The sequence below is a fragment of the Pseudomonas sp. CROZ-RG-20F-R04-15 genome (assembly GCF_022662375.1).
Classification (GTDB): Bacteria; Pseudomonadota; Gammaproteobacteria; order Pseudomonadales; family Pseudomonadaceae; genus Aquipseudomonas.
The window spans coordinates 1-115343 of sequence record NZ_JAKNQL010000008.1 but is presented as its reverse complement, the minus strand read 5'-3'; the positions used below and the strand labels follow the sequence as shown (position 1 = coordinate 115343).

Sequence of the window (115343 nt, the reverse complement as noted above, 5' to 3'; positions counted from 1 at the left end):
TGGTTTGCTGCTTTTTATTCTTGTTATGCCATAGAGATAGCAGAAGCCGTGCCAACTTTTAAAATCCTTTATAAATCAATAGCTTGAAAATTATGGCGTTTTTTCATTCCGGCGAAACCAGACAATTTGTTTCCGTGTTACTCGCTTAAGCCCACATTCCGGACACAGCGGTAACACCTTGTCCCCTCACTGTGCGCTACGAGCCTTGGCCACGCGCGAACCGGTTGCGCGACCGAGCACTGCACTGATCTGCTGACCCGCAGCAATCAAGGCGTCCAGGTCGATTCCGCTTTCGATACCCAGCCCGTTGAGCAGGTACACCACATCTTCGGTAGCAACGTTACCGCTCGCGCCTTTGGCGTACGGACAGCCGCCGAGGCCCGCGATAGAGCTGTCGAACACCGAAATGCCTTCGAGCAGGCTGGCATAAATGTTGGCCATGGCCTGGCCGTAGGTGTCGTGGAAGTGCCCGGCGAGTTTGTCCCGTGGCACTTGCGCCGATACCACCTCAAACAAACGGCGAGTCGCGCCAGCGGTGCCGGTGCCAATGGTGTCGCCCAGCGAAACCTCGTAGCAGCCCATCGCGTACAACTCGCGCGCGACCATCGCTACTTGTTCCGGCGCGACCGTGCCTTCATAAGGGCAACCGAGCACGCAGGACACGTAACCGCGCACGGTAACGCCGTGCTGTTGCGCCGCTTCCATGATCGGCGCAAAGCGCGCCAGACTTTCGCTGATCGAACAGTTGATGTTGCGCTGCGAGAACGCCTCAGACGCGGCCGCGAACACGGCGACTTCCTTGACCCCGGCAGCAATCGCATCTTCAAAGCCGCGCAGGTTCGGCGCCAGAGCGCCGTAGGTCACGCCGGGTTTGCGCTGGATCTGCGCGAACACTTCAGCGGAACCGGCCATTTGCGGCACCCATTTCGGCGAAACGAAACTGCCGACTTCTATATAGCCGAGGCCGGCGGCGCTGAGAGCGTCGACCAGTCGCACCTTGTCGGTGACGCTGATCGGCTGGGCTTCGTTCTGCAGGCCATCGCGCGGGCCGACTTCGATCAGGCGTACTTGGGAGGGGAGGGACATGGCGGTTGACCTGCTCTTTTGAATTCGTCGAGAACCCTGTGGGAGCGAGCTTGCTCGCGAAAGCGGCGCATCAGTCGACAAACATTTGAATGTCAGACCGTATTCGCGAGCAAGCTCGCTCCCACAGGGAATAGTGTTTGATCCGTTAGATCGCCTGCTGGCTCTTGAGGGTTTGCTCCAGCGCCTGCACGCAGCGCTCCTCAGCGGTATCGAGTTCCAGCTTCATCTGTTCGATATCCAGCAACTGTTGCTCCAACTGCTCACGGCGTTCGCTGATTTTCGCCAGCATGCTGTTGAGCTGTTTGGTGTTACCGCTGGACGGGTCATAAAGCTCGATCAGTTCGCGGCATTCGGCCAGCGAGAAGCCGATGCGCTTGCCGCGCAGGATCAGCTTCAGGCTGACCTTGTCGCGGGGCGAATAGATGCGTTCCTGGCCACGGCGCTCAGGGCTGAGCAGGCCTTGCTCTTCATAAAAGCGGATCGCTCGGGTGGTGATGTCCAGCTCGCGGGCGAGGTCGGAGATGCTGTAAGTCTGGCTGCTCATGGAAGCGCTCGGAAAAAGGTCTTGGCGCTAAGCTAATGGCAGGTTGACGTTTACGTCAAGCGGGATGATTTGTGTTGTATTTGATGGCCTCTTCGCGAGCAGGCTCGCTCCCACAGTGGATCTGTGTTGAATACGGATTTGTGTTCGACCGAGAACCTGTGGGAGCGAGCCTGTCTCCGGGCGGCGTTCCGACGAAGAACGATGACGCGGTAAAAAGCCCTACACCTTATCGAGCTTCTTCTCCTGCGCCGTCACCTGCTGGCACAACTCGATCATCTGCTCGCGCATCCAGCGATTCGCCGGGTCCTGATCGGTGCTTTCGTGCCAGTACAGATGCGTCTCCACCGGCGGCACATCATTCACCGGCAAATTAAACGCCTGCAGCTCATGCCGACGGGCAAAGCGCTCCGGCACAGTCATGACCATGTCGGTCTGCTGCATCACTTGCGACGCCATCAAGTAATGCTGCGAACGCAGGGCAATCTTGCGCTGAATACCCATTTTGCCCAGCGCCAGATCGACATAACCCAGACCACTGCGGCGGCTGGAAATGTGGATATGCGTCAGCGACAAATAATCATCCAGCGAGAGTTTTTCCTTCCCCGCCATTGGGTGGCCCTTGCGCATCGCACACACGTAGCGGTCTTCCATCAGCTTGACGTGGCGCACCTGCGGGTCGGTGTTAAGTGGCGCATCCACAGCAAAATCCAGTCGCCCGGCGGCCAGTTCCTTGGTGGTCTCCCGACGTTTCGACAGAAAACTTTCGATGATCACGGTCGGCGCCAAGCGGCGCAGGCGCTGAAACAGCGGCGGCAGAATCACTGCCTCGGTGAGGTCGGTCATGCTGATGCGGTAGGTCTTTACCGCTTGCGCCGGGTTGAAAATGCGACTTTCCTGAACCGACACGCGCAGCAGCGACAGGGCGTTGCGCACCGGGCCAATGATGTTCTGCGCCATTGGCGTCGGCACCATGCCCTGCGCAGTGCGCACGAACAGCGGGTCGTTGAAGGTCTCGCGCAACCGCGCCAAGGCGTTGGACACCGCCGGCTGAGTAATGCCGACAATCTGCCCGGCGCGGGTCAGATTGGCTTCGGTGTAGATCGCGTCGAAGACGATGAAAAGGTTGAGGTCGACCTTACTCAGATTCATTACGCGGCTTCTCTTGTTATTTAGGGCGGTGTTTGGGGGCTGGCAATCAGCCGATCATATATCGGTGATGAATGTTTATACACGCCGAGAATAGGCTAGGTAAATTATCAACGCTGTTCTAGCATCGATTGCATGACTTGAACAACCTCTGCCAAAGAACTGCCTTAACCATCGGGAGCTGCTCATGGATTTCGCTTATTCGCCCAAGGTGCAAGAACTGCGTGAGCGCGTGACCGCGTTCATGGACACTTACGTTTACCCGGCCGAAGCCGTGTTCGAGCGCCAGGTTGCCGAAGGCGATCGCTGGCAGCCAACGGCGATCATGGAAGAGCTCAAAGCCAAGGCCAAAGCCGAAGGCCTGTGGAATCTGTTCTTGCCTGAATCGGAACTCGGCGCCGGCCTGAGCAACCTCGAATACGCGCCACTGGCTGAAATCATGGGTCGCTCTCTGCTCGGTCCCGAGCCGTTCAACTGCTCGGCGCCGGACACCGGCAACATGGAAGTGCTGGTGCGCTACGCCAACGAAGAACAAAAACAACGCTGGCTCGAACCGCTGCTGCGCGGCGAAATCCGCTCGGCATTCGCCATGACCGAACCCGACGTAGCCTCGTCCGATGCCACCAACATGGCTGCCCGCGCCGAGCGCAATGGTGACGAGTGGGTGATCAACGGCAAAAAATGGTGGACCTCCGGCGCCTGCGATCCGCGCTGCAAGATCCTCATCTTCATGGGCCTGAGCAATCCCGATGCGCCGCGCCACGCCCAGCACTCGATGATCCTCGTGCCGGTCGACACCCCCGGCGTGAAGATTGTCCGTCCGTTGCCGGTATTCGGTTACGACGACGCGCCGCACGGCCACGCCGAAGTGCTGTTCGACAACGTGCGAGTGCCGTACGAAAACGTCCTGTTGGGTGAAGGACGCGGCTTTGAAATTGCCCAGGGTCGTCTTGGCCCAGGCCGGATTCACCACTGCATGCGTTCGATCGGCATGGCCGAACGTGCATTGGAATTGATGTGCAAACGTTCGGTGAGCCGCACTGCCTTCGGCAAACCGCTGGCGCGTCTGGGCGGTAACGTCGACAAGATTGCCGACTCACGGATGGAGATCGACATGGCGCGCCTGCTGACGTTGAAAGCGGCGTACATGATGGACACCGTCGGCAACAAAGTGGCGAAGAGCGAGATTGCGCAAATCAAGGTTGTTGCGCCGAACGTGGCACTGCGAGTGATCGACCGGGCCATCCAGATGCATGGCGGGGCAGGGGTGTCGAACGATTTCCCGTTGGCCTACATGTACGCCATGCAACGCACCCTGCGCCTGGCCGACGGCCCGGACGAGGTGCACCGCGCAGCGATCGGCAAGTTCGAGATCGGCAAGTATGTGCCGAAGGAAATGTTGCGTAGCGAGCGCTGATCCACCTGATCGTTCCCACGCTCTGCGTGGGAATGCATCCAGTGACGCTCTGCGTCACAGTGGACGCGGAGCGTCCATGGCGGCGTTACCACGCGGAGCGTGGGAACGATCTGGCGGATATCAATACACCCAAACCTCAACCCGCCGATTCTTGATCCGTCCCTCATCCACATTGTTCGCCGCCACCGGCATCAACGCACCAAAGCCGCGAACTTCACGCAACACCACGCCGTTCTTCACCAACTCACGCCGCACCGCCATCGCCCGCAGTTTCGACAGCAGGTCCGCGCGTGCCGGGTCATCCTTGGCATCACCAAAGCCGACCAAGGTCACCGCGCGTTCGGTTTTGTCGCGCCGCTTTATATAGTCGATCACCCGTGCCAGATCCTGCCGCGCCTTGTTATCCAGACTCGCGCTGCCTTCTTCAAAACGGAAGTTCACTGTCAGACGCTGGGCGTGACGGCTGAGGGATTGATAACCCTCGGGCATCAGCGCGTTCGGCGCGACGCTCATGGCGTGCACGGTCTGGCTGATAAAACCGTTGGCGGCGACAATCGCCTGACCCTGACGACTTTGCGCAAACGTCACCAAGGCCTGCGCCCATGGATTGTTGCTGGCGGGTGGCAGATAGAAGAACAAGCGCCGCGACAGTGGATAGTCTTCTGTGGCGATCAGGCTGTTCAGCGGCAACATCGATTGCGACGCGCCATCGGCGATGGCCACGGCTTTGGCCTGACGCACGTAAGGCAAACCGATGAAGCCGATGCCCTGCGGATCCGCGCTGACGGCGTCGGACAATTGCTCGCTGGACTCAAACCTTTTCGCGTTGCTGCTCAGACTTTTCCCACGACGGCTGAGGACCAGTTCCTTAAACGTGTCGTAGGTGCCGGATTGATCATCGCGCGCATATAAATGAATCGCACCGCCACGCCCGCCGAGGTCTTCCCAGCTTTTCACTTCGCCGGCAAAGATCCGCGCCAGTTGCTCGGTGTCCAGTTGTTGGAGGGGATTATCGGGATGAAGGATGATCGCCAGGCCATCGATGGCGATGACCTGTTCGGCGGCAGGGCTTTTCAGATCGCCCAACGCTTGCAAGCTCAGTAGCTCGCTGTCCTTGATCTCGCGGGAAGAGGCGGCGAGATCGGCGCTGGCAGTTTTCAACGCGGTGAAACCGGTGCTGGAACCGTGGGCGGCGACTTCAACGACCACGCGTTTACCTTCGTGGGTTTGGCCGACGACGCGCAATTCGTTGGCCGTGTCCGGGGTTTCGCGGTGGATTTTCAGCAGACCCTGTTCTTGCAACAGGCCTTCGACCAATGCCGGGCCGAGGTCGGCGCCGATGGTGTTGGAACCTTGAATACGCAGCGCCGGGCCGTTTTCAGGAAGGGGCAGGGCAGCGGCAGAAACCGTCAGCCACGCACTCAAGAGAAATACGCACAGAACACGCAGGGTCATGCCGGCACCGAATCAAGCCAAGGGGATTGCCGGGGAGATTAAGTCAGAAAAGTTACTTGAAGATGACAACGATCTAAATGTGGGAGCGAGCCTGCTCGCGAAAGCGGTGTGTCAGTTACAAAAACGTTTCTGATACACCGCTTTCGCGAGCAGGCTCGCTCCCACAGGGGGATTTCAGGCGATTCGAAGATCAGGCCAATTCAAGCCAGATCGGTGCGTGATCGGACGGCTTCTCCATCCCGCGCAATTCATAATCCACACCGGCAGCCTTCACCCGTGGCAACAAACCATGCGAGGCCAGAATCACATCGATGCGCAGGCCACGTTTCGGCTCATCTTCAAAGCCACGGCTACGATAGTCGAACCAACTGAACATGTCGGTAACGTCCGGATTCAGGTGACGATAGCTGTCGGTCAAACCCCAGTTCTTCAGGCGTGCCATCCACTCGCGCTCTTCCGGCAGGAAGCTACATTTACCGGTTTTCAGCCAGCGCTTCATGTTGTCCGGGCCGATGCCGATGTCGCAGTCTTCCGGGGAAATGTTCACATCGCCCATCACCACCACGGGCTGTTCGTTGTGGAACTGGCTTTCCAGCAGCGCTTGCAGATCGCTGTAGAAACGCTGCTTGGCGGGGAATTTGGTCGGGTGGTCGCGGCTTTCGCCCTGTGGGAAATAGCCGTTCATGATCGTCACCGGCACGCCATTGGCGTCGGCGAACGTGCCCCAGATAAAGCGGCGCTGGGCGTCTTCTTCGTCAGTGGCGAAACCTTTGTGAATGGCGATCGGTTCCTGACGCGACAGCATCGCTACGCCGTAATGACCTTTTTGGCCGTGGAAGTACACGTGGTAGCCGAGGGCGCGGACTTCTTCCAGCGGGAACTGGTCGTCGTGGACCTTGGTTTCCTGCAGGCCGATGACGTCCGGCTGGTGTTTTTCGATCAGCGCTGCCAGCTGATGCGGACGGGCGCGCAGTCCGTTGATGTTGAAGGAAACGATCTTCATGGTCGGCAGTCCTGGCAAAAGGGCGATGCTAGCTGACATGTGGGATGGGGGCCAGTGTGGGAGAAATCATTTTGGCCTGTGGGATTTGTGTTGCCTGTAAGTGCCTCTTCGCGAGCAGGCTCGCTCCCACATTTTGATCGCGTTCCCCTGTGGGAGCGAGCCTGCTCGCGAAGGGGTCGGCAAAATCGCTGAAGATCCAAGGTTGGGCTATACCTGTGGGGAACCACGCCACCCGTAAAAGGTTCGTACCAACAAGAGCGCCGCCATCTGAACGCGCCCCGGGGAGAATCACCGTCATGCCTGAAACCCAGACCGCCATCGCCGACATTCATATGCTCGACCGCGGTTATTCCCGCGAAGCCCGATCGCTGCTCTATCAGGCCTATCGCCACGAGCCGACCTTCGGCTATCTGTTTGAAGCCGAGCGCCCCGGCTACGAACAGCGCGTGCGGGCGACGGTGCGCGAGCTGGTCAAACAACACTTTCTGCAGGATCTGCCAGCCATCGGCCTGCTGGTCAACGATCGTCTGATCGGCATCGCCCTGATCGCGCCGCCGCAACGCCGTCTGGGCATCACCGAAAGCTGGGCGTGGCGCCTGCGCATGGTGCTCAGCACCGGTTTCCGCTGCACCCGCCGCTATCTGGAGTACCACGATGCTGTTGCTGCCTGCGTACCCAGCGATTCGGTGCATATGCTGCCGCTGCTGGGCATTCACCCACAATTTCAGGGCAAGCACTTTGGCGAGCAACTGCTGACCGCCGTACACAACTGGTGCGCGGTGGACGAAACTTCGCAAGGCGTAGTGCTCGACACCGGCAATCCGCGCTATCTGGAATTCTATAAAAGGCAGGGTTACGAGGAGATCGGCGAGGTTGCCGTCGGGCCGGTGCGCGAACACGTGTTTTTCCACGCCAATCCGCAGGTGTTACAAACTGCAACAGCATGACAATCGAACTTCTTGGGAAATTTCCTGTTCTATCACGCTCCCAAGCCCGTGATAGCATCCGCGCCTATGAAGTTTCCAGGAAGATTTACCAGTGGCGTGCTCGTGCTGTTAACCAGCTGCGCGGCGCTGGCGCAAAGTGAATTGGATGTGCGGATCAAACCGTCCAACGATGAACTCAAGGCCAATATAGAAGGCTATATCGGCAGCCTCGGCGATCGCGACGAAGAAGCCCTGCAGCGCTTCAGTCGCGGTGCCGAAGAGCAGGCGCGCAAAGCGGCCCAGGCGTTGGGCTACTACCAGCCGCAGATTGAAAGTGACGTAAAGGGCGGCGAAAAACCGCGCCTGGTACTGAACATCGATCCCGGCGAACCGATTCGCCTGCGCAACGTCACCATCCGTGTCGACGGCCCGGCTGCCTCCCTCAAATCCTTTCGTGTGCCGAAAAGCGACGTGCTCAAGTCCGGCGCGGTGCTCAACCATGGGCGTTACGAAGACGCCAAAAGACTTATTCAGAATCAGGCTTCACGCTTCGGCTTTTTCAGTGGCCACTTTACTAGCCAAAAACTCATGGTCGACCCGCGCGCCGGGGTGGCCGACGTCGAATTGATCTACGAAAGCGGCCCGCGTTATGCGCTGGGCAAAGTCAAATTCGAAGGCGACACACCGTTCGACGAAGATTTGCTGCAACGCATGGTGCCGTTCAAGGAAGGCGAGCCGTACGACTCCGAGCTGATCGCCGAACTCAACCGCGATCTGCAATCGAGCGGCTATTTCGAAGGCATACGCGTCGATGCGGCACCGACCGCCGCGAAAAACGACGTGATCCCGGTGGACGTCAAACTCGACACGCGCAAGCCACGGACCATGGGCCTGGGCCTCGGTTACTCGACCGACGTCGGCCCGCGCATCAAAGCCAACTGGACGCGCCATTGGGTCAACCCGCAGGGCGACAGCTATGGCTGGGAAGCCGAACTCTCGGCGCCGCGGCAAAACGTCGGGCTGTTCTACGACATTCCGCTCGACCCGCCACTGACCGACAAACTGCGTTGGGCCGGCGGTTATCAATTCGAAGACATCGACGGCTCCGACACCTTGAGCAAACTGCTGACCTTCGGCCCGGAATGGCACAGCAAGTTGCCGAGTGGCTGGCAGCGGGTGATTTCGCTGAAATGGCAGCGCGAAGAATATGAACTCGGCGACGATTCCGGCCTGAGTACCTTGCTGATGCCCGGCATCAGTTACTCGTACCTGAAAAGCGACAACCGCATCGACCCACACAACGGCTATCGCCTGAGCTTCGAAAGCAAGGTAGCGAAGGAAGGCCTTGGTTCCGACAACAACCTTTTATATGGCACCGCGCTGGTCAAAGGCCTGACCACCGTATTCGACAAACACCGCTTCCTTGGGCGCGTGCAGGTCGGCGGCAGCGCCACCAACGGCTACAACTCGGTGCCGCCGTCGCTGCGCTTCTTTGCCGGTGGCGATCAAAGTGTGCGCGGTTATGACTACCAGAGCCTGTCCCCGGAAAACTCCAAAGGCGATCGCATCGGTGGCCGCTACATGGTCGCCGGCAGCGTCGAATACCAATACTCCGTCGCCGAGAAATGGCGCGTCGCGACCTTCGTCGATCAGGGCAACTCTTTCAACAAACTCGAACTGCCGAACCTCAAGACCGGGGTCGGTATTGGTGTGCGCTGGGTCTCGCCGGTCGGGCCGATCCGCCTCGACCTGGCCCACGCACTCGACGACGATGGCGGCATCCGGCTGCACTTTTCCATGGGGCCTGAGCTGTGAAGCGTGGTTTGAAAATTACGGCGCTGGCGTTGTTGGCGCTGGTGTTGTTGATTGTATTGAGTGTCACTGCTGTACTCGGCACGGGGGCCGGCAGCCGCTGGGTGTTGGGCCTCGTGCCGGGGCTGACGGTGGAAAATTTCCAGGGTCGCCTCGGCGGGCAGTGGAGTGCCGATCATCTGGTGTGGCAGCAGGACAGCAGTCGCGTCGAGCTGAACAAGGCAATCTTCGCCTGGTCACCGCTGTGCCTGACGCGCATGACTTTGTGCATCGAACAGCTCAAGGCCGATCAGGTCATTTTGCAATTCCCGCCGAGCGAAGAGACCACCGAGAGCGGCCCGATCAAACTGCCGGACCTGCAATTGCCGGTGGCCATCGAGCTGGGCGATGTGCAGGTCGGCAGCCTGTTGTTCAACGGCAGCGAACAGCTCAAGGGCCTGCAACTGGCGGCGCACTGGACCGCCCAAGGCATGCAGATCGACAGCGTGAAATTGCAGCGCGACGAGCTCAGCCTGAACCTGTCCGGCACGCTCGCGCCAACCGGCAACTGGCCGCTGAACATGGCCGGTAATCTGACGTTGCCATCGCCAGGCACTGAACCGTGGACGCTGGCGTTGAAAGTCGACGGCGACCTGTTGAAAACCCTCAACCTGCACGCCGACAGCCGTGGATACCTCGACGGTCAGTTGATCGGCGAGCTGCAACCGCTGGCGGAAAACCTGCCGACCAAGGTGCGCATCACCAGCGAGGCGTTCAAACCGAGCGCTGATTTACCGGACACCCTGCAACTCAATCAATTGCTGTTGACCGGCGAAGGCGACCTGAAAAACGGTTACCAGCTCAACGGCAACGCCACGCTGCCCGCCGATAAAGGTCCGGTAGCGCTGTTGCTCAAAGGCAAAGTCGACGCCAGTGGCGCGCAGATCGCCGGCCTCGACCTGACGGCCAACGATAAACAAAGCCTGAAACTCACCGGCAGCGTTGACTGGAGCAAAGGCCTCAGTGCCCAAGCCAATATCAACTGGCAGGACTTTCCGTGGCATCGGCTCTATAGCGAAATCGATGAGCCACAAGTCGCCTTGCGTACGTTTACTGGCGAAGTCTCCTACACCGACGGTCAATACCTCGGCAATTTCGACGCCGCTCTGGATGGTCCGGCCGGCGCGTTTACCCTGAGCAGTCCGTTCAGCGGCAGTCTTAAACAGATCGCTTTACCGCAACTGAAAATGCAAGCCGGGCAGGGCAAGGCTGAAGGTCACGTCAATGTGCAGTTCGCCGACGGCATCGCCTGGGACACGGCACTGGAGTTGTCGGCGCTCAATCCGGCGTACTGGGTCGCCGAGCTGCCGGGCACTTTGGCCGGACCGCTGAAAAGCCAGGGCGAAATGAAAAACGAACGCCTGAGCCTGACCGCCGACCTCGACTTGAAAGGCAAACTGCGCGGGCAACCGGCGATCCTCCAGGCCAAGGCGGACGGCGCGGGCGAGCAGTGGAATCTGAATGCCCTGCAAGTCCGCCTCGGCGACAACAGCATCAACGGCAAAGGCAGCCTGCAACAGAAACTCACCGGGCAGATCGACATCAAGCTGTCGCGTCTGGCCCAGCTCTGGCCGCAGCTGCGCGGGCAGGTCAACGGTCAGGTCAATGTGGCCGGCACGCTGCAAGCGCCGCAGGGCAAACTCAATCTGCAAGGTTCGCAACTGGCGTTCCAGGACAATCGCCTGCAAAGCCTCAACCTCGATGCGACTCTCGACAGCGCACAGCGGGCGAAAATCGATCTGAAAGGTGCGGGCATTCAGGCCGGCGACACCGCGTTGGGCACGCTGACCGCCAGCGCCCAAGGTGATATCAAAAAGCAGAAACTCGACCTCGACCTGATCGGGCCGAAGCTGAAACTGGCCCTCGGTGTGGATGGCAATCTGGACAAGGGCAACTGGCGCGGGCGCTTGGCCAGCGGCGACATTCAGGCCGGCGGCCAGGACTGGAAACTGCAAAGCCCGGCCAAACTGGAACGTCTGGCTGACGGCAAAATCAACTTTGGCGCGCATTGCTGGATGTCCGGCGACGCCAGCCTGTGCGGTGAAGATCAACGGCTGATGCCGGAGCCGAAGCTGCGCTACCACCTCAAGCAGTTCCCGATCGAAAGCCTCGCGCAATGGTTGCCGAAAGATTTTGCCTGGAAGGGTAAGCTCAACGCCGATCTGCAACTGGATCTGCCGGCCAGCGGCCCGAATGGCGTGGTCAGCGTGGACGCCAGCGGCGGCACCTTGCGCATGAAGGAAAAGGATCAGTGGCTGGATTTCCCGTACCAGACCCTCAAGCTCACCAGCAAGCTCACGCCCAAGCGCGTCGACACCGAACTGAATTTCGTCGGCGGCAAACTCGGCGAATTGATGGTGCAGGCGCAGCTCAACCCGTTGCCGAAAAACAAACCGTTGAGCGGCTCGTTCCGCCTCAGCGGACTGGATCTGTCGGTGGCGCGGCCGTTTGTGCCGATGGTCGAGAAACTCACCGGGCGTCTCAACGGCAGCGGCACGATTTCCGGCGGATTGCTCGCGCCGCTGGTCAACGGCACCGTGCAACTCAGCGACGGCGAAGTGTCCGGCGCCGAGTTGCCGATGGAGCTGCAGAACCTGCAACTCACCGCCGTGATTGCCGGCGAATCGGTACGCCTCGACGGCGGCTGGAAAAGCGGCAAAAGCGGGCAGGGCAGCCTCAACGGTAACGTCGCCTGGGGGCAGGCGCTGGTGGTCGATCTGGCGCTCAAGGGCACGCAATTGCCGGTCACCGTCGAGCCGTACGCCAAGCTCGAAGTCGCGCCGGATCTGAAGATTTCCATGGCCGGCGATGAGTTGGCGATTGCCGGTAAAGTGCTGGTGCCGCGAGGTGAAATCACCGTGCGTGAATTGCCGCCATCAACAGTGAAAGTCTCTGACGACACGATCATCGTCGGTGCGCAGACCGAAGAGGGCAAACCACCGATGGCCATGAAGATGGACATCGACGTGGTGGTCGGCGAAGACAAACTGGCCTTCGCCGGTTTTGGTCTGACTGCCAATGTGCAAGGTCATGTGCACATCGGCGACAACATGGACACCCGTGGCGAGCTGTGGCTCAACGACGGCCGCTACAGTGCCTACGGCCAGCGCCTGAATGTGCGGCGTGCGCGTCTGTTGTTCGCCGGCCCCATCGATCAGCCGTATCTGGATATCGAAGCGATCCGCCAGACCGACGACGTTATTGCCGGTATTCGCCTGAGCGGCAGCGCCGAGCAACCGACCACGCAGATATTCTCCGAGCCGGCGATGAGTCAGGAGCAGGCGCTGTCGTATCTGGTCCTCGGGCGTCCGCTGAGCACCAACGGCGAAGACAACAACATGCTCGCGCAAGCGGCGTTGGGTCTGGGCTTGATGGGCAGCTCCGGGGTCACCAGCAGTCTGGCCAAGGATCTGGGGATTCAGGACTTCCAGCTCGATACGGCGGGCAGCGGCGATGCCACCAGTGTGGTGGCCAGCGGCAATATTACCGAGAAGCTCAGTTTGCGTTATGGCGTTGGCGTGTTTGAACCCGCCAGCACCATTGCGCTGCGCTACAAGCTGAGCAAGAAGGTCTATGTCGAGGCTGCGAGTGGCGTGGCGAGTTCGCTGGATATTTTCTACAAACGGGATTTCTGATCGCACCAGTTTGTTTGAACCGAGGCGCGGCCTTCGCGAGCAGGCTCGCTCCCACATTCGATCTGTGCCAGGCACGGATTTGTGTTAGCTCGAAATCCCCCTGTGGGAGCGAGCCTGCTCGCGAAGGCGTCTTCTCATTCATCGATGATGCTGAGGTTGCCGACCTCTTCGCGAGCAGGCTCGCGGCTGATTTGATCTTTGGAATTACTGGGACGGGCGGCACACCAGGGAGGCCCGCTCGTAGTTCAACGCCTTGTCACGTTCTGGCAACGCATAAGGCGCTTCACAGCGCTGGCCTTGCCAGACGATGACGAGGCTGTCGGCGTCGTTTTCCACCAGCGCCAGTGCCTTGCCGCTTGGGTCGGAGATTGCCAGTTGCTTGCCGGCGCCATCTTCCAGCGACGCACCAAACGGAATCGGCTGGTGCTGCGCATCGAACAAAGCGAATTGCACACGGCGACCGGTCTTGCTCGCATAGCGCGCCAGCACCACTGCACCACGGCGCGGCACCACTTGGCGGGTGGCGTTATCAATCTCGATGTCGGTGCCCAGATCGCGGGTGTCGAGGTTGATCCAGTTGACCCGATAGGGCTGCGCATTGGGCACTACGGCATAGCCGTTACTTCCGGTTTTGGCCCCGGAGAAACTGCCGATTTTCACCCCGGAAACGCCTTCGACCTGCGCCAGTGCAAATGTCTCACCGACGGTTTGCCCGAGGTTGATCCCGCCGCTGTGGCCGACGATCGAGCCGGCGAGATTGAGATTCTGCGAGTTGTAGCCGCGACCCTGGCTGTAACCGGCGCTGATGTCCATCATCGAGGTGCGGGTGCTGAGGTTGGCCGAACCGCTGCTGCCGCCGGTGCTGCTGTTGCCGCCCTGTACCGAGTAATAAGTGTCGCTGTCTTCGGTCAGGTAGCCGTTGATCCCGACCTGTGTGCTGTCGGTGGCTTTCTGGGTACTGGCGGAAACAAACGCTCGCGGCGCACGTGGTTTCGAACCCAGCGGGAACGACAGCGACAGGTTGACCAAAGTGTCATTGTTCGCCGGCCCATAGTTGCCGACGTCCTTGGTGTAGGTCGCGCCGAGGTTGTAGCTGACATCACCCCAATAGTTGCTGTAACCCGCCGACAGACTTTGCGAGCCACCGCGCCCCCAGTAGCGCTGGTCGCTGGCATTGAGATAGACGCTGCCAAATTGCTGGTTACGCCCCAGGCTCTGGTTGACGGTCAGGTCGGTGCGGGTTTTCGAGTTGCCGGTCCGTGTCTGCCCCTCGTTGCTCAGTTCCTCGACGTGCTCGGTGAGGGTGCGGTAACCCTCGGTCGAATAGCGGTAAGCGGCGAGGGTGAAACTGGTGTCGGTGCCGGTGAAAGTCTTTGCGTACAGCGCGCGCAAACTGTTGCCCTTGACCGCCTGGCCAAAGGTGCGGCTGGCGGAATGGGTGACGTCGAGCGATACGGCACCGATCGGCGTATTACGTCCCGCGCCCACGGACACCGCCTGGAAATCCTCGCTCGCCTGCACGCCGACGATGCCGGACAAGTTGCTGCTGATGCCATAGGCCAGCGTGCTGCTGACGAACTGCGGCGATTGTTGATCATCGCTGTTGCTGTTGTAGCGGCCGGCCGAGACGCTGTACTTCAACTGCCCCTGGCGCACCATGATCGGCAGGCTGGAAAACGCCTGCACCGTCACCCGGCGCTGACCGTCGGCCTCGATAATCGTCACTTCCAGATCACCGTTGGAGCCACTGGGATAGATATCGCTGATCTCGAACGGACCTGGCGGCACGTTGGCGCTGTAGAGGATGTAGTTGTTCTGGCGAATCTCCACGGTGGCACTGGACTGCGCAATGCCGCGAATGACCGGCGCATAACCCCGCTCGCTGTCGGCGCGCATGCCGTCATCGGAGGCCAGTTTCAGGCCGCGATAGCGCACGCTGTCAAACAGGTCGGCGTCGGAGAAAATATCCCCGGCACTGAACTGGCCTTTCAATGCGGTCAGGTCATGTTGCAGATAGCTGCGGTTGCTTTTGAAGGTGCTCGGCTGACCGGTGCTGCTGTTGAAGTTCGACTCGTTGCGCAAGCGCCAGCCGCCCAGGTTGATACCGTTGCGCAAGCCGACGTTATTGGAAAGCGTGTTGGCAGACTGGGTGCTGTTGCGATTGCTGCTGACCTGATAGTTGATGAACGCGGCCGGCACGCCTTCGTCCCACAGGGCGGGGTCGACGTAACCGCGCCGACCACGCTCCATGGCGCTTTGCGGCACGCTGACCAACAGGCGCAGGCGCGGTACGTCGTAACGCACGGAGGCATGATCGATCAATACGGGCAGGTCGAGGCAGGCGTCGGGATCGTTGGCGTCGAGCTTGCTGCTCGCTTGCAGTTTGGCGATATCGACGCCCAATTGCTGGACCATCTCCAGGGTCAGGCAGGCCTGGATCTTGCCGCTGCCGGGGTGGCGTCGGAAGTCGATGTCGCGACGACCGACCAGCGTGTCGTTGCTGTAGAGGTCAACCCGGTAGTTGCCGGGGAGAACGCTGTTGCTGGCGAGCAGCGATTGCACATCAACGGTCGACGCGGCGCCTTGCAGAAACGACGTGTTGAACTGTTCATCGCCGTCAGCCTGGCACGCCGTACTGATGGCCGAGGCAATCAACAACGACGCCAGACCTTCGCGTTTAAGTAAAAACATGGAGGAACCCTATATCACCTCCGATACGAACTAACGGAGCGAAGAGAAATACAGTGAAAGTGTGCGATCAGAGCGAGTCGCGAGTTATGGCGTTTCTTTCTTTGGACTGGCGCGGGTGTCGGCGCTGTTGGAAAGTTGCGCGGTAAAACGATCTTGTGCGCCATAGTCGTTAATGCTGCTGAACAACAAACTTGCCGCATTGGTCGAGTGAAGTTGTTTAAGCGCGAACTCTTTACGTTCGCCGGGCGCGATCATCATCGAATCAAACGGGTGCTCACTGAGCGCGCCGGATTGCAGGGTGATATCGGCAATCGACACGTGATACAGGCCAGGGTTATTCACCACCAGCACGCTGTTGCCGGCGCGCTCGGCCAGTCGCCAGGTCAAGTCACCCGGTGCCATATAAGCGTTGTTTTTCAGGCCAGCGGGGCGGAAGAACACCTTGATGCGCTGGCGCACGGCGAGCTGCAAGGTGTTCTCGGTCTTCGCGGTCTGGGGGATTTCCTGCACGTTGAGCCAGACCACCGATTCGCGGTCGGTCGGCATGCCGGTACCTTCGTAGATGACGCGTAGTATTTGCTGTTCTTCGCCGCTGACGCGCACCAACGGCGGCGTGACCGCAAACGGCACGGAGGTGGTTTCGCTGGCATCGGTGTCGATCCACGACTGGACCAGCACATCATTGCCGCTGTTGCGCACAGTGATGCCGGCTTCTTTGTGCTTGCCGTCGAAAATCAGACGTGTGCTGCTCAAGGAAATGCCGGCCAAGGCCTGATTGACGGCGAGCAGGCCCAGCAGGCCCACACAGAAGGACAGTGAATGACGAAAAAACATGAGGGTTACCGCGCTGTTTAATGAAAGTGCAGGGCCGCCGGCCCCGCACTGCGCCGGATGTACGCGCGGGTTATTCGTATTGCAGGGTGAACGGCAGGGTGGCGTCACCGCGACCGGCAACGACCGATGCCAGGTCAGCGGTGGTGACGTAGGCCGCCGAGAATTTCAGCGTGGTGTTGCTGTCCTGCAGGGTGTTTTCGATTTTCGCCGTGGCTGGCGAGCTGAGGTCGATCAACGCACCGTTGGCATCGAGGAGGGCGATACCAATGTTCTTCGCGGCGCCGAGGCCGTCGATCAGTTTCAATACTTTGGTGCCGGCAACGATGCCTGAACCAGCGCCTTTGGTCGGTTCGAAGAGCATCGCAACCTTGGTGCCGGCGTTGCAGTTGATCTTCATGTCGAAGTTCTCGACGCTCAACGTGCCGTTGCCTTTAGGCGCGGTGGCGGTGCCCATGTCCTTGATCGACACTTCACCCATGGCGACCGAAATGGTCTTGTCCTTGCCAGCGCTTTCAACCGAACAGGCGTCGTTGTTGATGGTGCCTGTGAAGTTGATGGTGCCGCTGCCGGCCTTGGTCGGGGTCACTGGCGGGTCGGCTGCCAGGGCATTGCCGACTGCAGCGAACATCGAAAGGGCGAGAAGCGTTCTGGACAACTTTTTCATGTTGCTTTTCCATTGGTTGGGAAGAAGACAACACGATAAAACGCGCATTACCGTTGGAACATCAGACGATCCTTAGAAGTTCGGAAGACTCCGGAAAGTGTCTTTTAGTTAATTGAACAAGTTGCGTTCGATGCAGTAAGTCATCAAATCCTGATCACTGCTGACTTCCAGTTTGCGCATTGCCGAGACTTTCTGCGTACTGATGGTCTTGGCGCTTCTGTTCAAGTGGCGGGCAATGTCGTTGACGCCCTGGCCCTGAACGAACAAACGCAGGATTTCGTGTTCCTTGGGCGACAGCCTGGAAAAACGTTCATCCAGATCGGCGCCGTCGTTCACGACGGATGTCGGCGCGGATGCCTGCCAGCGAACCGGGCTGCCCTTGGCAATCGCTTTGAGGGCGGACTCGATTTCGTCGTGCAACTGGTTTTTCTGAATGACTGCCAACACACCCAGTTCCTGCAGACGCGTCAGGATCAAGGGGTTGGAAATCATGGTCAGCACCAATACCCGGAGCTTGGGAAAATGCCGTGTCAGGTATTCCACCAGTTTCAGGCCGTCCCCGTAAGGCGAGTCGGCGGGCATGTTGAAGTCGGTGATCAACAAGTCCACGGGCCGGGTTTCCAGCAGGTTGATCAGTTCATCGGAGCCAACGGCTTCGCCAACCACGGTGAAGCGTTGGTCACGCTCAACCAGTTCCCGCACCCCCAGCAGCACGATGGGATGATCATCGGCAATGACAACGTTGAAGGTTTCCATGAGTGATTTATCCAGAGTGAAGTTATTCGAGGGAGTCGAGCAGATCTTGCAGCCGCGTCAGATGTTGTCGCACCGCCACGGCCAGAGCGGGCGTCACGGCCATGCCGTTCAAGCGACATTCCAGTTCGACAAACGCGCTGGCCAATGCGTTGAGTTGCACCGCTCCCAGCGCCCCCGCCATGCTGTGCAGTTGTTGCGCCACGCTGTTGGCGTCGGCCGTCTCCAGCGCCGTCAGGGTTGTCTGAATGTCCTGGCGCAGGGTCGCGACAAACAGCTCGCGCATTTTTGCCGATAGCGGCGGCGGGGCGTCGATAACCGGCGTCAGGGCGATTTTGCAATGCTGCTCCAGTTGCGCGCGCAACGTCGCGAGGTTCAGCGGCTTGACCATCCACGCGCTCATGCCGACGGCGGCACAGCGTTCGCCTTCTTCGCGCAGGGCGTTGGCGGTGACGCCGATTATGGGCAACATCGCGTCCTGTTGGCGTACCGCCTCGGCGAGTCGGTAACCGTTCATGACCGGCATGTTGACGTCGGTCAGCAGCAGATCGAAACGGCCGGGTGCCCATTGTGCCAAGGCCTGTTCGCCGTTCGCGGCGACGACCACCGCGCAGCCCAGTGCTTCCAGTTGTTCCTTGATGATCGCCGCGTTGATCACGTTGTCTTCGGCCACCAGCACTTGCAGATTCAACGGTCGGGTCTTTGCCTGCAACGCGGCCGGGCGCTGCGCACTGGCGCCGTGTTGTGCCAGATCAATCGCCCAGGCAATCGCGCGGACATCGTCGGCGTCTACCGCCCAGTCTGCACCGCTTGGTTGCGCCGGATTGGGGCCACCCGCAACGGCGACGATCCGAGGCCCGCTCCAGTGCGGGGCGTTGTCGAGAGGGGCGAGGTCCACCAGCAGCGCCGAGGATGGCGGCATCTCTGTTGTCACCAAGCGGCAATCCAGACCAAAACGCTTGAGCCAGGCCATCAGGTGCAGCGCCAGTTCGCTGACCGGCGCACGTACATAAACAGTGGGACTGCCGGCGGCGAAGGCAGGGCAGTCAGCCAATGCCCCCGGGACGTTCTCCAGCGCGAGTTGCAGGGTAAAACTGCTGCCCAGTCCCGGTTCGCTGATCACGTTCAACTGGCCGTGCATCAACTCGCACAGCCATTTGCAAATGGCCAGCCCCAGACCCGCACCGGCTTGACTGTCGGCATCGTTGACCTGATAGAACGGGTCGAACAACTGCTGTTGCTGCGCCGGGGCAATCCCCACGCCCGAATCGCTGACCTGCCACTGCACTTGGGCGTTGCCAGCGGCGTTTTGCAACACCCGCACGCGCAATACCACGCGACCGTTGTCGGTGAACTTGATCGCGTTGCTCAGCAGGTTGTTGAGGATCTGGCGGATGCGCAACGGGTCACCGCGCAATCGATCCGGCAAGGTCGAATCGATGCAGGCATAAAGTTGCAGGCCTTTGGCGCGGGCAAACGCGCTGTAAGTACGCACGACATCTTCAGTCAGCTCCAGCGGGCAGAAGTCCTGAAGCTCAAGGGTCATTTGCCCGGCCTCGATCTTCGACACATCGAGCACATCGCTGATCAGCTTGAACAGGCTGGCGGAGGAGCGCTGGATGGTGTCCAGATAATCCTGCTGGCGCGGGGCGAGTGGCGTTAGTCCGAGCAATTCGAGGGTGCCCAGTACGCCGTAGAGTGGCGTGCGAATTTCATGGCTCATGGTGGCGAGGAAGCGGCTCTTGGCCTGATTGGCCGAGTCGGCGGCCAGACGGGCTTCTTCCAGAGCGGCCGCGTCTTCGATATGCCGGGTCACGTCATGCAATGCACACAGCCAGGCATCCTGGCCATGGTAACGCGTCGACACGAAATCGACATGCACGTGGCGGCCGTCAATCTCCAGCTCCACGTGACCAGGCCCGTTCGACTGCTGCAGCAGACTCATCAGTTCACCAGTGTCCTGCCATTGCTGTGCGCGCTGGTTTTGTACCAGAACATGGTGATCGCTGCGGCGGATCACGCACAGGCCGGTGGGAGCCGTGTCGATGATCGCGCGGCCGAACGCCTCGCTTTCGGCGATGCTGGAGTGAGCGCTCTGCGCTGGCAGGATGACCCGGTTTGTGTACCAGCGATTGAACGCGCGGCCGCAGCCGAGCATGGTCACGACCAGAGCGAGCAAGCCCAGCAGTGGCCACAGCGCGTAATCAAGAAAACTCTGCACACTGATGACATAGATCGCCGTCCAGTGCCGATCACCGGCACTGCTCAGTTTGAACACCAGACCGTCGCGGTTGAAGTTCACGCCCTCATTCAGCGTCCGAGTGGACCGCTGTGCGCCGGTCAATACCACGCCGGCCGGAGTGATCAGCGTGAAGTCATCGTAAATCGACCACTCCATCAAGCGCTCGATGTTGTTGACCTGCGACAGCTTCAGCAGCGTGCCGAGCACTACCCAGGAGTCAGCGCCCTCGATGGCCAACGTTGGCAGTTGCAGATTGATCCTGACGTAGGCCAGCAGCGTCGGTGTTGCCTCGTTGTCCTGAGTGGGCGGGTAGGGTGCCCAATGCACTTGATGATCGGCCGCTGAGGAAGACTGTTCGCGTGTGTGCTGGTTCACCTGGCTCATGATTTGCGCAAACGCGCCGATCTGCATCGGGCCGGCACCGCGCAAGCGCCCGGCGGAGGGCACGGCCACGTCGAAGTTGTCGGGGCCATTGAGCAGGATCACCTGAGGCGACTGATAATGCGAGGCTGCCCAGAACGCGCTGTAGTAGGCAGCCAGATAACTGCCCAGCGCGAAAACCTTGGGGTATTGGTCGGCGGCGATTCTCTGCGGATCGATCTTTACGCTGAACGGCAGTGAGAACGGCAAGCCACGGCCCTCATAAACATTCGGGCCTTCTTCGGGCAGCAGCTTTTGCGAATAGGTGGGCAACACCACCAAAGGGAAATACTGGCCCTTGGCACTGGCCTGGGAGATATCGCGCAGGAACACTTCCTGCTCATGGATATTTTCCATCAACCGGGCGAAGTGAAACTGCAGGGTGTCGCGCTGCTCTTCGAGCATGCGCTGCACCCCCAGATAGCTGATGCCCAACAGCAGCAACACCAGTGCGCCGAGTAGCAGCAGACTTTTGTTCAACCGCAGCGAACTGCTGGCCAGTTTGTCCAGAAATGCATTGGTGTGCGGCATTACAGCGCCTGACCAGCGGTGATGGGGCAGCCTTGGGACACAGTGACCTCGGTAACGAGCGACGTTCAACAACAGCCACGTGCCGCTCAATAGGCAGTCGCCGGCCCGTCTTGGGTCAGCAAGTGCTGGAACTGATCGGCTGAAACGGCGTGGGAGATCAGGAAACCCTGAACCTGAGTGCAGTCGATTTTACGCAGCAGAGCAAGTTCTTGTGCGGTTTCTACGCCTTCGGCCACCACCGTCAAGCCCAATTGGCGACCGAGGCTGACAATGCTGGTCAGGGCTTGCGCCAGTTCGGCGTTGGCGTTGCAGCCTTGCACCAGCGCGCGGTCGATTTTCAGTTCGGTGAACGGTGCCGACACCAGGTTCATGTACGAGCTGTAGCCCTTGCCGAAATCGTCCTGCGACAGACCGAAACCTTTGATCCGCAAGCGGCACGCGCCGGCGTAGAAATTGCTGATGTCATCGGGCACCGAGCACTCCATCAACTCGAAACAGATTCGCGCGGGCAGGCCTTGATGGGCCAGCACAAAAGCGAGGATGCGATCAGGCAGGTCGTGGCTGTTGAGCAAGTGCGTGGGCAGATTGATCGAGACCGGAATGTCGTAGCCCTGTTTGCGCCAAGTGGCCTGGGCGGCGATCGCTTGTTTGAGTACGCACCAAAGCAGCGGCTCCTCGAGATCGAAAGCAATCAACGCCGGCAAGAACACCCCGGGCAGCAGCAGGTCATGCTCGGGATGATTCCAGCGTACCAATGCTTCGGCGGCAACGATCCGCCCATTGTTCAAGGCTTTTTTGGGTTGAAACCAGGCTTGCAGTTCACCGTTGTCGAGGGCATTCAGAATGCTCTGGCGATCGATGCCGGGGTGGGCCGCCGCCGGGACGCTCTGGCGCAGCGCCTGCAATTGATCGATCAGGCAACGCAGGGCGGCAGCGTTCACCGGTTTGGAAATCAGGCCGATGACTTTTACCTGCAGGTTGCTCGCCACCAGGCTCGCGCCCATCAACATGCGCCGGGAGGCAGCGCTCATGATCGCCAGTGCCGGGCGTGAGCGTTGGGCGGCGAGGCCCTGAATGAATTGCACACCGTCCATGCCCGGCATCAGCAGGTCGGTGAGCACCAGATCGAAGTCGCGTTGCTTCAGGCAGTCCAGTGCTTCTTCGCCGTCCCTGGCGCACGCCAGATCGAAGTCGCCCAACTCGCTGAACAGGTTCTGCAAGTACAGGTGCTGGAAGGGGTGATCTTCGACAATCAGAATGCTACAGGGCTTCATGGGCGACTCGTTTGTAAGGAGCCAGGACAGCGAACAAGGCTCGTAGCGTAAAAGGTTTGACCAGACAGTGATTCATGCCGGCAGCCAGGCACAGCGCATCTTCACCGCGCAGGGCATTGGCGGTGGCGCCGATGATCGGAGTGCTGCACCCGAGGCGCCGCAGGGCTTTGGCCAGTTCGTAGCCATTGAGGCGAGGCATGTTGACGTCGGTCAGGACGATGTCGAACGCAGCATCGCGCCAGTGTGACAAGGCCTCTTCGCCATCGCTGGCCAGCGCCACGGTGCAGCCTAGTTCTTCGAGCTGGTCGCGCAGGATCAGTTGATTGATGACGTTGTCTTCAGCCACCAGAATGTGCAGATGCAACGGGCGCAGCGCGTAGGGTTCACTGGCTTGCGGATGGTGGGCGATCTGGCCGCTCTGGGCCTGGCGAACGGCCCGTTGAATCGCCAGCAGGTCATTCAGATGGACCTGCCAGCCGTCGCCGCTGAAGTGCGGCTCGTGGGCGCCGTCACCGCTGGCCAGTACACGCGGCCCACGCCAGGGCAGGCTCGGGCGCTGTCCGATGGCTGCGGGATAAAGTTCCAGCAGCACAGCCGTCGCATCGGGCTCCCTGCCGTCAGGTGCGCCGATATGCGGGCGGGCGCCCCAACGCCGCAGCCAGCCGCTGATGCTGTCGGCCAGTTCGCGGATCGGTGAGACCACATAAACGATATCCGCTGCCAATGGTGGCGAAGCGGCGGCTGGTGCCTCGCAGGAACGTTGCTCCAGCGGCACGCTCAGGGAAAAACTGCTGCCCAGGCCCGGCTCGCTGACCATGCGCAGAGTGCCGTTCATCAAATGCGTCAGACGTTGGCAAATGGGCAGACCGAGGCCCGTGCCAGCGACCACATTGGTGTTGCCGGCGGTCTGGTAGAACGGTTCGAAAATGAACGCCTGATCGTCGTGGGCGATGCCTTTGCCGGTGTCCGAAACCTGCCATTGCAGGCACACGCGTTCGCCTTCGCGAGCGATCAGTCTGACCCGCAACACCACGCGCCCGGAATCGGTGAATTTGACCGCGTTGCTGAGCAGATTGTTGAGGATCTGTCGCACCCGGCTGACATCGCCGATCAAGCATTCAGGCAGTTGCGGGTCCAGACAGGCATAGAGTTGCAAACCTTTGCTTTGCGCGGCAGCGGCGTAACCCTGCACCACTTCGTGTACCAGATTCACAACGGAAAACTCGCTCAGTTCCAGTGCAAGTTGCCCGGCCTCGATCTTCGACACATCGAGCACGTCGCAAATCAACTGCAGCAACGTAGCCGATGATCCCTCGATTGCCCGCAGGTAACTTTTCTGCTGAGTGTCCAACTGCGTGCGCGCGAGCAATTCCAGGGTGCCCAGTACACCGTAGAGCGGGGTGCGGATTTCGTGGCTCATGGTCGCCAGAAACAAGGTCTTGGCTTCGTTGGCCGCATCGGCCGATTGGCGTGCCTGTTCCAGCGCTGCTTCGATCTGCCGTCGTGCGCTGATGTCACTGAATGCACAAAGCAACACGTCTTCGCCCTTGTAACGGGTGGGTGCGCAGCTCAGGTACAGGTGACGACCATCAGCGGTCTCGAAGTAGTCAGTCAGGCATGGCGTGTTGTCGTCAAACGCATCGCGGATCCAGTCAGCCCCCAGTTGCTCGCTGCACTGGCCCAGCCATTGCCGCGCGAGGGTGTTATCCAGCACCACTTGACCGTCACTGCGGCGCAACACACATAGCGCCACGGGCGCAGTCTGAATCACGTCGCGGCTGAACAGCTCGCTTTCCACCAGCGCCTGAATGCGCTGGATTGCCGGGGTGATGAAACGATGCTCCAGACGGCGGACCAACAGGCACACCAGGCTGATACTCAACACACAGAACAGCAGCGCGCCGAGCATTTGTGGCCACAGGGCGCGCAGTACCGCCAGCAAGTCGATGGAGTAAGTCAGCTGCCAGTCCGAGGATTTCAGTTGCTTGCGCAACACCAATTGCTCGGGCAGCCAGCCATTGCCGACGAAGCCGAAGAAATCCTGTTGTCGCAGCAATGGCAGGTTCTGTTCGGGCGGTGGTTTGTGGCTGTTGCTGAACAGCGGTTTGCCTTGTGAGTTGAACATGGTGAACTCGCCGGCGCTGTGGTCGTTCAAGGCGCTGGAGACTTCACGGTCGTCCATTTCCAGGCCGAGCCAGCCGGAGTGGACGTCGCGTTCATCCAGGCGAATGAAGATGTACAGCTGCGAGTGGCCGTCTGCGGCATGGGTCAGCCACAGTTCCGACAAGGTCGCTGTGAGCTTGAGCGCTTCCAACTGATCCAGCGTCGCCTGTGGCAAACCGGCGACCAGCGGTGTCGCGTTGTATAGCCGCAATACATGACCGCCGTTGCTGACATACAGCAGATTGAGCTGCTTGGCTGTCAGGTAATCGCGCATGCGCTGAGTCAGCCAGATGCTCCATTGCTTGCCCGGCGTTTGCCCCAGCAGCAGACGGATTTCCTCTTCGGACACCGGCTCGTTGATTTCGGCCTTGCGCGTGGCCGACAGGCTCAGGCTTTCCAGTAGCGCCTCACGGGTGGTGAAAAACGTATGCGCCTCGGCGATGGCGCTGCTCATGTAGCTGCGCCGCTGGGAAATCTCATTGTTGAAGGTAAACAGCAGGAAACTGTAGACGCCGCCGAGAATGCCCACCAGCAGCACCAGGGCAAAAATGCGCAGCAGGCGCCGCGCCGCATCGGGCGAGGACAGGAGCGGGCTGATCTGATGGAGGTAGTTCTTCAATCTCATCCCGGCACAGTAGGGGCGAGCGGGCGCCGGGAGAATCAGACGATCCTTAATAGCGTCACAGGTAATTGACGATGAAGGTCACTTCGGTATTGGCACTGCCGGCCTCGATACTCTCAGTGCCCAGACGGTAATACGCGGCCGAAAAGGGGATTTTGAAATTGAGCCCTGTGGTGGTGAAGCCGTTGAACGGGTAGGTGGTGTCGAAAGCGATGGGCTGGCCGAGTTCATTCATCACTTGCAAGCCGATGCCTTTGGCGGTGGAACTGGAATTGAGTGCAACGACACCTTTGGTTGCATCAAGGACCGGGGTGTTGGCCTTGAGTGAATAAGTGACTTTCTTGATCCCGGTCTGACATTGGTTCAATGCAATGTCGAATCGCACTTTGCGTGGCGTGGCGCCGGCTTCGCGGAATTCGTGTAGTTGATAATCGTCGCCCATCGCCACCGGCACCGAGGGGGTCTGGCAGGAGGCAGCGTTCAGCACGATAGGGTTCATCAGGTTAAGTTTCTTCAGGATCAGATCATCGTCCTGCAGGCTGCCCAGATACCCCGCGTCGATGTTGACTTTTGACGTCAGCTCGCCGGTCTTGATGATTTCCAGACGCACGAAGTTCGCGCCGAAGCCATAGGCGGAGCTGGCGGAGTTCGCGGCGATGGCTTGCAAAGCTGTTTCGTAACGGCTCAGGGCTTCGAGCCAGACGCGGTAGGACAGTCCGCTGTTGCCCAACGGAAAAATACTGTCCGTACCGGTGGCGGTGCCCAGTTTCGGATTCATCTGAATGCCATACATGGAAATCTTCGAGCAGCTCCAGCTATGGCCGGTTGACTGCACGGTGTCCTGATAGACAACGGTGCCATTGGGTGTGTCGGCAGCAATGGTCAGAGTCGAACTGGCGAGACTGGCGCCAAAGTTGAGGGTTTCAGTCTTTGAATTGCCTGCAACGCAGCTGCCGGCCATCACGTTCGAGGCGCAGGCAAACAAGGTGGCTGCGATACAGAACAGGAGCGGGCGCTGGACTTTGAAACGCTTCATGAAGAGGGTTTACGTAATTGGCCAAAGAGCGGCATACGTTAAACGCGGTGTATACCGATGGACATCAGGCGATTCTTAGAACACCCTCGCGCGAATCCGCAAACGCAACGATGTATTAGACTCACCTGAGCCTGAAAACCGTGCAGTTTGTGCGGCCCCCGGTTTACCAGAGAGGTCATATGGTCCGCTTGAGTATGGTCTTGCTCGGTCACGAGTTTGTGCGCAAGCGTTGGTCCGCGCTGGCGCTGACGGGCATCGCCTGGGGCGCGGCCGGTGTGGGCATCTTCATTGATGCGCTGGATGGCGTTTTGTATTTTCCGCTGCATCTCTTCGGCTATCTGTTGTTGCTCGAAGCGCTGATCCTGCTGCTGGTGCCGGCACCGCAAGCCGGGACCGCTGCGGCCCTGCGCAAAGCGCGCGGTCTGGCGTTTCTCTTGCTGGGGCTGCTGATCGTCGACCGGCAACACGCCGCCGGGCTGATTCTGGCGGTGCTGTTTGGCGGGGCTTTCATCATTGATGGGGTCTTCAGGCTGGCGGCGGCGGTGGTGGTGCGCTTTGTCGGCTGGCAAGTGTCGCTGCTGGCGGGGTTGTTCGAAATCGGCTTTGGCGTTTTTATCCTTGAGCCGTATCCGACACTGTACAAGGGCACGGTGCCGTTCTGCATCGGTATGAGCCTGTTTCTCTCGGGCTGCGCTTTGTTGCGGCAAGCGGTGCGCTTCAAGCACCAGCCGCCGCTGACAAGCCCTTTGTCGGTCAGTGCGCCGGCCAGCAGCGACGCGTTGGTCATTCATGTCTGGACCCCCAGCGGCACCGTCGATGACACCTTGGTGCGCAATCGCCTGCTCAATCGCTACATCGCGGCGGTCGACATCAACGGCGTGATCTCCGCCGGCCATGCGGCACTGGAATGTGGCCCGGACATTTACATCAGCCATTACCCGTTGGATGACATCGATCGTTCGGCAGGGGATTTCGTGCGCTTGCTGCGGGCGACGCCGAACAACGATGTCGCCGGCCGGTTTCTGCCCGACTATGCCGGTGAGGTGGCGGACTGGTGCCCGTCTTCGGTGCAGGTCAGTTTTGCCCACTACGACGCCCGGCGACTGCATGCGTTCTGGACGGAGTATCGGCAGAACAGCACGTACAACCTCACCAGCCGCAACTGCTCCAGTGCCGTCGCCCATAGCCTTGAAGCGGCCCTTGAAGGGGCGATGAACCGGGGGCATTCGAGCATGCTGGATTTTGCCCGGATCATCTTCAGCCCCGAGTTCTGGGTTGCCGCGCAAGTGCGCAAACGCGCCGAGGCGATGGCCTGGACGCCCGGTTTGGTGCTCGACTATGCGCGAGCGTTGCACGCTGCCATCGAACCGGCACCGCCGGGCTGGCACAGCATTTATGCGGTGAGCAAGCGTGCGTTTGGGTATGTGGCGACTGCCTTGCGCGGGCGTGAGGTGCATCCGGTGCAGCCGCCATCTGTTCATCCTTCCGACGAATCCTGATCAATCCTGTACCGAGTCGCGGCCTTCGCGAGCAGGCTCGCTCCCACAGGTTTTGTGTCGTTGCCAATATTGTTTGGCTGGGGCATGACCCTGTGGGAGCGAGCTTGCTCGCGAAAGCGTCCGCGTGGGCGCCGCAAAAACCAACTCCATTGGTCAACTAATTACCAAGCCTGCTAACTATTTCGTTGACATTCGCTGCCTAGGCAGTAACATCTCGACATACATTCACTGCCTAGGCAGTTATTAGGTGAGCAAATGAAGCATTTCACCCCGGACGAATTCAAACACTGCCATCTCGGCCTGTTGCTTGGCCGTGCTGCGCTGCTCAAGGACCGGATCATCGACACCCACATGGAACCCCACGGCATCACCGCCGCGCAGTTCAAGGTGTTGATCATCATGGCCCAGTACGGCGTCGATACCCCGGCCGAACTGTGCCGGCACCTGTCGCTGGACAGCGGTTCGATGACGCGCATGCTCGATCGTCTGGAGCAGAAAGGCTTTCTGGCTCGCCAGCGCAGCGAAGGCGATCGTCGTCAGGTGCAACTCAAGCTGACCGAGCAAGGCCAGCAACTGGCTGATCGCCTGCCGCACATCGGCGCCGATGCGATGAATGAACTGGCCGGCGCCGTCACTCCGGACGAGTTGAAGACCCTGGAATACATCCTCAAGAAAATCCTGCTGGCAGCCGGTGACCCGATCACCCTCCAGCGCTTAGGTGAACACAATGAGCGGTAAAACCTTGCGCAGCAGCCTGACCCTGGTGCTGTCGGCGATGATCCTCGCCGGTTGCGCCAACTACACCGGGCTCGACACGTCGGGCGCGAGCCTCGATGCGAAAAGCCTGAAAGTCGGTCAATCCCTCAATGGCGTGACCCTGTCGCCGGCCGCGTGGCCGAAAAGCGACTGGTGGACCAGCCTCGGCGATCCGCAACTCGACGGCTTGATCCGCGAAGCCCTGCACGACAGCCCGGACATGCAGATCGCCGAAGCCCGCGCCCATCAGGCCAGCGCCGCCGCGTATGCCGCCGATGCCGCGCGCTATCCGACCCTCGACGCCAGCGCCGGCATCAGCCGTTCGCGTCTGGCCAAGGATCAGGATCCGCGAGGGCAGGGCGATGCCTACGCCACCGTGCGGAACGTCAGCGCCGGCTTCAATTACAACTTCGACCTCTGGGGCGGTCAGCGTGATGCCTGGGAAGCCGCACTCGGTCAGGCCCGCGCCGCTGAAGTCGATCGTCAGGCTGCACAATTGACGCTTGCTGCCGATGTCGCTCGTGCCTACAGCGATCTCGGTCAGGCACACATCGTTTATGACCTGGCCAACGACGATCTCAAGCGCACCAAGCAGATGCTCGACCTGAGCCAGCGTCGCCTGAGCTCCGGGATCGACAGTCAGTACCAGTTCCAGCAAACGCAAAGTCTGGAAGCCAGTTCCGAAGCCAGCCTGATCGACGCAGAAAAGCGCCTGAACAGCGCCAAAATCGCCTTGGCCGTGCTGCTCGGCAAAGGCCCGGATCGCGGCAGCGAAATCGCCCGACCGAAAGTCCTGCAAGCCAGCGCTGTCGCGGTGCCGTCGGTGTTGCCTGCGGAACTGCTCGGTCGGCGCCCGGATCTGGTCGCCGCGCGCTGGCGTGTCGAAGCCGCGAGCAAGGATATCGACTCGGCGAAAACCCAGTTCTATCCCAACTTGAACCTCACGGCCTCGGCCGGTGCCGAATCTTTGTTGGGTGACGCGATGTTCGGTTCGGCCAGTCGCTTCTTCAACATTGCCCCGACCATTTCCGTGCCGATTTTCGACGGCGGACGCCTGCGCGCCAACCTCGATGCGCGCGACGCCGACTACGACCTGGCGGTGGCGCAGTACAACAAAAGTCTGGTGAAAGCACTGGGCGATGTCAGCGACACGATCAACCAGTTGCGAGACATCGGTCGGCAGATCGGTGCGCAGCAACACGCCACCGACATTGCTCAGGATTCTTACAACACCGTCGTCCAGCGTTACGGTTCCGGCATCGGCAACTACCTGGACGTGCTCAGCATCGAGCAGCAATTGCTGCAGGCCCAGCGTCAGTTGGCCAACCTCAATGCCGAGCAGATCGACCTGTCGATTCAACTGATGCAAGCGCTGGGCGGCGGCTTCCAGGGAGACACCCTGACCGCAGCCAACGCCGTCCCAGCCACGCCGCACAACTAATTCAAGGTAATTGTCATGGCCACTGCCGAAAACACCCAAGCTCAAGGCAACACCCCGGACACCGGCAACCCGCGCAAACGCAAAGTCATGCTGCTGGTGCTGGCCGTTGTCGTCCTGCTCGCCGGCGCCGGCGTCTGGGCGTATCACGAGTTTATCGGGCGCTTTAACGAAAGCACCGACGACGCCTACGTCAACGGCAACGTCGTTGAAATCACCCCGCTGGTGACCGGCACTGTGGTCAGCATTGGCGCTGACGATGGTGATCTGGTTCACGAAGGTCAGGTGCTGATCAACTTCGACCCGAACGACGCTGAAGTCGGTCTGCAAAGTGCCCAAGCGAAACTGGCGCGCACCGTGCGTCAGGTGCGCGGTTTGTATAGCAATGTTGATGGCATGAAAGCCCAGGTCAACGCGCAACAGGCCGAAGTGCAGAAAGCCCAGGACAACTACAACCGCCGGAAAAACCTAGCGCAGGGCGGGGCGATTTCCCAGGAAGAACTGTCCCACGCTCGCGACGACCTGACCTCGGCGCAAAACGCCTTGGCCAACGCCAAACAGCAACTGAAAACCACTAGCGCGCTGGTTGACGACACTGTGGTGTCGTCGCACCCGGACGTGATGTCCGCCGCTGCCGATCTGCGTCAGGCCTACCTGACCAACGCCCGCAGCACGTTGATCGCGCCGGTCACCGGTTACGTGGCCAAACGCACCGTTCAACTCGGTCAGCGTGTGCAGCCGGGTACCGCGTTGATGGCGGTGATTCCGTTGGATCAGTTGTGGATCGACGCCAACTTCAAGGAAACCCAGCTGCGTGACATGCGCATCGGTCAGCCGGTCGATATCGAATCCGACATCTACGGCAGCGACGTGAAATACAGCGGCACCGTCGACAGCCTCGGCGCCGGCACCGGCAGCGCGTTTGCTCTGCTACCGGCGCAGAACGCCACCGGTAACTGGATCAAGATCGTTCAGCGTGTGCCGGTGCGCATTCACATCAACGCCGAAGAACTGGCCAAGCACCCGCTGCGCGTTGGTCTGTCGACCAATGTTGAAGTGAACCTGCACGACCAGAGCGGCCCTGTGCTGGCGCAGCAACCACCGCAAAATGCCTCGTTCAGCACCAACGTCTACGACCGCCAACTGGCCGAAGCCGACGCGATGATTGCGCAACTGATCCACGACAACAGCGCCGCGGTCAGCAAAACCGCGCAACGCTGATCCCTCACCCTGTGGGAGCGAGCCTGCTCGCGAAAGCGGTGTGTCAGACAACTTCCATGTTGAATGTCAGTCAGCATTCGCGAGCAGGCTCGCTCCCACAAAGGGCCCGGCGCTAATCAGGTTTCATAGGATTCACAATGAGCAATAACGCCTCTTTCACGCCGCCCAGCCTGTTGCTCAGCACCATTGGCCTGTCGCTGGCGACGTTCATGCAAGTGCTCGACACCACCATCGCCAACGTGGCGCTGCCGACCATTTCCGGCAACCTCGGGGTGAGTTCGGAGCAGGGCACTTGGGTGATCACTTCGTTCGCCGTGAGCAACGCGATTGCGCTGCCGCTGACCGGTTGGCTCAGCCGCCGTTTCGGCGAGGTGAAGCTGTTTTTGTGGGCCACCATTCTGTTCGTGTTGGCCTCGTTTCTGTGCGGTATCTCGACGTCGATGCCGGAACTGATCGGCTTCCGCGTGCTGCAAGGTCTGGTCGCCGGGCCGCTGTATCCGATGACGCAAACCCTGTTGATCGCGGTCTATCCGCCGGCGAGGCGCGGCATGGCCCTGGCGTTACTGGCGATGGTCACGGTGGTCGCGCCGATTGCCGGGCCGATTCTCGGGGGCTGGATTACTGACAGTTACAGCTGGCCGTGGATTTTCTTCATCAACGTGCCGATCGGGATTTTTGCGGTGATGGTGGTGCGTTCGCAACTGGCCAAACGCCCGGTGGAAACCAGCCGTCAGCCGATGGATTACGTCGGGCTGATCACCCTGATCATCGGCGTCGGCGCGTTGCAGGTGATCCTCGACAAAGGCAATGACCTGGACTGGTTCGAGTCGAACTTCATCATCATCGGCGCGGCGATTTCGGTGATCGCGCTGGCGGTGTTCGTTATCTGGGAAATGACCGACCAGCATCCGGTGGTGAATCTGCGGCTGTTCGCCTACCGCAACTTCCGCATCGGCACGTTGGTGTTGGTACTGGGTTACGCCGGGTTCTTCGGTATCAACCTTATCCTGCCGCAGTGGTTGCAAACGCAGATGGGCTACACCGCGACCTGGGCCGGTCTGGCGGTGGCGCCGATCGGCATTCTGCCGGTGCTGCTGTCGCCGTTTGTCGGCAAGTACGCGAACAAGTTCGACCTGCGGTTACTGGCCGGGCTGGCGTTTCTGGCGATTGGTTTGAGCTGCTTTATGCGGGCCGGATTCACCAACGAGGTGGACTTCCAGCACATCGCGCTGGTGCAGTTGTTCATGGGTATTGGGGTGGCGCTGTTCTTTATGCCGACCTTGAGCATTCTGATGTCGGATCTGCCGCCGAGCCAGATTGCCGATGGTGCCGGTCTTGCGACTTTCCTGCGGACGTTGGGCGGTAGCTTTGCGGCTTCGTTGACTACGTGGATCTGGATTCGCCGGGCGGATCAGCATCATGCGTATATGAGTGAAAGTATCAGCACCTTTGAGCCGGCGACGCGCGAGACCTTGAATCATTTGGGCGGGGCGAGCCGGTCGGCTTATGCGCAGATGGATCAGATCCTCACCAGTCAGGCGTACATGCTCTCCACCGTGGATTACTTCACGTTGCTGGGGTGGGGGTTTATGGGGTTGATTCTGATTGTGTGGCTGGCGAAGCCGCCGTTTGCTGCGAAAGCAGGCCCAGCGGCTTCCGGGCACTGAGGTCAAAAGCCCCTCACCCTAACCCTCTCCCAGAGGGAGAGGGGACTGACCGTGGTGGATGTTCGAGGTACGCCGACCTGAGCCACCGAGTTGAACTCGGGTTAAGGGAAAGCATGATTTGAGATTGTGAGTCGAACTCAGGTTTTGAAAAGCACAGAAATCGGCTCCCTTTCCCCCTCGCCCCCCTGGGGGAGAGGGCTGGGGTGAGGGGGTAAAGCTTTTAGCCGTGCGGCAAAGCCAGCGGCGGGGCGAAGTCGAACGGCGCCAGCGCGTACCCGCTCTCATCCACCTGCAACGCCCAACCCTGACGATCCCAATCCCCCAGCACAATCCGCTTCGCCGCCTGCTCACCGAGCTGCAACTTGTGGATCGCCGGGCGATGAGTGTGTCCGTGAATCAACGTCTTCACGCCATATTCCTGCATGATCCGCGGAATCTCTTCCGGCGTGACATCGACAATGTCATTGGCCTTCATCCGCGTCTGCGCCTTGCTCTCGCTGCGCAGTTTGCGCGCCAGTTTGTGGCGGCTGCTCAACGGCAGATTACGCAGGATAAACAGCGTGATCGGGTTACGCAGATAACGCCGCAGCTTCATGTAGCCGACATCGCGGGTGCACAGGCTGTCGCCGTGCATCAACAGCACCGGCTCGCCATAGAATTGCACGACACTCGGGTCCTTCAACAACGTACAGCCGGCCTGCTTGCAGAAGGCCTTGCCGAGCATGAAGTCGCGATTGCCGTGCATCAGAAAAATCGCCGTGCCGCTGTCGCTCAATTCGCGCAGGGCCTGGCAGATGGAACGCTGGAAGGGCGTCATGGCGTCGTCGCCAATCCACGCTTCGAAGAAGTCGCCGAGAATGTACAACGCACTCGCCGAGCGGGCGCGTCCGGCGAGCAAATCCAGAAACGCCCGGGTAATGTCCGGGCGCTCCTCTTCCAGATGCAAGTCTGAAATCAGCAATATCACGCTTCGATGATCTCGGCTTTCTCGATGATCACGTCGTCTGCTGGTACGTCCTGGTGGCCGGACTTGGAAGTGGTCGAAACACCTTTGATCTTGTCGACAACGTCGGTGCCGGCGGTCACTTTACCGAATACCGCGTAGCCCCAACCCTGCACGTTCTTGCCACTGTGGTTGAGGAAGGTGTTGTCGGCAACGTTGATGAAGAACTGCGCGGACGCCGAATGCGGCTCCATGGTGCGGGCCATGGCAACGGTGTATTTCTCGTTGGAAAGACCGTTGTCAGCTTCGTTCTGGATGCTTGGGCGCTTGTCTTTCTTTTCTTTCATGCCTGGCTCGAAACCACCGCCCTGGATCATGAAGTTGCCGATGACACGGTGGAAAACGGTGTTTTCGTAGTGACCGGCTTTGACGTACTCGATGAAGTTGGCGACGGTGATCGGCGCCTTTTCAGCGTTCAGTTCGATGACGATGTCGCCATGATTGGTGGTCAATTTAACTTGAGTCATGATCGCTACTCTTTAGAGGAATTCGTGGTTTTGGGACATCGAGCCCCAAAACCGGTTCAGCCAGCGTGGGCCAAGGTGCGCAGTTTAGCGTGACAGGCGCGAATTTCGAGGCTGTTTTTCAATTCCCGGCGATTAAATGCACTCCTTTATAGGCCGTGCTCTGTCAGCCCCTTGACAGCATCGGCTATGATAGCGGCTTTGTTTTGTCTGGCCCCCTCTGCGGCCGCGCACATGTAAGTCAAGGATCCTATGAGCAAGCCCACTGTCGACCCTACCTCGAATGCCAAGTCCGGCCCTGCCGTGCCGGTCAATTTCCTGCGGCCGATCATCCAGGCAGACCTGGACTCGGGCAAGCACACGCAGATCGTCACCCGTTTCCCGCCTGAGCCCAACGGCTACCTGCACATCGGCCACGCCAAGTCGATCTGCGTGAACTTCGGCCTGGCCCAGGAGTTCGGCGGCGTCACGCACCTGCGTTTCGACGACACCAACCCGGCCAAGGAAGACCAGGAATACATCGACGCGATCGAGAGCGACGTCAAATGGCTGGGCTTCGAATGGTCCGGCGAAGTGCGCTACGCCTCGCAGTATTTCGACCAGTTGCACGATTGGGCCGTTGAGCTGATCAAGGCCGGCAAAGCCTACGTTGACGACCTGACCCCGGAGCAAGCCAAGGAGTACCGTGGCAGCCTGACCGAGCCGGGCAAGAACAGCCCGTTCCGCGACCGTTCGGTTGAAGAGAACCTCGACTGGTTTGCCCGCATGCGCGCCGGTGAATTCCCGGACGGCGCCCGCGTGCTGCGTGCGAAGATCGACATGGCTTCGCCGAACATGAACCTGCGCGACCCGATCATGTATCGCATCCGCCACGCGCATCACCACCAGACCGGTGACAAGTGGTGCATCTACCCGAACTACGACTTCACCCACGGTCAGTCGGACGCCATCGAAGGCATCACCCACTCGATCTGCACCCTCGAGTTCGAAAGCCATCGTCCGCTGTACGAGTGGTTCCTCGACGCTCTGCCAGTGCCGGCGCACCCGCGTCAGTACGAGTTCAGCCGTCTGAACCTCAACTACACCATCACCAGCAAGCGCAAGCTCAAGCAACTGGTCGATGAAAAGCACGTCAATGGCTGGGACGATCCGCGCATGTCCACGCTGTCGGGCTTCCGCCGCCGTGGCTACACGCCAAAATCGATCCGTAACTTCTGCGAGATGATCGGCACCAACCGTTCCGACGGCGTGGTCGACTTCGGCATGCTCGAATTCAGCATCCGTGACGACCTCGATCACACCGCGCCACGCGCCATGTGCGTACTGCGTCCGCTGAAAGTCGTCATCACCAACTACCCGGAAGGCCAGGTCGAGAACCTCGAACTGCCGCGCCACCCGAAAGAAGACATGGGCGTGCGCGCGCTGCCGTTCGCTCGGGAAATCTACATCGACCGTGACGACTTCATGGAAGAACCGCCAAAAGGCTACAAGCGCCTGGAACCGGCCGGTGAAGTGCGTCTGCGCGGCAGCTACGTGATCCGTGCCGACGAAGCGATCAAGGACGCCGACGGCAACATCGTCGAGTTGCGTTGCTCGTACGACCCGGAAACCCTGGGCAAGAACCCTGAAGGCCGCAAGGTAAAAGGCGTGATCCACTGGGTACCGGCTGCGGCCAGCGTCGAGTGCGAAGTGCGTCTGTACGATCGCCTGTTCCGTTCGGCCAACCCTGAGAAGGCTGAAGACAGCGCGAGTTTCCTCGACAACATCAACCCTGATTCGCTGCAAGTACTGACCGGTTGTCGTGCTGAGCCATCGCTTGGCAATGCACAGCCGGAAGACCGTTTCCAGTTCGAGCGCGAAGGCTACTTCGTCGCCGATTTGAAGGACTCGAAACCAGGTCAGCCGGTATTCAACCGTACCGTGACCCTGCGTGATTCGTGGGGCCAGTGATTCAGCGTCAAGGGAAATAACGTGCTAACGATCTACAACACGCTCACCAAGAGCAAAGAAGTCTTCAAGCCGCTCGATGGCAACAAGGTGCGCATGTACGTCTGCGGGATGACCGTGTACGACTACTGCCACCTTGGCCACGGCCGCAGCATGGTCGCGTTCGACCTGGTGACCCGCTGGTTGCGGTTCAGCGGTTACGACCTGACCTACGTGCGCAACATCACTGACATCGACGACAAGATCATCAACCGCGCCAACGAGAACGGTGAATCGTTCGAAGCGTTGACCGAGCGCATGATCGCCGCGATGCACGAAGACGAAGCGCGCCTGAACATCAAGAAGCCGGACATGGAGCCGCGCGCCACGGATCACATTCCGGGCATGCACGCGATGATCCAGACCTTGATCGACAAGGGTTACGCCTACGCCCCGGGCAATGGCGACGTGTACTACCGCGTCGCCAAATTCATGGGCTACGGCAAACTGTCGCGCAAGAAGATCGAAGACCTGCGCATCGGCGCGCGCATCGAAGTCGACGAGTCGAAACAGGACCCGCTCGACTTCGTGCTGTGGAAAGCCGCCAAGCCGGGCGAACCGAGCTGGGAATCGCCATGGGGCGCCGGGCGTCCGGGCTGGCACATCGAGTGCTCGGTGATGTCCACCTGCTGCCTCGGCGAGACCTTCGACATTCATGGCGGCGGCAGCGACCTTGAGTTCCCGCACCACGAAAACGAAATCGCCCAGAGCGAAGCGGCCACCGGCAAGACCTACGCCAACGCGTGGATGCATTGCGGCATGATTCGCATCAATGGCGAGAAGATGTCCAAGTCCTTGAACAACTTCTTCACCATTCGCGACGTGCTGGAAAAGTATCACCCGGAAGTCGTGCGTTACCTGCTGGTGTCGAGTCACTACCGCAGCGCGATCAACTACTCGGAAGACAACCTCAAGGACGCCAAGGGCGCACTCGAGCGTTTCTACCACGCGTTGAAAGGCCTGCCGACTGTGGCGCCGGCTGGCGGCGAAGCGTTTGTCGAGCGTTTCACCACGGTGATGAACGACGACTTCGGTACGCCGGAAGCCTGCGCTGTGTTGTTTGAGATGGTGCGTGAGATCAACCGTCTGCGTGAGAGCGATCTTGATGCGGCGGCAGGTCTGGCGGCACGTCTGAAAGAGCTGGCGAGCGTGTTGGGTGTGTTGCAGTTGGAGGCGGATGACTTCCTGCAGGCAGGCGCTGAAGGGCGTGTTGATGCGGCTGAGGTTGATGCACTGATTGCGGCGCGTCTGGCAGCACGGGCCGGGAAGGATTGGGCTGAGTCGGATCGGATTCGTGATCAGCTGACGGCGATGGGTGTTGTGCTGGAAGACGGCAAGGGTGGGACTACCTGGCGTCTGGCTGACTGATTGCTGTGTTTGGCTTCAAAACAAAACCCGCCTGGTGCGGGTTTTTGTTTGGCCGCGAGAAAAGCCCCTCCCCCTAACCCTCTCCCAGAGGGAGAGGGGACCGATTGGGGGATGCTCAAGAAATACGCCGACCTGAGCGATTTTTGCCGAATCCATAATCAACTCGTTTTTTCAGGTCGCTGCATTACGTCAGACACCTCGGTCTGATCCCTCTCCCCCCGGGAGAGGGCTGGGGTGAGGGTTGCTTTTGACGTTCGCGTAGGTCTTGATGTCGGCAACGCGTTCAGCCGGATGCTGAGCGGTGACGATCATGTAAGGGAAACACCATGGCCAATCACTACCGCGAACTGCTGACGACCCCCGGTGCCACCGGGCTAGTGCTCGCGAGTTCCATCGCACGCTTGCCGCAGGCAATGATCGGCATCGGCATCATCACCATGCTGGTTGAGCAAACCGGAGTTTACTGGCTGGCCGGCGCCGTCGCCGGGACGTTCACCCTGACCAATGCACTGCTCGGCCCGCACATCTCGCGACTGGTCGATCAACATGGCCAGAGTCGCGTACTGCCCGTCGTCACCGCGTTCAGCATTGCCATGCTGCTGGCGCTGATCACCGCCGTCTACTTGCGCGCACCTGTAACACTGCTGTTTGTTCTGGCGGCATTGGCGGGGACGATGCCGAGCATGCCGTCGATGATCCGCGCGCGATGGACGCAGTTGTTCCGGGGCAAACCGCAGTTACACACGGCGTTCTCGCTGGACACGGTCCTCACCGAAATGGCCTACATCGTCGGCCCGCCATTGGCGATCGGTTTGAGCGTGAGTTTTTTTGCCGAGGCCGGGCCGCTTGTTGCGGTCGGGCTGCTGGCGGTCGGGGTCACGGCGTTTCTGCTACAACGCCAGACTGAGCCGAAGGTTGTCGTCGGCCACGCCAGCCATGGCGGCTCAACCCTGCTGATTCCCGGTGTACGCACCATTGTTCTGGCGCTGTTGGCGATGGGAGTCATTGGCGGAGCCATCGATGTCGCCGTCGTGGCGTTCGCCAATGCGCAGGGTTGGCCAGCATCCGCAACCTTCATCCTCGCCGCCTATGCGTTCGGTTCACTGGTGGCGGGCCTGACCTTCGGTGCAATGAGGGTTTCCCTGGCGATTGAAAAACAATTCCTGATCGGGATATTGGTCACGGCGTTCACCGGCGTGTTGCCGATTTTTGCCGCGGACGTTTATGTCCTGTCAGCGACGCTGTTTATCGCCGGGATTTCGTTTGCGCCGACGATGGTCGTGGTGATGAAGCTGGGGACGATCATCATCCCGCCGTCGAGGATTACTGAAGGGCTGACGTGGATGACCACCGGTATCAGCATTGGCGTTGCGCTGGGCGGCATGCTGGCGGGGCTGGTCATTGATGCTTGGGGTGCACGGGCCGGGTTCGGTGTGGCCATTGGTGCGGGGATCATGATGGTGGTTGTTGTGCTGGTGGGGTTGCGCACATTGGCGGCGGCTTCGGTTGCGCATGTTGAGCCGGAATTTTCGCCCTCACCCTAGCCCTCTCCCCCAGGAGAGGGGACTGAATGGGGGATGCTCAATAGATACGCCGACCTGAACGTGCTGCTTTGAATCCATAATCGACTGGTTTTTTCAGGTCAATGTACAACGTCAGACACCTCGGTCGGCTCCCTCTCCCTTCGGGAGAGGGGCTGATTGGGGGATGTTCACGAGATACGCCGACCTGAACGTGCTGCTTTGAATCCATAATCGACTGGTTTTTTCAGGTCGATGTCCAGCGCCAGACACCGCGGTCGGCTCCCTCTCCTGGGGGAGAGGGCTGGGGTGAGGGGAAGGGCGGTTCACTCAACCCTCAATCTGCCGCAACCGCTTGTAAAGCGTATTCCGACTCACCCCCAACCGCCGAGCCAAATGCGAAATATTCCCCCCGGAAGCCTTCAACTCTCGGTTCAACGCCTCAACATCATTCAAATCAACCCCCAACGGCACCGCGCTCTCCACCGGCTCCATCTCCAGATCAACAAAAAAATCATCCGGCAAGTGCTCCAGCCGCACCGGCTGCTCCTCAGCCATCGCCAGCGCCACCTGCATCACACTGCTGACTTGCCGTAAATTCCCCGGCCACGGATGACGGCTGAACAGTTCCAGCACCTCCGGGCTCAACCCCGCCCACTGCGTCGGCTCACGATGCTGTTCCCACAACCGTTTAAACAACGCCTCCTTATCACTGCGCTCCCGCAGCGGCGGCAGCTCCAGCGTCAGTCCACCAATGCGGTAATACAAATCCTCACGAAACCGCCCCAATTGCACTTGTTCGCGTAAAGATCGGTTAGTCGCCGAGATAATCCGCAAATCCACCGGGAACAACTCGCTGCTGCCCACCGGCTGCACGCAGCGCTCCTGCAACACCCGCAACAACCGCGCCTGCGTCGGCAACGGCATATCGCCAATCTCATCAAGGAACAACGTGCCTTTGTCCGCCTTGCGAATCAGGCCGATGCTGCCTTTCTGGTTGGCGCCGGTGAACGCGCCTTTCTCGTAACCGAATAACTCGGACTCGACCAGTTCGGCGGGGATCGCCGCGCAGTTGACGGCGATAAACGCCTGTTTGCTGCGAGAGCTGGCCTGATGCAGAGCTTTGACGAAGACCTCTTTGCCGACGCCGGTTTCGCCATGGATCAGCAGCGGAATGTCTTTCTCCAGCAAACGCTCAGCCTGTCGCACGGCTTTTTCCACGCGGCTGTCGCCGAAGTGCAGGGTGTTGAGGCTGATGGCGGTGGGCGTGGCGGTTTTCGGTTCAGCGGCAAACACGCGCGGCTGAATCGACGCCTGCTTCGGCCGCTTCAACAAACACTGAAAACGGTTACGCCCGGAGGTTTGCAAGGCAAACGGCAAGCCATCCGGCTGATTGATCAATTCCAGCAACGACACGTTGAACAGGCTCTCGACACTGACCCGTGACAAGCGCACACCCAGCAGATTGTCGGCGCGACGATTGGCCGACAGCACTTGACCGCTCTCATCGAAGATCAACAACCCGGCCCACTGACTGTCGAGGTTGTTCAACCCGGTGTTGAAGGTCAGTTGAAAATGCTGACCATGGAACAGGTTGAGGATCAGCCGGTTCTCCACGGTCTGGCTCATCATCTTGACCATGCCCAGGGTGTGCGAGGGCGGCAGATAGCTGTCGCTGGACACATCGAGCACGGCGATGACCTTGCGCTCGGCATCGAAAATCGGCGCGGCGGAACCAGTCATGAAGCGGTTGGCCTTGAGAAAGTGTTCATCGTGTTCGATGTGCACCGCTTGTTCACACGCCAGCGCCGTGCCGATCGCATTGGTGCCGCTGGTGCGCTCGACCCAGCTCGCCCCGGCCTGAAAACCCCGCGCCAGATTCGGCTCGATAAAGCGTTGCGTGCCCCACGAGGTCAGCACCTGGCCCTGATTGTCGGCGAGCATGATCAGGCAGTTGGAATTGCTGAGGATGTTTTCGTAATAGGGCAGGACTTCCTGGTGCGTGGTCTGCACCAGTGAGTGATGGCTGTCGAGCAGGTGGGCGATGCCGGCGGCAGGCAATTGATCGAAGGCCGGCGTGCTTTGGTGGTCGAGACCGAACGCGCGGCAACGTTGCCAGGAAGTCTGGACGATCGCGTCGTGGGACAGCGGCGGGGCAGGTGCGGCCATGGCAGTGGGCCTCTGATGCAGCGATTTTTATTATTGTTATGAACCCGAATCCTGAGCACCACACAGATCAACTGTGGGAGCGAGCTTGCTCGCGAAAGCGGTCTATCAGACACAATTGCATCGACTGACACACCGCTTTCGCGAGCAGGCTCGCTCCCACAGGGGATCTCTATCGCATGCAAGATCGGGGAAAAAGCGCTTATAGAGTGTTGTTCACTATTGTTCATTGTCAATCGCCCACTTGTTCAAATGTGTTCAGCAATGAACGCTCATTCCCCGCGCTTTCAGCGATTTTCACGACAAATCAACCACTTGCCATTTCTGGCACGAAACTCGCTCCCGTGCACAGGTCGCTTGACTCCAATAATAAAAAGGCCGAGCCATGTCACTCACCCTGGAGCACGTCAGCCGTACCGTCGAGGGCCAGACCTGGATCGACGATGCGTGCCTGAAATTCGAACCCGGTTCGTTCAACGTTTTGCTCGGCCGCACCCTGTCCGGCAAAACCAGCCTCATGCGCTTAATGGCCGGGCTCGATAGGCCTGACAGCGGCCGCATCCTGATGAACGGCGTCGACGTCACCCAACGCCCGGTGCGTCTGCGCAACGTGTCGATGGTTTATCAGCAGTTCATCAATTACCCGACCATGACCGTGTTCGAGAACATTGCCTCGCCACTGCGTCAGGCTGGGATCTCGAAAGAAATCATTCAGAGCAAGGTGCAAGAAACCGCGAAGATGCTGCGCATCGAGAAGTTTCTGCAGCGCTATCCGCTGGAACTGTCCGGCGGTCAACAGCAGCGCACTGCCATGGCCCGCGCATTGGTCAAAGACGCCGAGCTGATCCTGTTCGATGAACCGCTGGTCAACCTCGACTACAAACTGCGCGAAGAGCTGCGCCAGGAAATGCGCGAGCTGTTCAAGGCGCGCCACACCATTGCCATTTACGCCACCACCGAACCCAACGAAGCGCTGGCACTCGGCGGCACCACGACCATTCTTCACGAGGGCCGGGTGATTCAGAGCGGCCCGTCGACCTCGGTGTATCACCAGCCACAAACCGTGCTCGCTGCCGAATTGTTCTCCGAACCACCGATCAACCTGATGCCCGGGCGTATTGCCGGTAACGAAGTCAGTTTCGCCAATTTTGTGCACTTCCCGTTAAACGTCGATCTGCGCCCGGTGGGCGAGGGCGAGTTCCGCTTCGGCGTGCGCCCCAGCCACATCTCGCTGGTGCCGAGTAACGATGACGATCTCGAACTGGCAGTCACCGTCGAAGTCGCCGAGATCAGCGGTTCGGAAACCTTCCTGCACGTGCGCAACGAGCATTTCCTGCTGGTGCTGCACCTGCCCGGCGTTCACGAATACGACGTCGATGCGCCGATCCGCATTTACATCCCGACCCACAAACTGTTTGTTTTCGATGCGCAGGGCCGTCTGGTGCAAGCACCGGGCCGGCGTGTCGCGAGGGTTGCCTGATGGCCGAAATCCGTTTGCAGCACCTCGCCCACAGCTACAGCAAAACCCCAAGCGGCGCGGAGGATTACGCGATCCGCGAGATGGATCACGTCTGGGAGCAGGGCGGCGCCTATGCCTTGCTCGGGCCGTCCGGTTGCGGCAAGTCAACGTTGCTCAACATCATTTCCGGCCTGCTCAGCCCCTCGCAGGGGCACGTTTTGTTCGACGGCAAAGCGGTCAACGTCCTGACGCCGGAGAAGCGCAACATCGCTCAGGTTTTCCAGTTTCCGGTGGTCTACGACACCATGACCGTGTTCGATAACCTGGCTTTCCCCCTGAGAAACCAGGGCATGGCCGAGGCGAAAGTGCACAGCAAGGTGCAGGAGATTGCCGAAGTCCTCGACCTGCAAAACCTCCTGAGCAAAAAGGCGCGCAACCTCACCGCCGACGAAAAACAGAAAGTCTCCATGGGCCGTGGACTGGTGCGTGACGACGTCTCGGCGATCCTCTTCGATGAACCGCTGACGGTGATCGACCCGCACCTGAAGTGGAAACTGCGGCGCAAGCTCAAGCAGATCCACGAGCAGTTCAACATCACCATGGTCTACGTCACCCACGATCAACTGGAAGCCTCGACTTTCGCCGACAAGATTGCGGTGATGTACGGCGGCCAGATCGTCCAGTTCGGCACGCCACGGGAATTGTTCGAGCGGCCGAGCCACACCTTTGTCGGCTATTTCATCGGCAGCCCCGGGATGAACCTGATCGACGTGCAGCCGCAGCCCGGTGGCGTCGGTTTCGCCTCGACGCACCTGCCGTTGTCCGACGCCATGCAGCGCCATATCGAGCACGGTCAGTGGAAAAATCTGAAGGTCGGCATCCGCCCCGAATTTATTCATGTGTGGGACGAGCCGTTTGATGACGCCATGCAGGCCAGGGTCGTACACGTCGAAGACCTCGGCACCTACAAGATCATGACCCTCGACCTCGACGGCGCACCGCTGAAAGTGCGTCTGGCTGAAGACAAACCGGTACCACAGGGCACGGCGTACATCAGTTTTCCGGCGCAGTGGCTGATGGTCTATGCCGATGAGTTTCTGCTCGAAGCCGACGATGAGGTGCAGCCATGAACAAGGTGCAGAACAACAAGGCCTGGTGGCTGGTGTTGCCGGTGTTTCTGCTGGTGGCATTTAGCGCGGTGATCCCGATGATGACCGTGGTCAACTATTCGGTGCAGGACATCTTCGACCAGTCCAGCCGCTACTTCGTCGGTGCTGACTGGTACAAGCAGGTTTTGCTTGATCCGCGTTTGCATGACTCCTTGCTGCGCCAGTTCATCTACTCGGCCTGCGTGTTGTTGATTGAAATCCCGCTGGGTATTGCCGTTGCGCTGACCATGCCGACCAAGGGTCGCTGGTCGTCGGTGGTGCTGATCATTCTGGCGATTCCGCTGCTGATTCCGTGGAACGTGGTTGGCACGATCTGGCAGATTTTCGGCCGTGCCGACATCGGTCTGCTCGGTTCCAGCCTCAACGCGATGGGCATCAGCTACAACTACGCGGCCAACACCATGGACGCCTGGGTGACGGTGTTGGTGATGGACGTCTGGCACTGGACTTCACTGGTGGCGCTGCTGTGTTTTTCCGGTTTGCGCGCGATTCCCGACGTGTATTACCAGGCTGCGCGGATTGACCGCGCCTCGGCCTGGGCAGTGTTCCGGCACATCCAATTGCCCAAGCTGAAGAGCGTGCTGCTGATCGCGGTGATGCTGCGCTTCATGGACAGTTTCATGATCTACACCGAGCCGTTTGTGCTCACCGGCGGCGGGCCGGGTAATGCCACGACCTTCCTGAGTCAGACGCTGACCCAGATGGCCGTAGGGCAATTCGACCTCGGTCCGGCAGCGGCGTTTTCGCTGGTGTACTTCCTGATCATTCTGTTGGTGTCCTGGCTGTTCTACACCGCCATGACGCACTCCGACGCCAACCGCTGAGGCCCGGCCATGAGCAAAAGAAAGCTTATTCCGTTGCTGGTATACATCCTGTTCCTGCTGGTGCCGATCTACTGGCTGCTGAACATGTCGTTCAAGAGCAACACCGAAATCCTCGGCGGGCTGACGTTGTTTCCGCAGGATTTCACCTGGCACAACTACAAAGTGATCTTCACCGATCCGAGCTGGTACACCGGTTATCTCAACTCGCTGTATTACGTGAGCCTGAACACGGTGATCTCGCTGAGCGTGGCATTGCCAGCGGCCTATGCGTTTTCGCGTTATCGCTTCCTTGGTGACAAGCATTTGTTCTTCTGGCTGCTGACCAACCGCATGGCGCCGCCGGCGGTGTTTTTGCTGCCGTTCTTTCAGTTGTATTCGTCGATCGGTCTGTTCGATACGCACATCGCCGTGGCTTTGGCGCACTGCCTGTTCAACGTGCCATTGGCGGTGTGGATTCTTGAGGGCTTCATGTCCGGCGTGCCCAAGGAAATCGACGAAACCGCCTACATCGACGGCTACAGTTTTCCCAAGTTCTTCGTGAAGATTTTCATCCCGCTGATTGGCTCCGGCATCGGCGTCACGGCGTTTTTCTGCTTCATGTTTTCTTGGGTCGAACTGCTGCTCGCGCGTACGTTGACCTCGGTCAATGCCAAACCGATTGCGGCGGTGATGACACGCACGGTTTCCGCTTCGGGCATCGACTGGGGCGTGCTGGCAGCGGCGGGGGTGTTGACCATTCTGCCGGGCATGCTGGTGATCTGGTTTGTTCGCAACCACGTGGCCAAGGGCTTTGCCCTCGGTCGGGTCTGAGGAGCTGATGATGGAATGGATGAGCTGGACCACCCCGACCGCGGGGTTCTTCATCGCCATTGGTCTGCTGCTGGTGGGCATGACCACTTGGGAATTGCGCTCGCCGAGCATCCTGCGGCGAGGTTTTCTGCCGATTGCCACCACCCGTGGCGATCGTTTGTTTATCGGTCTTCTCGGCAGCGCCTACCTGCATTTGCTGGTCATCGGCGCCACCGACTGGAGCATCTGGGTGGCGTCCGCGTTGTCCCTGGTGTGGCTGTTGGCTGTGATGCGTTGGGGCTAGTCGAGTCGTTCGGCAACGCGGCTCCACAACTTAAACAGGAGGTCTCTATGTTCGACAAAAACAATAAGCTGCGACATAGCATTTCATTGGCAGCCATGCTGGCACTCAGCGGTTTGAGCGCATCCGCCTGGGCCGATGCTTACGAGGACGCGGCGAAAAAATGGATCGGCAGTGAATTCAAACCGTCGACCCTGACGGCTGAACAGCAGCTCGAAGAACTGAAGTGGTTCATCAAGGCTGCCGAGCCGTTTCGCGGCATGGACATCAAGGTCGTTTCCGAGACTCTGACCACCCACGAATACGAGTCGAAAGTGCTCGCCAAGGCCTTCACCGAAATCACCGGGATCAAGCTCACCCACGACCTGCTGCAAGAAGGCGACGTGGTCGAGAAAATGCAGACGGTGATGCAGTCCGACAAGAACATCTATGACGGCTGGGTCAACGACTCGGACCTGATCGGTACGCACTTTCGCTACGGCAAGACCGAATCGATCACTGACCTGATGGCCAACGAAGGCAAGAACTTCACCTCGCCGACCCTCGATATCAAGGACTTCATCGGCATCTCGTTCACCACCGCGCCGGACGGCAAGATCTATCAACTGCCCGACCAGCAATTCGCCAACCTCTACTGGTTCCGCGCCGACTGGTTCGAGCGTGCCGATCTGAAAGCCAAGTTCAAGGAAAAGTACGGCTACGAATTGGGCGTGCCGGTGAACTGGTCAGCCTATGAAGACATCGCCAAATTCTTCAGCGAAGACGTCAAGGAAATCGACGGCAAACGCGTCTACGGGCACATGGATTACGGCAAGAAAGACCCGTCGCTGGGCTGGCGCTTCACCGATGCCTGGTTCTCCATGGCCGGTGGCGGCGACAAGGGCCTGCCCAACGGTTTGCCGGTGGACGAGTGGGGGATTCGTGTCGAGGACTGCCACCCGGTGGGTTCCAGCGTGACTCGCGGCGGCGACACCAACGGCCCGGCGGCGGTGTTCGCCACGCAGAAATACGTCGACTGGCTCAAGGCTTATGCACCACCGGAAGCGGCGGGCATGACCTTCTCCGAGTCCGGGCCGGTGCCGTCGCAGGGCAACATCGCGCAGCAGATCTTCTGGTACACCGCGTTCACCGCCGACATGACCAAACCGGGCCTGCCGGTGGTCAACGCCGACGGCACGCCGAAATGGCGCATGGCGCCGTCGCCGCGTGGGCCGTATTGGGAGGAGGGCATGAAGCTCGGTTATCAGGACGTGGGATCGTGGACGTTCATGAAATCCACGCCTGAGAAACAGAAACTGGCGGCGTGGCTGTATGCGCAGTTTGTGACCTCGAAAACCGTGTCGCTGAAGAAAACCATCGTCGGCCTGACGCCGATTCGCGAGTCGGACATCAACTCGCAGGCGATGACTGATCTGGCGCCGAAACTCGGTGGTCTGGTCGAGTTCTACCGCAGCCCGGCCCGCGTGCAATGGACCCCGACCGGGACCAACGTGCCGGATTATCCGCGTCTGGCGCAACTGTGGTGGAGCCACATCGCCGAAGCGGCCAGCGGCGAGAAAACCCCGCAACAGGCGCTCGATGGTTTGGCCAAGGATCAGGACGCGATCATGACGCGTCTGGAGCGCTCCAAGGCCCAAGCGGTGTGCGCACCGAAAATGAACCCGGAGCGCGACGCGCAATACTGGTTTGATCAGCCGGGCGCACCGAAACCGAAACTGGCCAACGAGAAGCCGAAAGGCGAGACCGTGAGCTACAACGAACTGCTGAAATCGTGGGCGGATGCACGTAAGTGATAGGGGAAGTGTGAAAGGCGAACGGCACCGGAAGGTGCCGTTTTTTTTGCTGCCCGATCTACCGCTTTCGCTTGCAGGCAAGCTCCCACAGAGGTTTGCGGCGTACACCGCATCTGTGAACGACACAAAAACCTGTAGGTCTTCGCCTGCTCGCGATAGCGGTGTGTCAGACGAAAAAGATATCGACTGACCCGCCGCCAGCATTGATGTGTGCCGGTACTGGATGTGTCTTGATCAGACCAGAACAGCCAGATCGGTGTAACGAGCAACCAAAGCATCAGCCGTGAGCAACTTCATCGGTTCGGTCATTGCTGTGGCCACGATAATGCGGTCAAACGGATCGCGATGATGGTGCTCAAGATCCTTCACGGCGATGGCGTGCTCTGCAGTCACTGGCAGTTCGATAAAGCCACTGTCGAGACAATATTGGCGGATTTCTTCCAGATCAACATTCAGCTTGCCGAGCCCGACCTTGATCGCCATTTCCCAGAAGGTGGCGGCACTGATGTAGATTTCGGCGGCGTTCTCAATCAGTTTTCTGGCTTTGCCGGACAGTCTGGCGTCATCACTGAGCGTCCAGAGCAAAATGTGCGTGTCGAGCAGAAGCCTCATGCTTGAGTGCCCTCAAATGCATCAAGCATTTCATCGGGCAATGGTGAATCGAAATCATCGGGCAACACCAGTTTGCCTTTCATTGCGCCAATACGCTGAGCGCTGGGTTTTCCTACGGGAACGAGACGCGCCATCGCCCGGCCATGCTTGGCAATCGTGATGACTTGGCCAGCAGCGGCATCATCGACGAGTTTGGATAAATTGTTTTTGGCTTCAGCCAGCGGAACGATGATCATCAGCTCACCCCTGTATTCTGGACAAATATAGCCAGAATATTTCAACGCTGCCAAACCATAGACTTCTTCAGCCCATTCGCAAACGATATCCCTGTTCATTTTTAGCCTCTCGTCGGTTTTCCTTCTGCCATGCCTCCACCATAGAGCTATGTACTCAAACTGGCTGTAGGACAAAACGGAGGTTGCGGCGAGAGCTTTCGGCGTTTGTGTGGGGATGGAGCAAATCGGTAAAAAATCGTACAAAAGTGTCGACTGACCCACCGCCATCGCGAGCAGGCGAAGGCCTACAGGTTTCAGTGGTGCCCACAAAACCTGAGTCCCCCGCAAATCACTGTGGGAGCTTGCCTGCAAGCGAAGGGGCCATTGGCGTCACCGCAGGAAACCCAAGCCGAAACACGGTCATCGCCCCCGGCAAACTCTTCACCTCCGCCACACCCTGATGCAGGCTCATGATCGAGCGCACGATTGCCAGACCCAATCCGGTGCTGCCCTGCGAGCGCGAGCGGCTGCTGTCGACGCGGTAGAAGCGGTCGAACAGATGCGGCAGGTGTGGCGCTTCAATCCCGGCGCCGGGGTTGCTGACCAGCAGGGAGGCCTGCGTCGCACTCTGTTCAATCAGCAGCGTCACGGTTTTCCCGTTCGGGCAGTGGCGCAGCGCATTCGACAACAGATTGGAAATCGCCCGCTGAATCATCAGCCGATCGCCCATCACCTGTGCGCTGCCAATGACATTCAAATGAATATCCTTGTCCTGCGCCGACAGCGAAAACATCTCAGCGACCTTCGCCGCCTCAACCTGCAGCGCCACCGCTTCAAACGGTGCCAGTGCCGACGGATGACTGACCTGCGCGAGAAAAAGCATGTCCGAGACAATCCGCGCCACACGCTCCAGTTCCTCGGTGCACGACACCAGCACGTCCTTGTATTCCTCGGTCGTGCGCTCGCGAGACAAGGTCACCTGCGCTTTGCCCATCAGGTTATTGATCGGCGTGCGCAACTCATGCGCCAGATCATCGGAGAATTGCGACAACTGCTGCACCCCGGCATCCAGCCGATGCAGCATGAAATTGATGCCTTGCGCCAATTCGCTCAGCTCCTGCGGCATGTTCACCACCGATAGCCGATGTTCCAGATCCTGGGTCGAGACCATCGCTGCCACTTTGCGAAACTCGCGCAACGGCGCCAAGCCACGCTGCACCGCGCCCCAAGCGGTCAGACCGATAAACACCAGCAACAACGGCAAGGCAATCAGCGTCGAGCGCAGATAGGCGCTGAGCAACGCCTCATCGTGGGCGTTATCCACTGACAGCAGCACCGGTACGCTGCTGCTGTCCTTGAGGCGAATCAGTTTCGAAGCGGTGAGGAATTTCTTGCCTTCTGCGTCGGTGCTGTCGCTGTAGGTCAGTTGATCGGTGGTGGCGCGCACCGCTTTCAATTCGACGCGCGGATCGCTCAATCCCGAGCCGGATTTGAGCAGCGGCGAGCGCTGATTGAGGCGGTCATAAATGGTCAGTGTCAGGTTGTCATGCCCCATCACCTGATCCAGAAGAATATGTGGTTTTCCGGTGATTTCATTGGCATCGACGTACAACGACAAGCTGTGTTCGACCTGCGCCATCTTCTTTTCCAGGCTGTCTCTGGCAAGCGAATTCAGCTCATGGGTCAGGGCGAAATAGGCAAGGATCGCCAGAAACACCACCAGCAGCGCACCGAGAATACTCACCGTCAAACCGAGGCGCATCGACAGGCTGGAGGGCTTCATTCCCGTGCCTCCAGTACATAGCCGACACCGCGCAGGGTGTGGATCAGTTTGCTGTCGAACGGGTCGTCGATCTTCGCCCGCAAACGGCGGATCGACACTTCGACCACGTTGGTGTCGCAGTCAAAATTCATGTCCCACACCAACGAGATGATTTGTGTGCGCGTCAGCACTTCGCCGGACTGGCGCATCAGCAGATGCAGCAGGGCGAATTCCTTGGTGGTCAGGTCGATCCGCTGTTGCCCGCGAAACGCGCGATGGCGGCCCGGATCGAGCTCCAGATCAGCGACTTTCAGCACCTGCGGCACCGGGATGTTTTCGCTGCGACGCATCAAGGTGCGCACCCGCGCCAGCAATTCGGGGAACTCGAACGGCTTGACCAGATAATCGTCGGCGCCCAGATCGAGGCCGCGAATCTTGTCGGCCAGACGCCCGCGCGCGGTGAGCATCATCACCCGCGTCGAATGGGTGCGACGCAGTTGTTCCAGCACGCCCCAGCCGTCGAGTTCCGGCAGGTTTACGTCGAGAATAATCAGGTCGTAGGCCTGTTGTTGCGCCAGATGCAGGCCATCGGCACCGGTGGCGGCGTGGTCAACGACATAACCACTTTCGGTCAAGCCCTGATGCAAGTATTCGGCAGCTTTAAGCTCGTCCTCGACGACAAGGATTCGCATGATCTTTCACCACTTTTATTTAATGGGTATTTAATTTAAAAGGCCCTCTCCCATAGGAGAGGGGACTGAATGCGGGATATTTCAGAACTACGCCGACGTGAACAAAATTTACTCAATCCATAATCGACTTGATGTAACAGGTCGATAAATAACGCCAGACACTTCGGTCGGCTCCCTCTCCCCCGGGAGAGGGCTGGGGTGAGGGGAAGTGCGGACAATAAAGGTTGTAGTGGCTACAGGGTCAACCGCCAAGTGCTTTAAAACGGTGCTCTGCGACAGCCTGTCGCAGCACAAACCACAAAATCCCGATCACTTTGATTCCGGCAAGTGCTGTTCAGCAGATAACTAGTGCGCATTTGTTTCCATGTATTGCGGCAACGCTATTTGCACTTCGCATCCTAGAACAAAACAACTTCGGCAAACCGTGGATAACGGATTTGTAATGTTCCAGTCACCTTGTCGATAAGTTCAAAACCCTACCGTGGCGGCATCCGAGATTCTTGAATAAAGGAAGTCTTCCATTGCCCGGTTTAATACAACTGACGGCGCAATCACGCCTGAAAAAAACCGCCAGCGTCATCGTGTTGCTGGCCTGTACCAGCCTTGCAAACGCCGCGACCCTGACGCTTGATCAAGCCCTGCAAAGCGCCTTCGCCAGCAACCCGGATTTAGCCGCCGCGCAATGGGAAATCGGCATTGCCGAAGGTGACCGCCAACAGGCCGGGCTGATCCCCAACCCCGAAGTGTCGTGGGAGGCCGAAGACACCCGCCGCGATTCGCGCACGACCACGGTGATGCTCAGCCAGCCGATCGAACTGGGCGGCAAGCGCGGCGCGCGCATCGACGTCGCCAGCCGTGCACAGGACGCTGCCGGTATCGAACTGGAGCGCAAGCGCAATGCCTTGCGTGCCGATGTGATTCAGGCGTTCAACAGCGCGCAAACCGCGCAGCAACGTTTGCAGCTGTCGCGCCAGTCGCTGCAACTGGCCGAGCACGGTTTGCGCGTGGCGCAGGGGCGCATCGAGGCGGGTAAATCGTCGCCGGTCGAAGGCACGCGCGCGCAAGTGCAGCTCTCGGAAGTGCGCCTGGAGCTGAGCCGCGCTGAGCGCGATCAGACCAATGCATATCAGCAGTTGGCGCAAGTCATGGGCGCGCCGTTGCCGACGTCGACCAAGGTGCAGGCACCCACGCAAAGCATGCCGGCCGTTCCACCACCGACAAGATTGCTCGAGCGTCTGAACGAGACCGCTGACCTGCGTCTGGCCAAATTGCAGATCGATCAGCGCGAAGCGTCATTGGGCCTGGAAAAGTCCCAGCGCATCCCCGATCTCACCGTGAGCATCGGCAGCCAATACAGCGAAACCGAGCGCGAGCGGGTCAACGTGGTCGGCCTGTCGATGCCGATTCCGCTGTTCAACCGCAATCAGGGCAACGTACTCGCGGCAGCGCGTCGAACCGATCAGGCGCGGGATCTGCGCAACGCCACCGAGCTGCGATTGCGCACGGAAATCCAGACCAGCCTCGAGCAATGGCAGACCGCCAACGGCGAAGTCAACGCGTTCAACCAGACCATCCTGCCCGCCGCGCAAAGTGCGGTCGACAGCGCCACCCGCGGTTTCGAAATGGGCAAGTTCGGCTTCCTCGATGTGCTCGATGCGCAACGCACCTTGATCGCTGCGCGAAGCCAATACATCCAGGCCGTCAGCGAATCCACCGACGCCCGCGTACGCATCGAACGGATCTTCGGCGACCTCAGCGTCCGCCCTTGAATTTCACTTTTCAGACAACTGCGCGCAGGCACGGCACAGAGGAGTTTCCATGGATAAAAAATTGATGATTGTCGCGGTGGCGACATTGGCGCTGGGCATTGGTATCGGCTCGATGTGGCCGGGCACTGCAAGCATCGATGCCCACGCCGACGAGGCTGCCGAACACGCCGATCACGCTGAAGAAGGCGCAGCCGCGGATGGCGAACATGGCGAAGAGGGGCACATCGAGTTAAGCGTTGAGCAGATCACCGCTGCCGGCATTCAACTCGCCGAAGCGAAGGCGCAGAACATCAGCCTCGGCCTGCCGTTCCCCGGCGAAGTGCGCTTCGACGAAGACCGCACCGCTCACGTGGTGCCGCGCGTCCCGGGCGTGGTTGAGTCGGTGGCAGTCAACCTCGGGCAGACAGTGAAGAAGGGCCAGTTGCTGGCGGTGATCGCCAGTCAGCAAATCTCCGATCAGCGCAGCGAGCAAGCCGCCGCGCAGCGTCGCCTGGCCCTGGCGCGCACCACCTATGAGCGGGAGAAAAAACTCTGGCAGGACAAGATATCCGCCGAGCAGGATTTCCTTCAGGCGCGCCAGGCGTTGCAAGAGGCGGAAATTGCCGTGAGCAATGCCCGGCAAAAGATCAGCGTGCTCAGCGGTAGCGTGGTCGCCACTGGCGGCAATCGCTACGAATTGCGCGCACCGTTCGACGGCGTGGTAGTGGAAAAACACCTGACGCCGGGCGAGGTGGTCGATGAAAGTACAGCGGCGTTCACCCTCTCGGATCTGTCGCGAGTGTGGGTAACGTTCGGCGTTTCACCGAAGGATCTGGACAAGGTGCAAGTGGGCAAAGCGGTCACCGTCAGCGCCCCGGAACTCAACGCGGAAGTGGTCGGCAGCGTGGCTTACGTCGGTAGTCTACTCGGCGAGCAAACCCGCACCGCAACCGTTCGCGTCACCTTGGAAAACCCGCAAGGCTCATGGCGCCCCGGTCTGTTCGTCACCGCGCTGGTCGCCACCGACAGCCGCGAAGCGAAAGTCGCCGTACCGGAAACCGCGATCCAGACCGTCGAGGACAAACCCACGGTGTTCGTGCGTACCGACGACGGTTTCGAAGCCCGCGCGGTAGAGCTGGGCAGCCGCGCCGCCGGTCATGTGGAAATCACTCAAGGCCTGGAACCGGGCGTGCAAGTCGCCAGCGCCGGCAGCTTCGTCCTCAAATCGGAACTGGGCAAAGCCTCAGCCGAGCACAGCCACTGATCCGGAAGACTCCCATGTTCGAACGCCTGATCCAGTTTGCCATCGAGCAGCGCATCATCGTCCTGCTCGCCGTTCTGCTCATGGCCGGCCTCGGCATCGCCAGTTATCAGAAACTGCCGATCGACGCCGTGCCCGACATCACCAACGTCCAGGTGCAGATCAACACCGGCGCCGCCGGGTTCTCGCCGCTGGAGACCGAGCAGCGCATCACCTTCCCGATTGAAACCGCGATGGCCGGTCTGCCGGCACTGGAGCAGACCCGCTCGCTGTCGCGTTCCGGCCTGTCGCAAGTGACGGTGATCTTCAAGGACGGCACTGACCTGTTCTTCGCCCGTCAATTGGTCAACGAGCGTTTGCAGATCGCCAAGGAGCAATTGCCTGAAGGCGCAGAGGCGGTCATGGGGCCGATCTCTACCGGGCTCGGCGAGATTTTTCTGTGGACGGTTGAGGCGAAGGAGGGCGCGCTCAAGGACGACGGCACAAGCTACACGCCGACCGATCTGCGGGTGATTCAGGACTGGATCATCAAGCCGCAATTGCGCAACGTGCCCGGTGTCGCCGAGATCAACACCATCGGCGGTTTTGCCAAGGAATATCAGATCGCGCCGGACCCGAAACGCCTGGCCGCGTACAAGCTGACCCTCACCGATCTGGTCACGGCGCTTGAGCGTAACAACGCCAACGTCGGCGCCGGTTACATCGAGCGCAGCGGCGAGCAGTTGCTGATCCGCGCGCCAGGGCAAGTGGCGAGCACCGAGGACATCGCCAACATTGTCATGGCCAATGTCGACGGCACGCCGATCCGGGTGAAGAACGTCGCGACAGTGGAAATCGGCCGTGAATTGCGCAGCGGCGCGGCCACGGAAAACGGTCGCGAAGTGGTGCTCGGCACCGTGTTCATGCTGATCGGCGAGAACAGCCGCACGGTCTCGCAAGCGGTCGCCAGCAAACTCGAACAGATCAATAAATCCCTGCCCAGCGGCGTGATCGCCGTGCCGGTGTACGACCGCACGCACCTGGTCGACAAAGCCATCGCCACGGTGAAAAAGAACCTCATCGAAGGCGCGATTCTGGTGATCGCGATTCTGTTTCTGTTCCTCGGCAATATCCGCGCGGCACTGATTACCGCGATGGTGATTCCGCTGTCGATGCTGTTCACTTTCACCGGGATGTTCAGCAACAAGGTCAGCGCCAACCTGATGAGCCTCGGCGCGCTGGACTTCGGCATCATCGTTGACGGCGCGGTGGTCATCGTTGAAAACACCCTGCGTCGACTGGCTCACGCGCAGCAGCATCACGGGCGCCTGTTGACCCGCTCCGAGCGTTTCAAGGAAGTGTTCGCGGCAGCGAAAGAGGCGCGGCGACCGCTGATTTTCGGACAGTTGATTATCATGGTCGTCTACCTGCCGATCTTCGCGCTCAGCGGCGTCGAAGGAAAAATGTTCCATCCGATGGCATTCACCGTGGTCATCGCTTTGCTTGGCGCGATGCTGCTTTCCGTCACGTTTGTGCCAGCGGCGATTGCGTTGTTCGTGACCGGTAAGGTCAAGGAAGAAGAGGGCGCGGTGATGCGCGGCGCGCGTCATTTGTATGCGCCAGCGCTGGCGTGGGTGATGTCGCATCGCGCCGTTGCTGTTGGTGCGGCGCTGGGCGTGATCGTGCTCAGCGGCGTGCTCACCAGTCGCATGGGCAGCGAGTTTGTGCCAAGCCTCAGCGAAGGTGATTTTGCCTTGCAAGCGCTGCGCGTGCCGGGTACCAGCCTGACGCAATCGGTGGACATGCAGCAGCGACTCGAGACGTTGATTCTGGCGAAAGTGCCGGAAGTCGAGCGCGTGTTTGCCCGCACCGGTACCGCCGAAATCGCTTCCGATCCGATGCCGCCGAATATCTCCGACAGCTACGTGATGCTCAAGCCGAAAGAGCAGTGGCTGGATCCGGGCAAGTCCCGCGAAACCCTGATGGCCGAACTGCAAGCCGCCGCCGCGACGTTGCCGGGCAGCAACTATGAACTGTCGCAGCCGATTCAACTGCGCTTCAACGAACTGATCTCCGGGGTGCGCAGCGATGTCGCGGTGAAGGTGTTCGGTGATGACATGGACGTGCTCAACGCCACCGCTGCGAAAATCGCGGCAGCGATGCAGAAGGTCAACGGTGCCTCTGAGGTGAAGGTCGAGCAAACCACCGGGTTGCCGGTGCTGACCATCAACATTGATCGCGACAAGGCTGCGCGTTATGGGCTGAACGTCGGTGATGTGCAGGACACCATTGCCGTTGCAGTCGGCGGCCGTAAGGCCGGGACGTTGTATGAGGGGGATCGGCGTTTCGACATGGTTGTGCGTTTGTCCGATGCCATGCGCAAGGACATCGACGGACTGTCGGCGTTGCTGATTCCGGTGCCGGCGCCTTTGAATGGAGCGGCAAATCAAATCGGTTTTATCGCACTGAAGGAAGTCGCCAGCCTCGACCTGGTGCTCGGGCCGAATCAGGTCAGCCGCGAGAACGGCAAGCGCCTGGTGATCGTCAGCGCCAACGTGCGCGGGCGTGATATCGGCTCGTTCGTCAGCGAGGCCGGCGAAGTGATCGAACGTGACGTGCAAGTGCCGGCCGGTTACTGGACCAGTTGGGGCGGCCAGTTCGAGCAACTGCAATCGGCGGCCAAGCGCTTGCAGATTGTGGTGCCGGTGGCGTTGCTGCTGGTGTTCGGCTTGTTGTTCATGATGTTCAACAATCTGAAGGACGGTTTGCTGGTGTTTACCGGAATTCCGTTTGCCTTGACCGGTGGGGTCATGGCGCTGTGGCTGCGCGATATTCCGCTGTCGATTTCGGCGGGTGTCGGGTTTATCGCGTTGTCCGGGGTGGCGGTGTTGAACGGGTTGGTGATGATTGCGTTTATTCGTAATTTGCGTGAGGAGGGGCGATCGCTTTCGGACGCGATCCATGAGGGTGCGTTGACGCGTTTGCGGCCGGTGCTGATGACAGCGCTGGTGGCGTCGCTGGGGTTTATTCCGATGGCGCTGGCGACCGGCACAGGTGCGGAGGTGCAGCGGCCACTGGCGACCGTAGTGATCGGCGGAATCCTGTCTTCCACGATCCTCACGCTTCTGATCTTGCCGGCGCTGTACCAACTCGCCCATCGCCGGGATGAGGACGCTGTTCCAACTAAATAGGTAATCCCCTTGTGGGAGCGAGCTTGCTCGCGAAGGCGGTGTGTCATTCAACAAATCAGTCGACTGATCCGGCCTCTTCGCGAGCAAGTTCGCTCCCACAGGGTTTCCGTGCCCTGATCCGGGAGATAACGGATATGTAATTTCCCCGCCACCGTCACGAAAGGTGCGCCTTGTTACCTTGATCCCGTCAGTTACTTAAACGAGGAATCAAAGATGAAAATCGTACAGATGGGTGCTCTTGTTGTGGCGTTGGCGATCTCTTCCATAGCCCTGGCCGAAGGCGGGGGTGACCGCACATTCGAGCGGATGATGACCAGCAACGACCGCTCCATGGAGCTGTTCGTCGCCAAGGAAAAAGCCGCCGGCAACCCGGTTGTCGTCACTGACAAGAAAGACGACAAGACCCGCGATCTGTAAGCCTGCCGCACTTGAACAAGCCCGATATCGCGCATCGATGCCGGGCTTTTTTTTAGCCTGGATGGGAAGGAAATGGATATGAACATGCTCAAGTGGATAGCGTTCGCCGGCGTCATGGCGATGTCGGTGAATGTGCTGGCTGAAGGCGGTGGTGACCGCACTTTCGAACGCGCGCTCAGCGCCAACAGCAAAGCCATGGAACAGTACGCCGCCAACCAGGGCAAAGCGCCGCCGGTGGTGAAGGATTACGAATACGGAATGAAGCTGGACGTGGTCAAGGTGGTGAGCGTGGTGAAGCCGCAGGCTGCGTGCAATGTGGTGCCGACCGCGATGACCTACGAGGATTCCAAAGGCCGGCTCAACACCATCAAGTACAGCGTGATTGGCGTGTGTCGGAACGGCGGGAGCTGAATCTACGGGGGCCGATGTTCAGTATCACGCTGCGTATTTCAATTCGTGATGTTTAAAGGTTGTGTGGGAATTGCGGAACCTTCCCACAATGTTTTCAGGTTGTCCGTCGGACGTCCGCTCTCTAGCCTGTGTGGGTCGCTGCCAATTCAGCGATCGGGATTGGAACCCCGCGGCTCAACTGAAGCAAAACGCACTGTTCATGACGTATGCTTGCGCACTTTCATGTGTGCACTCCGTTATGGCGGCTGTGCGCGGGAGACTTCGAGTCTGTCGGGTTTGCTCAGTTGCCCGGGTTCCAACCTGCGTACAGCTGCCACCCTTTCGCGTGGAACCGAAAGGGCCAGCTCCACCTTCAAGCTGAGTAAAACATTATGAAAAAGCCAACCCCAAATCCCCCCGAAACAGACGCAATCCCTGACGCCAACTCAACATCCCCCTACGTCTCCATTGAGACTAGAAAACTCCACGAAGCCGCCGACCGCGCCCTCGATTTCTACCTCAAACCCTCAGCCGCCATCATGTCCGCACCGTACATCCCCAACCAGATGTTCCTGGTCAATCCCAAAGCCGACACCGAATCATTACTGGCCAACGCCAGCGAATCCCTGGCCTCGGCCACGGTGATGCTCGGTGACTTCGCTGCGCTATTAGGCGGCACCCATCGCAAGACCCTGCTCGGTATCGCGCAGGTCGTCATGCTTGGTGAACTGGCGGTGAACAAGGCGCTGGATAACGTAGATCCTGCTCAATAGGTCACTGACAAAGTGGCGGGAGTTGTATTTCTCGCCACGCCGTGGCTAACGCAGACCAATGCCCGAACACAACGGAGACAGGTCAATGCCCAGTCCAATTGAGCGCGATGTGATTACCGATCTCTTTTCAAGCTGTCGAAGAACAGATCGAAAGAAACAGCACGTGAATGATCTTGCACCCGTCATGTGCCAGCAGACGATTCTGGAGGCGCAACCGTATCTTCTCGATGACGTCGCATTCAACGCATTCGAGCAGACTATCGAAGCTAACCCCGCCCGAAGCAATATTCGCTTACACCAATTGAAAGCTCGCCCAAAACGTTGGAGCTGACATTAACCGTCGCTGGGTGTGCTGCCGAAATCAGATGACGTTTTTCGAGGCGTGCAAGTCGTGATGATTGGCGAACTGACGGTGAGCAGTGCGCTCGATGATGTCGAGCCTGTGGCTTATTTACCGAGGACCGATTTTATTTGCGTTGCGTGAGGCTCTCACAATCCCTCATCTGCCCTTTTCGAAGCGGTGGACAACCCCAAAGGAGAAAGGGAACAGATCTTCAAGCCATTCAAAACCAGAGTACGCCTCGGTTTTTCAGGTCGATGTATCTTCAACAGCCAACTCGGTCAGTCCCCTCTACCTCTGGGAGAGGGCTAGGGTGAGGGCCGGGCCTAAACCTGGAATACATAACCACGGCAAAACGCAGCGCAAAAAAAGGCGCCCCGAAGGACGCCAAAAGATTCACCTCTTACCAAAGGAGCAAGGAGCTTCTAAAGGTGAATTTGCATCAACTGCGCAATCAAAGAATCGCCAGCGGATACTCGACAATCACCCGCACTTCTTCCAGATCCGACTCAAACGCCGTGGCGCGGGTTGTGGCTTGGCGCAAGCGCAGTGACAGGTCTTTCATCGAGCCGCTCTGCACTACGTATTTGACTTCGATATCGCGCTCCCAACGTTTCTGATCGGTCAGCGGATTCCCTTCGGCATCGCGGCGCATGTACACCGCGTTGGCGTTGGAATAATCGGCGTCGGTGCCGCGCGCGTAACGGGTCATGAACGACAGACCCGGTACGCCGTAAGTGCTCATGTCGAGGTCATACCTCACCATCCACGAACGTTCTTTCGGCGAGTTGAAGTCGCTGTACTGGATCGAGTTGTCGAGGAAGATCGAGTCGGACTGGCGCAGGTAATCGAAGTCGTCATTACCGTTGTTGCGCTGGTGGGAGAGGGCGACAGAGTGTGCACCCAGCTTGACGCCGACGCGGCCACTCCAGATGTTGTTGTCGAATTCGCCGAGCAGTTGTTTGCCCTCGTCGACGGCCTTGTAATAGTTCAGACCACCGAACAGCGAAAGGTCATCCGAGAGCGGATAGGTCCAAGCGGTGCCGGCGTAATACTGATTCCACGCATCCTTGAGACGGCTGGAATACAGGCTGAAAGTGAGATTTTTGTTCAGCACGTAATCGCCGCCGCCATACGCGATCCACGGCGAATTGACCGGGCCTGCGTAGAAGGTCGCGAAGTTCTCGCGCATGTCGCTGGACACCGGTTGGCTCATCGCATGCAGGCGACCGCCCTGAACCGACAGACCTTCGATGCTGGTGTTGGTCGCCGTCACCCCGCGAAAACTTTCCGGCAGCAAGCGCGAATCACCGGCCGCGACCATCGGGTTGGCCGGGAATACATCACCGACCTTGACCACCGTATCGAACGCCCGGATTTTCGCCGCGCCACCGACCTTGGTGTATTCGTCCCGCGCCTCGCCATCACTGTTGACCGGCAACACATCAAACGAACTACGGCCACCGTTGCGCCCGTCACCGGTATCGAGTTTCAGCCCGATCATCGCAAACGCATCAACCCCGACGCCAACGGTGCCTTGGGTAAAACCGGATTCGAACTTGCTGATCACGGCATGCGCCCAGGCCTCGGAATAACCGTTGCCGGTGGGGCTGGACTGGCCATTGCGATGATCACGATTGAAGTAGAAGTTGCGGTTGAGCAGCGTCAGGCTGCTGCCTTCGACAAAGCCTTCAGGCTTGTCTTCAGCAAACACCACGGACGGCCCGGCGCCGACCACCACCGCTAAAGCGGCCATCGATATTTTCGAATTGTTAACCATCAAACACTCCTTGGGTTCGGCAGAACGGGAACGTGCTTCGGCGTGGGTTTTATTGTTCGACGGGGCAGGGCCCGCCGGCATTGGTCGCCGGGTGACATCGTTGCAAGCTGCGGATAACGGGGAGGTGATGGGGGAATTACAATTTCGTCATGTGGCTGGAATTAAAACCCTGTGTCAGGTCAGGGCTGCGAGTTGTTCGATTGTCTGTGGAAAACGCTCGACCAGACGGATCAGGGTTGTGGCCTGAGCATTGGGCGTTGCTCGTCCTTGCTCCCAGTTTTCGAGCGTTCGCGTGTTGGTGCGTAGATACATCGCGAATACTGACCGGGAAAGATTAAGTTGCTGACGGATGGCTATCACTTCTTCAGCAGTGATCGGCATCAGTTTTGGCAGTTGAACTTTGTGGGTACGCAAGGTGATTTTGCCTTGGCGTTCATCGGCCAGTGCTTCCAGTCCATCCATCAGTTCGGAAAAAATGTCACGTTTCATAGTGGGTTCTCACGTTGAGTTCTCTATCCAGCGTTTTTCTGAAAAGTTTTTTCTGGGCAGGCGTCAAATCGTCCTGCTCGTTTTTGTTGTAGACGGTAAAGAGCCAGAACTGATCGAAGCCTGACCACCAGTAATAAATCACTCGTAATCCGCTGCGCTTACCTTTCCCTCTTCGTTGGTCGCCAAAGCGAATTTTACGGAGCCCGCCTGTGTCCTCGATGAGATCGCCCGCTTCCGGATTTTTCAGCAACTCCAGTTGAAAGCTGCGAAACAGATCGTCATCCAGATAGTCGTCTCGGTGCTTCTGAAATACAGGCAATTCGATAAATAGAGCATTCATGTTCTGTACGCTACCTACGTATAGTGTTGTCTCGATAATCGAATCGGTCAAGGCCTCCTGGCCTTGCTTTTCGTCCCTTTTTCAACGGTAGACGCCGCTCGTAAAAACACCTGTAGGACGAATCGCCGCGTGTGGTGAGAACGTTCGATTGATCTATGAAGACGCTTCGCAGCTGCCGAGTCGGAACAGTCCCGCAAGCAGTGCCCAACGCCGAATGGTGATAGCGGCGGGGTGTCAGGCGAAGAAGAGGTTGAATGTGCCGACGCCTTCGCGAGCAGGCTCGCTCCCACAGTGATCCAGGGTGGTTACAGACTTTGTGAACACCATCGAAACCTGTGGGAGCCGGGCTTGCCCGCAAAAATAAAAACGGCACCCGAAGGTGCCGTTTCTATTTGTAGCTAAAAGCGACGGAGCAATCAGCCCGCCAGACCCGCCTGCTGAACCAGAGTCAGCAATGGCTGCGGGTACACACCCAGGAAGAATGCGACCAGGGCGATGGCCAGCAGCATCACGCCGCCTGCCTTCTGTTCCCAGTGCAGCTGGGCGTCGTGGCGACGCAGGTTTGGCTCGATCAGGTACAGGGTGACCATCACGCGCAGGTAGTAGAAGACGCCGATGGCGCTGCCCAGTACCAAGGACCCGACCAGCCACCATTGGTGCGATTCAACACCGGTAGCGATGATGTAGAACTTGCCGATGAAGCCAGCGGTCAGCGGGATACCTGCCAGCGACAGCATCATCACGGTCAGTACGGCGGTCAGGTACGGACGGCGCCAGAACAGGCCGCGGTATTCGTACAGGGCATCCGCGTCACGGCCGTTGTACGGCGAGGACATCAGGGTGATCACGCCGAAGGCGCCGAGGCTGGTGATCACATAAGTCACCAGGTACACGCCGATGGCTTCCACCGCCAGGCCTTTGCTCGCCACCAGTGCGATCAGCAGGTAGCCGAAGTGCGCGATGGACGAGTAACCGAGCAGACGCTTGAGGTTGCTCTGGGTCAGGGCCAACAGGTTACCGAACAGGATCGAGGCGATGGCGATAACGGTCAGCACGTCGCTCAGTACGCCACTGCTGGCGGCAGGGGAGATCTGGAACAGACGCACCATCACCGCAAACACTGCAACCTTCGAAGCGGTTGCGAGGAACGCCGCCACCGGTGCCGGAGCACCTTCGTAAACGTCCGGCGTCCACAGGTGGAACGGAACCAGCGAGAGCTTGAACGCCAGACCGATCAGCATCATGCCCAGGCCCAGTTGTGCCAGCGAGCTAGGCAGGCCAGTCGCAGCCAGAGCCTGACCGATACCGACGAAGCTCAACGAACCCGAGTCGGCGTACAGCAGCGCCATACCGAACAACAGGAACGCGGAACCGGCGGCCGACAGCACCATGTACTTGATGCCGGCTTCCAGCGAACGCTTGTTGAAGAAGGCGTAAGCCACCAGACCGTAAACCGGTACCGAGAGCAGTTCCAGGCCGATAAACAAACCGGCCAGGTGCTGCGCGCTGACCAGAACCAGACCACCGGCGGCGGCCATCAGGATCAGCAGGTAGAGTTCTTCACGGTTGCCCGGGTAACCCGTACCGCCATCACCCAGGTAGGCGTGGGCGAGGGTGACGCAGGCGAGGGTGGCGACCAGGATCAGCGCCATGTACAGACAGGCAAAAGAGTCGATCTGCAGCAGTGGAGTCACGGCCAGAGGCGCGACTTTCAGGGCTGGGAGGATCGACAGCAAGGCCAGGTTCAGACCGGCGACCGAAATCAGGAAGGTCTGCGAGTGGTTGCGGCGCCAGGCGATTGCCAGCATCACCACGATAATGGTGAGGCTGGTGATCAACAGTGGCGCAAGCGCAATAAAGTGTTGAATCGTGAATTCCATAGCGCTCTTACCGGGCCGAAGCGAGTTGAGTGAAGGCGGTGCCGAGCCACTGCTGCACGCCATGCATCGTGGCGGCAGAGGTGTCGAGGAACGGTTGCGGGTAGACGCCGAGGTAAATCAGCAGCACCGCAAGGCCCAGCACCATGATCAGTTCGCGAGCGTCCATACCGTGCAGGATCGAATCCGATTTCGACGGACCGAAGTAGGCACGGTGGATCATGATCAGCGAGTAGACCGAACCGAACACCAGACCGGAAGTGGCAATCGCGGTGATCCATGGAGCGCTGGCGAAAGTGCCGATCAGGATCAGGAATTCACCGACAAAGTTACCGGTACCCGGCAAGCCCAGGGATGCGGCCGCAAAGAACAGGCTGATCGCCGGCAGGTACGCGATACGCGACCACAGACCGCCCATCTCACGCATGTCACGAGTGTGCAGACGCTCGTACAACTGACCGCTGAGGATAAACAGTGCCGCCGCCGACACACCGTGCGCGAGCATCTGGATCACTGCACCTTGCAGGGCCAGTTGGCTGCCGGAGTAGATGCCGATCAACACGAAACCCATGTGGGAAACGGAAGAGAAGGCGATCAGACGCTTGATGTCGGTTTGGGCGAAAGCCAGGAAAGCGCCGTAGAAGATCCCGACCAGACCGAGGGTCATGGCGATCGGCGCAAACTCGGCCGAAGCGTTCGGGAACAGCGGCAGAGCGAAACGCAGCAGACCGTAAGCAGCGGTTTTCAGCAAGATACCGGCGAGGTCGACGGAACCGGCAGTCGGCGCCTGGGCGTGGGCATCAGGCAACCACGAGTGGAACGGTACGACGGGCAGCTTGACCGCGAAGGCGATGAAGAAGCCGAGCATCAGGATGTACTCGGTGGTCATCGACATCTTGGTTTTCAACAGGTCGGCGTAGTTGAAAGTAATCACGCCAGTGTTGTTGAAGTTGACCAGCACCAGACCGAGGATCGCCACCAGCATGATCAGGCCGGAAGCCTGAGTGAAGATGAAGAACTTGGTCGCTGCGTAGATCCGAGTTTTCTTGCCGTCCGAAGAACTGTGACCCCAGAGCGCGATGAGGAAGTACATCGGCACCAGCATCATTTCCCAGAAGAAGAAGAACATGAACAGGTCGAGGGCGAGGAACACGCCGACAACGCCGCCCAGGATCCACATCAGGTTCAGGTGGAAGAAGCCAACGTGACGTTGAATCTCTTTCCACGAGCAGAGTACCGAGAGGATACCCAGCAGACCGGTCAGCAGGATCATCAACAGCGACAGGCCGTCGAGGGCCAGGTGCACGTTGATGCCGAAGCGCTGGATCCAGACATGCTTGAACTCAAGCGCCCAGGTCGGATCGGCGCCAGGCGCCGGCGCAAATGAATAGTCACCGTGGGCCCACAGCCAGAGGCCGAGGGCGAGTTCCAGGGTCATGGTCAACAGCGCAATCCAGCGCGGGAGGGTAGCGCCGAAGCGCTCACCCATCCAGCACAGCAGGCCGCCGATGAAGGGGATCAGGATTAGCCAAGGCAGAATCATGACGGGCTCGTTTCCTTTCGCAAATTCGCAAGGTTCATATCAGACCGCTACCAGCACGATGGCGCCGATAACCAGCACGGCACCAGCAGCCATCGAAGCAGCGTACCAACGCAGTTGACCGGTCTCGGTGCGGCTCAGGGCAGTGTGACCACCCTTGGCCATACGCGGGATCAGACCGATGGTCTGGTCGAGCGGGTCTTTGCGCAGTACGTGGCTGATCGCCAGGTAAGGCTTGACGAACAGTTTGTCGTAGATCCAGTCGAAGCCCCAGGCAGCGAACCACCAGGCCGAAAGGAAACGGCCGATGCCGCTGTTGGCGATTGCCGTGACGAAGCGACGCTTGCCGAGGAACAGCAGCGCTGCCAGCAGGATACCGGCCAGGGCGATGGCGCCCGAAGCGATTTCCAGACTGTGCTTGGCTTCGCCACCGGCATGGCCAACGCTTTCTGGCAGAACGCCGTGCAGCGGTGGCACGATCATCGCGCCGACGAACGTCGACAGCACGATCAGCACCGACAGTGGCAGCCAGTGCGAGATGCCGTGACCGGCGTGGGCTTCGGTCTTGGCTTCACCGTGGAACGTGATGAAGATCAGGCGGAAGGTGTACAGCGACGTCATGAACGCGCCGACCAGACCTGCGTAGAGCAGACCGTGGTTGCCGCTGGCGAACGCTTCCCAGAGGATTTCGTCCTTGGAGTAGAAGCCTGCGGTGACCAGTGGCAGAGCGGCCAGCGCAGCACCACCGACGATGAAGCTGGCGTAGGCCAGTGGCAGTTTTTTCCACAGACCGCCCATCTTGAAGATGTTCTGCTCGTGGTGGCAGGCAACGATTACCGCACCGGAAGCAAGGAACAGCAGGGCCTTGAAGAAGGCGTGGGTCATCAGGTGGAAAATCGCGCCATCCCATGCACCAACGCCCAGCGCCAGGAACATGTAGCCGATCTGGCTCATGGTCGAGTAGGCGAGGATACGTTTGATGTCGGTTTGTACCAGCGCGGCGAAACCTGCCAGAACCAACGTCACACCACCAACGATGCCGACCAGGTGGAGGATTTCCGGCGCCAGGGTGAACAGACCGTGGGTACGGGCGATCAGGTAAACACCAGCAGTAACCATGGTTGCAGCGTGGATCAGTGCCGACACCGGCGTCGGGCCAGCCATCGCGTCCGCCAGCCAGGTTTGTAGTGGCAGTTGTGCCGATTTACCGACCGCGCCACCCAGCAGCATCAGAGTCGCCAGGGTGATCCAGAAGTCGCCGACCTGGAATTTCTGCGGTGCCAGCACCAGCAGTTCCTGGATGTTCAGCGTGCCCACTTGCTGGAACAGGATGAACAGGCCGATGGCCATGAACACGTCGCCGATCCGGGTCACGATGAAGGCCTTGAGTGCGGCGTTACCGTTGTTGCGGTTGCTGTAGTAGAAACCGATCAACAGGTACGAACACAGGCCCACGCCTTCCCAGCCGAAGTACAGGAACAACAGGTTATCGCCGAGCACCAGGAACAGCATGCTGGCGATAAACAGGTTGGTGTACGAGAAGAAGCGCGAGTAACCCGCTTCACCGCGCATGTACCAGGACGCGAACAGGTGGATCAGGAAACCGACGCCAACGACCACGCCGAGCATGGTGATCGACAGGCCGTCGACGTAGAGGGCGAAGTCAGGCTTGAAGCCTTCGACCGCCATCCACTTCCACAGTACCAGGGTGTAGTGACCGCCTTCGGGTGGTGCGACGTTGAATTGCCAGATGACGTAGGCGGCAACAATCGCCGACAAGCCAATGGAACCCACGCCGATCAGCGCCGAGAGGTTTTCCGACCAGCGTCCGCGAGAGAACGACAGCAGCAGGAAACCGATCAGAGGGAATACGAAAGTCAGAAAGATCAGGTTCATCCGCGCATCTCACTGGCAGCGTCGATATCGAGCGTGTGGAAGCGGCGATACAGTTGCAGCAGGATCGCCAGACCAATACTGGCCTCGGCGGCTGCAAGGCTGATCACCAGGATGAACATGATCTGTCCATCCGGCTGGCCCCAACGGGCGCCAGCAACAATGAACGCCAGTGCAGAGGCGTTCATCATCACTTCCAGGCTCATCAACACGAACAAAATGTTGCGGCGGATCATCAGGCCGACCAGACCAAGGCAGAACAGGATGCCGGCAACGGCCAATCCATGTTCGAGAGGGATAGCAGGCATGTCTTACTCCTTCGCCTCGTTACGGCCCAAATGGAACGCCGTGACGGCTGCAGCAAGCAGCAGCATCGAGGCGAGTTCGACCACCAGCAGGTACGGGCCGAACAGGCTGATGCCCACGGCTTTCGCGTCTACGGTGGTGTGGCCGATGGCCTGACCGCTCTGGTGAGCGAACAGCACATACAGCAGTTCGGCCAGCAGCAGGGCGGCGAGAATCACCGGGCCGGCCCAGATGCCGGGCTTGAGCCAGACGCGTTCTTGCTGAACCGAGGCCGGGCCGAGGTTCAGCATCATCACCACGAACACGAACAGCACCATGATGGCGCCGGCGTAGGCGATCACTTCCAGCACGCCGGCGAACGGCGCGCCGAGTGCGAAGAAGGTCATGGCCACGGCGATCAACGAGATGATCAGGTAGAGCAGGGCGTGCACAGGGTTGGTGTTGGTGACTACGCGAAGCGTGGACACAACAGCGATACCCGATGCGAAATAGAAAGCGAATTCCATCGTTCTTCCTTAAGGCAGCAAGCTCTTCACGTTGATCGGTTCGGCTTCGTTCTGCGCGGAGCCTTTCGGCTTGCCAGCGATTGCCATACCTGCAACACGATAGAAGTTGTAATCAGGGTTTTTGCCGGGGCCGGAGATCAACAGATCTTCTTTCTCGTACACCAGGTCCTGACGTTTGAACTCGGCCATCTCGAAATCCGGTGTCAGCTGGATTGCGGTGGTCGGACAGGCTTCCTCGCAGAGACCGCAGAAAATGCAGCGCGAGAAGTTGATACGGAAGAAGTCCGGGTACCAGCGACCGTCTTCGGTTTCAGCTTTCTGCAGCGAGATGCAACCCACCGGGCAAGCCACGGCGCAGAGGTTGCAGGCAACGCAACGCTCTTCGCCATCGGGGTCGCGGGTCAGGACGATACGACCACGGTAGCGTGGTGGCAGGTAGACCGCTTCTTCCGGGTATTGCAGGGTGTCGCGCTTGCGAAAGCCATGGCCGAAGACCATGACCAGGCTGCGCAACTGGGTACCGGTACCCTTAACGATGTCGCCAATATATTTGAACATGGGTCAAATCCTCACTGAACCGCGACTGCAGGCGTGTTCCACAACACGACTGCAGCGGTCACCAGCAAATTGATCAGGGTCAGTGGCAGGCAGAATTTCCAGCTGAAATCCATCACCTGGTCATAACGCGGACGCGGAATGGAAGCGCGCAGCAGGATGAACAGCATGATGAAGAACGCGGTCTTCAGTGCGAACCAGACGAACGCCAGTTGCGGCAGGATGCCGAACGGACCGTGCCAGCCACCGAAGAACAGGGTGACCAGCAGCGCCGAGATCAGGATGATGCCGATGTATTCACCGACGAAGAACATGCCCCATTTCATACCGGCGTATTCAATGTGGTAACCGTCGGCCAGTTCCTGCTCCGCTTCCGGCTGGTCGAACGGGTGACGGTGAGTCACGGCGACGCCAGCGATGAAGAAGGTACAGAAGCCGAAGAACTGCGGAATGATGAACCACAGGTTCTGCGCCTGGTACTCGACGATGTCGCGCATGTTGAACGAGCCGACCTGGACCACGATGCCCATCAGGGCCAGGCCCATGAACACTTCGTAGGACACGGTCTGCGCCGACGCACGCAAGCTGCCGAGGAGGGCGAACTTGTTGTTACTCGACCAGCCGGCGAACAGCACCGCGTAGACCGACAGACCGGCCATGGCGAAGAAGAACAGCAGGCCGATGTTCAGATCCGCGACGCCCCAGGTCGGGGTGATCGGGATGATCGCAAAGGCGATCAGCAAGGCGGACATGGCCACCACCGGTGCCAGGGTGAAGATCACTTTATCGGCAAACGGCGGGGTCCAGTCTTCCTTGAAGAACATCTTCAGCATGTCGGCGGCGATCTGGAACATACCAAACGGGCCAACGCGGTTCGGACCGTAACGGTCCTGCCACCAGCCCAGCAGGCGACGTTCGACAAAGCTGAGCAACGCGCCTGCAACCACCACGGCCAGCAGAATCACGATGGCTTTGACGACCGAGAGGATCACATCGATCACTTCAGGGGTGAACCAGGTCATTGCGCTGCCTCCTGCAGACCGTCGACGGATACGCCGGCGAATGCCGGTGGAATGCCGGCGATGCCCGCAGGCAATGCCACCAGACCTGCGCCCAGTTCTTCATTGATACGCAGCGGCAGACGCAGGGTCTGACCGGCCACGTTCAGGCTCAGCAGGGCACCGTCATTGACGCCCAGACGATCGGCTTCCGACTTGGCCAGAGCAACGTATGGAGCCGGAATGCGCTCTTGAACCGGCGCGGCTTTCGAAGAGTTTTCTTCGCTGCCGAACAGATGGAAGAACGGCACGGCTTGCCAGGTGCCCGGCGCCGGGTTGAACGCGCGTGGTGCAGCAGCGAACCAGTTCAGCGAATCGCCAGTGCTTTCGATCAGGCGGGTGCCCGGGTCGCCAGCGCGGATATGACCACCGACTTCGTCCTGGAACTTGTTCCACGCTTGTGGCGAGTTCCAGCCCGGCGACCATGCAAATGGTACTTGCTGACGCGGTTCGGCAGAGCCCGAGTAACCTTCCATTGAGAAGGCAAACGCGGTGTCTTTGTCTTGCGGGGTGCGTGGTTCGTGAACGCTGATGTCGGCGCGCATCGCGGTGCGACCGGAATAACGCAGCGGCTCACGCGCCAGTTTCAGACCCTTGATGCGGAACGCTGCCGAAGGTGCAGCGTCGACGATACGCGCCAGTTGCTCGGTGCTCGAAGCAACGGCAGCAGTCACGTGGTCGAGTTGCGTCCAGTCGATCGGCTGGTTCAGCAGGGTCGCGCGCAGGGCGTGCAGCCAGCGCCAGCCTTCGTGAACCAGGATGCTCGCATCCATGTATTGCGGGTCGAAAACCTGGAAGAAGCGCTGGGCGCGACCTTCCTGGCTGACCAAAGTACCGTCGCCTTCAGCGAAGCTTGCGGCTGGCAGAACCAGGTGCGCGCGGTCGCTGGTAGCCGTCTTCTGATGGTCAGCAACGATCACCACTTGCGCAGCGTTCAGTGCAGCATCGACTTTTTCTTTGGCAGTGCGGGTGTACAGATCGTTTTCCAGCACAACGATGGCGTCGGCTTTACCGTCGATGACAGCTTGCAGCGCAGCATCCACCGACTCGCCACCGAGCATGGCCAGACCGAGGCTGTTGGCTTCCGGGACGATCAGGCTGATCGAACCGTTCTTCTCGCGCAGCTTCAGTGCCTTGGCGATGTTCGCGGCGGCTTCGATCAAGGCTTTGGAGCCCAGCGAAGTACCGGCGATGATCAGCGGACGTTTGGCGGCGAGCAGGGCATCAGCAATGCGCTTGGCCAGTTGCAGTGCTTCGGCATCCAGACCTTCAACGGCCGGGGCGCTGGCATCCAGCGCGTGAGCCACGGCGAAACCGATGCGCGCCAGATCGTCAGGAGCTGCGTGAACGCATTCTTCAGCAACGTCGTCGAGCTTGGTTTCCGCCAGACTGGCGATGAACAGCGGGTTCAGCGCGTGCTGACCGATGTTCTTCACCGCCGCGTCGAGCCAAGGCTGAACGCGCATGGCTTCAGCCATGTCTTCAGCTTTGCCTTTGACCGATTGACGCAGCGACAGCGCCACACGGGCGGCGGTCTGGGTCAGGTCCTCACCGAGGACGAAAATTGCATCGTGGTCTTCGATGTCGCGCATATTCGGCACTGGCAGCGGGCTGTCTTTCAGCACTTGCAGGACCAGACGGATGCGTTCCAGTTCGGACGCTTCGATACCCGAGTAGAAGTGCTCGGCGCCAACCAGTTCGCGCAACGCGTAGTTGCTTTCGAGGCTGGCACGCGGCGAACCGATGCCGACGATGTTGCGACCGCGCAGCAGGTCAGCGGCTTTATCCAGCGCAGCATCCAGACCGAGCTTGGTGCCGTCGGCCAGCAGCGGCTGACGTGGACGGTCGGTGCGGTTGACGTAGCCATAACCGAAACGGCCACGGTCGCACAGGAAGTACTGGTTCACCGAACCGTTGAAACGGTTTTCGATGCGACGCAGTTCGCCGTAACGCTCGCCCGGCGAGATGTTGCAACCGCTCGAGCAGCCATGGCAGATGCTCGGCGCGAACTGCATGTCCCACTTGCGGTTGTAGCGCTCGGAGTGCGTCTTGTCGGTGAACACACCGGTCGGGCAGACCTCGGTGAGGTTGCCGGAGAACTCGCTTTCGAGGGTACCGTCTTCAACGCGACCGAAGTACACGTTGTCGTGGGCGCCGAACACACCGAGGTCGGTGCCGCCGGCGTAATCCTTGTAGAAACGCACGCAGCGATAGCAAGCGATGCAGCGGTTCATTTCGTGGGAAATGAACGGGCCCAGTTGCTGGTTCTGGTGGGTGCGTTTGGTGAAGCGATAACGGCGCTCGTTGTGGCCGGTCATCACGGTCATGTCTTGCAGGTGGCAATGACCGCCTTCTTCGCACACAGGGCAGTCGTGCGGGTGGTTGGTCATCAGCCATTCAACAACACTGGCGCGGAACGCCTTGGATTCTTCATCTTCGATGGAGATCCAGGTGTTGTCGGTGGCAGGGGTCATGCAGGACATGACGATGCGACCACGGGTGTCGTTCTCGTCGGTGTACTGCTTGACCGCGCACTGGCGGCAAGCCCCGACGCTACCGAGCGCGGGGTGCCAGCAGAAATATGGAATGTCGAGGCCCAGCGACAGACATGCCTGTAACAGGTTGTCTGCCCCGTCGACTTCGAGCGCTTTGCCGTCTACGTGGATAGTGGCCATGGTTCAAAGGTCTTCGTTGGCCCGGTGTCAGCGGGCGTGGCTAATGGAATCTTGTTATCCGTCCGAATCCAGTCAGCCCCGAAAGGCGTCATCGGACGAAAGGCGAAGGGCACGGACCCTTCGCCTTTTTAAGCGTTTACGCGCCGATTACGATCGGCCTTGCCAGAGGCGGGACGGCGGCGCTGACTGGCGCGATACCGGCTTCGAACTCTGGACGGAAGTATTTGATGGCACTGCCCAACGGTTCCACGGCACCCGGTGCGTGAGCACAGAAGGTCTTGCCCGGGCCGAGGAAGTTGACCAGACCCAGCAGGGTCTCGATGTCGCCAGGCTGACCGCGGCCTTGTTCGATGGCCATCAGCAGCTTGACGCTCCATGGCAGACCATCACGGCACGGGGTGCAGAAACCGCACGACTCGCGAGCGAAGAACTGCTCCATGTTGCGCAGCAAGGAGACCATGTTGACGCTGTCGTCCACCGCCATGGCCAGGCCGGTACCCATACGGGTGCCCACTTTGGCGATGCCGCCGGCATACATTTGCGCGTCGAGATGTTCTGGCAGAAGGAAACCGGTACCTGCGCCACCTGGCTGCCAGGCCTTGAGCTTGAAGCCGTCGCGCATGCCGCCGGCGTAGTCTTCGAACAACTCGCGACCGGTGACGCCGAATGGCAGCTCCCACAGACCCGGGTTCTTGACCTTGCCAGAGAAGCCCATGAGTTTGGTGCCCATGTCTTCGCTGCCTTCGCGCGCCAACGATTTGTACCAGTCAACGCCGTCGGCGATGATCGCCGGCACGTTGCACAGGGTTTCCACGTTGTTCACGCAAGTCGGCTTGCCCCACACGCCGACGGCGGCAGGGAAGGGCGGCTTGGAGCGCGGGTTGGCGCGGCGGCCTTCGAGGGAGTTGATCAGTGCGGTTTCTTCACCGCAGATGTAACGCCCGGCGCCGGTGTGGACGAACAGCTCGAAATCGAAGCCGCTGCCCAGAATGTTCTTGCCCAGCAGGCCCGCAGCCTTGGCTTCTTCCACGGCACGGTTGAGGTGCTTGGCGGCGGTGGTGTATTCGCCACGCAGGAAGATGTAGCCACGGTAGGTTTTCAGCGCGCGGGCACTGATCAGCATGCCCTCGATCAGCAGATGGGGCAGTTGCTCCATCAGCATGCGGTCTTTCCAGGTGTTCGGCTCCATTTCATCCGCGTTGCACAGCAAATAACGGATGTTGATGGATTCGTCTTTGGGCATCAGGCCCCACTTCACACCAGTGGGGAAGCCTGCACCGCCGCGACCTTTGAGGCCGGCGTCTTTCACGGTCTGGACGATAGCGTCCTGATCCATGTCGGCGAAGGCTTTGCGCGCCGCAGCGTAACCGTTCTTGGCCTGGTACTCGTCGAGCCACACGGCTTCGCCGTCGTCACGCAGACGCCAGGTCAGCGGGTGAGTCTCGGCCGAACGCTGGATGCGGTTGGCAGGACCGAAAGATGTCAGGGTCATACGTAGCCCTCGAGCAGTTTGGCGACGCCAGCAGGCTGCACATCACCAAAGGTGTCGTCGTCGATCATCAGCGCCGGTGCCTTGTCGCAGTTGCCGAGGCAGCAGACAGGCAGCAGGGTGAAACGACCGTCGGTGGTGGTCTGACCCAGGCCGATGCCCAGATTGTTCTGGATTTCGCTGACTACCGATTCGTGGCCGCCGATGTAGCAGACCATGCTGTCGCAGACGCGAATGATGTGACGGCCGACCGGCTGACGGAAGATCTGGCTATAGAACGTCGCCACACCTTCAACGTCGCTGGCCGGGATGCCGAGAATCTCGCCGATCGCGTACAAGGCGCCATCCGGCACCCAGCCGCGTTCTTTCTGAACGATCTTCAGGGCTTCGATCGACGCCGCGCGCGGGTCTTCGTAGTGATGCAGCTCGTGCTCGATGGCCGAGCGCTCGGTTTCACTCAAGGTGAAACGGTCTGTCTGGATAAGCGTGCTGTTCATGCTTAGCGGTCCACGTCGGCCATAACGAAATCGATACTACCCAGGTACGCAATCATGTCCGCGACCATGCTGCCTTTGATCACCGAAGGGATCTGTTGCAGATGCGGGAAGCTTGGAGTGCGGATCCGGGTACGGTAGCTCATGGTGCCGCCGTCGCTCGTCAGGTAATAACTGTTGATGCCCTTGGTCGCTTCGATCATCTGGAAGGATTCGTTGGCCGGCATCACCGGGCCCCACGAAACTTGCAGGAAGTGCGTGATCAAGGTTTCGATGTGCTGCAGCGTGCGCTCTTTGGGCGGCGGCGTGGTCAGCGGGTGATCCGCCTTGTACGGGCCTTCCGGCATGTTGCGCATGCACTGGTCGATGATCTTGATGCTCTGGCGCATTTCTTCAACGCGAACCATGCAGCGGTCGTAGGCATCGCCATTGGCGGCCAGCGGCACTTCGAACTCGAAGTTCTCGTAGCCGGAGTAGGGGCGCGCTTTACGCAGGTCGAAATCGCAACCGGTCGAACGCAGGCCAGCACCGGTGACGCCCCATTCCAGGGCTTCTTTGGTGTTGTACTGGGCGACGCCGATGGTACGACCCTTGAGGATGCTGTTCTGCAGGGCAGCCTTGGTGTATTCGTCGAGGCGTTTTGGCAGCCATTCAACGAAGTCTTTCACCAGTTTTTCCCAGCCGCGCGGCAGGTCGTGGGCAACACCACCGATGCGGTACCAGGCCGGGTGCAGACGGAAACCGGTAATGGCTTCAATCACCGTGTACGCCTTCTGGCGGTCGGTGAAGGTGAAGAACACCGGAGTCATGGCGCCGACGTCCTGGATGTAAGTCCCGAGGAACAGCAGGTGGCTGGTGATCCGGAAGAACTCGGCCATCATGATGCGAATGACGTCGACCTTCTCGGGCACTTTGATGCCGGCCAGCTTCTCGACCGAGAGCACGTACGGCAGGTTGTTCATCACGCCGCCGAGGTAGTCGATACGGTCGGTGTACGGGATGAAGCTGTGCCACGACTGACGCTCGGCCATCTTCTCGGCACCACGGTGGTGGTAGCCGATGTCCGGCACGCAGTCGACGATCTCTTCTCCGTCCAGTTGCAGAATGATGCGGAACGCACCGTGCGCCGAAGGGTGGTTCGGGCCGAGGTTGAGGAACATGTAGTCCTCGTTCGGGCCGGAACGCTTCATGCCCCAGTCTTCCGGACGGAAACGCGCGGCTTCTTCCTCAAGCTGTTGCTTGGCGAGGTTGAGGCTGTACGGATCGAATTCGGTGGCGCGCGCCGGGAAGTCCTTGCGCAGCGGGTGACCTTCCCAGGTCGGCGGCATCATGATGCGCGACAGGTGCGGGTGACCTTTGAAGTCGATGCCGAACATGTCCCAGACTTCACGCTCGTACCAGTTGGCGTTCGGCCAGATGCTGGTGACGGTCGGCAAGCTGAGGTCGCTCTCGGACAAGGCGACCTTGATCATCACGTCACTATTACGCTCCAGCGACATGAGGTGATAGAACACGGTGAACTCAGCGTCGCTCGGCAGGCCTTGACGCTTGGTGCGCAGACGCTCGTCCACGCCGTGCAGGTCATAGAGCATGACGTACGGCTTGGGCAGGTTACGCAGGAAAGTCAGGACTTCGACGAGTCTGGCACGCGCCACCCACAGCACCGGCATGCCGGTGCGGGTCGACTGAGCGGTGAACGCTTCGGCGCCAAAACGGTTGTTCAATTCAACGACCACATCCTGGTCGTCTGCCTTATAAGGCGGGATGTACAGAGCGCTGCCTGTAGTCATGGTTATTTTTTCGCTTTCGGTCAACGTAAAGAATGAAGCCAGCTTCTCGTTTCTTTGTCAGAACAGATCTGGATCAGACTTCGTCAGGGCTGCGCAGGTTGGTGACTGCGATTCGCTGTTCGCGGCGCTCTTCCTTTTGCGAAGGCATGTCGGCGCGATAAACGCCTTGATCACCAACGACCCAGGAAAGCGGACGACGCTCCTTGCCGATCGATTCCTGCAACAGCATCAAGCCTTGCAGAAATGCTTCCGGACGAGGAGGGCAGCCAGGTACGTAGACGTCCACGGGCAGGAACTTGTCCACCCCTTGAACCACAGAGTAGATGTCGTACATGCCACCGGAGTTAGCGCACGAACCCATGGAGATCACCCATTTCGGCTCGAGCATCTGCTCGTAGAGACGCTGGATGATCGGCGCCATCTTGATGAAGCAGGTGCCGGCGATAACCATGAAGTCGGCCTGACGCGGCGATGCCCGGATCACTTCGGCGCCAAAGCGCGCGATGTCGTGGGGCGCCGTGAAGGCGGTGGTCATTTCCACGTAGCAGCACGACAGGCCGAAGTTGTACGGCCACAGGGAGTTTTTACGTCCCCAGTTGACCGCGCCACTCAGCACGTCTTCCAGCTTGCCCATGAAAATGTTTTTGTGGACTTGATCTTCTAACGGATCGGAAACGGTTTCCCGTTCGCCAATCGGATACTGCTCGTTAGGAGCATCGGGGTCGATCCTGGTGAGATTGTATTGCATTGCCAAAGCCTCATTGTTTCAGCTTCGCCTGCCGCTTGCGACGAGCTTCCGGAGCCCAGTCAAGGGCGCCCACTCGGAACAGGTAGACAAGACCTGCCAACAGAATTGCTATGAAAACGAGAGCTTCGACGAATCCGGTCCAGCCGCTTTCGCGGACGGACACAGACCATGCAAAGAGAAAGAGGGCTTCGATATCGAAGATCACGAAGAGCATCGCGACCAGATAGAATTTGGCTGAGAGCCGCAAGCGGGCGCCACCGGTAGGTAGCATGCCGGACTCGAACGGTTCGTTTTTGCTGCGGCCCCAGGCTTTTGACCCAAGGAGGCTGGAGACGCCAAGCATGAAGGCACACAGGCCGACGACACCCAGAAGGAAAATGGCAAAGCCCCAGTTGTGGGCCATGAGTCCTGTCGCTTCGGGCATGCTGGTAATCCTTAACAGAGAGCAAAGGTCTCTGAGCTTGATAAAGAAATAGGCAGTGACGATATGTCGCAGCAATCAATCGCGCTGATTTTATGGCTAAACACCCTGCAAGTAAAATTCCTATAGCGAAATTATTTATTGGAATAAGGACATAGCGCATCTCCAATGCCCTGCAGCCCATGCGTTGCGGGCATTAGGCGGGTTTATGCAAATAATGTTTTGTAGGGAATGTAACGAACATAGTTGCGGCTAAATGATAATTAATATCGTTTGGAGTGGTTTTGTAACTGTTTAACGGGATGTCAGTTGGGAAGTTGTCTTACTTGCACGTTACTGCAAGTAGCGACGGCGCCCGTTTTAGCGGATTTTTCTGACGGTTGTACCGCGCTGGATCAATGTTTTGATTCGCGGCTGACGCTTTTCCTGTGGGAGCGAGCTTGCTCGCGAATGCGGTTCATCATTCGACATGGATAGTGACTGACATGACGCCTTCGCGAGCAAGCTCGCTTCCACAGAGGGTTTGTGGCGTCTGGGAGATTGTCTCGGGCAAAAAAACGCCCCGAACCAGTCGGGGCGTCAGTTTTGCGGCTCTGCGGTTAGCTTTCTATACGATCCGCAGAGGCCGTTTACTCAGCGAAGCCGAATCAGTGGAACTGTTCTTCTTCAGTCGAACCGGTCAGCGCGGTTACCGAAGACGAGCCACCTTGAATCACAGTGGTCATGTCGTCGAAGTAGCCGGTGCCCACTTCCTGCTGGTGCGCCACGAAGGTGTAACCCTTGGCGGCGTCAGCGAATTCCTGCTCTTGCAGCTTCACGTAGGCAGTCATGTCGTTGCGGGCGTAGTCGTGCGCCAGGTTGAACATGCTGTGCCACATGTTGTGAATGCCGGCCAGGGTGATGAACTGGTGCTTGTAACCCATGGCGGACAGTTCGCGCTGGAACTTGGCGATGGTCGCGTCGTCGAGGTTTTTCTTCCAGTTGAAGGAAGGCGAGCAGTTGTACGACAGCAGTTGGTCCGGGTATTCCTTTTTGATCGCTTCGGCGAAGCGACGAGCCTCGTCCAGATCCGGCTTGGCGGTTTCGCACCAGATCAGGTCGGCGTATGGCGCGTAAGCCAGACCACGAGCGATGGCTTGATCCAGACCGGCGCGGACCTTGTAGAAACCTTCCTGAGTGCGCTCGCCAGTCACGAACGGCTGGTCGTACGGGTCGCAATCGGAGGTCAGCAGGTCAGCGGCGTTGGCGTCGGTACGGGCCAGAATGATGGTCGGTGTACCGGCAACGTCAGCAGCCAAGCGAGCAGCGGTCAGCTTCTGTACGGCTTCCTGAGTTGGAACCAGTACTTTACCGCCCATGTGGCCGCATTTTTTCACGGAAGCCAATTGGTCTTCGAAGTGAACGCCGGCAGCGCCTGCTTCGATCATGCTCTTCATCAGTTCGTAGGCGTTCAGTACGCCGCCGAAACCGGCTTCAGCGTCAGCCACGATCGGCGCGAAGTAGTCGATGTAGCCATCGTCGCCCGGGTTCTTGCCGGCTTTCCACTGGATCTGGTCAGCACGACGGAACGAGTTGTTGATGCGCTTGACCACGGTTGGCACCGAGTCCACCGGGTACAGCGACTGGTCCGGGTACATGGATTCTGCGGAGTTGTTGTCCGCAGCCACTTGCCAGCCCGACAGGTAGATCGCCTGGATACCGGCTTTGACCTGTTGAACAGCCTGGCCACCGGTCAGGGCGCCCATGCAGTTGACGAAATCTTTCTCAGGACGGAAGGACGGCTTGGCACCCTGGGTGACCAGGTTCCACAGCTTGTCGGCGCCCATTTTTGCAAAGGTGTGCTCAGGTTGAACCGAGCCACGCAGACGGACGACGTCAGCAGCGGAGTAAGTGCGTGTCACGCCTTTCCAGCGCGGGTTTTCAGCCCAGTCTTTTTCGAGGGCTGCAATTTGCTGTTCGCGTGTCAGTGCCATGGAGATAAACCTCGTCGCGTCTTTTATGAAAAGTTGTTCTGCGGTGGAAAATTCCTGCGCTCGCTGACCAGAAGCTTAGGTGGTCAAGTCGGATTCGGCGGGGTAGGCGACGGGATGAACGATGGGCTCGAGGGGAAGTGAGCAGGTAGTGGCGGACTGTGGGCGCATGCGGGCGTCGTGGGCCTCTATACGGTCTACAGTGTGATGCCGGGTTACCTAAATACGCTTCCGTCCCTCGGGACAACTTCGTTCCAGTCGGCAACCTCGTCAAACACACCTTGTGGGCGGTACAGACACGAAGCGGTTCGCGGGGTAGGTGCGAACATCGCTTCGAAGGCCCTTGCCAGGGCCTCTGATTAGCGGGAGCGAGGCCATCATGCCTTCGCTTTTTTGCCTCGTCAAACGTTTTGTAGTGCTTTTTTTAAAGCACTACATCTTTCGTCTAATACGACTAATCAGTCAGTTTTCGGTGCTTTAGTCCAAGGCGTCGACTTTCACCCGCAAGGTCATGTCATCCCGGCCTTGAGTCGAGTAGCTGCGGGTCAGGCCCTGTTTGTCGGCCTGTGTCTGGCGATTGACGCCGGCGAGGGTGATCCACTCACCAAGGCGTCCGCTGACAGTTGTGTCGGTGCTTTGCACGTTCACTACATCGGGACGTTCCTGGCTCATGCGGTCACGGTTGGTACTGATCGCCAAGTGAACGATGTCGCCGGTGACGCTGGCGGTGACATAGAAACCCTGGGTGACGTTGCGGTATTGGGTCTGGCTGCTGTAATCGCCATAGGAGTTGCTCTGGCTACTGGTGATTGGCACGCTTTGCCCGACTTGAATCAGCGCCGGCATGCCATCGGTGGCCTGTACTTGCTGCACGCCGCCGTCGCGGCTGGCGGTGCTGCGGCTGATGATGCGGGTCTGGTTCGGTTGGGCGCCGTTGACCGAATAACCTTCGTCGCCACGGCCATTGTTTTCATTGGTGTCGACGGTGATCAGCAAGCGTTTCGGCGCCGTGTCGAGTTGGGTGATCAGCGCCTTGAGTTCCTGAATCTTGTCCGGCTCGGCCTTGATGATCAGTTGGTTACCATAGGCGCTGACCTGACCGTCCTTGCCGAGGAAGTCTTGCGCCATCGGCAGCATGTCGGTGCTGGTGCGGTAATTGAGAGGCACGATTTCTGTGGCTGCCATCACCGTAAAACTGCAACCGAGCAGCAGGGTGGTGAGCAGGGTGCGTAGGGACATGTCCGTTATCTCCGCTTTCGAAAGGCTTGATATTGCCAGTTTGTCGGCCCTGGGTGGGGCAAGTTGAATCGTAGACAGCAAAACGCCCCGGCATCGGCGGATGTCGGGGCGTTTTGTGGTGTTCTCGCGGGCCTCTTCGCGAGCAGGCTCGCTCCCACATTGGATCTCTGTCTGACACAAAAATCGTGTCCGCAGGAGATCCTCTGTGGGAGCGAGCCTGCTCGCGAAAGCCGCGCCGCGGTCTCAGGCCGAATGCCGAACCATATCGACATGCGGAATCCCGGCTTCGAGGAATTCCTCGCTGACCAGGCTGAAACCCAAGCGCTCATAGAACGCTGTGGCCTGCACCTGAGCGCTGAGCATCTGCTCTTTCAAGCCACGCGCTTCCGCTTCGGCGATGACCGCTTGCATCAGCGCATCACCCACCTTCATGCCGCGCCAGTCTTTCAGCACCGAAACCCGGCCGATGTGCCCGTCAGGCAACAGGCGCGCAGTACCAATCGGAAAGTCGCCTTCAAACGCCAGAAAATGCACGGCGGTCGCGTCGTCCGCGTCCCATTCCAGCTCAGGTGGCACCGATTGCTCGGCGATGAACACCGTTTCACGAATGCGCCGGATCTCGGCGATGTCCTTCTGCCAGTCTGCGACACGTACGCGAATCTTATTCATCGGCGAACCCCAGGCTCCCTTGCTTGACCAGTTGGCACAGCAGGCTGCAAGCGTCTTCGTCGTTCAGCCACTCGCCGAGGTTGTCGGTGTGCAGGGCGTCGGCGGCGCAGATCAGCTTCAGCAACTCGCGCAGCTTGCCCGGCAGGTAACGGCTCTGGCCGCTGGCGAACAGCAGCAGGTCGTCATCGACTTCCGACCAGGCCAGACGCGCGCTCGGGTTGCGGATCAGGATGGCGCCATCCTGCAGGGCGGCGAGGAAGTCTTCTTCTTCGATTTCTTCCGGGCCGGCCACCAGTTCTGGATAGCGCGGTTCGGTCATGTACTGGCCGAACCAGGTCAGCAGCAGGCGCTCGTCGCTCATGTGCTCGGCGAGCAGGGCTTTCAGGCGATCCAGTGCGTCGTGTTGAATCTGGTGCGGATCGGCTGCTGGCTGTGCGTCTGCATCGGTGTAGCGCTCTTCGTCAGTCAGGAACTGGCTGAGGAAGTCGGTGAAGTGGGTCAGCACTTCGGAAGCGCTTGGTGCACGGAAGCCGACCGAGTAAGTCATGCAGTTGTCGACCGCAACACCGCAGTGGGCCAGACGTGGCGGCAGGTAGAGCATGTCGCCCGGTTCCAGCACCCACTCTTCGGTCTCGTGGAATTCAGCGAGGATGCGCAGGTCCGCGTGTTGCAGCAGCGGGCTCTCGGAATCGCACATCTGGCCGATTTTCCAGTTGCGCTTGCCGTGGCCTTGCAGCAGGAACACGTCGTAGTTGTCGAAGTGCGGACCGACGCTGCCACCCGGGGCGGCGAAGCTGATCATCACGTCGTCGACGCGCCAGCTCGGCAGGAAGCGGAAGTTTTCCAGCAGCTCGCTGACTTCCGGCACGAATTGGTCGACCGCTTGAACCAGCAGGGTCCACTCTTTTTCCGGCAATTTGCTGAATTCGTCTTCAGCGAACGGGCCGCGACGCAGTTCCCATGGACGCTCGCCGTGCTCGATCACCAGGCGCGATTCGACTTCTTCTTCCAGGGCCAGGCCGGCCAGTTCGTCGGCGTCGATCGGGCTTTCGAAGTCAGGAATCGCCTGACGGATCAGCAATGGCTTTTTCTGCCAGTAGTCGCGCAGGAATTCGCGTGCCGTGATGCCGCCCAGAAGTTGAAGAGGAATATCGGGATTCATATGTAACCTATTGAAAAAAAGCACTTTTCAGACGGGAATAAAAACGCCCGGCGCGGCCGGGCGTCTCAAGCGGGTCAAACGGTCGATCAGATGCGTTTGGCTTGCGCTACAGCGTTGCCGATGTAGTTGGCCGGGGTCAGTTGCTTGAGCTCGGCTTTCGCTTCGGCAGGCATGTCCAGACCATCGATGAAAGTCTGCAACGCTTCAGGGCTGATGCCCTTGCCGCGGGTCAGTTCTTTCAGCTTCTCGTACGGGTTCTCGATGTTGTAACGGCGCATCACGGTCTGGATCGGCTCAGCCAATACTTCCCAGCAAGCGTCGAGGTCGGCAGCAATCTTCTGAGCGTTCAGCTCCAGTTTGCTGATGCCTTTGAGGCTGGCTTCGTAGGCGATCACGCTGTGGGCGAAGCCGACACCGAGGTTACGCAGTACGGTGGAGTCGGTCAGGTCGCGCTGCCAGCGGGAGATCGGCAGTTTGCTCGCCAGGTGCTGGAACAGTGCGTTGGCGATACCGAGATTGCCTTCGGAGTTTTCGAAGTCGATCGGGTTGACCTTGTGCGGCATGGTCGACGAACCGATTTCGCCAGCGATGGTGCGCTGCTTGAAGTAACCCAGGGAGATGTAGCCCCAGATGTCACGGTCGAAGTCGATCAGGATGGTGTTGAAGCGCGCGATCGCGTCGAACAGCTCGGCGATGTAGTCGTGCGGTTCGATCTGCGTGGTGTACGGGTTGAAGCCCAGGCCCAGCTCGTCTTCGATGAAGGCGCGGGCATTGGCTTCCCAGTCGATCTGCGGGTAGGCCGACAGGTGCGCGTTGTAGTTGCCGACAGCGCCGTTGATCTTGCCCAGCAGTGGCACGGCAGCGACTTGAGCGATCTGACGCTCGAGACGGTAAACCACGTTCGCCAGCTCTTTGCCCAGAGTGGTCGGCGAAGCCGGTTGACCGTGGGTGCGCGACAGCATTGGCACGTCAGCGAAACGGATGGCCAGTTCGCGGATGGCGTTGGCGGTCTGGCGCATCAGCGGCAGCATCACGTCGTCACGGCCTTCGCGCAGCATCAGGGCGTGGGACAGGTTGTTGATGTCTTCGCTGGTGCAGGCAAAGTGGATGAACTCGCTGACCTTGGCCAGTTCCGGCAGCTTGGCCGCCTGCTCTTTGAGCAGGTATTCGATCGCTTTGACGTCGTGGTTGGTGGTGCGCTCGATCTCTTTGACGCGCTCGGCGTGCTCCAGCGAGAAGTTTTCAGCCAGTTCATTGAGAACGGCGTTGGCCTCGGCGGAGAAAGCTGGCACTTCAGGGATACCAGCGTGGGCGGCCAGGCGCTGGAGCCAGCGCACTTCAACCAGAACACGGGCACGGATCAAGCCGTACTCGCTGAAAATCGGGCGCAGGGCCTGGGTTTTGCCGGCGTAGCGGCCGTCAACAGGGGAAACCGCAGTGAGCGAAGAAAGCTGCATGGGGTGTTCTCGGACAGTCGGGCAACGAAATGGGGCGCGTATCATACATGAAAAAATCCGCCGGTCCGTTGCCAACTGACCGGCGTATTACGCGTTACAGACTACAAAGCTTTTATTGCGCGGCGTTTTACTCGCTGCGCATCAACGGATACAGCTCTTTGAGCAGCTTGCGCCGGCTGATCACCAACTGCCAGCGATGGCCGCCGAGCTGTCGCCACAGGCGCGCTGAACGAATGCCGGCAAGCAGCAGGGCGCGGATCTTCGAGGCATTGCTCGGCTGCTGCAGATTGCGCATGTCGCCGTGTACCTGAATGCGTTGGCGCAGGGTGCTCAGGGTGTCCTGATACAGCGCGCCGCAAGCCGCGACCACGTTTTCGTGGGCCGGGCCGAAATGCTCGACCTGCGACTGGATCTGCGGCAAACGCTTGCCGATGATGTCGAGCATGTCGTTGCGCTTGGCCAGTTGACGCTCAAGACCGAGCATCGACAGGGCGTAACGCAGCGGCTCGCGTTGCAACGTGCTCGGATCGCGTTCAAGTGCGCCGATCAACGCGCGGTAGCCTTCGCGCAGATTGATGTCGTCGCCGCCGTACACATCCAGCGTGTCCTTCGGATCGCGCACCAGCAGGCTGCCAAGCATGCAGCTGAGGCCGGCTTCGCTGGTCTGGCCGGTCTTGGCGATCCGGTCGACCAAAACGGCCGCGAGAAACACACCACCCAGCGCCGTCAGTTGCTCCTGAGTCGGGCTCATGCCTGGCCGCTCCACGGCTCGGCGACTTCGATCACGCCGCCGCCGAGGCAGATTTCACCGTCGTAGAACACCACGGACTGGCCCGGCGTCACCGCGCGTTGCGGTTCGTCGAACACGGCGCGGTAGCCGTTGGCGGTTTTTTCCAGGGTGCAGGCTTGATCGCTCTGGCGATAACGCACTTTCGCGGTCAGGCGCAGCGGCTGGCTCAGATCGATCGGGTTGACCCAATAGATTTCCGAAGCGAGCAGGGCGCCGGAGAACAGCCATGGATGGTTGTTGCCCTGGCCGACAATCAGCTCGTTGCTGTCGAGATCCTTGCGCAGCACGTACCACGGCTCATCGCCGGCGTCTTTCAAACCGCCGATACCGAGGCCTTGGCGCTGACCGATGGTGTGGTACATCAAACCGTGGTGACGGCCGATGACTTCGCCTTCGGTGGTCTTGATCTCACCCGGTTGCGCCGGCAGGTATTGCTTGAGGAAATCGCTGAAGCGACGCTCGCCGATGAAGCAGATTCCGGTGGAATCCTTCTTCTTGGCGGTCGCCAGCTCGTATTTCTCGGCAATGGCGCGCACTTCCGGTTTTTCCAGTTCGCCGACAGGGAACAGGGTCTTGGCGATCTGTTCACCGCCGACGGCGTGCAGGAAGTAGCTCTGATCCTTGTTCGGATCGAGGCCTTTGAGCAGTTCGGTGCGGCCATCGATGTCGCGGCGGCGCACGTAGTGACCGGTGGCGATCAGGTCGGCACCGAGCATCATGGCGTAGTCGAGGAACGCCTTGAACTTGATCTCGCGGTTACACAGGATGTCCGGATTCGGCGTGCGCCCGGCCTTGTATTCGGCGAGGAAATGCTCGAACACGTTGTCCCAGTACTCGGCGGCGAAGTTGGCGGTGTGCAGCTTGATGCCGATCTTGTCGCAGACAGCCTGGGCATCCGCCAGGTCGTCCATGGCGGTGCAGTATTCCGTTCCGTCGTCTTCTTCCCAGTTCTTCATGAACAGGCCTTCCACTTCATAACCCTGCTCGATCAGCAGGAGAGCGGAAACGGAAGAGTCCACGCCGCCGGACATGCCGACAATGACGCGCTTCTTGGATGTGTCAGAAGGGGCTGGATCACGCATAGGGATTCAATGAGTGTCTTGAAAAAGGACGCGATTCTAGCAGGCTCGCGGCCTCAAGGCTAAAGAGAAGGGCGGATCAGTTCGAGGCTGAAGTGATGACCGGCCAGATAGTCGTCGATGCAGCGGATGATCAGCTCACTGCGCCAGTTGTCGCGTTGAGTCATTAATTCGTCACGGGTCAGCCACTTGGCGCCGACGATGCCGTCGTCGAGCTGATAATCCGGGTGATGTTTGACGGCTTTGGCGCTGAAACATACGCGCTGATAGGTCACGCCGTTGCTCGGCGCGGTGTACAGGTAAATGCCGATGACGCCGGTGGGTTCGACGTCCCAGCCGGTTTCTTCGAGAGTTTCGCGTACGGCGGCGTCGATCAGGGTTTCGTCCGGGTCGAGATGGCCGGCGGGCTGGTTGAGGACATTACGCCCGGCCTTGTGTTCTTCAACCATCAGAAAGCGACCGTTGTCCTCGACGATGGTGGCGACGGTGATGTGGGGGAGCCATTCCATAGGATGTCCTCAAATATAGAATTGAAACCCAATCCCCCTGTGGGAGCGAGCAGGCTCGCTCCCACAGGGGGATTGGGTGAGCTCTGGAAACACAAACCCCGGCACGGGGCCGGGGTTTGTGATGTTCCCTTTACAACCTTAAACCAGCGCAGCAATCGCCGCGTTGAGGGTTGCGCTTGGGCGCATGGCCTTGCTGATCAACTCGGCATTGGCGTGGTAGTAACCGCCGATGTCGACTGGCTTGCCCTGAACGGCGTTGAGCTCGGCAACGATGGTTGCTTCGTTCTCGGTCAGAGTCTTGGCCAGCGTCGCGAACTGCGCTTGCAGTGCAGCGTCTTCAGTCTGGGCGGCCAGAGCCTGAGCCCAGTACATCGCCAGGTAGAAGTGGCTGCCGCGGTTGTCGATGTTGCCGACTTTGCGCGATGGCGACTTGTTGTTGTCGAGGAACTGGCCAGTGGCCTGATCCAGAGTCTTCGACAGCACCAGTGCTTTCGGGTTGTTGTAGTTCACACCCAGATGCTCAAGGGACGCTGCCAGTGCGAGGAACTCGCCCAGCGAATCCCAGCGCAGGAAGTTCTCTTCAACCAGTTGCTGCACGTGCTTCGGTGCCGAACCGCCAGCGCCGGTTTCGAACAGACCACCGCCGTTCATCAGCGGCACGATCGACAGCATCTTGGCGCTGGTGCCCAGTTCCATGATCGGGAACAGGTCGGTCAGGTAGTCGCGCAGTACGTTGCCGGTCACCGAAATGGTGTCCTTGCCTTCGCGGGTGCGCTGCAGGGTGTACTTCATCGCGTCGACCGGCGCCATGATCTGGATGTCCAGACCGGCAGTGTCGTGATCCTTCAGGTAAGCCTGAACTTTCTCGATCACTACGCCATCGTGAGCGCGCATCGGGTCCAGCCAGAAGATCGCTGGAGTTGCGCTTGCACGAGCGCGGTTGACGGCCAGTTTGACCCAGTCCTGGATCGGCGCGTCTTTGGTCTGGCACATGCGGAAGATGTCGCCGGCTTCAACAGCCTGTTCCATCAGCAGGGTGCCCTTGCTGTCGGTGACGCGAACCACGCCGTCAGCCTTGATCTGGAAAGTCTTGTCGTGCGAGCCGTACTCTTCGGCTTTCTTCGCCATCAGACCAACGTTCGGCACGCTGCCCATGGTGGTTGGGTCGAAGGCGCCATTGGCTTTGCAATCTTCGATCACGGCCTGGTAGATGGTTGCGTAGCAACGATCCGGGATTACCGCCTTGGTGTCGTGCAGTTGACCGTCGGTGCCCCACATCTTGCCGGAGTCACGGATCATCGCTGGCATCGAGGCGTCGACGATCACGTCGCTCGGCACGTGCAGGTTGGTGATGCCTTTGTCGGAGTTGACCATCGCCAGCGATGGACGAGCAGCGTAGACCGCCGCCATGTCAGCTTCGATCTGAGCCTGTTGCTCGGCCGGCAGGGCCTTGATGCGCGCGTACAGATCGCCGATGCCGTTGTTCAGGTTGAAGCCGATCTCGGCCAGCACGGCAGCGTGCTTGGTCAGCGCGTCTTTATAGAACTCGGCAACGATCTGGCCGAACATGATCGGGTCGGAGACCTTCATCATGGTCGCTTTCAGGTGCACCGAGAGCAGCACGCCTTGAGCTTTGGCGCTTTCGATTTCAGCAGCAATGAACGCGCGCAGGGCGTTTTTGCTCATCACGGCGCAGTCGAGGATCTCGCCAGCCTGGACGGTGGTTTTTTCTTTCAGAACAGTAGCGGTACCGTCCTTGGCGATCAGTTCGATCTTCACAGCGTCAGCGGCGTCGATCAGAGCAGCTTTTTCGCTGCCGTAGAAATCGCCGGTGCTCATGTGAGCGACGTGGGACTTGGAGTCTTTGGCCCAGGCGCCCATTTTGTGCGGGTGCTTGCGAGCGTAGTTCTTCACCGACAGCGGAGCGCGACGGTCGGAGTTGCCTTCACGCAGAATCGGGTTCACGGCGCTGCCCTTGACCTTGTCGTAACGCGCCTTGGCGTCTTTGTCGGCGTCGCTGGTTACGGTTTCCGGGTAGTCCGGCAGGTTGTAACCCTGAGCTTGCAGCTCTTTGATCGCGGCTTGCAGCTGTGGCACCGAAGCGCTGATGTTCGGCAGCTTGATGATGTTGGCTTCAGGCGTAACGGCCAGGTCGCCCAGTTCGGCGAGGTGGTCGGCTACGGCTTTGTCGCCCAGTTGCTCGGGGAAGCTGGCCAGAATGCGCGCTGCAAGAGAGATATCGCGGGTTTCCACGGCGATATCGGCCGAGGCGGTGTAAGCCTCGATGATCGGCAGCAGGGAATAGGTGGCGAGGGCTGGAGCTTCGTCGGTGAAGGTATAGATGATCTTCGAGCGGGTGGGCATATTCGGATTAACTCTCTCTTCTTTGCTAAAGCGTGCGCAGAAACTCGAGGGGCGCCGGGTAAGCGCGTTCGTTCAAAGTCATCCATGAACCGAATGTCGAGAATCTTCGCGGTGATGTTGGGTGCATCAGTAGAGCGTCAAGCAGTCGGGCTGCGGTAACAGTCCGGCTATAAGGCGGAAAGTCTCGTTCTAGAGAGGCCAACCGTCGTGACCCTGTGGTCAGCGGGCGGCATTATACATAGGTAGCTGGCAATCTGCCGATGGTTCATATGCAACGATTCTCGTCCATTGGTCTAAAGGTCGCAGGGCAGGGTGGCGCGTAGAGTCGTTGCGAATGCTTGAGTTTGGCGCTTTTCCCTTTGCTTTCAGGCTTGTAGGAATCGAGTTGTGCGAATGCCGGGAACTGAGGGTTTGCGTGTTGATTTAACTGGGTTACGCTCGAACCAAGCCAGATGTTCAATCCAAACAATGGAGTTCAGCATGGGTTACAAGAAGATTCAGGTTCCAGCCGTCGGCGACAAAATCTCCGTCAATGCAGACCATTCTCTCAATGTTCCTGATAACCCGATCATCCCCTTCATCGAAGGTGACGGCATTGGTGTCGACATCAGTCCGGTGATGATCAAGGTTGTCGATGCTGCAGTTCAAAAGGCATACGGCGGTAAGCGCAAGATTTCCTGGATGGAAGTCTACGCCGGGGAAAAAGCCACTCAGGTTTACGATCAGGACACCTGGCTGCCTCAGGAAACCCTCGACGCAGTCAAGGATTACGTGGTTTCCATCAAAGGCCCGCTCACCACTCCAGTCGGTGGCGGCATCCGCTCGCTGAACGTGGCCCTGCGTCAGCAACTCGATCTGTACGTCTGCCTGCGCCCGGTGCGCTGGTTCGAAGGCGTGCCGAGCCCGGTGAAAAAGCCCGGCGATGTCGACATGACCATCTTCCGCGAGAACTCCGAAGACATCTATGCCGGCATCGAGTGGAAGGCCGGTTCGCCGGAAGCCACCAAAGTCATCAAATTCCTTAAAGAAGAAATGGGCGTCACCAAGATCCGTTTCGACGAAAACTGCGGCATCGGCGTCAAGCCGGTTTCGCTGGAAGGCACCAAGCGTCTGGCACGCAAGGCCCTGCAATATGTGGTCGATAACGACCGCGATTCGCTGACCATCGTGCACAAAGGCAACATCATGAAGTTCACCGAAGGTGCCTTCAAAGAGTGGGCCTACGAAGTGGCCGCCGAAGAATTCGGCGCGACCCTGCTCGACGGCGGCCCGTGGATGCAGTTCAAGAACCCGAAAACCGGCAAGAACGTTGTGGTCAAGGACGCCATCGCTGACGCCATGCTCCAGCAGATCCTGCTGCGCCCGGCGGAATATGATGTCATCGCGACCCTGAACCTGAACGGCGACTACCTTTCCGACGCCCTGGCGGCGGAAGTGGGCGGTATCGGTATCGCGCCGGGCGCCAACCTGTCCGATACCGTGGCGATGTTCGAAGCGACCCACGGTACTGCGCCGAAGTATGCTGGCAAGGATCAGGTCAACCCGGGTTCGCTGATTCTCTCGGCCGAGATGATGCTGCGGCACATGGGCTGGACCGAAGCGGCGGATCTGATCATCAAGGGCACCAACGGCGCTATTTCGGCCAAGACTGTGACCTATGACTTCGAACGACTGATGGACGGCGCCAAGCTGGTTTCGTCTTCGGGCTTCGGGGATGCGTTGATTTCGCATATGTAAAAACGCGGGCACATAAAAACCGCCTGACTCGATGAATTGAGTCAGGCGGTTTTTTTATGGCTGGACGTCTTGGGCGGAGTTGCTCAGCTCACGACTGCCGCTTGGCTGGTCGCGGCGGCAGCAGCTGCTGCTGCACCGACTGCGTCATCCACTGTTTTTTTGTCCTGAATCGCGACGGCGTGCAGGCCTTTAGGGCCTTGAAGGAGTTCGAAATACACCTCTTGGCCTGCCTTCAGGGTTTTATAGCCTTCCATCTGGATCGCCGAGTAGTGGGCAAACAGATCTTCTGTCTGGCCGTTCTCGATGATGAATCCAAAACCCTTGGCATTGTTGAACCATTTCACCTTGCCGACAGCCATGCTCAAATCCCTCTGCAACAGACTCCATCGCTGGAGTATCATCCAATTCATCCGCAATCTTATTCGTTAAAAGAATTGACTCCGCGGATCTTTTTTACCCACTGTGGGTTCTATTGGTTGTAACACCGTTTTCCCGATAGTCAAGGTGACCGGGCAGTCGGAGTTGAAAACGTGGACAGCCGCCCCCACCACTGTATTTGCACAACTGACGAACCTTTCTTTCCATGCATGCAATCAGCCAGATTCGACTAACATTCAATCAGGATCGCCCGCTTCTCCAAAAGGATCTTCCAGAGGAGCACGACGACGATTCGGCAGGCGTTGCTGTTCAGGAAGCAAAGCCTGCGTTACAGGCGCCGCCGATGTACAAGGTGGTTTTGTTCAATGATGACTACACACCGATGGATTTCGTCGTCGAAGTGCTCGAGGTGTTTTTTAACCTGAATCGCGAGCTGGCGACCAAGGTCATGCTGGCCGTCCACACAGAAGGACGGGCAGTATGTGGAGTGTTTACCCGCGACATCGCCGAGACAAAGGCCATGCAGGTCAACCAGTACGCCAGGGAAAGCCAGCATCCGCTACTCTGTGAAATCGAGAAGGACGGTTAATCGCCGACCACTTGGGTATGAGGTGAAGCTATGTTAAACCGCGAGCTCGAAGTCACCCTCAATCTAGCCTTCAAGGAGGCTCGTTCGAAACGTCATGAATTCATGACCGTCGAACACCTTTTGCTGGCCCTATTGGACAATGAGGCTGCCGCCACCGTTTTGCGTGCCTGCGGCGCAAACCTCGACAAACTCAAGCATGACCTGCAGGAGTTCATCGACTCCACCACGCCATTGATCCCCGTTCATGACGAAGATCGCGAAACCCAGCCAACCCTGGGCTTCCAGCGTGTACTGCAACGTGCTGTTTTCCACGTACAGAGCTCGGGCAAACGCGAAGTAACCGGCGCCAACGTGCTGGTTGCCATCTTCAGTGAGCAAGAGAGTCAGGCAGTGTTTCTGCTGAAACAGCAGAGCGTTGCGCGCATCGATGTCGTCAACTATATCGCTCACGGCATTTCCAAAGTGCCGGGGCATGGCGATCACTCTGAAGGTGAACAAGATATGCAGGACGACGAGGGCGGTGAGTCTTCTTCTTCAGGCAATCCTCTGGATGCTTATGCCAGCAACCTCAACGAACTCGCGCGCCAGGGTCGTATCGATCCGCTGGTCGGCCGTGAGTCGGAAGTCGAGCGTGTCGCGCAGATTCTCGCGCGTCGGCGCAAAAACAATCCGCTGCTGGTCGGCGAAGCAGGCGTGGGTAAAACCGCAATTGCCGAAGGTCTGGCCAAGCGCATTGTCGACAACCAGGTGCCGGATCTGCTGGCGGGTAGCGTCGTTTATTCGCTTGATCTCGGTGCTCTGCTCGCGGGTACCAAGTATCGCGGTGATTTCGAGAAGCGTTTCAAAGCGCTGCTCAATGAACTGAAGAAACGTCCGCAAGCCATTCTGTTTATCGACGAGATCCACACCATTATTGGTGCGGGCGCTGCGTCGGGCGGCGTCATGGACGCTTCGAATCTGCTCAAGCCGCTGCTGTCGTCTGGCGACATTCGCTGCATCGGTTCGACCACGTTCCAGGAATTCCGCGGCATCTTCGAGAAAGACCGTGCCTTGGCGCGTCGCTTCCAGAAGGTCGATGTCGTTGAGCCTTCGGTGGAAGACACCATCGGTATCCTGCGCGGCCTGAAAGGGCGTTTCGAGCAGCACCACAACATCGAATACAGCGACGAAGCATTGCGTGCCGCTGCTGAACTGGCGTCGCGCTATATCAATGACCGGCACATGCCGGACAAAGCCATTGATGTGATCGACGAAGCGGGCGCCTATCAGCGCTTGCAACCGGTCGAGAAGCGCGCCAAGCGCATCGAAGTACCGCACGTCGAAGACATCGTCGCGAAAATCGCACGGATTCCGCCGAAGCACGTCACCAGCTCCGACAAGGAACTGCTGCGTAACCTTGAGCGTGACCTGAAGCTGACGGTGTTTGGTCAGGACGCGGCGATCGATTCGCTGTCGACTGCGATCAAGCTGTCCCGTGCCGGCCTCAAGTCGCCTGACAAGCCAGTCGGTTCGTTCCTGTTCGCAGGCCCGACCGGTGTCGGTAAAACCGAGGCTGCGCGGCAATTGGCCAAGGCGTTGGGGATTGAACTGGTTCGCTTCGACATGTCCGAGTACATGGAGCGTCACACCGTATCGCGTCTGATCGGTGCGCCTCCTGGGTATGTTGGTTTCGATCAGGGCGGTCTGTTGACCGAGGCGATCACCAAGCAGCCGCACTGTGTATTGCTCCTCGACGAAATCGAGAAGGCGCATCCGGAAGTCTTCAACTTGCTGTTGCAGGTGATGGACCACGGTACGCTGACCGACAACAACGGGCGCAAGGCGGACTTCCGCAATGTGATCGTGATCATGACCACCAACGCCGGTGCCGAAACGGCGGCGCGGGCTTCGATCGGTTTCACCCATCAGGACCACTCGTCCGATGCGATGGAAGTGATCAAGAAGAGCTTCACGCCGGAGTTCCGTAACCGTCTGGACACCATTATCCAGTTTGGTCGCCTCAGTCATGAGGTCATCAAAAGTGTGGTGGACAAGTTCCTTACCGAGCTTCAGGCGCAGCTGGAAGACAAGCGTGTGTTGCTTGAGGTCACTGATGCCGCGCGGAGTTGGCTGGCGGCGGGTGGTTATGACTCGGCGATGGGTGCGCGTCCGATGGCACGCCTGATCCAGGACAAGATCAAGCGTCCGTTGGCGGAGGAGATTCTGTTTGGCGAGCTGGCCGAGCATGGCGGTGTGGTGCACATCGACATCAAGGATGGTGAGTTGACGTTTGACTTCGAGACTACGGCTGAGATGGCCTGACGGTTTGATGTTGACTGGGAAGGCGCCTTCGGGCGCCTTTTTGTTGTCTGGTGGTTTTGTTTGTATATCCGTTGCTGCGGTAACGGCGGCTTAGGGTTCCGCCCTTACGGCGGGTCACCTTTTCCAAACGCCGAAAAGGTAACCCAAAAGGCTTGCTCCTACGTGCGGCCCGCTCGCTGGGGCTCGGGGTTCCTTCGCTCCGGGATCGATCCGGGCGCAGCGCCTACGGTTTGCTTCGCTGCACCTCCTCTCGCTGTGTTTGGCTGCGCCAAACGGTCGCTACGCTCCCACGCCCGGATCAATCCCTCCACTCAGCCTTCCGACGTCGCCTTACAGATCAAGATCAAGAGCAGGCGAGCTGACACTCGGCCTATTGAGTGGTGAAGAGCGGGGTGTGGTCGGCTTTTGTTCGGTGTTGGATTCACCCCTCACCCCAGCCCTCTCCCCGAGGAGAGGGAGCCGATTTGTGGGCCTTTCAGAAACTGAGTTCAACGCGGTATCGCACGTCGGCGTAGCTCTCCCAAACACTTCGGTCAGTCCCATCACCCTCCGTGAGTAGAGGGTGAGGGGCTGCTTTGTGTGCTTTTCAAAGCCTGAGTTCAACGCGGTATCGCACGTCGGCGTAGCTCTCCCAAACACCTCAATCAGTTCCCTCTCCCTCCGGGAGAGGGCTAGGGTGAGGGGCTCTTGATTTGGTTTGTGATCTTGCTTTGGCTTCGGCTTTTGATCTTTTGCCCCATCGGCAGGCCGAGCGTAGGTGTTCATCCGGGGGTAGGCGCGCAGCGCCGTGCGGCGCAGCCGCATACATCGAGAGGAGGTGCAGCGAAGCAAACCGTAGGCGATGCCCTCGGATGGACACCGTAGCGAGGGAACACTGAGCCTCAGCGAAGTGCCGTACGCCAGGGGCAAAGCCTTTTGGTTCCTTTTTGGCGTTTGAAAAAGGGACTCGCTGTAAGAGCGAAACCGCCAGCGGCAGCACCCGAAAAAACGGATATGCCCCCAAACCCAAACCCAAACCCAAACCCAAACCCAGCCAAAACCTCCAAAACGCAGACACAAAAACGCCCGGCATAAACCGGGCGTTCTGTATTGACTTGATTAACGAGCGCGGTAAGTAATGCGCCCTTTGCTCAAGTCATAGGGCGTCAGCTCGACGCGCACTTTGTCACCGGTAAGAATACGAATGTAGTTCTTGCGCATCTTGCCGGAAATATGCGCGGTTACGACGTGCCCATTTTCCAACTCCACACGAAACATGGTGTTGGGCAGGGTGTCGACGACAGTGCCTTCCATTTCGAAGCTGTCTTCTTTCGACATGCAGTAAAGCCCTCGGTATCCAATGAATGGCCCGGTGCAACTGCGCCAGGCAAAAGCGGCGTGCATTGTGCCCGAAAAATGGGGTTTACGCCAAGGGGTTTACGGCTTGGGTTTAGTTGAGGATGACCCAGCGCTGATTAATCAGCAATTCGATGGGGCGATATTGCGTCTTGTAGTTCATCTTTTTGCAGTTCTTGATCCAGTACCCGAGGTACACCGCTTCAAGTCCGAGGCGCTGTGCCTCGGCGATTTGCCAGAGGATGGCAAATCGGCCAAGGCTGCGACGCTCTTCGTCGGGTTCGTAAAAGGTGTAGACCGCCGACAAACCGTTTGGCAGCAAATCGGTCACCGCCACGGCCAGTAACCGTCCGTCGAGTCGGAATTCGTAAAAACGCGAGAAGGGCAGGTCACGTACCAGAAAAGTCGAGAATTGATCACGGCTTGGCGGGTACATATCGCCGTCAGCGTGGCGTTGTTCGATATAGCGCTGGTACAGATCGAAATATTCTTCACTGAATTGCGGTTTGGCCGGGCGCACCTGCAAATCCATGTTGCGCTTGAAAATCCGCTTCTGCTGACGATTAGGAGTGAACTGCGCCACCGGAATGCGCGCAGGCACGCACGCATTGCAGTTCTGGCAATGCGGCCGGTACAAATGATCACCACTGCGGCGAAAGCCCATTTCCGACAGGTCTGCGTAGACATGCACATCCATGGGCTGACTCGGATCGAGAAACAGGGTCGTGGCCTGCTCCTCGGGCAGATAACTGCAAGAGTGAGGCTGAGTGGCATAGAACTTCAACCGCGCCAACTCGGTCATGATCAACCCTCGGGATAAGCTGGTGAATTAAGTGTAAGCCACGCGCGCAAAAGTCGCTCAGCAAACCCAGGTGGCACGATTGGGTTGATCCAGGTGATTGGCCAGATAGTTGGCGAATTGCTGGCGGGGAATCGCCCGCGCGCCGAGGCTGTGCAGATGATCGGTCGGCATCTGGCAGTCGATCAGCACGAACCCCGAGTCCTTCAGATGGCGCACCAGGGTGGCAAAGCCGAATTTCGAGGCATTGTCGGCGCGGCTGAACATCGATTCGCCGAAAAACAGTTGGCCCATCGCCAGGCCGTACAGGCCGCCGACCAGGTCGCCCTGATCCCAGACCTCCACCGAATGGGCGAAGCCGCGACGATGCAGTTCGACATAGGCGTCCTGCATCGCCTCGGTGATCCAGGTGCCGTCGGCGTAATCCCGTGGTGCGGCACAGGCGCGGATTACCGCGTCGAAATCCTGATCGAAGGTCACTTGGTAGCGTTCCTGGCGCAGCAGTTTGCCGAGGCTGCGCGAGACGTGCAGTTCGTCGGGAAACAACACCGTGCGCGGATCCGGCGACCACCAGAGAATCGGCTGACCCTCGGAAAACCACGGAAAGCAGCCATGGCGATACGCTTGAATCAGCCGGTCGGCCGACAGATCGCCCCCGGCGGCGAGCAATCCGTTGGGGTCGCGCATGGCCTTTTCCAGCGGCGGAAAAGTCAGGGAATTACGTTGTAACCAAGTCAGCATGGCATCCAGGCTTGCAGAAGGGGAGGGCGGTGCGAGCCGTTTGGCCCGCGATAAAGTGTGCCGTTAAATGACAGGAATGTCGTCCAGATACTTCTCGGCATCAAGCGCGGCCATGCAGCCGGCACCCGCCGACGTCACCGCCTGACGATAAACGTGGTCGGCCACGTCGCCAGCGGCAAACACCCCGGGAATCTCAGTGGAGGTAGCGTCGCCGTCGCTGCCGCCCTTGACCTGCAAATAGCCGTCGCGCATCGGCAGCTGGCCTTGAAACAGGTCGGTGTTGGGTTTGTGGCCGATGGCGATGAATACGCCGGCCAGCGCCAGTTCACGGGTTTCGCCGGTATGGCTGTCACGCAGTCTCGCGCCAGTCACACCGCTGGCATCGCCGAGTACTTCGTCGAGATGCTGGTTCCAGTGCAGGCGCACATTGCCGTTGGCGGCTTTCTCGAAGAGTTTGTCCTGAAGGATTTTTTCCGAGCGCAGTTTGTCGCGTCGATGGATCAGGTGCACTTCTTTAGCGATGTTCGACAGGTACAGTGCTTCCTCGACGGCAGTATTGCCGCCACCGACCACGGCGACCACCTGATTGCGATAGAAAAAGCCGTCACAGGTCGCGCAGGCGGAAACACCTTTGCCGGCGAAGGCTTCTTCCGAGGGCAGGCCCAGATATTGCGCCGAAGCGCCGGTGGCAATGATCAGTGCATCGCAGGTGTAAGTGCCGCTGTCGCCGACGAGTTCGAACGGACGCTGCTGCAACTTGGCGGTGTGGATGTGGTCGTAAACGATCTCTGTGGCAAAGCGTTCGGCGTGTTTCTGCATGCGCTCCATCAGCACCGGCCCAGTGAGGCCTTCGACGTCGCCGGGCCAGTTGTCGACCTCGACGGTGGTTGTGAGCTGGCCACCGGCCTGCAGACCGGTGATCACCACAGGTTTGAGGTTGGCACGGGCGGCATACACGGCAGCGCTGTAACCGGCCGGACCGGAGCCAAGGATGATCAGGCGTGAATGCTTCGCTACGTTCATCAAATACACCTCATAAGCCTTTGTCACAAAAGGTAATGCATGCTCAAATTGAATCGCGGCTTCTGTGTGCTTGACTATGCTCAATCCTGGGGCGTGAAGCATGGCATCGGACGCACAAACCCGTACAATGCCGGGCTGTAACAGAATGTTCGCGGTGCGCTGTGTTTTATAAAACCGGCAGCACAGTGTTAAAAGTAGTCTCAGTTGCGTTCGTTCACTTTTTTACCTGCCTGGATTGGGCAGTTTTTTATCGTCATTCAATAGATGGACGCGCCTCGGGCGCAGGAAAAGAAGCGTTTTGAAGAAATCCACCGAAGCACCAAAAACAGTCGTTCCGCTCTGGCGCCAACAGTTGCACTACCGGCTCAAGGAAGGTGCATTGATCGCCATCGGTGCCTTGTGCCTGTTCCTGATGATGGCTTTGCTGACCTACGGCAAGGACGATCCGGGCTGGAGCCACAACAGCAAGATCGACGATGTACAGAATTTCGGTGGCCCGGCGGGCTCCTACAGCGCTGACATCCTGTTCATGGTGTTGGGTTACTTCGCCTATATCTTCCCGTTGCTGCTGGCGATCAAGGCCTGGCAGATCTTCCGTCAGCGTCATGAGCCGTGGCAGTGGAGCGGCTGGCTGTTCTCCTGGCGCCTGATCGGTCTGGTGTTTCTGGTGTTGTCCGGCGCGGCGCTGGCGCATCTGCATTTCCATGCAGCGTCGGGTCTACCGGCCGGAGCCGGTGGCGCGTTGGGCGAGAGCCTCGGCAATCTGGCAAAGAACGCGCTGAACATTCAGGGCAGCACGCTGTTGTTCATTGCGCTGTTCCTGTTCGGCCTGACCGTGTTCACCGACCTGTCGTGGTTCAAGGTGATGGACATCACCGGCAAGATCACCCTCGACCTGTTCGAACTGTTCCAGGGCGCGCTCAATCGCTGGTGGGCGGCGCGTACCGAGCGCAAGCAACTGGTCGCGCAACTGCGTGAAGTCGACGACCGTGTGCATGACGTGGTTGCGCCGACGGTCACCGACAAGCGTGAGCAGGCCAAAGTCAAAGAACGCCTGATCGAACGCGAGCAAGCCCTGAGCAAGCACATGTCCGATCGCGAGAAACAAGTTCCGCCGGTCATCGCTCCCGCTCCGGCCAAAGCGCCCGAGCCAAGCAAGCGCGTGCAGAAAGAGAAACAGGTGCCGTTGTTCGTCGACAGTGCCGTGGAAGGCACCTTGCCGCCGATCTCGATTCTTGATCCTGCGGAAAAGAAACAACTCAATTACTCACCGGAATCCCTGGCGGCAGTCGGCCACTTGCTGGAGATCAAGCTCAAGGAGTTCGGTGTCGAGGTCACGGTGGATTCGATTCACCCGGGCCCGGTGATTACCCGTTACGAAATCCAGCCTGCCGCCGGTGTGAAAGTCAGCCGCATCGCCAACCTGGCCAAAGACCTCGCACGTTCGCTGGCCGTGACCAGTGTGCGGGTGGTCGAGGTGATTCCGGGCAAGACCACCGTCGGTATCGAGATTCCCAACGAAGACCGGCAGATCGTGCGCTTTTCCGAAGTGCTGTCGACGCCCGAGTACGACAACTTCAAATCGCCAGTCACCTTGGCGCTGGGGCACGACATCGGTGGCAAACCGGTCATCACCGACCTGGCGAAGATGCCGCACTTGCTGGTGGCCGGTACGACCGGTTCCGGTAAGTCGGTCGGTGTGAACGCAATGATTCTGTCGATCCTGTTCAAGTCCGGCCCGGAAGACGCCAAACTGATCATGATCGACCCGAAGATGTTGGAACTGTCGATCTACGAAGGCATTCCGCACCTGCTGTGCCCGGTCGTCACCGACATGAAGGATGCTGCCAACGCCCTGCGCTGGAGCGTTGCAGAGATGGAACGCCGCTACAAGCTGATGGCGAAAATGGGCGTGCGCAACCTCTCTGGCTTCAACGCCAAGGTCAAGGAGGCGCAGGACGCCGGCGAGCCGTTGAGCGATCCGCTGTACAAGCGCGAAAGCATTCACGACGAAGCGCCGCTGCTGCAGAAGCTGCCGACCATCGTCGTGGTGGTCGACGAATTCGCCGACATGATGATGATCGTCGGCAAGAAGGTTGAAGAACTGATCGCCCGTATCGCCCAGAAGGCGCGTGCGGCCGGTATTCACTTGATCCTCGCGACCCAGCGGCCGTCGGTGGACGTGATCACCGGTCTGATCAAGGCCAACATTCCGACGCGGATGGCGTTCCAGGTGTCGAGCAAGATCGACTCGCGGACCATCATCGATCAGGGTGGCGCTGAACAACTGCTCGGCCACGGTGACATGCTCTACATGCCGCCGGGCACCAGCCTGCCGATCCGCGTTCACGGCGCCTTCGTTTCCGACGATGAAGTACACCGCGTGGTCGAAGCGTGGAAACTGCGCGGCGCCCCGGAATACAACGACGACATCCTCAACGGTGTCGAAGAAGCCGGCAGCGGTTTTGAAGGCAGCAGCGGTGGCGGCGACGGCGATGATCCGGAAGCCGATGCGCTGTATGACGAAGCCGTACAGTTCGTACTGGAAAGCCGTCGCGCGTCGATTTCTGCAGTACAGCGCAAGCTGAAGATCGGCTACAACCGCGCCGCACGGATGATCGAAGCCATGGAAATGGCCGGGGTCGTCACGTCGATGAACACCAACGGTTCGCGTGAAGTGCTGGCCCCGGGCCCGGTACGCGACTGATTGCAAACGCAAGAGGCGGGACAATGATGTGCCGCCGCTCTCCCAACGAGTATTCAAGAGGACTCCCATGCGTCTTATCCGCATGCTGCTGCCAGTACTGGCTCTGACTACACTCACGGCCCACGCCGACGACAAGGACGTGGCGCGTCTGACCCAATTGCTGGAAACATCCAAGACCCTGAGCGCAAACTTCTCGCAGCTGACCCTCGACGGCAGCGGCACGCAGTTGCAGGAAACCACCGGCGACATGACCCTGCAGCGTCCGGGCCTGTTCTACTGGCACACCAATGCGCCGGCCGAGCAGACCATGGTCTCCGACGGCAAGAAAGTCACGCTGTGGGACCCGGATCTGGAGCAGGCAACCATCAAGAAGCTCGACGAGCGCCTGACCCAGACCCCGGCACTGCTGTTGTCCGGTGATGTGTCGAAGATCAGCCAGAGCTTCGACATCAGTGCGAAAGAGGCGGGCGGTGTGATCGACTTCACCCTTAAGCCGAAAACCAAGGACACCCTGTTCGACAACCTGCGTTTGTCGTTCCGCAACGGTCTGCTCAATGACATGCAACTGATCGACAGCGTCGGCCAGCGCACCAACATCCTGTTTACCGGGGTCAAGGCCAACGAGCCGGTGTCGCCGTCCAAGTTCAAGTTCGACATCCCCAAGGGTGCCGACGTGATCCAGGAATAAACCCAAACCCCCTGTGGGAGCTTGCTCGCTCCCACAGGGACAATGATCTGCTCCAGATCAAATAGAGGTTTCAACGCTACGTGATGGATCTGTTTCGCAGTGCACCGATTGCCCAGCCACTGGCCGCGCGTTTGCGGGCGACCAATCTGGATGAGTACGTCGGTCAGGAACACCTGCTCGCTCGCGGCAAGCCTCTGCGTGAAGCGCTGGAGCAGGGTGCCCTGCATTCGATGATCTTCTGGGGCCCGCCCGGTGTGGGTAAAACCACCCTGGCGCGGTTGCTCGCGGAAGTCTCCGATGCGCACTTCGAAACGGTCTCGGCGGTGCTCGCCGGGGTGAAAGAGATCCGTCAGGCCGTTGAAATCGCCAAGCAGCAGGCCGGCCAGTACGGCAAGCGCACGATTCTGTTCGTCGATGAAGTGCATCGTTTCAACAAGTCGCAGCAGGATGCGTTTCTGCCGTACGTTGAAGACGGCACGCTGATCTTCATCGGCGCCACCACCGAAAACCCTTCGTTCGAACTCAACAACGCTCTGTTGTCGCGGGCCCGTGTCTATGTGCTGAAAAGCCTCGACGAAGCAGCGCTGCGCAAACTGGTGCACCGCGCACTCAGCGAAGAGCGCGGTTTGGGCAAACGCAACCTGACGCTCAACGACGAAGGTTTCCAGATGCTGCTGTCGGCCGCCGATGGCGATGGTCGGCGTCTGCTCAATCTGCTGGAAAACGCCTCGGATCTGGCTGAGGACAACAGCGAAATCGGCACCGAGCTCCTGCAAAGTCTGCTCGGCGACACCCGTCGACGTTTCGACAAGGGTGGCGAAGCGTTTTACGACCAGATATCGGCACTGCACAAATCGGTGCGTGGCTCCAACCCTGACGGCGCGCTGTACTGGTTTGCGCGGATGATCGACGGCGGTTGCGATCCGCTGTACCTGGCCCGGCGCGTGGTGCGCATGGCCAGCGAAGACATCGGCAACGCCGACCCGCGCGCCCTCAGCCTGTGCCTCGCAGCGTGGGAAGTACAAGAGCGCCTCGGCAGCCCGGAAGGTGAGTTGGCGGTGGCCCAAGCCATTACTTATCTGGCCTGCGCGCCGAAAAGCAACGCGGTGTACATGGGCTTCAAAACCGCCCTGCGCGCTGCGGCCGAAAATGGCTCGCTGGAAGTGCCGCTGCACCTGCGCAATGCGCCAACCAAACTGATGAAACAATTGGGCTACGGCGACGAATACCGTTACGCCCATGACGAGCCGGACGCGTATGCCGCTGGCGAAGACTATTTCCCGGAAGAGCTCGATCCCATTCCGTTCTACCAACCGGTGCCGCGCGGCCTCGAATTGAAGATCGGCGAGAAGCTCAATCATCTCGCCCAGCTCGACCGTTTAAGCCCTCGGCAGCGGAGAAAATAGTGCTTCCACTGATCATTGCGGTCTCCGTCGGCGGCATGGCCGGCACCTTGTTGCGCTTCGCCACCGGCAATTGGATCAGCGCCAATTGGCCGCGGCACTTTTATACCGCGACGCTGGCCGTTAATATCGTGGGCTGTCTGTTGATTGGCGTGTTGTACGGCCTGTTTTTGATACGCCCGGAGGTGCCGATCGAGGTACGTGCCGGGTTGATGGTCGGCTTCCTCGGGGGGCTGACGACTTTTTCATCCTTTTCACTGGATACGGTGCGCCTGCTGGAAAGCGGGCAAGTGCCGCTGGCCTTGGGCTATGCGGCACTCAGCGTATTCGGCGGGCTGCTCGCGACGTGGGCTGGCCTGTCTTTGACCAAACTTTGATAACGAGAAACCGACATGCTCGATTCCAAACTGTTACGTAGCAACCTTCAGGACGTAGCGGACCGCCTGGCTTCCCGTGGCTTTGCCCTGGATACCGCGCGCATCGAAGCGCTGGAAGAACAGCGCAAGACCGTCCAGACCCGCACCGAGGCACTGCAGGCTGAGCGTAATGCGCGTTCCAAATCCATCGGTCAGGCCAAGCAGCGCGGCGAAGACATCGCGCCGTTGATGGCGGACGTCGAGCGCATGGCGGGCGAACTGAGCGCCGGTAAAGTCGAACTGGACGCGATCCAGACCGAACTGGACTCGATTCTGCTCGGTATCCCGAACCTGCCGCACGAATCCGTGCCGGTCGGTAAAGACGAAGACGACAACGTTGAAGTGCGCCGCTGGGGCACCCCGACTGCCTTCGATTTTGAAGTGAAGGACCACGTTGCTTTGGGCGAGAAGTTCGGCTGGCTGGACTTCGAAACCGCTGCCAAGCTGTCCGGCGCACGTTTCGCCCTGCTGCGCGGCCCGATCGCCCGTCTGCACCGCGCACTCGCACAGTTCATGATCAACCTGCACGTCAACGAGCATGGCTACGAAGAGGCGTACACGCCTTATCTGGTTCAGGCGCCGGCGCTGCAAGGCACCGGTCAACTGCCGAAGTTCGAAGAAGACCTGTTCAAGATCGCCCGCGAAGGCGAAGCCGATCTGTACCTGATCCCGACCGCCGAAGTGTCGCTGACCAACATCGTTGCCGGCGAAATCGTCGACTCGAAACTGCTGCCGATCAAGTTCGTCGCTCACACCCCGTGCTTCCGCAGTGAAGCCGGTGCGTCGGGTCGCGATACGCGCGGCATGATCCGTCAGCACCAGTTCGACAAAGTTGAAATGGTCCAGATCGTTGAGCCTTCGAGCTCGATGGAGGCGCTGGAAGGCCTGACCGCCAACGCCGAAAAAGTCCTGCAACTGCTCGGTCTGCCTTACCGCACCCTGGCGCTGTGCACTGGTGACATGGGCTTCAGCGCGGTCAAGACTTACGACCTCGAAGTGTGGATCCCGAGCCAGGACAAGTACCGCGAAATCTCCTCGTGCTCGAACTGCGGCGACTTCCAGGCCCGCCGTATGCAAGCGCGTTTCCGCAACCCGGAAACCGGCAAGCCTGAGCTGGTGCACACCTTGAACGGCTCCGGTCTGGCCGTAGGCCGTACCCTGGTCGCCGTGCTGGAAAACTACCAGCAGGCCGACGGCTCGATCCGTGTGCCGGACGTGCTGAAGCCGTACATGGGTGGCCTTGAGGTCATCGGCTAAATGAAATATCTGCCGCTGTTTCACAACCTGCGCGGCAGTCGTGTGTTGGTCGTCGGTGGGGGGGAAATTGCCTTGCGCAAATCCCGCCTGCTGGCCGATGCCGGTGCGCTGCTGCGGGTGGTCGCACCTGAAATCGAATCGCAACTGCGTGAACTGGTCGTCGCCTCTGGCGGTGAATGCCTGTTGCGCGGTTACGTCGAGGCCGATCTGGACGGTTGCGGGCTGATCATCGCCGCCACCGACGATGAGACGCTCAATGCACAAGTTTCCACCGATGCCCACAAGCGTTGCGTGCCGGTCAACGTGGTCGACGCGCCGGCCTTGTGCAGCGTGATCTTCCCGGCGATCGTCGATCGCTCGCCGCTGATCATCGCGGTGTCCAGCGGCGGCGATGCGCCGGTGCTGGCGCGCTTGATCCGGGCCAAGATCGAAACCTGGATTCCGTCGACTTACGGTCAGTTGGCCGGGCTGGCGGCGCGTTTCCGTAATCAGGTGAAGAGCCTGTTTCCGGATGTGCAGCAGCGTCGTGGCTTCTGGGAAGACGTGTTTCAGGGGCCGATTGCCGACCGCCAACTGGCCGGGCAGGGCGCTGAAGCCGAGCGTTTGCTGCAAGCCAAGATCGATGGCGAAGCCATGGTCACCACCGGCGAGGTGTATCTGGTTGGCGCAGGGCCGGGCGATCCGGATTTGCTGACCTTCAAGGCTTTGCGTCTGATGCAGCAAGCCGACGTGGTGTTGTACGACCGTTTGGTTGCGCCGGCGATTCTTGAACTGTGTCGCCGCGATGCCGAGCGGGTTTACGTCGGCAAGCGCCGCGCTGATCACGCCGTGCCGCAGGATCAGATCAACCAGCAACTGGTCGATCTGGCTAAGGCTGGCAAGCGTGTCGTGCGGTTGAAGGGCGGCGATCCGTTCATCTTCGGCCGTGGTGGCGAAGAGATCGAAGAACTGGCGGCCCACGGCATTCCGTTTCAGGTGGTGCCGGGAATTACGGCGGCCAGCGGTTGCGCGGCGTATGCCGGGATTCCGCTGACCCATCGTGATCATGCGCAGTCGGTGCGGTTTGTCACCGGGCATTTGAAGGACGGCTCCACCGATCTGCCATGGGCCGACCTTGTCGCGCCGGCGCAGACGCTGGTGTTCTACATGGGTTTGGTGGGTTTGCCGGTCATTTGCGAACAACTGATCAAACATGGTCGTTCAGCAGATACTCCGGCGGCGCTGATTCAGCAGGGCACCACGGTCAATCAGCGCGTCTTCACCGGCACGCTGGCTGATCTGCCGCGACTGGTGGCGGAGCATGAAGTGCATGCGCCGACACTGGTAATCGTGGGGGAAGTGGTGCAACTGCGCGAGAAACTGGCTTGGTTTGAAGGGGCTCAGGCGCAGGTCTGAAAAACCGAGTCGCCCCATTCGCGAGCAGGCTCGCTCCCACATTGGATCTGTGTCGTGCACAAATCCCCTGTGGGAGCGAGCCTGCTCGCGAAAGGGTCCTCAAAAACACCGAATCAATCAGCCTCTGCGCCAAACCCCTTTGCCGCTCAACCGTGCCCGATCATGGGCCACAGTGAAATCCTGCGCCGGCCCCTTCGGCACAATCCCTGTCGGGTTGATCGTCTTGTGACTGCCGTAGTAGTGGTTCTTGATGTGCTGGAAGTCCACCGTCTCGGCAATCCCCGGCAGCTGATACACCTCACGCAGCCAGTTCGACAGATTCGGGTAATCGGCAATCCGCCGCAGGTTGCACTTGAAGTGCCCGTGATACACCGCGTCGAAACGAATCATCGTGGTGAACAGGCGGATGTCCGCTTCAGTCAGGTATTCCCCGCTCAGATAACGGTTGGCGCCCAAAACGTGCTCAAGGTGATCGAGCTCGGCAAACACCTCATCGAACGCTTCTTCATAAGCCTGTTGCGACGTAGCGAAACCAGCGCGGTACACGCCGTTGTTCACGGCCGGATAGATTCGCTCGTTCAGCGCATCGATCTCGCCGCGTAATGGCGCCGGGTAGAAGTCCAGATCGTTGCCGGTCAGATCATCAAACGCGCTGTTGAACATGCGGATGATTTCCGCTGATTCATTGCTGACGATGCGTTTGAGCTTTTTGTCCCACAGCACCGGCACGGTGACGCGGCCGGTGTAATCGGCGGTGTCCGCGGTGTAGCGCTGATGCATGAATTCAAAGCCATCAAGCTTGTCGCCCGTCGAGCCAAGTGCTTTGTCGAAGGTCCAGCCGTTTTCCAGCATCAACCAACTGACCACCGAAACGTCGATCAGACTTTCCAGACCTTTGAGCTTGCGCAGGATCAGCGTGCGATGCGCCCATGGACAGGCGAGAGAAACGTAGAGGTGATAGCGCCCGGCTTCAGCGGCAAAACCGCCTTCACCGCTCGGGCCAGGCTGGCCATCGGCGGTGACCCAGTTGCGGCGTTTTGCCTGTTCACGCTGGAACGCGCCGTCCTTGCTGCTTTCGTACCACTTGTCCTGCCAGTGGCCATCGACGAGTAAACCCATGATCAAGACTCCGTAAACCAATAATCGTTGGAGTCGAGTCTATTCCGATGAGTTCGAACAAAAAGCGCAAAGATCGGGCGTGAATGATCGGTTAAATCGATTTGTTCCGCGCAGCCCAGTATTGCTCGGCGGTTGCGAAGGCTTGTTCGCGAGGCTGGCCGAGGCCGCGCAAGGCCAGTGCCATCGTCGCAATCAGGGCCATTTGCGGGTAACTGTCGACCACGTCACCGCGCCAGACGGCTTTCAAATGTTCAACGTCGAGGGTCGCCGGTTTGACGTGGCGTTGCGCCGACAATTGCGGCCATTCCTCGTCCCAGCTCTCGCCGCCGGTGGTGCCGTAGAGGTGGCTGTCGGCATCCGGGTTGATCTCGATTTCGCCGCCGTCGCCCTTGACCACAATCGCCGTGTCGCCGAGCAGGCCGCTGGCATCGCGATGCACTGCCTGATAGCCGGGGTGGAAAATACTTTGCAGGCCACAACGCGCGCCCAGCGGATTGAGAATCCGCGCCAGCGAATGAATCGGTGAGCGTAGGCCCAAGGTGTTGCGCAAATCGATCATGTTCTGCAATTGCGGCGCCCAGTCCACCAGCGGCATGAACGCCAGCCCACCGTTATCCAGCGCCGTGCCGACCTGCTGCCAGGTGCGGCACAGCGGGATGTTCAACTCACCAAGCAGTTGCTCGCTGTACAGCCGCCCGGCCGTGTGCGCGCCGCCGCCGTGCATGAAAATGCGCACGCCGTTCTGCGCCAGGCACTTGGCCGCCAGCAGATACCACGGCAGATGGCGCTTCTTGCCGGCGTAGGTCGGCCAGTCGAGATCGACGTTCAGCCCCGGTGCCTGTAAACGCTCGCGCAGGGCTTCGGTGAAGCCGGCCATTTCCTCGGCGCTTTCTTCCTTGTGTCGCAGCAACATTAGAAAAGCGCCGAGCTGGGTGTCTTCAACCTTGTCGTCGAGCACCATGCCCATGGCTTCCCGGGCTTCTTCACGAGTCAGATCGCGGGCGCCGCGTTTGCCCTTGCCGAGAATTCGCACGAATTGGGCGAACGGGTGTTCGGCGGGCGTTTCTAGAGTCAGCGCTGGAAAATCGGTCATAAGCAATTCGTCGGTTTGGGCAGGCCCGCCAGTTTCGCGGCGAGTTTGGCAGGGGTGCCTTTGAACAGTCGGTTCAGGTGCAGGCTGTTGCCTTTGTCCGGACCGAGTTTCAACGCGGTGTACTTGATCAGCGGTCGGGTGGCCGGGGACAACTGAAATTCGGCGTAGAAGCTGCGCAGCAGTTCGAGGACTTCCCAGTGTTCGGGGGTCAACTCGATGTCTTCGGCGGCGGCGAGGGCGCTGGCGACATCAGCCGACCAGTCACACAGATCGACGAGAAAGCCGTCCTTGTCCAGTTCGATGGCGCGGGCGCCGACGGTCATGGAGTTCATAGCCAGCTGTTGACCTTGTCGTGGTGGATCGACAGTTCGACGAAGGCCGGATAATCGATGGCTTCGACCCAGTCCGGCACTGCGCTGGCGCGCGCCTGTGCATCCTCGGCCAGAACGAACAATTTGATCTGGCGGCTTTGCAATGCGCTAAACGGTGCGGTGCCCGCTTGCAACGCATACACTGCGTCGCCGGACAGCAACAAAGCATCAGCGCTGCCGATCAGACGCAGGCAACTGGTCAGGCGATCGTCGCCGAACGGGGAATGAGACAACACATGCAAAGTCGACATCAGAGGGTGATCACCTGGTCGTAACGGTCAATAAGGGCGGTGATTTGCTCGGCGGCCAGCGGCTGCGCTTCGTCCAGCGACAGATTGCCGAGACCACGGGTGCTGGCGCTGTCGGCGCAATAGAACAGCTCTTCGACACCAAACATCGGCAGCGCCTGCAGGTTGGCGCTGAGGTCTTTCTGCTGCAGGGCCTTGGCGTTTTGCCCGGCGCTGAGTTGCAGCACGCCGTCATCGAGAAACAGCAAACCGATCGGTAGATCGAACGCGCCGCCGGCCAGCACAATGTCCAGCGCTTCGCGGGCACCGGGGCCAGACCACGGTGATTGGCGGCTGATCAGCAACAATGATTTAGCCATCTCACGCACCTCCGAAGCAGATCAGGCGATCGGCATCTTGTACTGCGTCATGCAACTGGCCGAGACCGGACAATTCCCACGGCGCACTGACGGAGACGGCGTCACGCTGATAGCGCTTGGCTTCTTCAGCATTCAGCGCACCACGGCGCAGGGCCGCAGCGATGCACACCACACCGTCCAGCTTCTGTTCGCTGATGAACGTGCGCCATTGTTTGGGCAGGTCCAGTTCGTCCTGCGGCGTGACCACCGCGTCCGAAGCGTTGTAAACGCCGTCCTGATAGAAAAACAGCCGGACAATTTCATGCCCGCCGGCCAGCGCGGCTTGTGCAAACAGCAGGGCGCGGCGCGAGGAGGGCGCATGGGCGGCGGAAAACAGCGCAATGGCGAACTTCATGACGGACTCGATCAGCAAAACTGCGGCCATGATAAAGCTTTATCGCGACAGCCGCGAAACCTTGTAGGAGTGAGCCTGCTCGCGATAGCGGTCTGTCAGTTGGTGAAGATGAAGAATGTGCCGGCGTCTTCGCGAGCAGGCTCACTCCTACAAAGATTTTGTTGTCCTCGGTTAGCGCGGCATATAGCCCAGCTGCCAGCGCCGTGGGATTCTCAGCGAGACCAAGCCGATCATCGCCGCCAGCACACCGCTGACAAACATCGCCTTCAGTCCCAAGTGATGTTCCAGCACCGCCCCCAGAATCGCGCCGATAAACATCCCGCTCCACGGCACCAGTTGCACCCGCCAGCCGCTGCGCCGTTCGCCGAGCATCCAGCGGCCCAATCCACGGCCGAACCGCGACAATGCGCCAGTCACGTAAGTCAGCCCGACCGGCAAGCCGTTTACCTCTTCGACCGACGCATTGAGCATGCCCATCGCAATGATTGCCGCCATCAGCGCCGGCAGTTGCGTGTCGAATGGCCAGACCGCCGCGGCGCACAGCAGGGTGGCGATACACAGCAGCAGCGGCAGTGCTCGTCGTCCACCGAAGCGTGCGACGACAACTCCCAAAGCATTACCGACGATAAAAGTTGCTACGAGGATCAACAAACGCGCGGTCAGCCCAATATCACCATCGCTGATCGCCACGGCGAGTCGGGTGGTGTTGCCGCTCATGAACGAGACGAAGTCGCCGCTGGCCATAAAGCCGATGGCGTCGGTCATGCCGGCCAGTACCGAGAGGCTGGCAACCAGCGCCAGACCCACCCGTCCACGCCATTTTTGCGTGTGCAGATGGCCGGGGCTGGCGCGGTGAGTCGAGGCGGATGGCAGCATCGGTGGCGGGTATCCTTTTGCGACAATTACGGTTCTATGCCATACAGATCGCAATACTCCAGCCAATTCATCCCGGCCATCTCCGCGACTTCACGATGTACGTCCAGACGCTGCGCTTGATACTCCTCAGGTGAGTCAGCGGTCAGTTGCAAGGTCAACTCCCAGGCGAACAGCCCAAGCTTTTCCGCTTCCTCTTCAAATGCTTCATGCAGTCGCTCTTCACGATACTGCGCCTGCGTTTCACCCTTGGCCTGAGCCAGCAACGGGTTGAGGTGATCGAGGGTTTCGCGCAGTTCGGGACGCGCGTCGAGGAATATTTTCAGGGCATGTTCATGTCGCTGGTCGGTAGGCGCCATGGGTTTTCCTTGTGAGGCTGATGACCTTAGGTTGCCGCAGCGGCTTGCGCGTGTCGCGCTATAAATGCAGTAAAGCAGAACGATTTCTGCTGCTGCGGTGATACAGTCCGCTTTTTTCTGAATGAGCGAATGCAATGCGAATTCTGATGGTAGCGCTGGCAGCGACGCTGCTGGCCGGTTGCGCCGGTTCGGTGATGGACGATGCTCGCACCAAAGCCCCCTATAAAGTACTGACTTCGGACAAAGCCGAGAAAGTCGTCGCCCAGTGTGTGCAGTTCGGCTGGCAGGACGAAGCGGTGTTCGGCGTTGATGCAGCAGCGTATCTGGAGCCACGCAAATCGGGCGGTACGTCGGTGTATACCCGTTCGGCGGAGTCGTTTGTCGACGTGATCACTGAAGCTTCCGGCACGACGCTGAATTACTACGCGCAGAAGGATGACTTCGTTGCCAAGCGTCGGTTGGCGGCGTTGGCGACCTGTCTGTAGGGCCAATGGTCGCGGTGAGGTTCAAGCCGCCTTCGCGAGCAAGCTCGCTCCCACATCGATTCTTTGTCGGTCACTAATCCAGTGTGGGAGCGAGCTTGCTCGCGAAGGGGGCGTCACATTCAACCGTTCAGGCGCTTCTGGAAAAAGTGCCGTTTGTGCCCCGGCGGATAATCGACAATCTCCCCAAACTGGCTATACCCCAGTTTCTTGTAGAACTCCGGTGCCTGAAAGTCGAACGTGTCGAGCCATGCGCCGATGCAGCCTTTCTCACGCGCCAGCTCTTCGGCCATGCGCATCAGCTTCGATCCAATACCTTGACCCCGGCCAGCTTCAGGCACCGACAGCAAATCGATGAACAACCATTGGCAGACCAAACGGCCGTAAAGTCCGCCCAGAATCTGGTCGTTATCGTCACGCACCAGCAGGGTGAGCGGCTCGGATACAGCAATCCCGGCCTTGGCCACGTTATAGGCGTGCAGGGGGGCCAAAATGGCCTGACGTTCTTCTTCTGTTGAGTTTTGCGACAACTCGATACGCAGGTTCATGCATGACTTCCTTGTGGTTTGAATTTGCAGCCTATCCTGCCCCGCAGCCATCTTCCAAGCCCTTCTTCAACCCGGTGGAACTGCCGCTCTCGCGTCGGGGTCTAGCCTTTACAGCGTCATTCCAGCACGCGGTTGATGAGGATCCCCCATGAATATTTTCGAAGCCCTTCGCGAAAGCCATGACCGCCAGCGTAGCTACGCCAAAACCCTGATCGAAACCAGCGGCGATACGCCGGAACGGGTCGAAGCCTACAAACAGCTCAAGGCAGAACTCCAGGCCCACGAAACTGCTGAAGAGCGCCATTTCTACATTCCGTTGATGGAGTTCGATAACGGCGTCGACCTGAGCCGCCATGCCATCTCGGAACACCATGAAATGGACGAGATGATGGAGGAACTCGACGAGACCGAGATGTCCAGCCCGGCCTGGCTGGCCACCGCCAAAAAGCTCTCTGACAAAGTTCACCATCACCTCAAGGAGGAGGAACAGAAGTTCTTCCAGATGGCTGGCAAATTGCTCAGCGAAAAACAGAAAGAACAACTCGCCGGGCAGTACGAAAAGGAGTTTCAAGCACAGTTGCCGTGAGTACTGAATGGCAGTTTTTGCAGCATTGGCGTGTAATCTTTTGGCGCTATCTCGGGTGGGTCTTATCGTAATTGACTGTATATCCATCCAGTATTTGCGGTGTTTTCAAGGTTTGAAGCCGCCGACTGCGACAAAACCGCCGATGGACAAAAAATCCGTCTCCGTTAGCTTGAAGGCCTCTCCTCGGAATGGAGAGTTCTTAAATCAACGGAGTGAAAAAAATGAATCAACCACAAACCCAAAACCAACTGCGACACGGTCGTGTCATTTCCCCTGCAAGCCGCGGTGCGGTAGCGATCGAGCAAGGATTGCTCGGCGCCTGGCAGGTCAACGAGATGGAAGGCGGGAAGAATTTCCCGGCGCTGGCGGCGGGGCCATTTCCGGCGCCTTACCAGAGTGATTCGGACAGTGTCACGCCACCGGCCGACGGCTACATTCTCAGTGGCGGCAAGAGCGATGCCCGCGATTGCGTGAACTTCACCAATGACGAGATGAGCAAAAAACTCGCTCGTCCGTTCACCTGGCCGCTGCTCAATGTCACCCCGGGGCAGACCCTCGAAATCAAATGGGAATACACCGCGCCGCACACCACCCGTGGTTACCGCTGGTTGATCACCAAGGATGGCTGGGACCCGAAACAACGCATCAGCCGCGCGCAACTGGACGCCCAACCGTTCTTCGAGGACTTCTACACTCAGGTGCCTTATTACAGCTATCCGAATGAGTTGAAGGCCAAGGTCAATCATGCGGTGAAATTACCGGCCAACAAGACGGGCCATCACGTGATCGTACTGATGTGGATCGTCGCCAACACCGGCAACGCCTTCTATCAGGCCTTCGACGTCGATTTCAAATAACGGCGCAGCGTCGTCAAACCCACACGTTCTGAAGGATTAGAACATGTCAAATATCGACTTTTCTTTAATGCAAAATCCGGCGAGCGATGCCGCCTCGCTGATGCCGAGCATTGCCGGCAAAAAGATCCTCATGGGTTTCTGGCACAACTGGCCAGCGGGGCCGAGCGATGGTTATCGCCAGGGTCGCTTTGCCAGCCTCTCGCTGGAGGAAGTGCCCAAGGAGTACAACGTCGTTGCAGTAGCCTTCATGAAGGGCAGCGGCATTCCGACCTTCAAGCCGTTCAACGTGTCCGATGCGGAGTTCCGCCGCCAGGTCGGCGTGCTCAACAGTCAGGGGCGGGCCGTGCTGATTTCCCTCGGCGGCGCCGACGCGCACATTGAGTTGCGCAGCGGCCAGGAACAGCCGCTGGCCAATGAAATCATCCGTCTGGTGGAAACCTACGGCTTCGACGGACTGGACATCGATCTTGAACAGAGCGCGATTGATTTCGCTGCCAACAAGACCGTCCTGCCGGCCGCGCTGAAACGGGTCAAGGATCACTACGCAGGCCAGGGCAAACATTTCATCATCAGCATGGCCCCGGAGTTCCCGTACCTGACCAGCACCGGCAAATACATCAGCTATTTGCAGGCACTGGAAGGCTACTACGACTTCATCGCCCCGCAGTTCTACAACCAGGGCGGCGACGGGGTCTGGGTGCCGGAAGCCAACAACGGCGCAGGTGCGTGGATTGCGCAGAACAACGATGCGCTGAAGGAGGATTTCCTCTTCTACCTGACCGAAAGTCTGGTGACCGGCACTCGCGGCTTCACGCGGATCCCGGCAGACAAGTTCGTGATCGGCCTGCCGGCCAACAACGATGCGGCGGCTACCGGTTATGTAATCGATAAAACCGTGGTCGGCAACGTACTCAAGCGTCTGGCTATCAAGGGGCTGCCGATCAAAGGCTTGATGACCTGGTCGGTGAATTGGGACAACGGCAGCAGCAAGGATGGCGTGCCGTACAACTGGGAATTCAGTCGGCGTTATGGGCCGCTGATTCACGGGGTTTCTTTCACCGAGCAGGCTGTCGATGACACGCGTTCGCTCATTGCTCGTTAGTTGCAAATAAAGAAGCCCGGTAGCGCTGCCGGGCTTTTCTTTTTAAGCGATTATCGCATCAAGTAGATAATGGATGGGTAGGGTTGATTGATTCAATCCATAGTTTATAGTGCTTTTTCTGTTCTTCTATGTCGTTCGTTAGATCGTTTTCTTCGTAGTCAAAAATACGAACGATGTCTTCCTCATCGGTCGGGTGTCCCATTCTAACTTCGTAGGCGACCAGACCGGCTGACATTTGCGAGCTCATACGCGAAGGGTGAACATTTATTTTGGCGCCTTTGCACAGAAATTTGATGTCGGGGAAGTCTGCCCTGATCAAGCCGAAGCTGATATAAAGATCTGCTGCGCTGAATGTGCAAGTTCTACCGCGATTCATCGTAAATGTTAACGCTTTCGCACTTCGATCCACTACGATGCATGCTAGTTCCCGCTTTCCGTTCGTGATGGTCTCAATTGCTATTGTCTTCATGAACGCTTAGATTCGATTCTGGATTTTACCCAGTTATAGTAGAAGGTACTTTGCTCCTCTGGATCGTTCGTCAATTGTTGATCTTCATAATCAAATATGAAAACCAAGTCGTTCAGGGATGGCTCCCTATCTATTTCAAGTTCGTATGCCTTTAAACCTCTAGTCATTTGTGCGGACATGCTTGAAGGGTGAACATTGATTTTTGCGCCCTTGCAAAAAAAAGTTATATCCGGATTGTTTTTGCGTAGAAGTCCGAAACATTTATAGAAATTTCTTTCTGTATATGTTTCGGGAGGGGTGTTTTCTCGGCAAAGTGTGATGGATATCGCCTCGTTATCGCATATTAGATCGGTTTTCTGGATCGTATTTTCTATGCCTATCGATATTTCGAATGTTGAGATCATTTGTCTATCTTCCTATATGGGTTAGGGAGTGAGTAACCAAGCTCCCTGCCATCATCAATGATGATGGTGGCGCCTAGAATATCTTCGTTTTTGATTTTTCTAGGGATGGCAATTTCCTTTTCTTTTTCATATATATAACTGGAGCCCAATTCTTCTTTGAGGTCGTGACCAGGAACCCTTTTCAACGTGTAAAGGAAACCGGTTTTCGTGAAATAAGCGGTAGCGAATGCTTTTCCTATATCTCGGGATGGTGATGTGCTAATAAAACCACTTGGAGGATTATCACTGTCTAATGAGTGAAGCAGTAAATCGTTGCTTTCTCCCTTGCTTTCGAATCCGTTGACGAAGATAACTGACGGATCTATATCGTCTCCACGATAAAGATATTCGTGTTTGCTTTTCGTTGTGGGATTTTGAGGTTCGCCTTCATCAACCTTGGCGACACCAATATCATCTGGCACCTCACATCCAGGTTTCTTCGGCGGAGGGCAATTGGAGCTCAACCCCAACGGATCCACCCACCCCGTCGGATTCGGCACGTACTGGTACTGATTCAACCCACCGGCCAACTTGATCGGATCCGGCGTCAGGTACCGCCCCAGCCTCGGGTCGTAATACCGGTGGCGGTTGTAATGCAGTCCGCTTTCGTCGTCGAAGTACTGCCCCTGAAAGCGCAGCGGCTGGTTCAGGTAGTCGTCGCCAGCCAGGGTCAGTGCGGCGACTTTGCCGTAGGCGTCGTATTGCGCCGACCAGACGATGTCGCCGCTGTAGTCGGTGAGTTCCTGCGGGGTGCCGAGGTGGTCGAGCTGGTAGTAGAACGGGCAGGCTTTTTTCGGGCCTTTGCCGTCGAGCAGCGCCAGCGGGCGAAAGGTGCCGGGTTCGTAGACGTAGCTGCGGTATTCGTGTTCGCTACTTTCGGCGACGAGGTGATCGCCTTGCCAGAAGAATTCGGTGGTGGCGTCGCCGACGGTTTTGCGGATGCGCCGGCCGAAGGCGTCGTATTGGTAGGACGCC

98 protein-coding genes and 1 pseudogene are annotated in these 115343 nt (G+C 59.2%); 38 read left to right on the top strand and 61 right to left on the bottom strand.

From position 1 onward, the window contains the following. Nucleotides 1–186 precede the first annotated feature (186 nt). The 3 genes from L8H52_RS14100 to L8H52_RS14090 all read right to left on the bottom strand — a co-directional run bounded on the left by L8H52_RS14100 (nucleotide 187) and on the right by L8H52_RS14090 (nucleotide 2779). A complete protein-coding gene (locus L8H52_RS14100; protein WP_242207593.1) occupies nucleotides 187–1086 on the bottom strand; it encodes a hydroxymethylglutaryl-CoA lyase in 900 nt (299 codons plus the stop codon). Nucleotides 1087–1231: 145 nt separating this feature from the next. Continuing rightward, the gene (locus L8H52_RS14095; protein ID WP_042559912.1) at nucleotides 1232–1630 is read right to left on the bottom strand and encodes a MerR family DNA-binding transcriptional regulator; all 399 of its coding nucleotides are present in this window, start codon (nucleotides 1628–1630) and stop codon (nucleotides 1232–1234) included. A gap of 219 nt (nucleotides 1631–1849) precedes the next feature. After that, nucleotides 1850–2779 carry a LysR family transcriptional regulator gene (locus tag L8H52_RS14090; RefSeq protein WP_016986544.1) on the bottom strand — a complete coding sequence of 310 codons (930 nt, stop codon included), beginning with the start codon at nucleotides 2777–2779 and terminating at the stop codon, nucleotides 1850–1852. Between the two features lie 184 nt (nucleotides 2780–2963). Between L8H52_RS14090 and L8H52_RS14085 the strand changes: the two genes are divergently transcribed. After that, entirely contained in the window at nucleotides 2964–4193 is a 1230-nt protein-coding gene (locus L8H52_RS14085) for an acyl-CoA dehydrogenase (RefSeq protein ID WP_242207594.1), read from the top strand. 120 nt (nucleotides 4194–4313) lie between these two features. Here L8H52_RS14085 and L8H52_RS14080 read toward each other — a convergent pair whose 3' ends face one another. Next, the gene (locus tag L8H52_RS14080; RefSeq protein ID WP_242207595.1) at nucleotides 4314–5648 is read right to left on the bottom strand and encodes a phosphate ABC transporter substrate-binding/OmpA family protein; all 1335 of its coding nucleotides are present in this window, start codon (nucleotides 5646–5648) and stop codon (nucleotides 4314–4316) included. 190 nt (nucleotides 5649–5838) lie between these two features. Beyond that, a complete protein-coding gene (gene xthA, locus L8H52_RS14075; RefSeq protein ID WP_008082104.1) occupies nucleotides 5839–6651 on the bottom strand; it encodes an exodeoxyribonuclease III in 813 nt (270 codons plus the stop codon). A gap of 296 nt (nucleotides 6652–6947) precedes the next feature. Between xthA and L8H52_RS14070 the strand changes: the two genes are divergently transcribed. The 3 genes from L8H52_RS14070 to L8H52_RS14060 all read left to right on the top strand — a co-directional run bounded on the left by L8H52_RS14070 (nucleotide 6948) and on the right by L8H52_RS14060 (nucleotide 13063). After that, nucleotides 6948–7598: a GNAT family N-acetyltransferase gene (locus tag L8H52_RS14070; RefSeq protein WP_007912451.1), complete on the top strand. Its 651-nt coding sequence runs from the start codon at nucleotides 6948–6950 to the stop codon at nucleotides 7596–7598. 66 nt (nucleotides 7599–7664) lie between these two features. Beyond that, nucleotides 7665–9392, top strand: a complete 1728-nt coding sequence (locus L8H52_RS14065) for an autotransporter assembly complex family protein (protein WP_242207596.1) — start codon at nucleotides 7665–7667, stop codon at nucleotides 9390–9392. Further along, a complete protein-coding gene (locus L8H52_RS14060; RefSeq protein WP_242207597.1) occupies nucleotides 9389–13063 on the top strand; it encodes a translocation/assembly module TamB domain-containing protein in 3675 nt (1224 codons plus the stop codon). The genes L8H52_RS14065 and L8H52_RS14060 overlap by 4 nt, the downstream gene beginning before the upstream one ends. Nucleotides 13064–13267: 204 nt before the next feature. Here the strand turns inward: L8H52_RS14060 and L8H52_RS14055 are convergent, their stop codons facing one another. From L8H52_RS14055 to L8H52_RS14020, 8 genes are all read right to left on the bottom strand, one after another. Continuing rightward, complete coding sequence (locus L8H52_RS14055; RefSeq protein ID WP_242207598.1) at nucleotides 13268–15754, bottom strand: fimbria/pilus outer membrane usher protein; 2487 nt, start codon at nucleotides 15752–15754, stop codon at nucleotides 13268–13270. Between the two features lie 84 nt (nucleotides 15755–15838). Next, nucleotides 15839–16588 (bottom strand): molecular chaperone, encoded by a 750-nt coding sequence (locus L8H52_RS14050; RefSeq protein WP_242207599.1) that lies wholly within the window; start codon nucleotides 16586–16588, stop codon nucleotides 15839–15841. Nucleotides 16589–16658: 70 nt separating this feature from the next. After that, complete coding sequence (locus tag L8H52_RS14045; protein WP_242207600.1) at nucleotides 16659–17252, bottom strand: fimbrial protein; 594 nt, start codon at nucleotides 17250–17252, stop codon at nucleotides 16659–16661. Between the two features lie 108 nt (nucleotides 17253–17360). Further along, entirely contained in the window at nucleotides 17361–18008 is a 648-nt protein-coding gene (locus L8H52_RS14040) for a response regulator (RefSeq protein ID WP_242207601.1), read from the bottom strand. A gap of 22 nt (nucleotides 18009–18030) precedes the next feature. Continuing rightward, nucleotides 18031–21198, bottom strand: a complete 3168-nt coding sequence (locus L8H52_RS14035; protein WP_242207602.1) for a hybrid sensor histidine kinase/response regulator — start codon at nucleotides 21196–21198, stop codon at nucleotides 18031–18033. A gap of 86 nt (nucleotides 21199–21284) precedes the next feature. Then, on the bottom strand, nucleotides 21285–22472 hold the full coding sequence (locus L8H52_RS14030) for an EAL domain-containing protein (protein WP_242207603.1): 1188 nt from the start codon (nucleotides 22470–22472) through the stop codon (nucleotides 21285–21287). After that, the gene (locus L8H52_RS14025) at nucleotides 22459–25260 is read right to left on the bottom strand and encodes an ATP-binding protein (RefSeq protein ID WP_242207604.1); all 2802 of its coding nucleotides are present in this window, start codon (nucleotides 25258–25260) and stop codon (nucleotides 22459–22461) included. The genes L8H52_RS14030 and L8H52_RS14025 overlap by 14 nt, the downstream gene beginning before the upstream one ends. Before the next feature lie 55 nt (nucleotides 25261–25315). Then, nucleotides 25316–26293 (bottom strand): fimbrial protein, encoded by a 978-nt coding sequence (locus L8H52_RS14020; protein ID WP_242207605.1) that lies wholly within the window; start codon nucleotides 26291–26293, stop codon nucleotides 25316–25318. Between the two features lie 179 nt (nucleotides 26294–26472). Between L8H52_RS14020 and L8H52_RS14015 the strand changes: the two genes are divergently transcribed. The 5 genes from L8H52_RS14015 to L8H52_RS13995 all read left to right on the top strand — a co-directional run bounded on the left by L8H52_RS14015 (nucleotide 26473) and on the right by L8H52_RS13995 (nucleotide 32874). Next, a complete protein-coding gene (locus L8H52_RS14015; RefSeq protein ID WP_242207606.1) occupies nucleotides 26473–27792 on the top strand; it encodes a DUF308 domain-containing protein in 1320 nt (439 codons plus the stop codon). Nucleotides 27793–28047: 255 nt separating this feature from the next. Further along, a complete protein-coding gene (locus L8H52_RS14010) occupies nucleotides 28048–28530 on the top strand; it encodes a MarR family transcriptional regulator (RefSeq protein WP_242207607.1) in 483 nt (160 codons plus the stop codon). Further along, complete coding sequence (locus L8H52_RS14005) at nucleotides 28520–29989, top strand: efflux transporter outer membrane subunit (RefSeq protein WP_242207608.1); 1470 nt, start codon at nucleotides 28520–28522, stop codon at nucleotides 29987–29989. Before L8H52_RS14010 ends, L8H52_RS14005 begins: the two co-directional genes overlap by 11 nt. Before the next feature lie 15 nt (nucleotides 29990–30004). Further along, complete coding sequence (locus tag L8H52_RS14000) at nucleotides 30005–31207, top strand: HlyD family efflux transporter periplasmic adaptor subunit (RefSeq protein WP_242207609.1); 1203 nt, start codon at nucleotides 30005–30007, stop codon at nucleotides 31205–31207. Between the two features lie 137 nt (nucleotides 31208–31344). Continuing rightward, nucleotides 31345–32874, top strand: a complete 1530-nt coding sequence (locus L8H52_RS13995; protein WP_242207610.1) for a DHA2 family efflux MFS transporter permease subunit — start codon at nucleotides 31345–31347, stop codon at nucleotides 32872–32874. 220 nt (nucleotides 32875–33094) lie between these two features. On the opposite strand, the gene lpxH is transcribed toward L8H52_RS13995, so the two are convergent. Both lpxH and L8H52_RS13985 read right to left on the bottom strand, forming a co-directional pair. Continuing rightward, nucleotides 33095–33841 carry a UDP-2,3-diacylglucosamine diphosphatase gene (gene lpxH, locus L8H52_RS13990; RefSeq protein ID WP_034154735.1) on the bottom strand — a complete coding sequence of 249 codons (747 nt, stop codon included), beginning with the start codon at nucleotides 33839–33841 and terminating at the stop codon, nucleotides 33095–33097. Further along, nucleotides 33838–34344 (bottom strand): peptidylprolyl isomerase, encoded by a 507-nt coding sequence (locus L8H52_RS13985; RefSeq protein WP_242207611.1) that lies wholly within the window; start codon nucleotides 34342–34344, stop codon nucleotides 33838–33840. Before L8H52_RS13985 ends, lpxH begins: the two co-directional genes overlap by 4 nt. Before the next feature lie 249 nt (nucleotides 34345–34593). Between L8H52_RS13985 and L8H52_RS13980 the strand changes: the two genes are divergently transcribed. From L8H52_RS13980 to L8H52_RS13970, 3 genes are all read left to right on the top strand, one after another. Further along, nucleotides 34594–36291, top strand: coding sequence for a glutamine--tRNA ligase/YqeY domain fusion protein (locus L8H52_RS13980; RefSeq protein WP_034154737.1), 1698 nt, complete (start codon nucleotides 34594–34596; stop codon nucleotides 36289–36291). Between the two features lie 21 nt (nucleotides 36292–36312). Further along, the gene (gene cysS / locus L8H52_RS13975) at nucleotides 36313–37695 is read left to right on the top strand and encodes a cysteine--tRNA ligase (protein ID WP_016986558.1); all 1383 of its coding nucleotides are present in this window, start codon (nucleotides 36313–36315) and stop codon (nucleotides 37693–37695) included. 326 nt (nucleotides 37696–38021) lie between these two features. After that, complete coding sequence (locus L8H52_RS13970) at nucleotides 38022–39239, top strand: MFS transporter (RefSeq protein WP_242207612.1); 1218 nt, start codon at nucleotides 38022–38024, stop codon at nucleotides 39237–39239. A gap of 306 nt (nucleotides 39240–39545) precedes the next feature. On the opposite strand, the gene L8H52_RS13965 is transcribed toward L8H52_RS13970, so the two are convergent. Continuing rightward, complete coding sequence (locus L8H52_RS13965; RefSeq protein ID WP_242207613.1) at nucleotides 39546–41384, bottom strand: sigma-54-dependent Fis family transcriptional regulator; 1839 nt, start codon at nucleotides 41382–41384, stop codon at nucleotides 39546–39548. 382 nt (nucleotides 41385–41766) lie between these two features. On the opposite strand from L8H52_RS13965, the gene L8H52_RS13960 reads away from it, so the two are divergent. Genes L8H52_RS13960 through L8H52_RS13935 form a run of 6 tightly spaced genes read left to right on the top strand, consistent with a single transcriptional unit; the run spans nucleotide 41767 to nucleotide 47716 of the window. Further along, nucleotides 41767–42861: an ABC transporter ATP-binding protein gene (locus L8H52_RS13960; RefSeq protein WP_242207614.1), complete on the top strand. Its 1095-nt coding sequence runs from the start codon at nucleotides 41767–41769 to the stop codon at nucleotides 42859–42861. Beyond that, nucleotides 42861–43970, top strand: coding sequence for an ABC transporter ATP-binding protein (locus tag L8H52_RS13955; RefSeq protein WP_242207615.1), 1110 nt, complete (start codon nucleotides 42861–42863; stop codon nucleotides 43968–43970). Before L8H52_RS13960 ends, L8H52_RS13955 begins: the two co-directional genes overlap by 1 nt. Continuing rightward, nucleotides 43967–44833, top strand: coding sequence for a sugar ABC transporter permease (locus tag L8H52_RS13950; protein WP_007912484.1), 867 nt, complete (start codon nucleotides 43967–43969; stop codon nucleotides 44831–44833). Before L8H52_RS13955 ends, L8H52_RS13950 begins: the two co-directional genes overlap by 4 nt. A 9-nt stretch (nucleotides 44834–44842) precedes the next feature. Continuing rightward, complete coding sequence (locus tag L8H52_RS13945; RefSeq protein ID WP_027614646.1) at nucleotides 44843–45643, top strand: carbohydrate ABC transporter permease; 801 nt, start codon at nucleotides 44843–44845, stop codon at nucleotides 45641–45643. A gap of 10 nt (nucleotides 45644–45653) precedes the next feature. Next, nucleotides 45654–45926, top strand: a complete 273-nt coding sequence (locus L8H52_RS13940) for a DUF2160 domain-containing protein (protein ID WP_103305295.1) — start codon at nucleotides 45654–45656, stop codon at nucleotides 45924–45926. A gap of 47 nt (nucleotides 45927–45973) precedes the next feature. After that, the gene (locus tag L8H52_RS13935; RefSeq protein ID WP_242207616.1) at nucleotides 45974–47716 is read left to right on the top strand and encodes an ABC transporter substrate-binding protein; all 1743 of its coding nucleotides are present in this window, start codon (nucleotides 45974–45976) and stop codon (nucleotides 47714–47716) included. Between the two features lie 234 nt (nucleotides 47717–47950). On the opposite strand, the gene L8H52_RS13930 is transcribed toward L8H52_RS13935, so the two are convergent. The 4 genes from L8H52_RS13930 to L8H52_RS13915 form a co-directional block, all read right to left on the bottom strand. Further along, nucleotides 47951–48328 carry a type II toxin-antitoxin system VapC family toxin gene (locus L8H52_RS13930; RefSeq protein ID WP_064389299.1) on the bottom strand — a complete coding sequence of 126 codons (378 nt, stop codon included), beginning with the start codon at nucleotides 48326–48328 and terminating at the stop codon, nucleotides 47951–47953. Next, nucleotides 48325–48663 carry a type II toxin-antitoxin system prevent-host-death family antitoxin gene (locus L8H52_RS13925; protein ID WP_242207617.1) on the bottom strand — a complete coding sequence of 113 codons (339 nt, stop codon included), beginning with the start codon at nucleotides 48661–48663 and terminating at the stop codon, nucleotides 48325–48327. Before L8H52_RS13925 ends, L8H52_RS13930 begins: the two co-directional genes overlap by 4 nt. Nucleotides 48664–48892: 229 nt before the next feature. Beyond that, nucleotides 48893–50326, bottom strand: a complete 1434-nt coding sequence (locus tag L8H52_RS13920; RefSeq protein WP_242207618.1) for a heavy metal sensor histidine kinase — start codon at nucleotides 50324–50326, stop codon at nucleotides 48893–48895. Continuing rightward, the gene (locus L8H52_RS13915; RefSeq protein ID WP_095048087.1) at nucleotides 50323–50997 is read right to left on the bottom strand and encodes a heavy metal response regulator transcription factor; all 675 of its coding nucleotides are present in this window, start codon (nucleotides 50995–50997) and stop codon (nucleotides 50323–50325) included. The genes L8H52_RS13920 and L8H52_RS13915 overlap by 4 nt, the downstream gene beginning before the upstream one ends. Nucleotides 50998–51518: 521 nt before the next feature. Between L8H52_RS13915 and L8H52_RS13910 the strand changes: the two genes are divergently transcribed. The 7 genes from L8H52_RS13910 to L8H52_RS13880 all read left to right on the top strand — a co-directional run bounded on the left by L8H52_RS13910 (nucleotide 51519) and on the right by L8H52_RS13880 (nucleotide 59087). Further along, complete coding sequence (locus L8H52_RS13910) at nucleotides 51519–52766, top strand: TolC family protein (RefSeq protein WP_242207619.1); 1248 nt, start codon at nucleotides 51519–51521, stop codon at nucleotides 52764–52766. Nucleotides 52767–52815: 49 nt separating this feature from the next. Next, nucleotides 52816–54009 (top strand): efflux RND transporter periplasmic adaptor subunit, encoded by a 1194-nt coding sequence (locus L8H52_RS13905; RefSeq protein ID WP_242207620.1) that lies wholly within the window; start codon nucleotides 52816–52818, stop codon nucleotides 54007–54009. Between the two features lie 14 nt (nucleotides 54010–54023). Beyond that, complete coding sequence (locus L8H52_RS13900; RefSeq protein WP_242207621.1) at nucleotides 54024–57176, top strand: CusA/CzcA family heavy metal efflux RND transporter; 3153 nt, start codon at nucleotides 54024–54026, stop codon at nucleotides 57174–57176. 213 nt (nucleotides 57177–57389) lie between these two features. Next, on the top strand, nucleotides 57390–57593 hold the full coding sequence (locus L8H52_RS13895; protein WP_242207622.1) for a co-regulatory protein PtrA N-terminal domain-containing protein: 204 nt from the start codon (nucleotides 57390–57392) through the stop codon (nucleotides 57591–57593). Nucleotides 57594–57671: 78 nt separating this feature from the next. Next, complete coding sequence (locus tag L8H52_RS13890) at nucleotides 57672–58004, top strand: DUF2790 domain-containing protein (protein WP_242207623.1); 333 nt, start codon at nucleotides 57672–57674, stop codon at nucleotides 58002–58004. 371 nt (nucleotides 58005–58375) lie between these two features. Further along, the gene (locus L8H52_RS13885; RefSeq protein WP_242207624.1) at nucleotides 58376–58756 is read left to right on the top strand and encodes a DUF6124 family protein; all 381 of its coding nucleotides are present in this window, start codon (nucleotides 58376–58378) and stop codon (nucleotides 58754–58756) included. 85 nt (nucleotides 58757–58841) lie between these two features. After that, nucleotides 58842–59087 (top strand): hypothetical protein, encoded by a 246-nt coding sequence (locus tag L8H52_RS13880; RefSeq protein WP_242207625.1) that lies wholly within the window; start codon nucleotides 58842–58844, stop codon nucleotides 59085–59087. Nucleotides 59088–59550: 463 nt separating this feature from the next. On the opposite strand, the gene L8H52_RS13875 is transcribed toward L8H52_RS13880, so the two are convergent. From L8H52_RS13875 to L8H52_RS13755, 25 genes are all read right to left on the bottom strand, one after another. Then, nucleotides 59551–60876, bottom strand: coding sequence for an OprD family porin (locus L8H52_RS13875; RefSeq protein ID WP_242207626.1), 1326 nt, complete (start codon nucleotides 60874–60876; stop codon nucleotides 59551–59553). A 174-nt stretch (nucleotides 60877–61050) separates the two neighbouring features. Further along, entirely contained in the window at nucleotides 61051–61365 is a 315-nt protein-coding gene (locus L8H52_RS13870) for a transcriptional regulator (protein WP_027614657.1), read from the bottom strand. Further along, nucleotides 61355–61705 (bottom strand): type II toxin-antitoxin system RelE/ParE family toxin, encoded by a 351-nt coding sequence (locus tag L8H52_RS13865; RefSeq protein WP_242207656.1) that lies wholly within the window; start codon nucleotides 61703–61705, stop codon nucleotides 61355–61357. The genes L8H52_RS13870 and L8H52_RS13865 overlap by 11 nt, the downstream gene beginning before the upstream one ends. 416 nt (nucleotides 61706–62121) lie before the next feature. Next, entirely contained in the window at nucleotides 62122–63585 is a 1464-nt protein-coding gene (gene nuoN, locus L8H52_RS13860) for an NADH-quinone oxidoreductase subunit NuoN (protein ID WP_064117786.1), read from the bottom strand. A gap of 7 nt (nucleotides 63586–63592) precedes the next feature. Next, complete coding sequence (nuoM, locus tag L8H52_RS13855; RefSeq protein WP_186622542.1) at nucleotides 63593–65125, bottom strand: NADH-quinone oxidoreductase subunit M; 1533 nt, start codon at nucleotides 65123–65125, stop codon at nucleotides 63593–63595. 39 nt (nucleotides 65126–65164) lie between these two features. After that, a complete protein-coding gene (gene nuoL / locus L8H52_RS13850; protein ID WP_007920175.1) occupies nucleotides 65165–67018 on the bottom strand; it encodes an NADH-quinone oxidoreductase subunit L in 1854 nt (617 codons plus the stop codon). Further along, nucleotides 67015–67323 (bottom strand): NADH-quinone oxidoreductase subunit NuoK, encoded by a 309-nt coding sequence (gene nuoK, locus L8H52_RS13845; protein WP_242207627.1) that lies wholly within the window; start codon nucleotides 67321–67323, stop codon nucleotides 67015–67017. The genes nuoL and nuoK overlap by 4 nt, the downstream gene beginning before the upstream one ends. Before the next feature lie 3 nt (nucleotides 67324–67326). Next, nucleotides 67327–67827 carry an NADH-quinone oxidoreductase subunit J gene (nuoJ, locus tag L8H52_RS13840; protein ID WP_007920176.1) on the bottom strand — a complete coding sequence of 167 codons (501 nt, stop codon included), beginning with the start codon at nucleotides 67825–67827 and terminating at the stop codon, nucleotides 67327–67329. 9 nt (nucleotides 67828–67836) lie between these two features. Beyond that, nucleotides 67837–68385 carry an NADH-quinone oxidoreductase subunit NuoI gene (gene nuoI / locus L8H52_RS13835; RefSeq protein ID WP_007920177.1) on the bottom strand — a complete coding sequence of 183 codons (549 nt, stop codon included), beginning with the start codon at nucleotides 68383–68385 and terminating at the stop codon, nucleotides 67837–67839. Between the two features lie 11 nt (nucleotides 68386–68396). Continuing rightward, nucleotides 68397–69404, bottom strand: coding sequence for an NADH-quinone oxidoreductase subunit NuoH (gene nuoH, locus L8H52_RS13830; RefSeq protein ID WP_007920179.1), 1008 nt, complete (start codon nucleotides 69402–69404; stop codon nucleotides 68397–68399). Continuing rightward, nucleotides 69401–72115: an NADH-quinone oxidoreductase subunit NuoG gene (gene nuoG / locus L8H52_RS13825; protein ID WP_242207628.1), complete on the bottom strand. Its 2715-nt coding sequence runs from the start codon at nucleotides 72113–72115 to the stop codon at nucleotides 69401–69403. Before nuoG ends, nuoH begins: the two co-directional genes overlap by 4 nt. Nucleotides 72116–72251: 136 nt before the next feature. Beyond that, a complete protein-coding gene (gene nuoF / locus L8H52_RS13820; RefSeq protein WP_007920184.1) occupies nucleotides 72252–73607 on the bottom strand; it encodes an NADH-quinone oxidoreductase subunit NuoF in 1356 nt (451 codons plus the stop codon). Next, nucleotides 73604–74101 carry an NADH-quinone oxidoreductase subunit NuoE gene (gene nuoE / locus L8H52_RS13815; protein ID WP_007920186.1) on the bottom strand — a complete coding sequence of 166 codons (498 nt, stop codon included), beginning with the start codon at nucleotides 74099–74101 and terminating at the stop codon, nucleotides 73604–73606. Before nuoE ends, nuoF begins: the two co-directional genes overlap by 4 nt. A 2-nt stretch (nucleotides 74102–74103) precedes the next feature. Further along, complete coding sequence (nuoC, locus tag L8H52_RS13810; protein ID WP_007920189.1) at nucleotides 74104–75888, bottom strand: NADH-quinone oxidoreductase subunit C/D; 1785 nt, start codon at nucleotides 75886–75888, stop codon at nucleotides 74104–74106. A 73-nt stretch (nucleotides 75889–75961) separates the two neighbouring features. Continuing rightward, nucleotides 75962–76636: an NADH-quinone oxidoreductase subunit B gene (locus L8H52_RS13805; RefSeq protein ID WP_007920192.1), complete on the bottom strand. Its 675-nt coding sequence runs from the start codon at nucleotides 76634–76636 to the stop codon at nucleotides 75962–75964. 10 nt (nucleotides 76637–76646) lie between these two features. After that, entirely contained in the window at nucleotides 76647–77060 is a 414-nt protein-coding gene (locus L8H52_RS13800) for an NADH-quinone oxidoreductase subunit A (protein ID WP_003223812.1), read from the bottom strand. A 644-nt stretch (nucleotides 77061–77704) separates the two neighbouring features. Continuing rightward, complete coding sequence (gene aceA / locus L8H52_RS13795) at nucleotides 77705–79030, bottom strand: isocitrate lyase (RefSeq protein WP_007920195.1); 1326 nt, start codon at nucleotides 79028–79030, stop codon at nucleotides 77705–77707. A 474-nt stretch (nucleotides 79031–79504) separates the two neighbouring features. After that, a complete protein-coding gene (locus L8H52_RS13790; protein ID WP_242207629.1) occupies nucleotides 79505–80266 on the bottom strand; it encodes a secretin N-terminal domain-containing protein in 762 nt (253 codons plus the stop codon). A 243-nt stretch (nucleotides 80267–80509) separates the two neighbouring features. Next, nucleotides 80510–80935: a GNAT family N-acetyltransferase gene (locus L8H52_RS13785; RefSeq protein ID WP_016987414.1), complete on the bottom strand. Its 426-nt coding sequence runs from the start codon at nucleotides 80933–80935 to the stop codon at nucleotides 80510–80512. Continuing rightward, a complete protein-coding gene (locus L8H52_RS13780) occupies nucleotides 80928–82097 on the bottom strand; it encodes a cupin domain-containing protein (protein ID WP_150751091.1) in 1170 nt (389 codons plus the stop codon). The genes L8H52_RS13785 and L8H52_RS13780 overlap by 8 nt, the downstream gene beginning before the upstream one ends. Nucleotides 82098–82183: 86 nt before the next feature. Beyond that, nucleotides 82184–83554 carry an adenylosuccinate lyase gene (gene purB / locus L8H52_RS13775; protein ID WP_102899354.1) on the bottom strand — a complete coding sequence of 457 codons (1371 nt, stop codon included), beginning with the start codon at nucleotides 83552–83554 and terminating at the stop codon, nucleotides 82184–82186. 127 nt (nucleotides 83555–83681) lie between these two features. Then, nucleotides 83682–84305 (bottom strand): high frequency lysogenization protein HflD, encoded by a 624-nt coding sequence (gene hflD, locus L8H52_RS13770; protein WP_016987411.1) that lies wholly within the window; start codon nucleotides 84303–84305, stop codon nucleotides 83682–83684. Continuing rightward, entirely contained in the window at nucleotides 84302–85426 is a 1125-nt protein-coding gene (gene mnmA, locus L8H52_RS13765; RefSeq protein WP_242207630.1) for a tRNA 2-thiouridine(34) synthase MnmA, read from the bottom strand. The genes hflD and mnmA overlap by 4 nt, the downstream gene beginning before the upstream one ends. A gap of 59 nt (nucleotides 85427–85485) precedes the next feature. After that, on the bottom strand, nucleotides 85486–85932 hold the full coding sequence (locus tag L8H52_RS13760; protein WP_242207631.1) for an NUDIX hydrolase: 447 nt from the start codon (nucleotides 85930–85932) through the stop codon (nucleotides 85486–85488). A gap of 138 nt (nucleotides 85933–86070) precedes the next feature. Beyond that, entirely contained in the window at nucleotides 86071–88296 is a 2226-nt protein-coding gene (locus L8H52_RS13755; protein ID WP_242207632.1) for an NADP-dependent isocitrate dehydrogenase, read from the bottom strand. A 480-nt stretch (nucleotides 88297–88776) separates the two neighbouring features. Here L8H52_RS13755 and icd point away from each other — a divergent pair, with 480 nt between their 5' ends. Continuing rightward, nucleotides 88777–90033, top strand: coding sequence for an NADP-dependent isocitrate dehydrogenase (gene icd / locus L8H52_RS13750; RefSeq protein WP_042559856.1), 1257 nt, complete (start codon nucleotides 88777–88779; stop codon nucleotides 90031–90033). Between the two features lie 83 nt (nucleotides 90034–90116). On the opposite strand, the gene cspD is transcribed toward icd, so the two are convergent. After that, complete coding sequence (gene cspD / locus L8H52_RS30440; RefSeq protein WP_277930401.1) at nucleotides 90117–90392, bottom strand: cold shock domain-containing protein CspD; 276 nt, start codon at nucleotides 90390–90392, stop codon at nucleotides 90117–90119. 224 nt (nucleotides 90393–90616) lie between these two features. Between cspD and clpS the strand changes: the two genes are divergently transcribed. Together clpS and clpA are read left to right on the top strand one after the other, a co-directional pair. Next, complete coding sequence (gene clpS, locus L8H52_RS13740; RefSeq protein WP_016987405.1) at nucleotides 90617–91000, top strand: ATP-dependent Clp protease adapter ClpS; 384 nt, start codon at nucleotides 90617–90619, stop codon at nucleotides 90998–91000. Between the two features lie 30 nt (nucleotides 91001–91030). Then, nucleotides 91031–93301 (top strand): ATP-dependent Clp protease ATP-binding subunit ClpA, encoded by a 2271-nt coding sequence (gene clpA, locus L8H52_RS13735; RefSeq protein WP_007920210.1) that lies wholly within the window; start codon nucleotides 91031–91033, stop codon nucleotides 93299–93301. Nucleotides 93302–94399: 1098 nt separating this feature from the next. Here clpA and infA read toward each other — a convergent pair. From infA to trxB, 4 genes are all read right to left on the bottom strand, one after another. Then, nucleotides 94400–94618: a translation initiation factor IF-1 gene (gene infA, locus L8H52_RS13730; protein WP_002553999.1), complete on the bottom strand. Its 219-nt coding sequence runs from the start codon at nucleotides 94616–94618 to the stop codon at nucleotides 94400–94402. A 112-nt stretch (nucleotides 94619–94730) separates the two neighbouring features. Further along, nucleotides 94731–95438: an arginyltransferase gene (locus L8H52_RS13725; protein ID WP_242207633.1), complete on the bottom strand. Its 708-nt coding sequence runs from the start codon at nucleotides 95436–95438 to the stop codon at nucleotides 94731–94733. 57 nt (nucleotides 95439–95495) lie between these two features. Next, on the bottom strand, nucleotides 95496–96176 hold the full coding sequence (aat, locus tag L8H52_RS13720) for a leucyl/phenylalanyl-tRNA--protein transferase (protein WP_242207634.1): 681 nt from the start codon (nucleotides 96174–96176) through the stop codon (nucleotides 95496–95498). A 63-nt stretch (nucleotides 96177–96239) separates the two neighbouring features. Continuing rightward, nucleotides 96240–97199 (bottom strand): thioredoxin-disulfide reductase, encoded by a 960-nt coding sequence (gene trxB / locus L8H52_RS13715; protein ID WP_242207635.1) that lies wholly within the window; start codon nucleotides 97197–97199, stop codon nucleotides 96240–96242. A 298-nt stretch (nucleotides 97200–97497) separates the two neighbouring features. Between trxB and L8H52_RS13710 the strand changes: the two genes are divergently transcribed. From L8H52_RS13710 to cysG, 6 genes are all read left to right on the top strand, one after another. After that, nucleotides 97498–99906, top strand: coding sequence for a DNA translocase FtsK (locus L8H52_RS13710; RefSeq protein WP_242207636.1), 2409 nt, complete (start codon nucleotides 97498–97500; stop codon nucleotides 99904–99906). A 67-nt stretch (nucleotides 99907–99973) separates the two neighbouring features. Next, nucleotides 99974–100594, top strand: coding sequence for an outer membrane lipoprotein chaperone LolA (lolA, locus tag L8H52_RS13705; protein WP_242207637.1), 621 nt, complete (start codon nucleotides 99974–99976; stop codon nucleotides 100592–100594). 83 nt (nucleotides 100595–100677) lie between these two features. Beyond that, a complete protein-coding gene (locus L8H52_RS13700; RefSeq protein ID WP_242207638.1) occupies nucleotides 100678–102000 on the top strand; it encodes a replication-associated recombination protein A in 1323 nt (440 codons plus the stop codon). Beyond that, nucleotides 102000–102374, top strand: a complete 375-nt coding sequence (gene crcB / locus L8H52_RS13695) for a fluoride efflux transporter CrcB (RefSeq protein ID WP_180698882.1) — start codon at nucleotides 102000–102002, stop codon at nucleotides 102372–102374. Before L8H52_RS13700 ends, crcB begins: the two co-directional genes overlap by 1 nt. Nucleotides 102375–102389: 15 nt before the next feature. Continuing rightward, nucleotides 102390–103670, top strand: coding sequence for a serine--tRNA ligase (serS, locus tag L8H52_RS13690; RefSeq protein ID WP_160040960.1), 1281 nt, complete (start codon nucleotides 102390–102392; stop codon nucleotides 103668–103670). Continuing rightward, nucleotides 103671–105065 (top strand): siroheme synthase CysG, encoded by a 1395-nt coding sequence (gene cysG, locus L8H52_RS13685; protein WP_242207639.1) that lies wholly within the window; start codon nucleotides 103671–103673, stop codon nucleotides 105063–105065. 117 nt (nucleotides 105066–105182) lie between these two features. On the opposite strand, the gene L8H52_RS13680 is transcribed toward cysG, so the two are convergent. The 8 genes from L8H52_RS13680 to L8H52_RS13645 all read right to left on the bottom strand — a co-directional run bounded on the left by L8H52_RS13680 (nucleotide 105183) and on the right by L8H52_RS13645 (nucleotide 109881). Then, nucleotides 105183–106184 (bottom strand): glutathione S-transferase family protein, encoded by a 1002-nt coding sequence (locus tag L8H52_RS13680; RefSeq protein WP_242207640.1) that lies wholly within the window; start codon nucleotides 106182–106184, stop codon nucleotides 105183–105185. A 91-nt stretch (nucleotides 106185–106275) separates the two neighbouring features. Continuing rightward, complete coding sequence (locus tag L8H52_RS13675) at nucleotides 106276–107277, bottom strand: glycosyl transferase family protein (protein ID WP_242207641.1); 1002 nt, start codon at nucleotides 107275–107277, stop codon at nucleotides 106276–106278. Beyond that, complete coding sequence (locus L8H52_RS13670; RefSeq protein ID WP_242207642.1) at nucleotides 107274–107609, bottom strand: TusE/DsrC/DsvC family sulfur relay protein; 336 nt, start codon at nucleotides 107607–107609, stop codon at nucleotides 107274–107276. Before L8H52_RS13670 ends, L8H52_RS13675 begins: the two co-directional genes overlap by 4 nt. Further along, a complete protein-coding gene (gene tusB / locus L8H52_RS13665; RefSeq protein ID WP_242207643.1) occupies nucleotides 107606–107899 on the bottom strand; it encodes a sulfurtransferase complex subunit TusB in 294 nt (97 codons plus the stop codon). The genes L8H52_RS13670 and tusB overlap by 4 nt, the downstream gene beginning before the upstream one ends. Then, entirely contained in the window at nucleotides 107899–108255 is a 357-nt protein-coding gene (gene tusC / locus L8H52_RS13660; RefSeq protein ID WP_242207644.1) for a sulfurtransferase complex subunit TusC, read from the bottom strand. The genes tusB and tusC overlap by 1 nt, the downstream gene beginning before the upstream one ends. A 1-nt stretch (nucleotide 108256) precedes the next feature. Next, nucleotides 108257–108649 (bottom strand): sulfurtransferase complex subunit TusD, encoded by a 393-nt coding sequence (gene tusD, locus L8H52_RS13655; RefSeq protein WP_160058607.1) that lies wholly within the window; start codon nucleotides 108647–108649, stop codon nucleotides 108257–108259. A 171-nt stretch (nucleotides 108650–108820) separates the two neighbouring features. Next, a complete protein-coding gene (locus L8H52_RS13650) occupies nucleotides 108821–109525 on the bottom strand; it encodes a YoaK family protein (RefSeq protein ID WP_242207645.1) in 705 nt (234 codons plus the stop codon). 26 nt (nucleotides 109526–109551) lie between these two features. Next, nucleotides 109552–109881 (bottom strand): DUF6388 family protein, encoded by a 330-nt coding sequence (locus L8H52_RS13645; RefSeq protein WP_242207646.1) that lies wholly within the window; start codon nucleotides 109879–109881, stop codon nucleotides 109552–109554. Nucleotides 109882–110015: 134 nt separating this feature from the next. Between L8H52_RS13645 and L8H52_RS13640 the strand changes: the two genes are divergently transcribed. After that, entirely contained in the window at nucleotides 110016–110366 is a 351-nt protein-coding gene (locus L8H52_RS13640) for a hypothetical protein (RefSeq protein WP_242207647.1), read from the top strand. A gap of 119 nt (nucleotides 110367–110485) precedes the next feature. Here L8H52_RS13640 and L8H52_RS13635 read toward each other — a convergent pair whose 3' ends face one another. Next, nucleotides 110486–110911 (bottom strand): GNAT family N-acetyltransferase, encoded by a 426-nt coding sequence (locus L8H52_RS13635; protein ID WP_242207648.1) that lies wholly within the window; start codon nucleotides 110909–110911, stop codon nucleotides 110486–110488. A gap of 148 nt (nucleotides 110912–111059) precedes the next feature. Between L8H52_RS13635 and L8H52_RS13630 the strand changes: the two genes are divergently transcribed. The 3 genes and pseudogenes from L8H52_RS13630 to L8H52_RS13620 form a co-directional block, all read left to right on the top strand. Next, nucleotides 111060–111497 carry a hemerythrin domain-containing protein gene (locus L8H52_RS13630; protein ID WP_242207649.1) on the top strand — a complete coding sequence of 146 codons (438 nt, stop codon included), beginning with the start codon at nucleotides 111060–111062 and terminating at the stop codon, nucleotides 111495–111497. Between the two features lie 221 nt (nucleotides 111498–111718). Continuing rightward, nucleotides 111719–112354: a lytic polysaccharide monooxygenase auxiliary activity family 9 protein gene (locus L8H52_RS13625; RefSeq protein WP_242207650.1), complete on the top strand. Its 636-nt coding sequence runs from the start codon at nucleotides 111719–111721 to the stop codon at nucleotides 112352–112354. Nucleotides 112355–112397: 43 nt separating this feature from the next. Beyond that, nucleotides 112398–113399, top strand: a pseudogene (locus L8H52_RS13620) (chitinase); the annotation flags it as partial. Between the two features lie 115 nt (nucleotides 113400–113514). Here L8H52_RS13620 and L8H52_RS13615 read toward each other — a convergent pair. Then, nucleotides 113515–113925 carry a hypothetical protein gene (locus L8H52_RS13615; protein WP_242207651.1) on the bottom strand — a complete coding sequence of 137 codons (411 nt, stop codon included), beginning with the start codon at nucleotides 113923–113925 and terminating at the stop codon, nucleotides 113515–113517. Nucleotides 113926–114325: 400 nt separating this feature from the next. Continuing rightward, on the bottom strand, nucleotides 114326–115343 hold a 1018-nt coding region (locus L8H52_RS13610), incomplete at its 5' end, for an RHS repeat-associated core domain-containing protein (RefSeq protein WP_242207652.1).

Coding starts and splice junctions, on each gene's coding strand:
- tusB (WP_242207643.1), bottom strand. CDS start 107,899: ATGTCGACTTTGCATGTGTTGTCTCATTCCCCGTTCGGCGACGATCGC.
- nuoH (WP_007920179.1), bottom strand. CDS start 69,404: ATGACCTGGTTCACCCCTGAAGTGATCGATGTGATCCTCTCGGTCGTC.
- L8H52_RS13780 (WP_150751091.1), bottom strand. CDS start 82,097: ATGAATCCCGATATTCCTCTTCAACTTCTGGGCGGCATCACGGCACGC.
- L8H52_RS14055 (WP_242207598.1), bottom strand. CDS start 15,754: ATGTTTTTACTTAAACGCGAAGGTCTGGCGTCGTTGTTGATTGCCTCG.
- L8H52_RS14100 (WP_242207593.1), bottom strand. CDS start 1,086: ATGTCCCTCCCCTCCCAAGTACGCCTGATCGAAGTCGGCCCGCGCGAT.
- L8H52_RS14045 (WP_242207600.1), bottom strand. CDS start 17,252: ATGAAAAAGTTGTCCAGAACGCTTCTCGCCCTTTCGATGTTCGCTGCA.
- L8H52_RS13885 (WP_242207624.1), top strand. CDS start 58,376: ATGAAAAAGCCAACCCCAAATCCCCCCGAAACAGACGCAATCCCTGAC.
- L8H52_RS13635 (WP_242207648.1), bottom strand. CDS start 110,911: ATGAACCTGCGTATCGAGTTGTCGCAAAACTCAACAGAAGAAGAACGT.
- serS (WP_160040960.1), top strand. CDS start 102,390: ATGCTCGATTCCAAACTGTTACGTAGCAACCTTCAGGACGTAGCGGAC.
- L8H52_RS13880 (WP_242207625.1), top strand. CDS start 58,842: ATGCCCAGTCCAATTGAGCGCGATGTGATTACCGATCTCTTTTCAAGC.
- L8H52_RS13645 (WP_242207646.1), bottom strand. CDS start 109,881: ATGGCGCCTACCGACCAGCGACATGAACATGCCCTGAAAATATTCCTC.
- L8H52_RS13790 (WP_242207629.1), bottom strand. CDS start 80,266: ATGTCCCTACGCACCCTGCTCACCACCCTGCTGCTCGGTTGCAGTTTT.
- nuoI (WP_007920177.1), bottom strand. CDS start 68,385: ATGTTCAAATATATTGGCGACATCGTTAAGGGTACCGGTACCCAGTTG.
- L8H52_RS13995 (WP_242207610.1), top strand. CDS start 31,345: ATGAGCAATAACGCCTCTTTCACGCCGCCCAGCCTGTTGCTCAGCACC.
- L8H52_RS14050 (WP_242207599.1), bottom strand. CDS start 16,588: ATGTTTTTTCGTCATTCACTGTCCTTCTGTGTGGGCCTGCTGGGCCTG.
- L8H52_RS13615 (WP_242207651.1), bottom strand. CDS start 113,925: ATGAAGACAATAGCAATTGAGACCATCACGAACGGAAAGCGGGAACTA.
- L8H52_RS13945 (WP_027614646.1), top strand. CDS start 44,843: ATGAGCAAAAGAAAGCTTATTCCGTTGCTGGTATACATCCTGTTCCTG.
- L8H52_RS13755 (WP_242207632.1), bottom strand. CDS start 88,296: ATGCCCACCCGCTCGAAGATCATCTATACCTTCACCGACGAAGCTCCA.
- L8H52_RS13955 (WP_242207615.1), top strand. CDS start 42,861: ATGGCCGAAATCCGTTTGCAGCACCTCGCCCACAGCTACAGCAAAACC.
- L8H52_RS13920 (WP_242207618.1), bottom strand. CDS start 50,326: ATGAAGCCCTCCAGCCTGTCGATGCGCCTCGGTTTGACGGTGAGTATT.
- L8H52_RS13970 (WP_242207612.1), top strand. CDS start 38,022: ATGGCCAATCACTACCGCGAACTGCTGACGACCCCCGGTGCCACCGGG.
- L8H52_RS13785 (WP_016987414.1), bottom strand. CDS start 80,935: ATGAATAAGATTCGCGTACGTGTCGCAGACTGGCAGAAGGACATCGCC.
- L8H52_RS13985 (WP_242207611.1), bottom strand. CDS start 34,344: ATGACTCAAGTTAAATTGACCACCAATCATGGCGACATCGTCATCGAA.
- nuoF (WP_007920184.1), bottom strand. CDS start 73,607: ATGACCCTGACATCTTTCGGTCCTGCCAACCGCATCCAGCGTTCGGCC.
- nuoK (WP_242207627.1), bottom strand. CDS start 67,323: ATGCCTGCTATCCCTCTCGAACATGGATTGGCCGTTGCCGGCATCCTG.
- mnmA (WP_242207630.1), bottom strand. CDS start 85,426: ATGCGTGATCCAGCCCCTTCTGACACATCCAAGAAGCGCGTCATTGTC.
- cspD (WP_277930401.1), bottom strand. CDS start 90,392: ATGGCTGTCGGCAAGGTGAAATGGTTCAACAATGCCAAGGGTTTTGGA.
- cysG (WP_242207639.1), top strand. CDS start 103,671: ATGAAATATCTGCCGCTGTTTCACAACCTGCGCGGCAGTCGTGTGTTG.
- L8H52_RS13875 (WP_242207626.1), bottom strand. CDS start 60,876: ATGGTTAACAATTCGAAAATATCGATGGCCGCTTTAGCGGTGGTGGTC.
- L8H52_RS13930 (WP_064389299.1), bottom strand. CDS start 48,328: ATGAGGCTTCTGCTCGACACGCACATTTTGCTCTGGACGCTCAGTGAT.
- L8H52_RS13950 (WP_007912484.1), top strand. CDS start 43,967: ATGAACAAGGTGCAGAACAACAAGGCCTGGTGGCTGGTGTTGCCGGTG.
- L8H52_RS13960 (WP_242207614.1), top strand. CDS start 41,767: ATGTCACTCACCCTGGAGCACGTCAGCCGTACCGTCGAGGGCCAGACC.
- L8H52_RS14020 (WP_242207605.1), bottom strand. CDS start 26,293: ATGAAGCGTTTCAAAGTCCAGCGCCCGCTCCTGTTCTGTATCGCAGCC.
- L8H52_RS14085 (WP_242207594.1), top strand. CDS start 2,964: ATGGATTTCGCTTATTCGCCCAAGGTGCAAGAACTGCGTGAGCGCGTG.
- aceA (WP_007920195.1), bottom strand. CDS start 79,030: ATGGCACTGACACGCGAACAGCAAATTGCAGCCCTCGAAAAAGACTGG.
- L8H52_RS14090 (WP_016986544.1), bottom strand. CDS start 2,779: ATGAATCTGAGTAAGGTCGACCTCAACCTTTTCATCGTCTTCGACGCG.
- L8H52_RS13925 (WP_242207617.1), bottom strand. CDS start 48,663: ATGAACAGGGATATCGTTTGCGAATGGGCTGAAGAAGTCTATGGTTTG.
- aat (WP_242207634.1), bottom strand. CDS start 96,176: ATGCTGACTTGGTTACAACGTAATTCCCTGACTTTTCCGCCGCTGGAA.
- L8H52_RS14000 (WP_242207609.1), top strand. CDS start 30,005: ATGGCCACTGCCGAAAACACCCAAGCTCAAGGCAACACCCCGGACACC.
- L8H52_RS14005 (WP_242207608.1), top strand. CDS start 28,520: ATGAGCGGTAAAACCTTGCGCAGCAGCCTGACCCTGGTGCTGTCGGCG.
- L8H52_RS13915 (WP_095048087.1), bottom strand. CDS start 50,997: ATGCGAATCCTTGTCGTCGAGGACGAGCTTAAAGCTGCCGAATACTTG.
- L8H52_RS13625 (WP_242207650.1), top strand. CDS start 111,719: ATGAATCAACCACAAACCCAAAACCAACTGCGACACGGTCGTGTCATT.
- L8H52_RS13980 (WP_034154737.1), top strand. CDS start 34,594: ATGAGCAAGCCCACTGTCGACCCTACCTCGAATGCCAAGTCCGGCCCT.
- L8H52_RS13870 (WP_027614657.1), bottom strand. CDS start 61,365: ATGAAACGTGACATTTTTTCCGAACTGATGGATGGACTGGAAGCACTG.
- nuoL (WP_007920175.1), bottom strand. CDS start 67,018: ATGAACCTGATCTTTCTGACTTTCGTATTCCCTCTGATCGGTTTCCTG.
- nuoC (WP_007920189.1), bottom strand. CDS start 75,888: ATGACTACAGGCAGCGCTCTGTACATCCCGCCTTATAAGGCAGACGAC.
- nuoJ (WP_007920176.1), bottom strand. CDS start 67,827: ATGGAATTCGCTTTCTATTTCGCATCGGGTATCGCTGTTGTGTCCACG.
- clpS (WP_016987405.1), top strand. CDS start 90,617: ATGCATGCAATCAGCCAGATTCGACTAACATTCAATCAGGATCGCCCG.
- tusD (WP_160058607.1), bottom strand. CDS start 108,649: ATGAAGTTCGCCATTGCGCTGTTTTCCGCCGCCCATGCGCCCTCCTCG.
- L8H52_RS14015 (WP_242207606.1), top strand. CDS start 26,473: ATGGTCCGCTTGAGTATGGTCTTGCTCGGTCACGAGTTTGTGCGCAAG.
- L8H52_RS13680 (WP_242207640.1), bottom strand. CDS start 106,184: ATGGGTTTACTCGTCGATGGCCACTGGCAGGACAAGTGGTACGAAAGC.
- lolA (WP_242207637.1), top strand. CDS start 99,974: ATGCGTCTTATCCGCATGCTGCTGCCAGTACTGGCTCTGACTACACTC.
- nuoM (WP_186622542.1), bottom strand. CDS start 65,125: ATGATTCTGCCTTGGCTAATCCTGATCCCCTTCATCGGCGGCCTGCTG.
- L8H52_RS13630 (WP_242207649.1), top strand. CDS start 111,060: ATGAATATTTTCGAAGCCCTTCGCGAAAGCCATGACCGCCAGCGTAGC.
- L8H52_RS14035 (WP_242207602.1), bottom strand. CDS start 21,198: ATGCCGCACACCAATGCATTTCTGGACAAACTGGCCAGCAGTTCGCTG.
- L8H52_RS13900 (WP_242207621.1), top strand. CDS start 54,024: ATGTTCGAACGCCTGATCCAGTTTGCCATCGAGCAGCGCATCATCGTC.
- L8H52_RS13805 (WP_007920192.1), bottom strand. CDS start 76,636: ATGCAATACAATCTCACCAGGATCGACCCCGATGCTCCTAACGAGCAG.
- xthA (WP_008082104.1), bottom strand. CDS start 6,651: ATGAAGATCGTTTCCTTCAACATCAACGGACTGCGCGCCCGTCCGCAT.
- purB (WP_102899354.1), bottom strand. CDS start 83,554: ATGCAGCTTTCTTCGCTCACTGCGGTTTCCCCTGTTGACGGCCGCTAC.
- L8H52_RS14010 (WP_242207607.1), top strand. CDS start 28,048: ATGAAGCATTTCACCCCGGACGAATTCAAACACTGCCATCTCGGCCTG.
- icd (WP_042559856.1), top strand. CDS start 88,777: ATGGGTTACAAGAAGATTCAGGTTCCAGCCGTCGGCGACAAAATCTCC.
- L8H52_RS14080 (WP_242207595.1), bottom strand. CDS start 5,648: ATGACCCTGCGTGTTCTGTGCGTATTTCTCTTGAGTGCGTGGCTGACG.
- L8H52_RS13700 (WP_242207638.1), top strand. CDS start 100,678: ATGGATCTGTTTCGCAGTGCACCGATTGCCCAGCCACTGGCCGCGCGT.
- L8H52_RS14065 (WP_242207596.1), top strand. CDS start 7,665: ATGAAGTTTCCAGGAAGATTTACCAGTGGCGTGCTCGTGCTGTTAACC.
- L8H52_RS14040 (WP_242207601.1), bottom strand. CDS start 18,008: ATGGAAACCTTCAACGTTGTCATTGCCGATGATCATCCCATCGTGCTG.
- infA (WP_002553999.1), bottom strand. CDS start 94,618: ATGTCGAAAGAAGACAGCTTCGAAATGGAAGGCACTGTCGTCGACACC.
- L8H52_RS13650 (WP_242207645.1), bottom strand. CDS start 109,525: ATGCTGCCATCCGCCTCGACTCACCGCGCCAGCCCCGGCCATCTGCAC.
- L8H52_RS13935 (WP_242207616.1), top strand. CDS start 45,974: ATGTTCGACAAAAACAATAAGCTGCGACATAGCATTTCATTGGCAGCC.
- L8H52_RS13940 (WP_103305295.1), top strand. CDS start 45,654: ATGGAATGGATGAGCTGGACCACCCCGACCGCGGGGTTCTTCATCGCC.
- trxB (WP_242207635.1), bottom strand. CDS start 97,199: ATGAACGTAGCGAAGCATTCACGCCTGATCATCCTTGGCTCCGGTCCG.
- L8H52_RS13760 (WP_242207631.1), bottom strand. CDS start 85,932: ATGGAATGGCTCCCCCACATCACCGTCGCCACCATCGTCGAGGACAAC.
- nuoE (WP_007920186.1), bottom strand. CDS start 74,101: ATGAACAGCACGCTTATCCAGACAGACCGTTTCACCTTGAGTGAAACC.
- L8H52_RS13895 (WP_242207622.1), top strand. CDS start 57,390: ATGAAAATCGTACAGATGGGTGCTCTTGTTGTGGCGTTGGCGATCTCT.
- L8H52_RS13800 (WP_003223812.1), bottom strand. CDS start 77,060: ATGCCCGAAGCGACAGGACTCATGGCCCACAACTGGGGCTTTGCCATT.
- L8H52_RS13890 (WP_242207623.1), top strand. CDS start 57,672: ATGAACATGCTCAAGTGGATAGCGTTCGCCGGCGTCATGGCGATGTCG.
- L8H52_RS13675 (WP_242207641.1), bottom strand. CDS start 107,277: ATGACCGATTTTCCAGCGCTGACTCTAGAAACGCCCGCCGAACACCCG.
- L8H52_RS13670 (WP_242207642.1), bottom strand. CDS start 107,609: ATGAACTCCATGACCGTCGGCGCCCGCGCCATCGAACTGGACAAGGAC.
- nuoG (WP_242207628.1), bottom strand. CDS start 72,115: ATGGCCACTATCCACGTAGACGGCAAAGCGCTCGAAGTCGACGGGGCA.
- tusC (WP_242207644.1), bottom strand. CDS start 108,255: ATGGCTAAATCATTGTTGCTGATCAGCCGCCAATCACCGTGGTCTGGC.
- nuoN (WP_064117786.1), bottom strand. CDS start 63,585: ATGGAATTCACGATTCAACACTTTATTGCGCTTGCGCCACTGTTGATC.
- L8H52_RS13725 (WP_242207633.1), bottom strand. CDS start 95,438: ATGACCGAGTTGGCGCGGTTGAAGTTCTATGCCACTCAGCCTCACTCT.
- clpA (WP_007920210.1), top strand. CDS start 91,031: ATGTTAAACCGCGAGCTCGAAGTCACCCTCAATCTAGCCTTCAAGGAG.
- hflD (WP_016987411.1), bottom strand. CDS start 84,305: ATGAGCCCGACTCAGGAGCAACTGACGGCGCTGGGTGGTGTGTTTCTC.
- L8H52_RS14095 (WP_042559912.1), bottom strand. CDS start 1,630: ATGAGCAGCCAGACTTACAGCATCTCCGACCTCGCCCGCGAGCTGGAC.
- L8H52_RS14070 (WP_007912451.1), top strand. CDS start 6,948: ATGCCTGAAACCCAGACCGCCATCGCCGACATTCATATGCTCGACCGC.
- L8H52_RS13965 (WP_242207613.1), bottom strand. CDS start 41,384: ATGGCCGCACCTGCCCCGCCGCTGTCCCACGACGCGATCGTCCAGACT.
- L8H52_RS14025 (WP_242207604.1), bottom strand. CDS start 25,260: ATGAGATTGAAGAACTACCTCCATCAGATCAGCCCGCTCCTGTCCTCG.
- L8H52_RS13640 (WP_242207647.1), top strand. CDS start 110,016: ATGCGAATTCTGATGGTAGCGCTGGCAGCGACGCTGCTGGCCGGTTGC.
- L8H52_RS14030 (WP_242207603.1), bottom strand. CDS start 22,472: ATGAAGCCCTGTAGCATTCTGATTGTCGAAGATCACCCCTTCCAGCAC.
- L8H52_RS13905 (WP_242207620.1), top strand. CDS start 52,816: ATGGATAAAAAATTGATGATTGTCGCGGTGGCGACATTGGCGCTGGGC.
- L8H52_RS13865 (WP_242207656.1), bottom strand. CDS start 61,705: ATGAATGCTCTATTTATCGAATTGCCTGTATTTCAGAAGCACCGAGAC.